Source organism: Aestuariivita sp. (assembly GCF_021404545.1).
Lineage (GTDB): Bacteria > Pseudomonadota > Alphaproteobacteria > Rhodobacterales > Rhodobacteraceae > Aestuariivita.
On record NZ_JAAWWD010000033.1, the window covers coordinates 1 to 112019 of the forward strand.

At 61.7% G+C, this 112019-nt stretch carries 114 protein-coding genes and 1 pseudogene (1 of these 115 running past the window's edge); 56 read left to right on the forward strand and 59 right to left on the reverse strand.

Annotation, left to right across the window (positions count from 1 at the left end):
• Positions 1–178 (forward strand): annotated as a pseudogene (locus HEP69_RS09260) (IS630 family transposase); the annotation flags it as partial.
• On the opposite strand, the gene HEP69_RS09265 reads toward HEP69_RS09260, so the two are convergent.
• A complete protein-coding gene (locus HEP69_RS09265) occupies positions 175–339 on the reverse strand; it encodes an integrase core domain-containing protein (RefSeq protein WP_290558231.1) in 165 nt (54 codons plus the stop codon). The pseudogene HEP69_RS09260 and the gene HEP69_RS09265 overlap by 4 nt on opposite strands.
• Before the next feature lie 229 nt (positions 340–568).
• On the opposite strand from HEP69_RS09265, the gene HEP69_RS09270 reads away from it, so the two are divergent.
• Positions 569–1801: an amino acid permease gene (locus HEP69_RS09270; RefSeq protein ID WP_290558232.1), complete on the forward strand. Its 1233-nt coding sequence runs from the start codon at positions 569–571 to the stop codon at positions 1799–1801.
• Positions 1802–1937: 136 nt separating this feature from the next.
• On the opposite strand, the gene HEP69_RS09275 is transcribed toward HEP69_RS09270, so the two are convergent.
• Positions 1938–2651 (reverse strand): GntR family transcriptional regulator, encoded by a 714-nt coding sequence (locus HEP69_RS09275; protein WP_290558233.1) that lies wholly within the window; start codon positions 2649–2651, stop codon positions 1938–1940.
• Between the two features lie 232 nt (positions 2652–2883).
• Here HEP69_RS09275 and HEP69_RS09280 point away from each other — a divergent pair, with 232 nt between their 5' ends.
• The 4 genes from HEP69_RS09280 to HEP69_RS09295 all read left to right on the forward strand — a co-directional run bounded on the left by HEP69_RS09280 (position 2884) and on the right by HEP69_RS09295 (position 6971).
• Positions 2884–4152 (forward strand): aminotransferase class V-fold PLP-dependent enzyme, encoded by a 1269-nt coding sequence (locus tag HEP69_RS09280; protein WP_290558234.1) that lies wholly within the window; start codon positions 2884–2886, stop codon positions 4150–4152.
• Positions 4153–4199: 47 nt separating this feature from the next.
• Complete coding sequence (locus HEP69_RS09285) at positions 4200–5246, forward strand: ABC transporter substrate-binding protein (protein ID WP_290558235.1); 1047 nt, start codon at positions 4200–4202, stop codon at positions 5244–5246.
• A 61-nt stretch (positions 5247–5307) separates the two neighbouring features.
• Complete coding sequence (locus HEP69_RS09290) at positions 5308–6132, forward strand: ABC transporter ATP-binding protein (RefSeq protein WP_290558236.1); 825 nt, start codon at positions 5308–5310, stop codon at positions 6130–6132.
• A complete protein-coding gene (locus HEP69_RS09295; protein WP_290558237.1) occupies positions 6129–6971 on the forward strand; it encodes an ABC transporter permease in 843 nt (280 codons plus the stop codon). The genes HEP69_RS09290 and HEP69_RS09295 overlap by 4 nt, the downstream gene beginning before the upstream one ends.
• Positions 6972–6998: 27 nt before the next feature.
• On the opposite strand, the gene HEP69_RS09300 is transcribed toward HEP69_RS09295, so the two are convergent.
• Positions 6999–8099: an acyltransferase gene (locus tag HEP69_RS09300; protein ID WP_290558238.1), complete on the reverse strand. Its 1101-nt coding sequence runs from the start codon at positions 8097–8099 to the stop codon at positions 6999–7001.
• Positions 8100–8656: 557 nt separating this feature from the next.
• On the opposite strand from HEP69_RS09300, the gene HEP69_RS09305 reads away from it, so the two are divergent.
• From HEP69_RS09305 to HEP69_RS09320, 4 genes are all read left to right on the forward strand, one after another.
• Positions 8657–9106, forward strand: coding sequence for a hypothetical protein (locus tag HEP69_RS09305; RefSeq protein ID WP_290558239.1), 450 nt, complete (start codon positions 8657–8659; stop codon positions 9104–9106).
• A 114-nt stretch (positions 9107–9220) separates the two neighbouring features.
• A complete protein-coding gene (locus HEP69_RS09310; RefSeq protein WP_290558240.1) occupies positions 9221–9853 on the forward strand; it encodes a ribonuclease HII in 633 nt (210 codons plus the stop codon).
• 88 nt (positions 9854–9941) lie between these two features.
• Positions 9942–11042, forward strand: a complete 1101-nt coding sequence (locus HEP69_RS09315; protein WP_290558241.1) for a site-specific DNA-methyltransferase — start codon at positions 9942–9944, stop codon at positions 11040–11042.
• A gap of 302 nt (positions 11043–11344) precedes the next feature.
• Positions 11345–12739 (forward strand): adenylate/guanylate cyclase domain-containing protein, encoded by a 1395-nt coding sequence (locus HEP69_RS09320; protein WP_290558242.1) that lies wholly within the window; start codon positions 11345–11347, stop codon positions 12737–12739.
• 3 nt (positions 12740–12742) lie between these two features.
• Here HEP69_RS09320 and HEP69_RS09325 read toward each other — a convergent pair whose 3' ends face one another.
• Both HEP69_RS09325 and mutY read right to left on the reverse strand, forming a co-directional pair.
• On the reverse strand, positions 12743–13876 hold the full coding sequence (locus HEP69_RS09325; protein ID WP_290558243.1) for an alkane 1-monooxygenase: 1134 nt from the start codon (positions 13874–13876) through the stop codon (positions 12743–12745).
• A 72-nt stretch (positions 13877–13948) separates the two neighbouring features.
• Entirely contained in the window at positions 13949–14998 is a 1050-nt protein-coding gene (gene mutY, locus HEP69_RS09330) for an A/G-specific adenine glycosylase (protein ID WP_290558414.1), read from the reverse strand.
• A 96-nt stretch (positions 14999–15094) separates the two neighbouring features.
• Between mutY and HEP69_RS09335 the strand changes: the two genes are divergently transcribed.
• The 3 genes from HEP69_RS09335 to HEP69_RS09345 are packed head-to-tail and all read left to right on the forward strand — an operon-like array spanning position 15095 to position 17392.
• Positions 15095–15613 (forward strand): DciA family protein, encoded by a 519-nt coding sequence (locus HEP69_RS09335; RefSeq protein ID WP_290558244.1) that lies wholly within the window; start codon positions 15095–15097, stop codon positions 15611–15613.
• A 1-nt stretch (position 15614) separates the two neighbouring features.
• Positions 15615–16280, forward strand: a complete 666-nt coding sequence (locus HEP69_RS09340; protein ID WP_290558415.1) for a DsbA family protein — start codon at positions 15615–15617, stop codon at positions 16278–16280.
• Positions 16280–17392: a CaiB/BaiF CoA-transferase family protein gene (locus tag HEP69_RS09345; RefSeq protein WP_290558245.1), complete on the forward strand. Its 1113-nt coding sequence runs from the start codon at positions 16280–16282 to the stop codon at positions 17390–17392. Before HEP69_RS09340 ends, HEP69_RS09345 begins: the two co-directional genes overlap by 1 nt.
• A 160-nt stretch (positions 17393–17552) precedes the next feature.
• Here the strand turns inward: HEP69_RS09345 and lpxK are convergent, their stop codons facing one another.
• The 6 genes from lpxK to HEP69_RS09375 all read right to left on the reverse strand — a co-directional run bounded on the left by lpxK (position 17553) and on the right by HEP69_RS09375 (position 23840).
• The gene (lpxK, locus tag HEP69_RS09350; protein ID WP_290558246.1) at positions 17553–18542 is read right to left on the reverse strand and encodes a tetraacyldisaccharide 4'-kinase; all 990 of its coding nucleotides are present in this window, start codon (positions 18540–18542) and stop codon (positions 17553–17555) included.
• Positions 18542–19765, reverse strand: a complete 1224-nt coding sequence (locus tag HEP69_RS09355; protein WP_290558247.1) for a glycosyltransferase N-terminal domain-containing protein — start codon at positions 19763–19765, stop codon at positions 18542–18544. The genes lpxK and HEP69_RS09355 overlap by 1 nt, the downstream gene beginning before the upstream one ends.
• 3 nt (positions 19766–19768) lie before the next feature.
• The gene (locus tag HEP69_RS09360) at positions 19769–20011 is read right to left on the reverse strand and encodes a DUF4170 domain-containing protein (protein WP_290558248.1); all 243 of its coding nucleotides are present in this window, start codon (positions 20009–20011) and stop codon (positions 19769–19771) included.
• A 66-nt stretch (positions 20012–20077) separates the two neighbouring features.
• Positions 20078–20857 (reverse strand): 3'(2'),5'-bisphosphate nucleotidase CysQ, encoded by a 780-nt coding sequence (locus tag HEP69_RS09365; protein WP_290558249.1) that lies wholly within the window; start codon positions 20855–20857, stop codon positions 20078–20080.
• The gene (locus HEP69_RS09370) at positions 20844–22190 is read right to left on the reverse strand and encodes a TldD/PmbA family protein (RefSeq protein WP_290558250.1); all 1347 of its coding nucleotides are present in this window, start codon (positions 22188–22190) and stop codon (positions 20844–20846) included. The genes HEP69_RS09365 and HEP69_RS09370 overlap by 14 nt, the downstream gene beginning before the upstream one ends.
• 126 nt (positions 22191–22316) lie before the next feature.
• Positions 22317–23840, reverse strand: a complete 1524-nt coding sequence (locus HEP69_RS09375; protein ID WP_290558251.1) for a DUF2125 domain-containing protein — start codon at positions 23838–23840, stop codon at positions 22317–22319.
• A gap of 129 nt (positions 23841–23969) precedes the next feature.
• On the opposite strand from HEP69_RS09375, the gene HEP69_RS09380 reads away from it, so the two are divergent.
• Positions 23970–24719: an SDR family oxidoreductase gene (locus tag HEP69_RS09380; RefSeq protein ID WP_290558252.1), complete on the forward strand. Its 750-nt coding sequence runs from the start codon at positions 23970–23972 to the stop codon at positions 24717–24719.
• The gene (locus tag HEP69_RS09385; protein ID WP_290558253.1) at positions 24716–25324 is read left to right on the forward strand and encodes an enoyl-CoA hydratase/isomerase family protein; all 609 of its coding nucleotides are present in this window, start codon (positions 24716–24718) and stop codon (positions 25322–25324) included. Before HEP69_RS09380 ends, HEP69_RS09385 begins: the two co-directional genes overlap by 4 nt.
• A 59-nt stretch (positions 25325–25383) precedes the next feature.
• Here the strand turns inward: HEP69_RS09385 and HEP69_RS09390 are convergent, their stop codons facing one another.
• Positions 25384–25695 (reverse strand): HNH endonuclease, encoded by a 312-nt coding sequence (locus HEP69_RS09390; protein WP_290558254.1) that lies wholly within the window; start codon positions 25693–25695, stop codon positions 25384–25386.
• A 51-nt stretch (positions 25696–25746) separates the two neighbouring features.
• Between HEP69_RS09390 and HEP69_RS09395 the strand changes: the two genes are divergently transcribed.
• Complete coding sequence (locus HEP69_RS09395) at positions 25747–27081, forward strand: mechanosensitive ion channel domain-containing protein (RefSeq protein ID WP_290558255.1); 1335 nt, start codon at positions 25747–25749, stop codon at positions 27079–27081.
• Positions 27078–28250 (forward strand): TIGR03862 family flavoprotein, encoded by a 1173-nt coding sequence (locus HEP69_RS09400; RefSeq protein WP_290558256.1) that lies wholly within the window; start codon positions 27078–27080, stop codon positions 28248–28250. The genes HEP69_RS09395 and HEP69_RS09400 overlap by 4 nt, the downstream gene beginning before the upstream one ends.
• Here the strand turns inward: HEP69_RS09400 and HEP69_RS09405 are convergent.
• The 5 genes from HEP69_RS09405 to HEP69_RS09425 form a co-directional block, all read right to left on the reverse strand.
• Positions 28228–28812, reverse strand: a complete 585-nt coding sequence (locus HEP69_RS09405; protein WP_290558257.1) for a glutathione S-transferase family protein — start codon at positions 28810–28812, stop codon at positions 28228–28230. The two genes, HEP69_RS09400 and HEP69_RS09405, sit on opposite strands and share 23 nt — an antisense overlap.
• A gap of 21 nt (positions 28813–28833) precedes the next feature.
• A complete protein-coding gene (holA, locus tag HEP69_RS09410; protein WP_290558258.1) occupies positions 28834–29862 on the reverse strand; it encodes a DNA polymerase III subunit delta in 1029 nt (342 codons plus the stop codon).
• A complete protein-coding gene (gene lptE / locus HEP69_RS09415) occupies positions 29859–30344 on the reverse strand; it encodes an LPS assembly lipoprotein LptE (RefSeq protein ID WP_290558259.1) in 486 nt (161 codons plus the stop codon). Before lptE ends, holA begins: the two co-directional genes overlap by 4 nt.
• Positions 30331–32901 (reverse strand): leucine--tRNA ligase, encoded by a 2571-nt coding sequence (gene leuS / locus HEP69_RS09420; protein ID WP_290558260.1) that lies wholly within the window; start codon positions 32899–32901, stop codon positions 30331–30333. The genes lptE and leuS overlap by 14 nt, the downstream gene beginning before the upstream one ends.
• Before the next feature lie 76 nt (positions 32902–32977).
• Complete coding sequence (locus tag HEP69_RS09425; protein ID WP_290558261.1) at positions 32978–33487, reverse strand: DUF3576 domain-containing protein; 510 nt, start codon at positions 33485–33487, stop codon at positions 32978–32980.
• 323 nt (positions 33488–33810) lie between these two features.
• Between HEP69_RS09425 and HEP69_RS09430 the strand changes: the two genes are divergently transcribed.
• The 3 genes from HEP69_RS09430 (at position 33811) to HEP69_RS09440 (ending at position 36092) form a co-directional block, all read left to right on the forward strand.
• Entirely contained in the window at positions 33811–34884 is a 1074-nt protein-coding gene (locus HEP69_RS09430; RefSeq protein ID WP_290558262.1) for a porin, read from the forward strand.
• A 107-nt stretch (positions 34885–34991) separates the two neighbouring features.
• On the forward strand, positions 34992–35651 hold the full coding sequence (locus tag HEP69_RS09435) for a YggS family pyridoxal phosphate-dependent enzyme (protein ID WP_290558263.1): 660 nt from the start codon (positions 34992–34994) through the stop codon (positions 35649–35651).
• Positions 35652–35705: 54 nt separating this feature from the next.
• Positions 35706–36092: a hypothetical protein gene (locus HEP69_RS09440; RefSeq protein WP_290558264.1), complete on the forward strand. Its 387-nt coding sequence runs from the start codon at positions 35706–35708 to the stop codon at positions 36090–36092.
• 5 nt (positions 36093–36097) lie between these two features.
• On the opposite strand, the gene HEP69_RS09445 is transcribed toward HEP69_RS09440, so the two are convergent.
• From HEP69_RS09445 to ribA, 3 genes are read right to left on the reverse strand one after another with little or no spacing between them, the layout of a single operon-like run.
• On the reverse strand, positions 36098–36592 hold the full coding sequence (locus tag HEP69_RS09445; protein ID WP_290558265.1) for a L,D-transpeptidase family protein: 495 nt from the start codon (positions 36590–36592) through the stop codon (positions 36098–36100).
• Positions 36589–37095: a hypothetical protein gene (locus HEP69_RS09450; protein WP_290558266.1), complete on the reverse strand. Its 507-nt coding sequence runs from the start codon at positions 37093–37095 to the stop codon at positions 36589–36591. The genes HEP69_RS09445 and HEP69_RS09450 overlap by 4 nt, the downstream gene beginning before the upstream one ends.
• On the reverse strand, positions 37092–38183 hold the full coding sequence (ribA, locus tag HEP69_RS09455) for a GTP cyclohydrolase II (RefSeq protein ID WP_290558267.1): 1092 nt from the start codon (positions 38181–38183) through the stop codon (positions 37092–37094). Before ribA ends, HEP69_RS09450 begins: the two co-directional genes overlap by 4 nt.
• A 162-nt stretch (positions 38184–38345) precedes the next feature.
• On the opposite strand from ribA, the gene HEP69_RS09460 reads away from it, so the two are divergent.
• From HEP69_RS09460 to HEP69_RS09485, 6 genes are all read left to right on the forward strand, one after another.
• Positions 38346–39032 (forward strand): response regulator transcription factor, encoded by a 687-nt coding sequence (locus tag HEP69_RS09460; RefSeq protein ID WP_290558268.1) that lies wholly within the window; start codon positions 38346–38348, stop codon positions 39030–39032.
• Positions 39033–39387: 355 nt separating this feature from the next.
• Positions 39388–40362: a zinc-dependent alcohol dehydrogenase family protein gene (locus HEP69_RS09465; protein ID WP_290558269.1), complete on the forward strand. Its 975-nt coding sequence runs from the start codon at positions 39388–39390 to the stop codon at positions 40360–40362.
• A gap of 74 nt (positions 40363–40436) precedes the next feature.
• Positions 40437–41225, forward strand: coding sequence for an exodeoxyribonuclease III (locus HEP69_RS09470; protein WP_290558270.1), 789 nt, complete (start codon positions 40437–40439; stop codon positions 41223–41225).
• Positions 41226–41280: 55 nt separating this feature from the next.
• A complete protein-coding gene (gene trxA, locus HEP69_RS09475) occupies positions 41281–42198 on the forward strand; it encodes a thioredoxin (RefSeq protein ID WP_290558271.1) in 918 nt (305 codons plus the stop codon).
• Positions 42199–42225: 27 nt separating this feature from the next.
• Positions 42226–42867, forward strand: a complete 642-nt coding sequence (locus tag HEP69_RS09480; RefSeq protein WP_290558272.1) for an LON peptidase substrate-binding domain-containing protein — start codon at positions 42226–42228, stop codon at positions 42865–42867.
• A gap of 32 nt (positions 42868–42899) precedes the next feature.
• Entirely contained in the window at positions 42900–43052 is a 153-nt protein-coding gene (locus HEP69_RS09485; RefSeq protein ID WP_290558416.1) for a Trm112 family protein, read from the forward strand.
• Between the two features lie 648 nt (positions 43053–43700).
• Here HEP69_RS09485 and HEP69_RS09490 read toward each other — a convergent pair.
• Positions 43701–44927 (reverse strand): FAD-dependent monooxygenase, encoded by a 1227-nt coding sequence (locus HEP69_RS09490; protein ID WP_290558417.1) that lies wholly within the window; start codon positions 44925–44927, stop codon positions 43701–43703.
• Positions 44928–45013: 86 nt separating this feature from the next.
• On the opposite strand from HEP69_RS09490, the gene HEP69_RS09495 reads away from it, so the two are divergent.
• From HEP69_RS09495 to HEP69_RS09510, 4 genes are all read left to right on the forward strand, one after another.
• Positions 45014–46342 (forward strand): amidase family protein, encoded by a 1329-nt coding sequence (locus HEP69_RS09495; RefSeq protein ID WP_290558418.1) that lies wholly within the window; start codon positions 45014–45016, stop codon positions 46340–46342.
• Positions 46343–46452: 110 nt separating this feature from the next.
• The gene (locus HEP69_RS09500) at positions 46453–47634 is read left to right on the forward strand and encodes an aminotransferase class I/II-fold pyridoxal phosphate-dependent enzyme (RefSeq protein ID WP_290558273.1); all 1182 of its coding nucleotides are present in this window, start codon (positions 46453–46455) and stop codon (positions 47632–47634) included.
• Positions 47635–47650: 16 nt separating this feature from the next.
• On the forward strand, positions 47651–50545 hold the full coding sequence (locus HEP69_RS09505) for a DNA translocase FtsK (protein WP_290558274.1): 2895 nt from the start codon (positions 47651–47653) through the stop codon (positions 50543–50545).
• Positions 50546–50616: 71 nt separating this feature from the next.
• Positions 50617–51213: an outer membrane lipoprotein carrier protein LolA gene (locus HEP69_RS09510; RefSeq protein WP_290558275.1), complete on the forward strand. Its 597-nt coding sequence runs from the start codon at positions 50617–50619 to the stop codon at positions 51211–51213.
• 82 nt (positions 51214–51295) lie between these two features.
• On the opposite strand, the gene HEP69_RS09515 is transcribed toward HEP69_RS09510, so the two are convergent.
• Positions 51296–51889, reverse strand: coding sequence for a lytic transglycosylase (locus tag HEP69_RS09515; protein ID WP_290558276.1), 594 nt, complete (start codon positions 51887–51889; stop codon positions 51296–51298).
• A 77-nt stretch (positions 51890–51966) separates the two neighbouring features.
• A complete protein-coding gene (locus tag HEP69_RS09520; RefSeq protein WP_290558277.1) occupies positions 51967–52848 on the reverse strand; it encodes an AEC family transporter in 882 nt (293 codons plus the stop codon).
• Positions 52849–52933: 85 nt separating this feature from the next.
• On the opposite strand from HEP69_RS09520, the gene hspQ reads away from it, so the two are divergent.
• Positions 52934–53260 (forward strand): heat shock protein HspQ, encoded by a 327-nt coding sequence (gene hspQ / locus HEP69_RS09525; protein ID WP_290558278.1) that lies wholly within the window; start codon positions 52934–52936, stop codon positions 53258–53260.
• A 40-nt stretch (positions 53261–53300) separates the two neighbouring features.
• Here hspQ and HEP69_RS09530 read toward each other — a convergent pair whose 3' ends face one another.
• The 3 genes from HEP69_RS09530 to HEP69_RS09540 all read right to left on the reverse strand — a co-directional run bounded on the left by HEP69_RS09530 (position 53301) and on the right by HEP69_RS09540 (position 55956).
• Positions 53301–54878 (reverse strand): gamma-glutamyltransferase family protein, encoded by a 1578-nt coding sequence (locus HEP69_RS09530; RefSeq protein WP_290558279.1) that lies wholly within the window; start codon positions 54876–54878, stop codon positions 53301–53303.
• A gap of 259 nt (positions 54879–55137) precedes the next feature.
• Positions 55138–55602 (reverse strand): ATP-binding protein, encoded by a 465-nt coding sequence (locus HEP69_RS09535; RefSeq protein WP_290558280.1) that lies wholly within the window; start codon positions 55600–55602, stop codon positions 55138–55140.
• A 15-nt stretch (positions 55603–55617) separates the two neighbouring features.
• The gene (locus HEP69_RS09540) at positions 55618–55956 is read right to left on the reverse strand and encodes an STAS domain-containing protein (protein ID WP_290558281.1); all 339 of its coding nucleotides are present in this window, start codon (positions 55954–55956) and stop codon (positions 55618–55620) included.
• A gap of 90 nt (positions 55957–56046) precedes the next feature.
• Between HEP69_RS09540 and HEP69_RS09545 the strand changes: the two genes are divergently transcribed.
• The 6 genes from HEP69_RS09545 (at position 56047) to HEP69_RS09570 (ending at position 59981) form a co-directional block, all read left to right on the forward strand.
• Positions 56047–57219, forward strand: coding sequence for an acetyl-CoA C-acyltransferase (locus tag HEP69_RS09545; protein ID WP_290558282.1), 1173 nt, complete (start codon positions 56047–56049; stop codon positions 57217–57219).
• Positions 57220–57231: 12 nt separating this feature from the next.
• Positions 57232–57741 carry a hypothetical protein gene (locus HEP69_RS09550; RefSeq protein WP_290558283.1) on the forward strand — a complete coding sequence of 170 codons (510 nt, stop codon included), beginning with the start codon at positions 57232–57234 and terminating at the stop codon, positions 57739–57741.
• Positions 57725–58183 (forward strand): GAF domain-containing protein, encoded by a 459-nt coding sequence (locus HEP69_RS09555; protein WP_290558284.1) that lies wholly within the window; start codon positions 57725–57727, stop codon positions 58181–58183. The genes HEP69_RS09550 and HEP69_RS09555 overlap by 17 nt, the downstream gene beginning before the upstream one ends.
• A gap of 211 nt (positions 58184–58394) precedes the next feature.
• Positions 58395–58964 (forward strand): helix-turn-helix domain-containing protein, encoded by a 570-nt coding sequence (locus tag HEP69_RS09560; RefSeq protein WP_290558419.1) that lies wholly within the window; start codon positions 58395–58397, stop codon positions 58962–58964.
• Positions 58965–58977: 13 nt separating this feature from the next.
• Entirely contained in the window at positions 58978–59601 is a 624-nt protein-coding gene (locus HEP69_RS09565; protein ID WP_290558285.1) for a LysE family translocator, read from the forward strand.
• A 5-nt stretch (positions 59602–59606) separates the two neighbouring features.
• A complete protein-coding gene (locus tag HEP69_RS09570; protein WP_290558286.1) occupies positions 59607–59981 on the forward strand; it encodes a GFA family protein in 375 nt (124 codons plus the stop codon).
• Positions 59982–59992: 11 nt separating this feature from the next.
• Here the strand turns inward: HEP69_RS09570 and HEP69_RS09575 are convergent, their stop codons facing one another.
• Positions 59993–61315, reverse strand: coding sequence for a hypothetical protein (locus HEP69_RS09575; RefSeq protein ID WP_290558287.1), 1323 nt, complete (start codon positions 61313–61315; stop codon positions 59993–59995).
• Between the two features lie 91 nt (positions 61316–61406).
• Between HEP69_RS09575 and HEP69_RS09580 the strand changes: the two genes are divergently transcribed.
• From HEP69_RS09580 to HEP69_RS09610, 7 genes are all read left to right on the forward strand, one after another.
• Positions 61407–63851: an FAD-dependent oxidoreductase gene (locus HEP69_RS09580; RefSeq protein ID WP_290558288.1), complete on the forward strand. Its 2445-nt coding sequence runs from the start codon at positions 61407–61409 to the stop codon at positions 63849–63851.
• A complete protein-coding gene (locus tag HEP69_RS09585; RefSeq protein ID WP_290558289.1) occupies positions 63848–64483 on the forward strand; it encodes a LysE family translocator in 636 nt (211 codons plus the stop codon). Before HEP69_RS09580 ends, HEP69_RS09585 begins: the two co-directional genes overlap by 4 nt.
• Positions 64480–65391, forward strand: coding sequence for a homocysteine S-methyltransferase family protein (locus HEP69_RS09590; RefSeq protein WP_290558290.1), 912 nt, complete (start codon positions 64480–64482; stop codon positions 65389–65391). The genes HEP69_RS09585 and HEP69_RS09590 overlap by 4 nt, the downstream gene beginning before the upstream one ends.
• A 114-nt stretch (positions 65392–65505) precedes the next feature.
• A complete protein-coding gene (locus HEP69_RS09595) occupies positions 65506–67947 on the forward strand; it encodes an FAD-dependent oxidoreductase (protein WP_290558291.1) in 2442 nt (813 codons plus the stop codon).
• 98 nt (positions 67948–68045) lie between these two features.
• Complete coding sequence (locus tag HEP69_RS09600) at positions 68046–68981, forward strand: alpha/beta fold hydrolase (RefSeq protein ID WP_290558292.1); 936 nt, start codon at positions 68046–68048, stop codon at positions 68979–68981.
• Positions 68982–69070: 89 nt separating this feature from the next.
• On the forward strand, positions 69071–69979 hold the full coding sequence (gene rarD, locus HEP69_RS09605) for an EamA family transporter RarD (protein ID WP_290558293.1): 909 nt from the start codon (positions 69071–69073) through the stop codon (positions 69977–69979).
• Entirely contained in the window at positions 69963–70610 is a 648-nt protein-coding gene (locus HEP69_RS09610) for a pseudouridine synthase (protein WP_290558294.1), read from the forward strand. Before rarD ends, HEP69_RS09610 begins: the two co-directional genes overlap by 17 nt.
• On the opposite strand, the gene HEP69_RS09615 is transcribed toward HEP69_RS09610, so the two are convergent.
• Positions 70611–71456: an alpha-1,2-fucosyltransferase gene (locus tag HEP69_RS09615; protein ID WP_290558295.1), complete on the reverse strand. Its 846-nt coding sequence runs from the start codon at positions 71454–71456 to the stop codon at positions 70611–70613.
• A gap of 110 nt (positions 71457–71566) precedes the next feature.
• Positions 71567–73006, reverse strand: coding sequence for an aldehyde dehydrogenase family protein (locus HEP69_RS09620; RefSeq protein WP_290558296.1), 1440 nt, complete (start codon positions 73004–73006; stop codon positions 71567–71569).
• A 157-nt stretch (positions 73007–73163) separates the two neighbouring features.
• On the opposite strand from HEP69_RS09620, the gene HEP69_RS09625 reads away from it, so the two are divergent.
• Positions 73164–73817, forward strand: a complete 654-nt coding sequence (locus HEP69_RS09625; protein ID WP_290558297.1) for a peroxiredoxin — start codon at positions 73164–73166, stop codon at positions 73815–73817.
• Positions 73818–73825: 8 nt separating this feature from the next.
• Here HEP69_RS09625 and HEP69_RS09630 read toward each other — a convergent pair whose 3' ends face one another.
• The 4 genes from HEP69_RS09630 to HEP69_RS09645 form a co-directional block, all read right to left on the reverse strand.
• Positions 73826–74542 (reverse strand): glycosyltransferase family 25 protein, encoded by a 717-nt coding sequence (locus HEP69_RS09630; RefSeq protein ID WP_290558298.1) that lies wholly within the window; start codon positions 74540–74542, stop codon positions 73826–73828.
• 286 nt (positions 74543–74828) lie between these two features.
• Entirely contained in the window at positions 74829–76973 is a 2145-nt protein-coding gene (pnp, locus tag HEP69_RS09635; protein WP_290558299.1) for a polyribonucleotide nucleotidyltransferase, read from the reverse strand.
• A 118-nt stretch (positions 76974–77091) separates the two neighbouring features.
• The gene (locus tag HEP69_RS09640) at positions 77092–77907 is read right to left on the reverse strand and encodes a prolyl oligopeptidase family serine peptidase (protein WP_290558300.1); all 816 of its coding nucleotides are present in this window, start codon (positions 77905–77907) and stop codon (positions 77092–77094) included.
• A 349-nt stretch (positions 77908–78256) separates the two neighbouring features.
• A complete protein-coding gene (locus tag HEP69_RS09645; protein WP_290558301.1) occupies positions 78257–79135 on the reverse strand; it encodes a hypothetical protein in 879 nt (292 codons plus the stop codon).
• 75 nt (positions 79136–79210) lie between these two features.
• On the opposite strand from HEP69_RS09645, the gene HEP69_RS09650 reads away from it, so the two are divergent.
• Positions 79211–80278, forward strand: a complete 1068-nt coding sequence (locus tag HEP69_RS09650; protein WP_290558302.1) for a sodium-dependent bicarbonate transport family permease — start codon at positions 79211–79213, stop codon at positions 80276–80278.
• A gap of 66 nt (positions 80279–80344) precedes the next feature.
• Here HEP69_RS09650 and HEP69_RS09655 read toward each other — a convergent pair whose 3' ends face one another.
• The 7 genes from HEP69_RS09655 to rbfA form a co-directional block, all read right to left on the reverse strand.
• The gene (locus HEP69_RS09655; protein ID WP_290558303.1) at positions 80345–80671 is read right to left on the reverse strand and encodes a hypothetical protein; all 327 of its coding nucleotides are present in this window, start codon (positions 80669–80671) and stop codon (positions 80345–80347) included.
• Between the two features lie 277 nt (positions 80672–80948).
• Complete coding sequence (gene rpsO / locus HEP69_RS09660; RefSeq protein WP_290558304.1) at positions 80949–81218, reverse strand: 30S ribosomal protein S15; 270 nt, start codon at positions 81216–81218, stop codon at positions 80949–80951.
• Positions 81219–81400: 182 nt separating this feature from the next.
• Complete coding sequence (locus tag HEP69_RS09665; RefSeq protein ID WP_290558305.1) at positions 81401–82399, reverse strand: calcium-binding protein; 999 nt, start codon at positions 82397–82399, stop codon at positions 81401–81403.
• A gap of 113 nt (positions 82400–82512) precedes the next feature.
• The gene (locus HEP69_RS09670) at positions 82513–83019 is read right to left on the reverse strand and encodes a DUF1643 domain-containing protein (protein WP_290558306.1); all 507 of its coding nucleotides are present in this window, start codon (positions 83017–83019) and stop codon (positions 82513–82515) included.
• Positions 83016–83915 (reverse strand): tRNA pseudouridine(55) synthase TruB, encoded by a 900-nt coding sequence (gene truB, locus HEP69_RS09675; RefSeq protein ID WP_290558307.1) that lies wholly within the window; start codon positions 83913–83915, stop codon positions 83016–83018. Before truB ends, HEP69_RS09670 begins: the two co-directional genes overlap by 4 nt.
• Positions 83916–83970: 55 nt before the next feature.
• A complete protein-coding gene (locus HEP69_RS09680) occupies positions 83971–84666 on the reverse strand; it encodes a phosphodiester glycosidase family protein (RefSeq protein WP_290558420.1) in 696 nt (231 codons plus the stop codon).
• Between the two features lie 50 nt (positions 84667–84716).
• A complete protein-coding gene (gene rbfA, locus HEP69_RS09685) occupies positions 84717–85112 on the reverse strand; it encodes a 30S ribosome-binding factor RbfA (RefSeq protein WP_290558308.1) in 396 nt (131 codons plus the stop codon).
• A gap of 91 nt (positions 85113–85203) precedes the next feature.
• On the opposite strand from rbfA, the gene dapB reads away from it, so the two are divergent.
• Both dapB and HEP69_RS09695 read left to right on the forward strand, forming a co-directional pair.
• On the forward strand, positions 85204–86013 hold the full coding sequence (gene dapB, locus HEP69_RS09690; RefSeq protein WP_290558309.1) for a 4-hydroxy-tetrahydrodipicolinate reductase: 810 nt from the start codon (positions 85204–85206) through the stop codon (positions 86011–86013).
• A gap of 127 nt (positions 86014–86140) precedes the next feature.
• Positions 86141–86491, forward strand: a complete 351-nt coding sequence (locus tag HEP69_RS09695) for a dihydrodipicolinate reductase (protein WP_290558310.1) — start codon at positions 86141–86143, stop codon at positions 86489–86491.
• Between the two features lie 153 nt (positions 86492–86644).
• Here the strand turns inward: HEP69_RS09695 and HEP69_RS09700 are convergent, their stop codons facing one another.
• Positions 86645–86827: a DUF1674 domain-containing protein gene (locus tag HEP69_RS09700; protein ID WP_290558311.1), complete on the reverse strand. Its 183-nt coding sequence runs from the start codon at positions 86825–86827 to the stop codon at positions 86645–86647.
• 72 nt (positions 86828–86899) lie between these two features.
• Between HEP69_RS09700 and HEP69_RS09705 the strand changes: the two genes are divergently transcribed.
• The 7 genes from HEP69_RS09705 to HEP69_RS09735 all read left to right on the forward strand — a co-directional run bounded on the left by HEP69_RS09705 (position 86900) and on the right by HEP69_RS09735 (position 95396).
• Positions 86900–88192, forward strand: a complete 1293-nt coding sequence (locus HEP69_RS09705) for an RsmB/NOP family class I SAM-dependent RNA methyltransferase (protein ID WP_290558312.1) — start codon at positions 86900–86902, stop codon at positions 88190–88192.
• Positions 88193–88253: 61 nt separating this feature from the next.
• Complete coding sequence (locus HEP69_RS09710; protein ID WP_290558313.1) at positions 88254–89996, forward strand: heparinase II/III family protein; 1743 nt, start codon at positions 88254–88256, stop codon at positions 89994–89996.
• A gap of 20 nt (positions 89997–90016) precedes the next feature.
• Complete coding sequence (gene purH / locus HEP69_RS09715) at positions 90017–91606, forward strand: bifunctional phosphoribosylaminoimidazolecarboxamide formyltransferase/IMP cyclohydrolase (RefSeq protein ID WP_290558314.1); 1590 nt, start codon at positions 90017–90019, stop codon at positions 91604–91606.
• A gap of 10 nt (positions 91607–91616) precedes the next feature.
• Positions 91617–92096 (forward strand): signal peptidase II, encoded by a 480-nt coding sequence (gene lspA, locus HEP69_RS09720; protein ID WP_290558315.1) that lies wholly within the window; start codon positions 91617–91619, stop codon positions 92094–92096.
• Between the two features lie 58 nt (positions 92097–92154).
• Positions 92155–92661, forward strand: a complete 507-nt coding sequence (locus tag HEP69_RS09725) for a DUF3035 domain-containing protein (RefSeq protein WP_290558316.1) — start codon at positions 92155–92157, stop codon at positions 92659–92661.
• A gap of 81 nt (positions 92662–92742) precedes the next feature.
• Positions 92743–94086: a pitrilysin family protein gene (locus tag HEP69_RS09730; protein ID WP_290558317.1), complete on the forward strand. Its 1344-nt coding sequence runs from the start codon at positions 92743–92745 to the stop codon at positions 94084–94086.
• Positions 94083–95396 (forward strand): pitrilysin family protein, encoded by a 1314-nt coding sequence (locus HEP69_RS09735; protein WP_290558318.1) that lies wholly within the window; start codon positions 94083–94085, stop codon positions 95394–95396. The genes HEP69_RS09730 and HEP69_RS09735 overlap by 4 nt, the downstream gene beginning before the upstream one ends.
• 388 nt (positions 95397–95784) lie before the next feature.
• On the opposite strand, the gene HEP69_RS09740 is transcribed toward HEP69_RS09735, so the two are convergent.
• The 16 genes from HEP69_RS09740 to trpS form a co-directional block, all read right to left on the reverse strand.
• The gene (locus HEP69_RS09740; protein ID WP_290558319.1) at positions 95785–96546 is read right to left on the reverse strand and encodes a TIGR02186 family protein; all 762 of its coding nucleotides are present in this window, start codon (positions 96544–96546) and stop codon (positions 95785–95787) included.
• Positions 96546–97472 (reverse strand): sulfite exporter TauE/SafE family protein, encoded by a 927-nt coding sequence (locus HEP69_RS09745; protein WP_290558320.1) that lies wholly within the window; start codon positions 97470–97472, stop codon positions 96546–96548. The genes HEP69_RS09740 and HEP69_RS09745 overlap by 1 nt, the downstream gene beginning before the upstream one ends.
• A gap of 96 nt (positions 97473–97568) precedes the next feature.
• Positions 97569–98537, reverse strand: a complete 969-nt coding sequence (locus HEP69_RS09750) for an ABC transporter permease (RefSeq protein ID WP_290558321.1) — start codon at positions 98535–98537, stop codon at positions 97569–97571.
• 67 nt (positions 98538–98604) lie between these two features.
• Positions 98605–99699: an ABC transporter permease gene (locus tag HEP69_RS09755; RefSeq protein WP_290558322.1), complete on the reverse strand. Its 1095-nt coding sequence runs from the start codon at positions 99697–99699 to the stop codon at positions 98605–98607.
• Positions 99700–99801: 102 nt separating this feature from the next.
• On the reverse strand, positions 99802–101361 hold the full coding sequence (locus HEP69_RS09760) for an ABC transporter ATP-binding protein (RefSeq protein ID WP_290558323.1): 1560 nt from the start codon (positions 101359–101361) through the stop codon (positions 99802–99804).
• A gap of 14 nt (positions 101362–101375) precedes the next feature.
• Positions 101376–102371, reverse strand: coding sequence for a BMP family ABC transporter substrate-binding protein (locus HEP69_RS09765; protein ID WP_290558324.1), 996 nt, complete (start codon positions 102369–102371; stop codon positions 101376–101378).
• A 150-nt stretch (positions 102372–102521) separates the two neighbouring features.
• On the reverse strand, positions 102522–102941 hold the full coding sequence (locus tag HEP69_RS09770) for a GNAT family N-acetyltransferase (RefSeq protein WP_290558325.1): 420 nt from the start codon (positions 102939–102941) through the stop codon (positions 102522–102524).
• Positions 102941–103600: a tRNA (adenosine(37)-N6)-threonylcarbamoyltransferase complex dimerization subunit type 1 TsaB gene (tsaB, locus tag HEP69_RS09775; protein ID WP_290558326.1), complete on the reverse strand. Its 660-nt coding sequence runs from the start codon at positions 103598–103600 to the stop codon at positions 102941–102943. The genes HEP69_RS09770 and tsaB overlap by 1 nt, the downstream gene beginning before the upstream one ends.
• Positions 103597–104049, reverse strand: coding sequence for a GFA family protein (locus HEP69_RS09780; protein WP_290558327.1), 453 nt, complete (start codon positions 104047–104049; stop codon positions 103597–103599). Before HEP69_RS09780 ends, tsaB begins: the two co-directional genes overlap by 4 nt.
• Entirely contained in the window at positions 104039–104602 is a 564-nt protein-coding gene (locus HEP69_RS09785) for a NifU family protein (protein ID WP_290558328.1), read from the reverse strand. The genes HEP69_RS09780 and HEP69_RS09785 overlap by 11 nt, the downstream gene beginning before the upstream one ends.
• Positions 104603–104951: 349 nt before the next feature.
• Entirely contained in the window at positions 104952–105407 is a 456-nt protein-coding gene (locus tag HEP69_RS09790; RefSeq protein ID WP_290558329.1) for a universal stress protein, read from the reverse strand.
• Positions 105408–105472: 65 nt separating this feature from the next.
• Complete coding sequence (locus HEP69_RS09795; RefSeq protein WP_290558330.1) at positions 105473–106069, reverse strand: 2-hydroxychromene-2-carboxylate isomerase; 597 nt, start codon at positions 106067–106069, stop codon at positions 105473–105475.
• Between the two features lie 3 nt (positions 106070–106072).
• Positions 106073–106936, reverse strand: coding sequence for a branched-chain amino acid aminotransferase (locus tag HEP69_RS09800; RefSeq protein ID WP_290558331.1), 864 nt, complete (start codon positions 106934–106936; stop codon positions 106073–106075).
• Between the two features lie 75 nt (positions 106937–107011).
• Positions 107012–107524, reverse strand: a complete 513-nt coding sequence (locus HEP69_RS09805) for a hypothetical protein (protein WP_290558332.1) — start codon at positions 107522–107524, stop codon at positions 107012–107014.
• Entirely contained in the window at positions 107521–108393 is an 873-nt protein-coding gene (locus tag HEP69_RS09810; RefSeq protein WP_290558333.1) for a helix-turn-helix domain-containing GNAT family N-acetyltransferase, read from the reverse strand. The genes HEP69_RS09805 and HEP69_RS09810 overlap by 4 nt, the downstream gene beginning before the upstream one ends.
• A 158-nt stretch (positions 108394–108551) precedes the next feature.
• On the reverse strand, positions 108552–109580 hold the full coding sequence (gene trpS / locus HEP69_RS09815; protein ID WP_290558334.1) for a tryptophan--tRNA ligase: 1029 nt from the start codon (positions 109578–109580) through the stop codon (positions 108552–108554).
• Positions 109581–109701: 121 nt separating this feature from the next.
• Here trpS and HEP69_RS09820 point away from each other — a divergent pair, with 121 nt between their 5' ends.
• Positions 109702–110388 (forward strand): rhomboid family intramembrane serine protease, encoded by a 687-nt coding sequence (locus HEP69_RS09820; protein ID WP_290558335.1) that lies wholly within the window; start codon positions 109702–109704, stop codon positions 110386–110388.
• A 6-nt stretch (positions 110389–110394) separates the two neighbouring features.
• On the opposite strand, the gene HEP69_RS09825 is transcribed toward HEP69_RS09820, so the two are convergent.
• On the reverse strand, positions 110395–110586 hold the full coding sequence (locus tag HEP69_RS09825) for a DUF2892 domain-containing protein (protein ID WP_290558336.1): 192 nt from the start codon (positions 110584–110586) through the stop codon (positions 110395–110397).
• 67 nt (positions 110587–110653) lie between these two features.
• Positions 110654–112019: the 3' portion of a murein biosynthesis integral membrane protein MurJ gene (gene murJ / locus HEP69_RS09830; protein WP_290558337.1), read on the reverse strand. Its footprint extends 224 nt past the window's final position; only the last 1366 of its 1590 coding nucleotides appear in the window; its start codon lies off the right edge, out of view; its stop codon occupies positions 110654–110656.

Genomic DNA, 112019 nt, shown 5'->3' on the forward strand with positions numbered 1-112019 from the left:
CACCAGCCCCGATCTGAACCCAATTGAGATGGCCTTCTCGAAGCTCAAAGCGCACCTGCGCCGGATCGGCGCTCGAACCTTCACCGACATGTTCCACGCCCTCTCAGAAGCCTGCGACCTCTTCACACCGGAAGAGTGCTGGAACTCCTTCAAGGCTGCAGGATATGTCTCAAGTTAAAGGTCGAGCGCTTTAATATGCAGTCTGCCATTGAGGCGCTCCACCAAACCGCTCTGCATCGGCGGTCCCGGTGCGATGGAATGCCACTCAATCCCGCACGCGGCGACGAAGGTTAAGATGGCGTTACTGGTCAGTTCGGTGCGATTGTTGGGGGCGACCATGCCGAGCCTACCTGCCTTGCCAACCCTTGGACGTGTCTCCGCCTGCCGCCCCAAACGTGCCAGCCCGATGGCGTGGTGCCAATCGGCGGGTTTGAATTAGGCAATTGGCACCGTATCATCGCGAAGGACCTTCTTGCCGGGGCTGGGCCGATTTTGGGCGCCACGCGCATTGGGGGCCGCGAACTTCAACCAGTGTGAGGCCAGATCCATCGAGACAAAACACTAAGACATGCCTGATCCCGCCCCCCTTGATCCTGCCACGCCCGCGAAGTTGCGTCGGGCGCTGACCACTCCTTTGCTAACGCTCTATGGGCTTGGCGTGACGGTCGGCGCCGGTATCTATGTTCTTGTCGGTGCGACGACGGCCGAGGCGGGCCCATATGCTCCGGTAGCGTTTCTTGTGGCGGCTCTTGTTGTCGCCTTCACGGCCTTTTCCTATGCCGAGCTGTCGACCCGCTATCCGGTCAGCGCAGGCGAGGCGGCTTATGTCGAGGCCGGGTTTCGGGCTGGATGGTTGGCCACGGTTGTCGGGCTTGCCGTTGCGCTCTCTGGGATGGTTTCCGCGGCCGCCGTGGCCATTGGGGCGGCGTCCTACCTCCAGAGCCTTTCTGGAGTGTCTCAAGGGCTTCTGACGGTTTTCGTCGTAGTCGTGATGGGATTGATCGCGCTTTGGGGCATCACGCAATCGGTCACCGTCGCGGCGGTCATCACTGTGATTGAGATATCGGGCCTGCTCTTCGTCATGGTCTGGGGTTTTGGCATTGCCGAGCCGCTGGGCGTGGCCATGAGCGAGGTTATCCCGCCGCTTGCCGGACCGCACTGGATCGGTATCGGGGCCGCGTCGCTTTTGGCGTTCTTTGCCTTTGTCGGGTTCGAAGACATCGCGAATGTTGCCGAAGAGGTCAAAGATCCCGTGCAGACCATGCCAAAGGCGATCCTCTGGACGCTTGTGCTGGCGACACTGCTCTATATCGGCACGTCGACCGCTGTGCTGGTGGCGGTTCCGCTGGACGATTTGGCCTCGTCGGCCGCGCCGCTGTCCTTGGTCTTCGTCGGCGCGCCCGACACGATCCAGCAGAGCTTTGCCGTGATCGCCATCGTCGCCACGGTGAACGGTGTGCTGATTCAGATGATCATGGCGTCGCGTGTCCTCTATGGCCTTGCGGATCGGGGCCATTTGCCAGGGCCTTTGGCGACGGTCTCGCGCAGAACGCAAACGCCGGTGATCGCAACGCTCTGCGTGGTGGCCATTATTCTTGTGTTGGCCTCGGCCCTGCCGATCGATGCATTGGCCGAGCGCACCTCGCAAATCGTGCTGTTTGTTTTTGTGTTGGTCAACCTCTCCCTCATTCGGCTGAAGCTGAGGGGCATGTCAGAGGCCGTGCATTTCCGGGTTCCGATGGCGGTGCCCGTGCTTGGCGTGGTGACGAGTGCGCTGCTGTTTGCGACTGCGTTTCTTTAGGGGGATCACGATTGGTCGGGGCAATCGGGGGAGATCACCGGAGGCCTGCATGCAACCCGTGCGCCTGCCCCATGGTGCCATTTCTGTGTTGCGTAATCCGCCCCCGCCAATCGCCTTGTTGTCGATAACAGCCCGATCAGGACTGGCCGCGCAGGGCGTTCTCCAATTTGCTGGCCCCAAGCTTGAGATCGCGGCGGATCAGTTTCGCGGCAAGGGCCGCGTCACGCTGAGCAAGGGCGCTCAGGATCTTTTGATGGAAGCTGTACCCGCTCAAACCCCGTCGATAGGTTTTTGACAGCATGTTCCGCGTCGGTCCGATGCGCAGCCAGAGGTTGTTGATCACCTGCCAGAGCACCGGCGATCCGCAGAACCGATAGAGCCCGAGATGAAACCGGGAATCGAGGATCAGCCCATCCTGATATCGGCCAGCTTCTACACAGTCACGCATGTCTTCATTGATCCGTTGGAGGTCGTGCACTGCCTGATCCGTGATCCGGGCGGTTGCCAGTTCGGTTGCCATGGGCTCCAAGGCCAGGCGCACACGGGTGACGTCCAGATAATCTTCGGCCGAAAGCTTGGGAATGGAATACATCCGCGTTTCGGACAGCAACAACCCTCCCTCGTTGGCAAGCCGGGTCATGGCATCGCGGGCTGGGGTCAGGCTGACGTCATATTGCTTGGCCACGTTTCGGGCCGTGATCTTCGCGCCTGGCATCCACTCTCCGATCAGGAGCCCTTCGCGCAGCGCCTCGTAAACCTCATCCGACAGGGTCAGCGGGTCGGCGGCGGAAAACGCCGCTTCGGTCGGCGGCGAGGTCTTTGCGGTTTGGGGGGGTGTCAACGGGGCCATCTGGTCCTTCAGGGCGCGTGTCGGGGCTGGGTGCCCACACCGGAAATCTGCGCTGGATCTCCGGGCTGCGAGGGGCGCTGTCGCAGTTGGTGTCGAACAGAGCGTGAGCATGCCATTTTCCCGTCGGTCCTTGCAAGGCCTTCAGCCCGCGTGGTGTCGCAGAAAAATGACATATCATTTTTAGTTGCGCGAGATCTAAAATGATATATCATTTTTACAAATGGAGGACAGGATGTCTGAGTCTGAATTGCGCCACGCCTTTCCCAAGGGAGGCGCGTCATGGCCTGATCTAAAGGCCGAGATGGCGGAATACTCCGCCGATGATGCCGACTGGCGGCACGGGCGCGTGCCCATGTTCGTGTTCAAGAATGACGCGGAAACGCAGGACATAGGGCGCAACGCGTTCTTTGAATACTTCACCGAAAACGGGCTGGGCGGGACGCGCGCCTTTCACGGTGTGGGCCGGATGGAACGGGAGGTTCTCGATTATGGTCTTGCCCTGTTCGAAGCGCCAGACACCGGCGTTGGCGTCTTCTCTCCGGGCGGCAGCGAGAGCATCTTTATCGCCGTAAAGGCGGCCCGCGATGCATATCGTGCCAGAGCCGGCGCGGCGCAGCTTGGGTTGAACATCGTTATGCCGGTATCCGCGCATGCCGCATTCGACAAAGCGGCTCAGACCATGGATCTTGAGATCCGCCGCGCGCCGCTGCGCCCGGACATGCGGGTCGATATCGCCGCCTTGGGCGCCCTGGTGGATGATTGCACCATGCTCATTGTCGGCTCTGCGCCATGTTATCCGCATGGTGTGGTGGATCCGTTGGAACAGCTGTCGGATATGGCGGTGGATCGCGATGTTTGGCTGCATGTCGATGCCTGTGTCGGTGGCTGGATCCTGCCGTTTTACCGCCGCAACGGGCGGGAGGTCGGGCCATTTGATTTCACCCTGCCCGGCGTGCGGTCTCTGTCCGCCGATCTGCATAAATTCGGGTTTTGCCCAAAGCCGGCCTCGACCGTTTTTTTCCGGGACCGCGCCGATCAGGAGCGGGCACAGTTTGTTGCCGATGCCTGGCCTTCGGGCGTGTTTCGCACCGCCACCCTTGCCGGAACGCGGCCCGCTGGCGCGGTTGCGGCCGCCTGGGCCGTTCTCAACCATCTGGGCAGTGTCGGCTACGCGCGCGCTGCCGACCGGCTGGCCACGATGACCGATGCCTATGTCGCGGATATCCAGGCCATTGACGGGATGCAGATGTGGGCAAAACCCGACATGTCGCTGATCAATTTCGGATCGCACATTCATGACATGACGAAAGTCGCCGCGCAGATGACGCAACGGGGCTGGCTGACCACACTGACGCGTCGGCCTGTCGGTATCCACATCATGATGTCGCTCCTGCATGAGGAGCCGCGCCAGCAATACGTGGCCGATCTTAGGGCCGCAGTGCATGCCAGCGCGTCTGACACACCGGTACCGAACATGGCCTCAACCGGCTACGCGAGTTGACGCTTATGCGCAGCCTTTGAAAGACCACGTCAACAGGGAGAGAACAAATGAAACGGAAACAAGGGCTTTCACGCCGCGACCTGATGAAGCTCAGCGGGAATATCGGTCTGGCCAGCCTTGCGGTGACGCCCTTTGGTCTTGCCACGCCCGCGTTCGCACAAGACCGGAGCCTTGTGCTCAGTCATTTCGCGTCGGTCAATCCGCAGAACTATGCGCGCGCGACCGGATCGCTGGATCAGGCGTTTGGCGATGCCGCTGCGGTCGAGTTTCGCGGGGTGAAATCCGGCCCCGATATCCTGACGGGCATGGCGGCGGGAGCGATTGATATGGGCAATATGGGGTCCAGCCCGATGATTGTCGGCATGGCGCAGGGGCTACCGATCTCGATGATTTACGTCCACAAGATCATCCGCGAAAGCGAGGCGCTGATCGTGCGCGAGGGCGCCGGTATAGACAGCCTCGAAGATCTGCGCGGCCGCAAGGTGGGCACGCCCTTCAACACCTCGGTTCATTTCGCGGTTCTGGCGGCGCTCGACAGCGTTGGCCTCAGCACGTCCGATGTCGAGTTGGTCAACCTGCGGCCTGACGCAATCGTGGCGGCCTGGTCTCAGGGCGCGATCGACGCGGCTTATATCTGGACCTCGGTCCTGGCCAAGCTGGAGCAGGATGGTGGCCAAACCATCTTCACCACCGGCGATCTGGCCAAGGACGGTGTTCTGCTGCTCGATGGCTTTGCCGTCCGCAATCGGTTCAAGGAAGAAAACCCGGATCTGGTGCTGACCTGTCTGCGGGAACTGGCCCGGATCGATGCCCGTTTTGGGGCGGCCCCCGATGAGGTGGCCCAGACGATGACCGATTTCCTTCAGATCGACCGCGCATTGGTGCAGCGCTTTATCGATACCACTCACACGCTGACGCCCGAGGAACAGGCCAGCAAAGAGTGGATGGGCCTGCCGGGCGACACCGATACCGGCATCCAGCAGGCGCTGCAAAAACAGGCGCAATTCATGCTCGACACAAACCAGATCATGCAGATGCCCGATCTGACCCAGTACATCGATTCAAGCTTTATCGCGCAGATGCTAGAAAGCTGACGATCCGTCGCCCGGCTTTGTCTGCCGGGCGACACACCGGTTTGCCGCAGGAGGTCCAGACATGCAGATCGAGCCTTATGAATGCGGCACGCGCTGTGCCCCGAGCGAGGCCAAGCTGGCCATAGAAGGGGTCAGCAAGATCTATGGCGCGGGGGCAGAGGCGGTTGTCGCATTGACCCCGATGGACCTGATGGTGCGAGACGGCGATTTCCTTTGCGTGGTTGGCCCATCGGGGTGTGGCAAGACGACCCTACTCAATCTGGTCGCGGGCTTTGATACGCCAACAGGCGGATCCATCCGGCTGGATGGCCAGGAAATCTCCGGGCCTGGCGCGGAACGCGGCGTGGTGTTCCAGCAGGGAGCGCTCTTTAACTGGATGAACGTGCTGGAAAACGTCGCGTTCGGTCCACGTGCCACGGGCCATTCCGTGGCGGTCGCACATGAGCGTGCTCTGCGCACGCTCCAGATGGTGGGGTTGGAGGATTTCGTGCAGAAGTATCCCTATCAGCTTTCTGGCGGTATGCAGCAGCGTGTCGGCATCGCCCGCGCTCTCACCAACGACCCGGAGGTTCTGTTGATGGACGAACCCTTTGCCGCGCTGGACCAACAGACGCGCGAAGGCCTTTTGGGAGAAATCCGCGATCTGTGGAAGCGCACGGGCAAGACCATCCTCTGGATCACGCATTCGATCGAAGAGGCATTGTTTCTGGCCACCCATATCGTTGTGATGTCACCGCGGCCGGGGCGGGTCCGCGCCGCCTTTCGCAGCGAGTTCGGCACCAGCGAGGACCCCATGGTTGCCGTTTCGCCCGAGTTTGTGGCGGCCAAGCGTCAGATTATCGAACTGCTCAGCGCCGAGGCGCCCAAGGAGGTCCTCGCCCAATGACCGACACCTATTCCGGGTCTGAGACAGCCGCCCTTTCCCCGTCCGGGGCGCGGCCCAAAAAGCGCCTGCATGATCGATGGCTGACCTTCGGGACCTTTGCGGTTCTGCTGGGGTCCTGGGCAGCGGCAACCGGCACCGGTCCGTGGGAGCCGATCATCAGCCCGCTTTTCCTGCCCTCGCCCGCATTGGTGGTGCAGACCTTTCTCCAACTTTGGGAGAACGGGTTCCAGGGCAAGAGCCTGGGCGATCACATCGGCATCAGCCTCTATCGGTTTTCGACCGCGTTTTTCTTTTGCATCGTGCTGGGCGTGCCTCTGGGCCTTTTGATGGGCATGAACAAGCGGGTGCGCGCCATCGTCGAGCCGCCGATCCAGGCGATCCGCCCAATCCCCAAAATCGCGCTCCTGCCACTTTTTCTCATCTGGTTCGGAATCGGCAACCTGTCGAAGATCATCGTCATCTCGGCCCCTGTCTTTCCCATCATCGCCATCAGCGCGATGCAGGCCGTCCGCTCGGTCAGCGAGAAGAAGATACAGGCGGCGCAATCTCTGGGTGCCGGGCGATGGACGGTGTTTTCACGGATCGTGCTGCCCGCCAGCCTACCGGGGATCTTTACCGGGATCCGTGTCTCGATCTCTATCGCGGTGACGATGCTGGTCGCTGCCGAGCTGACCGCGACGTCCGAAGGCATTGCCTGGATGGCACTGACAGCAGCAGAGTTTCTGGCGACCAATATCGTGATCGTGGCCGTGTTGATCATGGCCCTGATCGGTTTTGGCCTGGATCGGTTGTTCTGGTTTCTGGAAACCCGCATCGTTCACTGGAGCGGCAAGGACTGACTGGCGATGCACATGGCTGAGCCCGGGTCAGCGCCCTTCGCCGATCGGTCGCGCGGCGGGCGCGGGCGGTGGTTTGGGTCTGAACCGCCTGAAATATGCTTCAAGCGTGCGGAAACTGACCTCGGCGATGGCAATGGCCAGCGCGCTATAGGCAAAAAGGATCAGCCAAGCCTCGGCCAAGCCAACCCTGTCGAGCACCCGTTGCGTGATATCCAGCGCGATCAGATGATAGAGGTAGATGCCATAGCTGACCGCGCCGACCCGTGCGATCCGAGGTTGCCGGAGGGTGGCCATGAAGTCCCCTCTTTCCCGCAGGACAAGGGCGGCAAGGATTGCGGTCATCACGCTGTGGATCACGAAATTGGGCAATCCCCGCACATCCGCCGGAGCCAGATGCATGGTCAGCCCGAGGACCAAAAAGCCTGCAAGCGCCGCGCCGCGCCAGCCTAGAAGCCTGTCGATCAGGTCAAAGCTGCGACCCAGATGCAGCGCGATGGCCAGAAGCGAGCCCATCAGGATCGGTGCATAGGTCGCATAGGGCAGCGCGATGCGCACGGGCGCCTCTGTTTGGGGGGCATATCCCAGATCCAGCGGGGCAAGCGCCACGTTTAGCGCGACAAGGACCAGTGCAAACGGGATTAGAAGGCGCAACGGTACCACCAGCAGCAAGAGCGGCCACAGCAGGTAATACTGCTCCTCAACCGCCAGCGACCATGTCATCTCAAGGGTCGGAATATGCTCGGTCAGAAAGTTCGACAGGAACAGCACATAATAAGGGATCAGCGCGGCAAGCTCTGTCTCTCCCTTGATCACGACATAGTAGAACGAGACCGCGCCCACGACGAGGAAATAGACAGGGACGATGCGGATCAGTCTGCGAATGTAGAAATGCTTGAGGTTGAAATGCCCGAACCTGTCTGCTTCCCGCAAGAGCAAGGTGGTGATCAGATATCCGCTGAGCACAAAGAAGAAATCGACGCCCAGAAACCCGCGACTAAGGGCAGGTGACAGATCGCCTGACACCGGTTGGGCATGATGCCACAGCACCATCGCGATGCAGATGAACCGCAGGCCATCGAGATTGGCAAAGCGGGTGCGGGCCCGGTAGGCCGCATAGTTGTCGCTCATTTTGGGTTGGCTCCCGGAACCCTCGGGCTTGTGGGGCCAACTGTCGTTACACCTGGCATCTGAGGCCATCCGTTGTCGTTTTGGCGCCACTATACTGGGGATGCGCGGTCTGTAACCAGATTTCCTGCGGGCAGGATCGCGGCTGATGCGCAATCCACTCAAGCTGAGGTCGTTTGGTCACAATTGACTGGATCGTGCCCGGGCTGGCCTGCATATTTGGGTGATCAGGGCGGTGAGTGCAGCGCCCACCAGGAGGCGTCTTCGCTGTGGCTTTGAAACCACCCTTGTTCTTGCCAGCCGGTGCGTTGCTGCGGGCCTTTCGCCATTCTGTTCGATGCTCCGCAGTCATGTCCGATTACATCGGCAGCGGGTCTTAAGCTGGAACCCCGTGTAGGGCAGAAACATAAATTTATCTAATGATATTAGAATGTTGAGCCTATGTTATCGCATAACCATATGTCGATATTGCCTGTCGCGGCCTTCCGCCTCCACCCTGAGATCAGTCTGGGGCGACCTTTGCAGCTGCCCCTCCAGTACATCCAGGAAGGAGCCCACCCATGCACCGGAAATTCATCGCCTTGATCATAACCGCCACCATCGCGATCACCGGCTTTTCTGCGGCCCCTGCACGGGCCGATGCCGACGATCTCGCCAAGGCGCTTGCCGGCATCGCAGCCCTGGCCATCATCGGAAAGGCGATCCATGACCGCAGAGACCGGGACGAGGTGAGCAAACGCCAGCACGTTCATCGCGACCACAAGCTTAAGCCCCGTCCATTGCCCAAGCGGGCAGCCCGCAACGCGCTGCCAGCGCAATGCCTGCGCCAGGCCGAAAGTGACCGGGGCCAGATCCGCGTCTTTGGCGCACGCTGCCTCGAGCGGAATTACCGGTTTGCCAATCAGTTGCCTCGGGGCTGCACGGAACGCGTCTGGACTCAGCGCGGCTGGCGCTGGGCCTATGGTGCCCGATGCCTGCGGCGTCAGGGCTTTGAGGTCGCCCGCTATTAAGGCGGGGAGCGCCGCGCGCACCCCGGCGCACGGCACCTGGCAGGGAAACGCCCGGCAACGGCGTTTCCCCTTTTCGCTTGCTCACGGGCGGGGCTTGGGGTTTGACACGGGGCTATGACTGACCCGGATTTTTCGTTGGAAGAAGAGCTGATCGCCCAAGGCTATCTGCGCGTGGCAGGAGTGGACGAGGTCGGGCGCGGCCCTCTGGCCGGTCCCGTTACCGCCGCGGCGGTGATCCTTGATCCGAAAGCCATTCCTACGGGTCTGAACGATTCCAAAAAGCTGACCTCGCGGGTACGTGAGAGGTTGGCGGATCACATCGCCGCCCGGGCCGAGGTCGCCATCGCCCATGCCAGCGTCGAGGAGATTGACCGGATCAACATCCTGCGCGCCAGCCACCTTGCGATGGCGCGCGCGGTGGCGGCCCTGACCCCCGCGCCCGATTACCTGCTGATAGATGGCAACATGCTCCCCACTGGTCTGACCATTCCGGCACAGGCCGTGATCAAGGGCGACGCCCGGTCGGTGTCGATTTCAGCAGCCTCAATCGTGGCCAAAATATGCCGGGATCGCATCATGGTGGATTTGGCGCAACAGCACCCCGGATATGGCTGGGAGACAAATGCGGGCTATCCGTCCAAAAGCCACAAAGAGGCGCTGCGAAATCTGGGCGTGACCCCACACCATAGGCGTTCGTTCAAACCCGTCCACAACATCTTGTATCAAGAGAAATCCGTAACCTCCTGATTCAAAAAAGAAATTGACGCCGAATCGGCTTTGACTCATCTTTGTCCACAACCAACGAGCGTGAAACACGCCGGTACAGAGGCAGAGAATGACCAAAACGCAAACAAAGGGCGCACCCGCGCTCCCGCTTAACACGATCATGGATGGCGACTGCATCGAGGCGATGAACAGTCTTCCCGAGGCGTCCATAGATCTGATCTTTGCCGACCCGCCCTATAACCTCCAACTCAAGGGGGAGCTGCACCGACCCGACAATTCCCAGGTCGATGCGGTGGACGATCATTGGGACCAGTTCTCGTCCTTTTCGGCCTATGATGCGTTCACGACCAAGTGGCTCAAGGCCGCGCGCCGCCTCTTGAAGCCTAACGGCGCGATCTGGGTGATCGGCAGCTATCACAATATCTTTCGCGTGGGCGCCAGCCTTCAAAATGAAGGGTACTGGATCCTCAATGATGTGGTCTGGCGCAAATCGAATCCGATGCCGAATTTCCGGGGCAAACGGTTTACCAACGCGCATGAGACGATGATCTGGGCCTCCAAGTCGGAAGGTGCGAAATACACCTTCAACTACGAAGCGCTCAAGGCGCTGAACGAAGGCATTCAGATGCGCAGTGATTGGGTGATCCCGATCTGCACCGGGCACGAACGTCTCAAGAATGAGAACGGCGACAAGGCCCATCCGACGCAAAAACCCGAGGCGTTGCTGCACCGGATTCTGGTGGGCTGCACCAATCCTGGTGATGTTGTGCTGGATCCTTTCTTTGGGACCGGGACAACCGGCGCCGTGGCCAAGATGCTGGGTCGCGATTACATCGGGATCGAACGCGAGGAGGCGTATCGAAAGGTCGCCACCAAGCGGCTGTCAAAAATCCGGAAATTTGATCGCGAGGCGCTGGAGGTCTCCACCTCCAAACGGGCCGAGCCGCGCGTCCCCTTTGGTCAGTTGGTCGAGCGTGGCATGCTGCGCCCGGGAGAAGAGCTTTACTCCCCGCGCGGCCAGATTGCCAAGGTGCGGGCCGATGGCACGCTGATCGGGCATGATGTCAAAGGCTCGATCCATCAGGTCGGGGCCCATCTGGAGGGCGCGCCCAGCTGCAATGGCTGGACCTATTGGTCGTTCAAACGTGAGGGCAAGCATGTGCCCATTGACCTTCTGCGCAAACAGATCCGCGCAGAGATGCAGAAATAAACCCAAACAAAAAGACGATACCTCATACCGCCGGTGCCTGTGGCCTGACACATGGCATCCACCTTGGGTCCCGCCTGTTTCGGCGGGGCCCTTTTTGTCCTCTCTCAGAAGGCCGAGTTGGTGGGGTCTGATCAACGGGCGGGACGACGTTGACCGCGCGCGCCACACCCGTGCCCCATATCGCTATGGTCTGTATCGGAGCAGTCGTCTATGCCACGTTGTGAGAACTCAGAAATTGCTATGTAAATCGAATAAACATTACTATCTTGCGTAGATGAGCCGCAGACCGGAAAGGGTCGAATATGGCAGATACATCGCATTCATTACCCAGGTTTTCCGCTGACGAACTACCGGACCGGATGAGTGAGGCCGATCTCGAGGCGCCCAGCCATTACACCGAAGAGGCGCTGGAGCGGCACAAACGCGAGGGCATGGAGCTGGGCGGGACTGCACGCTTTGTCGCGCTGGGTGTTGTCGCGGTCATGCTGCCGTTTCTGAACCCGGACTGGGACGTGCTGTGGTATCACTTTCTTTTGGCGCTCTTGATCGTGAACGGCTGGGCCATGGACCGAGTGGGCCGGGTTGGCCAATCCAAGAGCGAGCTTTTCTTGATCTTTGTCGATCTGGCGCTGATGACAGTTGCCTTGGCGGTGCCCAACCCGTTTGGCGATAACGATTGGCCCACGGCCATGGTCTATGCCTATGGCAACTTCATCTATCTCTTTATCATTCTGGCGGCCGCGACACTGGCGTTTAACTGGCGGACGATCATCTCGATCGGCCATTGGACGGCGATACTATGGTTGGGAACGGCCGGGCTGATCTGGTACTTCGGCACGACCTATCCGGAACTGACCGAGGCCGCTCAGGCGGCTTTCGGGGCCGATCCTGAAATGACGAAGATCTTCGACCCCAACCGCGTGCATTTCGACGTGCGCATTCAGGAAGCCGTTGTGTTCCTCATCTGTGCCTACACGCTGGCGATGTCAGTGCGGCGGTTCAACCGGCTTTTGTTGGGGCACGCGGTTCTGGAACGCGAACGCGCGAACCTGTCACGCTATTTCTCGCCCAACGTGGTGGATGAACTGTCCAAGAACGATGATCCGCTCAGACAGATCCGGACCCATAATGTGACAGTTCTGTTCGTCGATATCGTGGGCTTTACCGCGCTTGCGGCAAACCGCCACCCCGAAGAAATCATCGGTATGCTGCGCGGCTTTCATCAACGGATGGAAGTGGAGGTGTTTCGCTTCGACGGCACGCTCGACAAATACCTGGGGGATGGGCTGATGGCGACGTTTGGAACTCCCGTCGCGGGGAAGCGGGATGCGCTCAACGCGGTCAATTGCGCGCGCGCCATGATGCAGGCGGTTGATGCCTGGAATGCAGAGCGCGTGGCGGCTGGCGAGCCTGAGATCCGTGCCAGTTTCGGCGTGCATCACGGGCCGGTGGTTCTGGGCGACATCGGGGTGAACCGGCTGGAGTTTGCGGTCATCGGCAATACCGTGAACGTGGCCAGCCGGTTGGAAAAGCTGACCCGCGACATCGGCGTGCGTCTGGCCATCAGCGATGACACCCGGGTCCAGATCATCCGTGAAAGCTCCGACAGCGATCCGGCGCTTGTCGGGATGGTGAACAAGGGCCCCCAGGCGATCCGGGGCCTGCACGCGCCGGTGGATGTCTGGGGTTTGAGCTGAGGCTTAGCGAGGCATCGGCGTGGCGTGTTTGTTATAGGCGCGCCAATCGGTGATCTCGGGATAATACCGTTCGCGCCACCGTTTGACGCGGGGATTCATCACGCGTTTCCACAGTGGCGGGATCATCGCGGCAATCGTCATGATCGGATAGCCATAGGGAAGCTGCGGTGCGTCCTCTTCGGTATAGTTTTGCAGCAGCGGAAAGCGGCGATCGGGTTTGTAATGGTGGTCGGAATGCCTTTGGAGGTTGATCAACAGCCAGTTTGACGCCTTTTGGGCGGCGTTCCAGGAATGCTGGGGCAGGACATGTTCGTATTTGCCATCGCCCAGATGCTTGCGGGTCAGCCCGTAATGCTCGACATAGTTCACCAGTTCCAGCTGCCAGATCGCTGTGCCCGCCTGGATCAGGAACAGACCGATCCCAGCCCAGCCGCCGATGGCAAAGGCCAGCACCAGCATCAGCGCCTGCAACGCGCCGTATTTCCAGAACGGGTTTGAACGATCATGCCAGGGCAGGTCCTTGCGCGCGAGCATCGCCTTTTCCGCGTCAAAGGCAGAGCCGAGCCCCTCTTTCAGCACCCGGGGATAGAACCGGTGGAACCCTTCATTATAGCGTGCCGTGACCGTGTCCCGCGGCGTGCCGACATAGCGGTGATGCACCAACAGATGCTCGGACCGGAAATGCGAATAAAGCACCATGGCCAACAGGACATCGGACATCCAGCGTTCCAGCTTGTCTTTTTGATGCATCAGCTCGTGGCTGTAGTTGATGCCCACTGTGCCGCTGATCACGCCAATGCCGAAAAACAGCACGATCTTTTCCAGGCTCGACAGGTGGTCGGTCACTGTGGTGTACCACAAAATGCCGAAAAGCGTCGCGAATTGCAGCGGTGCCCAGATCAGGGTGACGGCTTTGTACCAAAAGAGGTCATCTTCGGTGGCGGTGAGATCCGCATTTTCCAGCTCCAGCCCGACAAACCCGTCAAGGGCGGCAAAAAAGTACCAGGTCACCAGTGGCAGCAGGATCACCGTCCAGCCGCCATAAACCGCGCCGATCCACGCCAACGGCAGCAATCCCAGTGAGATCCAGAACGGGGCGGCGCGGTGCCATTGGGCAAGTTTGTCTGGTGCGATCATGATCGGGGTCCATGGCTTCGGTTTGGCTGGCCCGATTATAGCCCGCTTGCGCCCCTGATCCAAAGCATGACCTTACGGGTTTCGCGCCAGATCGAACGCTTTGCGCATCACCGTGGGCAGGTCCGAGGGGCGAAAGGCGTGTTTGTCCAGGAAAAAGCCCCGGCCCGGGTCGCTGTCGGCGCCCAGCGCCGCGGTTTTCACCGTCAGGATCAGGTGAAAATGCGTGAAAGTGTGGCGCACTTCACCAGGCAGAACCTGCCATTTGGCGGGGCAGGGCGGTTGATCGGTCGGCGCGCCTTCGTGCCAGTCGGTGCTGGGCCAGCCCATCATGCCGCCCAAAAGGCCCTTTTCGGGGCGCGTTTCGACCAACCAGGCGCCATCGGATCGCCGGGCCAGATAGACAATGCCGAACCGTGTCGGCTTGGCCTTTTTCGGGGTCTTTTTCGGCAGTTCGGAGGCCGTGCCCGCGATGCGCGCGGCACAGGGCGTGCGCCAGGGGCAGATGCCGCAGGCCGGATTGCGCGGTGTGCAGATCGTCGCCCCCAGATCCATAACCGCCTGGGCATAATCTCCGGGCCGCTCGTGCGGGGTCAGCTCGAGGGCGCGGGCCTTGAGTTCAGGCTTGGAGCCGGGCAGCGGTGCGTGGATATCAAAAAGGCGTGCCATCACCCGTTCGACATTGCCGTCAAGGACGGTCTCCGCCTGATCAAAAGCGATAGAGGCGATGGCCGCCGCCGTATAGGGCCCGATGCCTGGCAGTGTCAGCAAGGTCTCATATGTATCGGGAAAGGCGCCTCCGTGATCGTTGACCACCGCGCGCGCGCATTTCAGAAGGTTGCGCGCACGGGCGTAATACCCCAGGCCGGCCCATTCACCCATCACGGCGGCATCCTCCGCCCCGGCCAGATCGCGGACGGTGGGCCAGCGCCGGACAAACCGTTCAAAATAGTCTTTGACAGCGGCCACGGTGGTCTGCTGGAGCATGATTTCCGACATCCAGACCCGATAGGGATCAGGCGCAATTCCAGCCTGCCTGTCCGCGGGAGAGACCCGCCAGGGCATCACCCGCGCATGCCGGTCGTACCAATCCAGCAGATCGCGGGGCAGAGCGGTCGCCCCCATGGCCGTGTCACGCAAGTTTTATCCCCCGAGCTTCGGTTTGACTGGCGCCGTGCGCCCCACCCTCTAGAATAGGCTGGAACGAGAGGAAACCAAGCGATGGTGCGGCGGCACTCAACCACCAAAGGGTTCAAACGGACGGCGACCCTTCTGGGGGATCGGATGCGCAAGGCTGGCGAAGCCCGGGGCTTTGCCGTCTCACGTGTGCTGACGCATTGGGCCGAGATCGCAGGCCAGGATCTGGCTGCAATCTGCCGCCCGGTCGAGGTCAGCTATGCCCGCAGCGGGTTCGGCGCTACGCTCAGCGTGCTGACCACCGGTGCCCAGGCGCCGATGCTGGAGATGCAGAAAGAAGCGCTGCGCGCGCGGGTCAATGCCGCCTATGGATATAACGCCATCTCCCGGGTGCGGATCACCCAGACGGCCTCGACCGGTTTTGCCGAAGGTCAGGCGACCTTCCTTGCCAAATCGCCGGAAACAATCCCGGCCAAACCCGACCCCGCCATCCAGCGCCAGGCGCAGGAGGCGGCCACCGACATCTCGGATGGGGATTTGCGACAAGCCCTTGAACGGCTTGGGCAGAATGTCCTATCTGAGACACGACATCGAAAGGGATGAAATGAACCGTCGTCATGTCTTGCTCGGCTCTGCGGCCACTTTGGCTACCGGAGGTTATCTTTTGACCCGCCCGCAAGGCGGCACACCGGCGGGTCATCTGATCAGCCCCGCATATGCGCAAGACGCGGATATCGACACCTCGATTATCCCCGAGATGCAATTGGGCGATCCGGATGCCCCGGTGACTGTGATCGAATATGCTTCGTTCACTTGCCCGCATTGCGCGCGCTTCCACGTTGGGCCCTTCAAACAGCTCAAGGCCGATTACATCGATACCGGCAAGATCAACTTTATCTATCGCGAGGTCTATTTCGACCGCTACGGCCTTTGGGCCTCGATGATCGCGCGCTGCGGCGGGGGCGAGCGATTCTTTGGTATCACCGACCTGATCTATGCGCGGCATGATCAGTGGACCCGCGCCGGTGGACCCACCGAGATCGCCGACGAGCTGCGCAAGATCGGGCGCCTTGCGGGCCTGGACGATGACACGCTTGAGGCATGCCTTCAGGATCAGACCATGGCGCGCACGCTGGTTGCCTGGTATCAGGAGAACGCCGAAGAGCATGGGATCGACTCTACGCCCAGCTTTATGATTAACGACCGCAAGTATCAGAATATGAGCTATGCTGATTTCTCTGCCCTGATTGACGAGGCGCTTGGCACCTGATGAACGCTCCGCTCGCGGGCCTTAAGGTCATTGAACTGGCACGTATTCTGGCCGGCCCCTGGGCCGGTCAAACTCTGTCTGATCTGGGCGCCGAGGTTATCAAGGTCGAAAGCCCCGCGGGCGACGATACCCGCGCCTGGGGCCCGCCCTTCGTGACCCGCGACGAGGATGTCTCGGCCTCATATTATCATTCCACCAATCGCGGCAAAGCTTCGGTCACGGTCGATTTCCGCACCAGTGAAGGGCAGGAAAAGGTGCGCGAGCTGGTCCGGGGCGCCGATATCCTGATCGAGAATTTCAAGCTGGGTGGGCTGGCGAAATACGGGCTGGATTACGATAGCCTCAAAAAGGTCAATCCGGCGCTGATCTATTGCTCGATCACCGGGTTTGGCCAGACCGGTCCTTATGCGCATCGCGCCGGGTATGATTTCATCATTCAGGGCATGTCCGGTCTGATGTCGATCACCGGAGAGGCCGATGGCCAGCCGCAGAAATCCGGCGTTGCAATCACGGATATCTTTACCGGCATCTATTCGGTCACGGCCATTCTGGCGGCGCTGCATCAGCGTGGGCAGACTGGCCAAGGCCAGCATATCGACATGTCCCTTCTGGATGTGGCGGTGTCTGTGACCGCCAATCAGGCAATGAACTATCTGACCACGGGCACGCCCCCGGGGCGGATGGGCAATGCGCATCCCAACCTCACACCTTATCAGGTATTCGATTGTGCCGATGGTCATATCATTATCGCAACCGGCAATGACGCGCAGTATCAACGCCTGTGTCGGCTTTTGGGGCTGGATGAGATGGCCGACGATCCCGATTACGCCCGCAACCGTGACCGGATCGCGAACCGGGCGGAGATGATCGATCGGCTGAATGCGGCAACCGCGCTGCGGACCCGCGACGATCTTCTGGCGGCGTGCGAGGCGCAATCGGTGCCCGCCGGGCCGATCAACCGCATGGATGACGTGATGGCCGACCCTCAGGTGGTGGCGCGCGGGATGCAGATCGAACTGGACGGCGTTCCCGGGATCCGCGCACCCTTCCGGTTTTCGGATGCCGAGCTGTCATTGCACCGCCCTGCGCCAAAGCTGGGTGAGGATAACTAAGGCGTCTCGGCTTTTCCTGGAAGCATCTTGAACCACTCGTCGTGTTCGACCGGTGAGAGAGGCAGCGAGGACGCGATCCAAGATACTGCCGAAACGATCAGGGGCCGGGGTTTGACACCCGCGCAGGCCGCAGCACGCACGTGGAGAGGTCAATCAAGGCTTAGAGAGAGGCAATCCTCTCCCGGATCAGACTAAGCACCGTGTCCTCATCCTCGATCTGAAGGCGCACGGGCAGGGTGATTACCTTTGGCCGGAAACCCAGCGGCAGCCGCACCGCGTCCTTTTCAGTCGTAACCAGTTGAGCGTTGCGCAACCGTGCCTCGGCCTCCAGCCGGTTCAGCAGGCCGGGGCCGAATTTCTGGTGATCGTCCAGCGCTTCGGCGCGGACAATCTCGGCGCCTTGGGCGCGCAGCGTGGCAAAGAACTTGCCCGGGTCGCCGATCCCGGCAAAGGCCAGAACCCGCGCGCCCGTCCAGTCCATACCGGTCTGGAGCGGGGCCAGGCGGCCGCGTGCCCGTGGCACGGTGCCCAGCGGCGTCGCGAAACCCGTCTGGGCCTGATCATCGCCGATGCTCAGCACCAGATCGGCACGGGCGAGGCCCCGGCCTATCGGCTCGCGCAGGGGGCCGGCAGGCAGGCAGCGCGCATTGCCGAACCCCCTGGCCGCATCGACCACGACAATCGACATGTCCTTGGCCAGCGCGGGATCCTGAAATCCATCATCCAGGATCAGAACGGTGGCACCGGCGGCAGCGGCGGCCCGGGCTGTGGCGGCCCTGTCTCTGCCGACCCAGACTTCCCCAAAAGCGGCAACCAACAACGGTTCATCCCCGGTGCGCGCCGCGCTGTGCCGCGATGGGTCGACCTGCAACGGAACATTCACGGTGCCTCCATATCCCTTGGAGATCACATGCGGTTGGTGTCCCGCATCGCGCAGCTTTTCCAAGAGCCAGATCACGGTAGGGGTCTTGCCCGTACCGCCGACATTGAGGTTGCCCACACAGATGACCGGAACATCAATGCGCGCGGGTGTGCCGCGCGACAGCCGCCGCCGGGTGAGTGCGCCATAAAGCGCCCCAAGAGGGGCCAGAATCCGTGCTTGCCAGCCAGGATGATCGGCCGGGTTCTGCCAGAACGCGGGCGGGCGCATCAGGCCCCTTGCCTGCGGTCGAGAGTGTCTTGCACCAGGTCCAACAGCTCATCCGTGATCTGCGCCCCGGCCGAGACGACTTCCCAAGCGGCAAGCGCCATCGAGGCGGCGTGATCGGGCGCGATCAGTTGGATCACACCTGCGCCCAAACCGTCGGCATCCTTGACGATCCGCGCCGCCCCCACGCTGGCCAGCCTACTATAAAGCGCCATGTGCTCGCGGATGTTGGGACCATAAAGAACCGCAGATCCCAAAGCCGCCGCGTCGAACGGGTTGCATCCGCCATGTCCAGGGGTCAGCGAACTCCCGATAAAGCTCACCGGGGCCAAACGGTACCACAGGCCCATGTCGGGCCCACCTTCGGCGATAATGACCTGGCAAAAATCGTTCGGTGCCTCGCCCGTTTCCCAATCGACAAAGCGCAGGCCGCGTGCGCCCAGCCGCTCACAAAGCTCGGCCGTGGTGACACCATGTCCCGGCGTCAGGACCAATAGAAGCCTGTGCGCCAATCGGGCGGCATTGATATGGGCCTCGAGGATCGTGTCGATCTCATCGAGTTGGACATTCGCCGCAAGCCAGATCAGGCGCCCGGCGAGGATCGCACCAACCTCATCAACCTCGTCCTCGTTCACGGCGGGTGCGTTGCCCGACACCTGCAAGGGCGCCGTCACCGTGATCCGGCTCATCGGGATGCCTTTGCGCAACAGCATTTGTGCAGTCTCTGGGTCGGAGGCAAAGATCCGCTCGAAACACGACAGGCTCTTACCGGCCAGGCTGGGGATCCATCGCCCCGCGCTGGACCGGATCCCGTCCGCATCCGCATCGACGAGCAGCATCGAGACGCCCTTCTCCTGCGCCGTCACCAACGTAAAGGGCAGAAAATGTCCACCGGTCCAGACGCACAGATCCGGTCGCCAATGGTTCAGGAACGCACGGACATAGGCGGGTGTATCGGCGCCAAGTGCGACGATCCAGTCGGCACCGCGCTTTGGCCCCGCCGGATCGCTCAGCGCAAAACCGTTATAGGTGATCAGCACGTTCAGCCCGGCGCGATGCGCCTTCATCCGCCGCGCCACGTCCTGCATCGCCGCCAGCCTGCCGGGCGAGGTGGCGTGCAACCACACCAGCTCTCCCTCGGGGCGGGGGGCGGGGGGCTCCATTGTGTCGGCTTGGCCCCGCGCGGCAAGCGCGCGATAAGCGGCAAGCGAGATGGAGCGCGCCAAGGGTTATCCCAGCTCTTCGGTGGGCGAGACTTCGATCTCCTCGTCCCGCAACCGGTGCAGATGCGCGATGTAATATCGCATATGGGCGTTATCGACGGTGCGCTGGGCTTCGGCTTTCCAGGCGTCATAGGCGCTGGCATAGTTGGGAAAGATACCCACAACATGCAGGTCATCCACGTTCTTGAAAGTGTTTTTGGTGGGGTCGACCAGCTCGCCTCCGAACACCAGATGCAGACGCTGAACCATGTGCGTTTCCTTTGTCCATAAAGCACGCCGAATGTCGATCGCACCCTACGCATATGGTATTGAGCGTCAACCCGGGCGCAATTCCGACAACAACGCGGCATGAATAGACGAACCCGCCGCAACCACGCTTGGCGCGCGGGGGTTGGCATTGTTGAACCTGAGCGGCGCACCGCTGGTGTCGGAGATGGCCGCGCCCGCTTCGCGCAGGATCAGGTCGCCCGCGGCGATATCCCATTCCCAGGCGGGAAAGACCGTCAGCATCGCGTCGAACCGTCCTTGGGCGACCAGCGCCATGCGATAGGCCAGAGATGGACGATAGACCCGCTCAAGCTCCGGCGGCGCGCCGCGCCAGTGCCGCGGCTCCAGCGATCCGCGATTGGCCAGCAGCGTGGCCCCGCTCAGTCCGGTCCGGTCCGATGGCGCCAGCGCCGCGCCGTTGAGCGTCGCCCCCTGCCCCACGCTGGCGGCAAAGAGGCGGTCAAGCTCGGGCAGGTAGATCACTGCGTCCTGCACCACGCCGTTCCGGGCAACGGCGATTGAATGCGCCCAGGTGCGTTTTCCGGCCGCAAAGCTGCGGGTGCCGTCTATGGGGTCGATGATGAACACGGTTTCGCGGCCCAGTCTCTCGTCGCTGTCCTCGCTTTCCTCCGACAGCCAGCCGTAGTCGGGCCGCGCGCCGCGCAATGTGTCTTCCAGCATGTCGTTGACGGCCAGATCGGCCTCGGTCACGGGGCCCGCACCGTCTGGTTTCTCCCACTGTTTGGCGTCAGGGCCGTGAAAGCTCTTGGCGATCTCGCCTGCGCTGCGTGCCGCGTCGATCAGGAGGGAGAGATCACGCGCCGGCAAGGGTCATCCCTTCGATCAGCAGCGAAGGTACGACGCGCGACAGATGCGGGCGCGCGTCGTTGGCCGGGACGATCCGGGCCAGCATGTCGCGTAGATTCCCCGCGATGGTGCATTCGTTCACCGGGTGCGTGATTTGGCCGTTCTCGATCCAGAACCCCGAAGCACCGCGAGAGTAATCCCCCGTGGTCGGGTTGATCGTCGATCCGATCATCGAGGTCACCAAAAGGCCCGTGCCCATGTCATGCAGCAGATCGGTGGGTGATGCCGCACCTTGTGTCAGCGCGATGTTCCAGGGACTGGGCGAGGGCGGTCCCGACGTGCCGCGCGCCGCGTTTGCGGTCGAGCGCAGCCCAAGCTTGCGCCCGGTGGCCAGATCCAGCGTCCAGCTCTTCAACACTCCACCCTCGACAATGGCGCGCCTTTGCGTGGGCAGGCCTTCGGCGTCAAAGGGGCGCGACCCGGTGACACGGGGGCGATGCGGATCCTCGATCACCGAAAGCGCTTCCGGCAGGATCTGCGTATCCATCGCGTCACGCAGCCAGGATGAACCGCGCGCGATCGCCGCCCCGTTGATCGCGGCCAGAAGATGCCCGATCAGACTGGAGGAAATGCGTTCTTCAAAAAGGACCGGATAGGTGCCGGTCCGGGGTTTGCGCGCTCCGGCACGGCTTGCGGCCCGTGTTCCGGCGGTCTGGCCGATGTCGGCGGGATCGCGCAGATCGGCCTGAAAGATGCGCATGTCGCCGTCGTAGTCCCGCTCCATCTCCGCGCCGTTGCCGGAAATCGCGACGCAGGAGATTGACCGGCTGGTCCGCCGGTAGCCCCCGGAAAACCCGTTGCTGGCCGCAAGATGCACCTCGGCCGCGCCATAGGCGGCGCTGGCGGCTTGCACCTGTGTGACGCCGACAACGCCCTCAGCCGCCGCTTCGGCGGCAAGCGCGTCGGCTTGCAGCATTGCGGGGTCGGGCTCGTCCGCAGGATCTGCCAGTTCCAGGGCTGCGAGGTCCCAGGACGTCGCCAGATCGGCGGGATCGGCCAGTCCCAGATTGGGGTCTTCGGGTGCCTCGCGCGCCATGGCAACAGCGCTTTCGGCCATCGTCCGCAGGGTTTCGGCGCTGATGTCGGAGGCCGAGACATTGGCCTGCCGCTGACCGATCAACACCCGCAATCCGATATCGACCCCTTCTGAGCGTTCGGCCTGTTCCAGCGCAGCTTCGCGCACGTCGATAGTCAGAGACGTGTCACGTACGGCCACCGCATCCGCAGCGTCGGCTCCGGCCTTGCGGGCGGTCTCCAGCAGAGATTGGGTGATGTCGGACAGGGTGTCTGCCATCGTGTGCGCTCCGATCTTCGATGTTCTGAGGGAGGTAGCCCCCGCACAGCGATTGCGCAAGGCGCGTGCCCCAAAGAAGGAGCCGCCCCTGTCGGACGGCTCCTTCTTTCTGTCGCGGATTGACGGTTACTGGATGCGCTGCCCGTTGGCCAGGATGTGGCCCTCATCATTGATCTCGAGGCGCGAGTTCAGCGTGTCCTCGCCATCGCCCGGCACTGCGAAAAGACCCATCATCATCCGTGCGCCCCCGGCCTGATCCTCGGGCAACAGCCCCATCGCGACCAGTTTGTCCAGCAGGCCATTGCCACCGACCAGCCGCAGATCCATCGCGCCGGTGGGGCGGGGCAGACCGTCGAAGGTCGTCACATCTGTGTTGTCAAAGGTGAAGTCGCCGCTGCCGGTCAGGCTGGCGCCTGCTGCGGTCACTTCCAGTTCGGTGACGGTCAGCGCGGTAAGCTCGGCCGGGGGAGGGCCGCTTTCCATCTGTGCTGCGACTTCGGGATCGAAGAGGTCGGCCAGAACCCGGGCCATACCGCTGAGATCGACCACGATGGTCGCGGGATCGCGCGGCAGCTGGCCCGTGGGATCGAAGATGCCCCAGATCAGATCGGACATCGTGAAATCGCCCAGCACCATGGTCAGGCCGAATTCCTGCGGATCCTCCCCTTCCATCACGGGGATCAGCATGTCAAAGACGATCTCGGCCATGTTCAGAGAGATTGGCAACGGAATCTCGGATCCGGCCATATTCACCGACAGATCGTTCTGTTCGATCACATACCCGATCCCCTCGGGGCTAAGCGTCGCGCTCATCAGCCCGCCCTCGGATGTGCTCTCGTAAGAGAAGGTTTCGGCGCCCTCCTCAAAGGTCAGAAGGCTGTTTCCGGGTCCGAACGAGACCGATCCGTCTCCGGCAAAGCCCGCATCAATCATGGCGGCCATGTTATCGGTGTCCATCATTTCCGGCAGGGTCGAGACCGACTCGAACCCGACCGTGTCGGAGCTGCCACGGAATACAAGCTCACCCTCGCCCTCGGGGTCATTGATCATCAGATCGTAGGACAGACCGTCTGTCTCGGCCCGCTGGGTATAGGTCCGCATGTCGCCGCCTTGCATCCGGGTCGTGCCGGTGATGTTGGCCATCGTCATCTCAAAGGCGGCCATATCCGGGGGGAAGACCTCATTGTTCACGGTCACCTGATCCAGGTTCAGACCGACAGAGGCAGCGGTATAGTTATAGGTCATATCCTCGGGGTCGCCCGAAGCCACCATCGAAAACCCGGTTTGGGTATAGTTGAGGATCGCCTCAAAGGGCTCATCGCTGTCGTTCGTGCCGCTCATCATGATCGGCATGACATTGGGCAGATTGACCGCAACGGTACCATCGCCGTTTTCGGTAAAGCTCAGATCGCCCAAGCGCATTTCAAAGCGCACCGCGTCCTCGGGCAGGTCGATGGCCAACATGGTGTCGCTTACGGTAAGCGTGTCGCCCGACATCTGTTCGGTGCCCGATATCTCATAGCCGGTGCCCAGCATATAGGCGCGCCAATCCGACCACACATCCTGGGCGGAGATATCGGCATGGGTGATGTTTGCAGAAAATGTACAAAGAAAAATTGCGGTGCTGCCGCGTGAAAAAGCGGAAATCATTGTTGGAGCCTTTCCGTTGGAATCCCGCGCCATGGTCTTGCCTTGCGCGGAGGAGGTCAAGGGCCAAGGGCTGGACCTTGGACAGGAATGCGGATTACCACTGACGCGCAGGCTCAAGGAGAGACATCGATGACAGTTGCAGGAAAGACCGTCCTGATCACCGGCGCCAGCCGCGGGATCGGGGCCGAGGCCGCGCGGGTTTTTGCCGCTGCCGGGGCCAATGTGGGGCTGATGGCGCGCAGGACACACAGCCTGTCCGAGCTGAGCGCCGAGATCGGAGAGACCGCGCTGGCCATTGGCGGTGATGTCAGCCGCTATGGCGATGTCGCGGGTGCGGTACAGGCTTGCGTGGACCGGTTCGGCGGCCTCGATATCCTGATCAACAATGCCGGGGTGGTCGAGCCGATTTCCCATCTGGCACAGGCCGATCCCGAGGCATGGGGCGCGGTGATCGACATCAATCTCAAAGGCGTCTTTTATGGCATGCGGGCCGCAGTGCCGGTGATGACCGCAGGCGGCGGCGGGACAATCCTGACGGTCAGTTCCGGTGCCGCCCATGGCCCTGTCGAGGCGTGGAGCCATTACTGCGCGTCCAAAGCCGGAGCGGCAATGCTGACGCGCTGCCTGGACAAGGAAGAGCGCGCCAATGGCATCCGGGCGATGGGCCTGTCGCCGGGGACCGTGGCGACACAGATGCAGCGGGAGATCAAGGCCTCGGGCATCAACCCGGTCAGTCAGTTGGATTGGTCCGATCATATCCCCGCCGATTGGCCCGCGCGGGCGCTGATGTGGATGTGCGGCGCGGATGCGGATGCTCATATTGGCGAAGAAATCTCGCTGCGGGACGAGGGTATTCGCCGCAAGGTGGGCCTGACGTGATCGAACTGACCAAGGAAGGCGATCTGTGGATCGCGCGCATAAACCGTCCCGGCAAGGCCAATTCCCTGACCCACACCATGCTGAGCGAGCTCGCCGATATTGCCGAGGCCGCCCAGGAGGCGCGGGTGTTGGTACTGACCGGAGAGGGGCGTGTCTTCAGCGCCGGGGCCGATCTGGACGAAGCGCGCGCGGGACTTGCCACGTCGGATGTGTGGGAGCGGCTGTCCGGCGCGATCGCCCGGTTGCCCGGCCTGACTATTGCCGCGCTCAACGGCACGCTTGCGGGCGGCGCTGTGGGTATGGCACTGGCCTGCGATCTGCGGATCGCCGTGCCTGGCTCTAAGTTCTTTTATCCAGTGATGAAGCTGGGCTTTCTGCCGCAACCCTCCGATCCGGGCCGGCTGCGCGATCTGGTGGGGACCGCCCGCGCCAAGCTGATCCTGATGGGCGGCCAGAAGCTGACCACCGAAGAGGCGCTGCAATTCGGCCTGATCGATCGGATTGTCGAACCTGACGCGCTGATCGACACCGCCCGAGATCTGGCTGCCGATACGCGAGCGGCCCGGCCTGAGATTGCGCATGGCATCAAACGAATGTGCCAGTAGGGCGGGACTTGTCCCGCCCTGGCGGCAGGGGGGCGGGACAAGTCCCGCCCTACGTCCTCTCACCGTTTGCGGCGCCTTCCGGGTACTTTGGAGTGGAACTCCGGTGGTCGCTTGCCGACCCAGGCGATGAATTTCGCGAGGCGAGGGTGGGAACGAAGCGCTTCGATTGTGGCGTAACTGCGCGCAAGCTCCGCCTCGCTGAGCGTGGCGTGAATCTCGCGATGACAGATGTGGTGCAACAGTACCGTTGATCCTCCTTTGCCGCCCTTCAGTTTGGGGATCAGGTGGTGCAGGCTTTGCCGCACCTCCGCCGGAACGGGTCGACCGCAAAGCGGGCAGATCGGATCGCTGTCTTGTGTGTTCGGGGCCATCGGTGCAAGAAAGTGCAGTCCTGGGTCGATGTTTCAAGAGGAGCGGGCGTCATGGAGATTGATCTGGCCGAACAGCCTGAGATCGTCCGGCAGGCCGCGGCCTATATGCTTGAGGCCTGGCAGTTGGCGCAGAGCTGGCTCTTGAGCCCTGCTGCGTGGTCTCAATTCGCGCTCTTGATCGTGGCCTGGCTGCTGGCGGTTCTGGTCACGCGCCGCCTGCGGTCGGCGCTCACACGGCTCTTGACCCCGGAAGACGGCAGCCTCTCTGTGTTGTCGCGGGCACGGATCTTTTGCCGTCGATTTCTACCGCTCCTGTTGCCGCTTCTGGCATTTGTGTTCATCGCGATCGGCGAGAGCGTCGTGCGGTCGCTGTTTGAGTCCGGGGCGGTGATCGCCTTTGGCAAACGGGTCTTCCTTTTCATCGCTGTACGGATCTTTGTCCGCCATATCGTGACCGACCCGTTCCTCAAGCTTTTGGGCCGGTTCGTGTTTGTGCCCGTTGCGGCGCTTTATGCCGTTGGCCTGTTGGGACCGGTCATCGCCCGGCTGGAGAACAGTGTTCTGCCGTTGGGCAACCTGTCGTTCGACCTTCTTGATATCGTGCGGTTCGTCGTGGTGGGCGGGCTGATCTTCTGGCTTGGCCGGTGGTCCAATGACCAATCGGCCAGCCTGATCAAGAAACAGGAAGACATGCGCCCCGCAACACGGCAACTGGCCGAAAAGGCCGCCGAGATCGCGATTTTCGGCGCCGCTTTCCTGATCTTTCTCAACATCATGGGAATCCCGCTGACCTCGCTGGCGGTACTGACCGGGGCGATTGGCGTGGGTCTGGGATTTGGTCTGCAAAAGATTGCATCAAATTTCATCTCGGGCATCATCCTGCTGGTCGAGGGGCAGGCGACCGTTGGCGACTATGTCGAACTGGATGGCGGCGAGGCAGGAACCATCGTGAAACTGACCGCCCGCTCGATCGTCTTGGAGAGCTTTGATGGCCGATGGATCATCGTGCCTAACGAAGATTTCATCATTACACGGGTGATCAACTATTCCGATCAAGGGTCGGCCAACCGGTATGAGGCGCCATTTTCGGTCAGCTATGACACCGACATCAACCTGGTCCCCGCGATTGTGGAGGCGGCGGTGGCCACCCATTCGCGCGTTCTGGATGCGCCCTTTCCGCCCGATTGCGAGCTGCGCGCCTTTGGCGATAGCGGGATCGAGTTCGCGGTGGAATTCTGGGTCAACGGGCTCGATGACGGGCCGAACAAGTTCACGTCCGATGTGCTCTTTCTGATCTGGAACGCGCTCAAAGAGCACGACATCGAGATCCCTTATCCGCAGCGTGTGGTTGAGATCAAAGGCGGTCTGCCATTGGCCGACGTATGACCCATGTGGTGATCGGGGGCGGCCCCGCGGGGCTGATGGCGGCCGAAGAAATGGCGCGCGCGGGCCTGTCGGTCATGGTGGCTGACGCCAAACCATCTCTGGGGCGCAAGTTCCTGATGGCTGGGAAATCCGGCCTGAACCTGACCAAGGACGAGGCGTTCGCCGCGTTTCTTGCGGCCTATGGTGACCGCGCCGATCCCCTGCGCCCGATGTTGCAGGCGTTTGGTCCGGGCGATGTCAAACACTGGGCCCAGGGTCTGGGCCAGACCTTGTTCACTGGTAGCACGGGCCGCGTCTTTCCCGATGTGATGAAAGCCTCACCCCTGTTGCGTGTATGGCTGGCGCGGCTGAGCGAAATGAGCGTTATGCTGCGTCCGCGCTGGCGCTGGACAGGGTGGGACGGCGCGGCGCTTGTCTTTGACACGCCCCAAGGCGTTGAGCGGATCCAACCGCAGAGTACGGTTCTGGCGCTGGGTGGGGCCAGTTGGGCGCGGCTGGGATCGGATGGCGCCTGGGCAGGGCTGCTGAAGGAAAGGGGCTTCGATCTCGCGCCTTTTCAGCCCGCCAATGTCGGGCTGCGCGTGGCATGGTCGCATCATATGGCGCCGTTGATCGGTCAACCGGTCAAGGCCGTTGCGTTTCAGGCAGGCGCTTGCCGCAGCCGGGGAGAGGCGGTGATATCCGCGACGGGATTGGAGGGTGGCGGCATCTATTCGGTCAGCAAACCCGTCCGGGAGGGTGTCGCGCTGAGTATCGACCTGATGCCCGATTTCGCCCTTGAGCAGATCACCCGGCGTCTCACTGGGCCGCGCGGCAAAGCGAGCCTTTCAACCCATTTGCGCAAAAGATTGAAGCTGGGATCGGTCAGGACCGCGCTTTTGAACGAGTTCGCGCGGCCTTTGCCCGTCGACCCCGCAGCGCTTGCTATGGTGATCAAGGCCCTGCCCGTTGCGCATCAGGGGCCGGGGGACATGGATGGGGCAATCTCCACCGCGGGCGGCGTGCCCTTTGCCGCACTGGACGACGCGCTGATGCTGCGTGATCTGCCTGGCGTTTATTGCGTTGGTGAAATGCTCGATTGGGAGGCGCCCACAGGCGGCTATCTGCTGACCGCATGCTTTGCCACCGGGCGCTGGGCCGGGCGCGCTATTGCTGACCGGCTTGCCTGAACCCAGCCCGTGCGCGCGCGCGTTTGCCATAGTCTTTGACATCCGCGTTTTCGACGGGGATCCCCAATCCGAACGCCCAGCCCAGACAATGCACGGCCAGAACATCCGCAATGGTAAAATCTTTGCCCATGAGCCACGGACCCTGAACACGATCGGACAAGGCGTTGAACGTACGTTCAACCTCCCATTTCGCGGTCGCGACGGCGCCCTCGACCCGACGCTCCTCGGGCAGGATCATCGTGTGTTTGGCAATCTGCCAGAGCGGCGCATCGAGATCCTCGTTCAGGTAATGCAGCATGGCATCGAGCCGCGCGCGTTGTATCGTGCCAGCAGGCGCGCCCAGCGTGCCATGCACATCCGAGAGATAGGACATGATCGCCACCGAATCGGTTAGTGCTTCGTCGCCGACCATCATCACCGGGATCTTGCCGGTAGGGTGATACTTGCGGGCCTCATCGCTCTGCGGGCCCGCGTCGATATGGGTGTAGGGTACACCCATTTCTTCAAGCGCCCACATCACCCGAAACGCGCGGCTGCGCACCCGTCCAACAACTGTGTACATGTCTGGTCTCTCCACTATGTGTCACCGCCGCCGCGCCAGCATGGCAAGGCGGATCAGCATCCGTTCAGCCAGCGCCATTGCAGGTGCGGTCTGCCCGGCCGAGCGCAGCCGCAAATCGGTATCGGTGATCAGCACCAGCGCCTCTTCAAGCTTGAACGTGCCCCAGCCCTGGGCCTGTTTCAGCACCCGGTCACGGCGCGGGCCAAAGATCGGCGGGCGCACCCGGCCAATGCCCGCACCAGGCCCGCCGGGATCGCTGGCCACGGTGTGCAACGTTCGGAAATGTCGCAACGCGCCGATACACAGCGCCACCGCATTGGTGCCCTGGGCCTGTAGTTTGCGCAGCAGCGGGCCGATCTCGCCCACGCGCGCTTCGGCCACAACGTTAAGCACATCGTCCAGCGCGGCTTCGGTCGAGGCGGGCGCGCTCAACTCGATCTCATCGACGGTGAGCGGCAAGTCGTCACCGCGCTTGTACAGCGCGACTTTCTCAAGCATCTGTCGGAAATCGCCCGGCCCAAGCGCACGGGAGTAATCGGTCAGCGCCATCATCGCATCGCGCGAGATATCGCGCAGACCGGCATCGGCCAGCATCCGCTCGATCTCATCCCGGCTGGGTGGATCGTCATAGATCCCCACGGCATAGGCATTGGCGTGCCCCTCATAAAGCTTGCGCAGTTTCGAGGTGGCCTTGAGCGCACCGGCGGTCACGACGATCTGCGCGTCACCGGGCTGCCAGTCCTGCAAGGCGGCCTCGACCGCCTGCACCGCCTGATCATTGGCATCCTCGACAAAGGCCACGCGCGGGCCGGGGAAAAAGCCGATGGCCTTGATCGCGTCGACCAGAGGCGCGGCATCGCGGCGCAGATCGGCGGCGGGCATGCGGGTCAGCCGCATCTCTTCCTCTCCCTGCGGCCCGATCAGTGCCTTGATCACCTCGGCCCGGCGCAGCGCGATGCGCATCGGATCACCGCCATAGATCAAGAGACCGGCCTTACCCGGATCGGGTTTGCGAAAATAGCTGGCAGCGTCGCGGGCCGAAAGCTTCATGAGGCGGGCAGGTCGGCCTGCGCATAAAGCTGCGTGGTGATCTGATCGGCCAGCATCCGCATCAGCCGGGTGCGCGCGTCGCGTTCTGCCGCCAATGTCTCGACGGTCGATCCGGTGTCGGAATAGCCTGTGAAATTGTTCACACTGCCTTGCGTGACAACCTGATCGGTCACCAGATCGGTCAACACGTAGTCGACTTTGCCCACCAGATTGAAGCGGGTCACATCGCCGGTCCGGGTGACGGCAAGCCCCTCGGCCCCGACATTCAGATCAAAGGCCAGACCAAAGCGCGCGCCACCTCGACCAAAGCGCGTCTCAAGTTCCCGGACCAGAAGAAAGTCGTCGGGGTTGCCGGGCGCCTCGACAGCCACCTGGCCGCGCAACGCTGCTGCGGTGCCGCCCGGCGCATAGACGGGCGTGAACCCGCAGGCGGCCAACACCAGCGGCAGGATCAGCAGAGTGCGGCGGTCAAACAACAACATTCACGATGCGGCCCGGAACGACGATGACTTTCTTGGGCGTGGCTCCATCCAGCGCCCTTTGCACAGCGTCCACGTTCAGGGCGGCTTTTTCAACCTCCTCCTTGGGCAAATCCTTGGCCACCTCGATCTCGCTCCGGCGTTTGCCGTTGACCTGTACCGGCAGCGTGACGGTGTCTTGGACCAGAAACGCCTCATCGGCCTGCGGCCAAGGGGCATTCACGATCAGGCCTTCGCCGCCCTGATGGGCCCAGATATCCTCGGCCAGATGCGGTGTCATCGGGGCCATAAGCCGGGCCAGCGTCATCACCGCCTCGCGTTTGACGGCATGCCCGGCGGTGGATTTGGCCAGCGTGTTGGTGAAGGCATAGAGTTTCGCAATCGCTGCGTTAAACCCAAAGGATTCCACGCCTTGAGTGACGTCAAAGATCGTCTTGTGCATTGCGCGCAACAGGTCCTCATCACCCTGACCTGGGGTGTCGGGCACCATCTCGGCGATCTTGTCGGACAGCGACCAGACCCGGCTGAGATGCTTGTAGGCGGCCTCGGCCCCGGCGGCGGTCCATTCCACATCCCGTTCCGGGGGGCTATCGGACAGGACGAACCACCGTGCGGTATCGGCGCCGTACTGGTCGATAATGTTGACCGGGTCGACCACGTTGCGTTTTGATTTTGACATCTTAGCCGAGGGGATGATCTCGATCGCCTCTCCGGTGGCCTTGACGGTCTTTGTGTCCAGATCGACCTCTTCGGGCAGATGATAGATCGGGCGGCCCTTGCCATCGCGGGTCTGATAGATCGCGTGTGTCACCATGCCTTGGGTGAAAAGCGCATCGAACGGTTCGGCACAGTCGGCGGGCAAATGCCCGGTGATGTGCATCGCACGGGCAAAGAACCGCGAATAGAGCAGGTGCAGAATCGCATGCTCGATGCCGCCGATATACTGATCGACATTCATCCAGTAGGCGGCATCCTCCATGTTGGTGGGCGTGGCCGCGTCCGGCGCGGTGAAGCGCGCGAAATACCATGAACTGTCGACGAAAGTGTCCATCGTGTCGGTTTCGCGCAGCGCGGGCTTGCCGCAAGACGGGCAGGTGACATTGCGCCATGTCGGATGCCGGTCCAGCGGGTTGCCGGGTTGATCAAAGCTGACGTCGTCGGGCAGGCGGATGGGCAGGTTCTCCTTGGCCTCGGGCACCACGCCGCAATCGTCGCAATGCACCACCGGGATCGGGCAGCCCCAATAGCGTTGGCGGCTCAGCCCCCAGTCGCGCAGGCGGAACTTGGTCACGCCCTGGCCCACACTGTTGGCCTCGCAGAACGCGATGGCGGCATCCACCCCCTGATCGCCGGTCTGCATCTCGTCGCCCGCGAACCCTTTGACATAGTGGATTTTTTCGGTCTTGGGCGGCACATAGGCCTCGCCGCCATCCTCGGGACGGATAAAGCCCTCCTCGCCCGCTGCGGGCACATAGGTGGAGGTGACGGGCAGCCCATATTTATTCGCGAAATCGAGATCGCGTTGGTCATGGGCCGGGCATCCGAACACAGCCCCTGTGCCATAATCCATCAGGATAAAGTTGGCCACATAAACGGGAAGCTCCCACGCGGTATCGAACGGGTGGCGCACCCTGAGCCCGGTGTCAAAGCCAAGCTTGTCGGCCTTTTCCAGCGCTTCTTCGGTGGTGCCGCCCCTGCGGCACTCGGCGGTGAAGGCGGCAAGCTCGGCATTGTCCTTTTCAAGCTGTTTGGCCAGCGGGTGGTCGGGGGAGATCCCGATAAAGGACGCGCCCAGAAGGGTGTCGGGACGGGTGGTATAGACCTCGATCCGGTCATGGCCACCGGGCCCGTCGATCACCGAAAAGGCAAATTGCAGACCGCGCGATTTGCCGATCCAGTTGGCCTGCATCAGCTTGACTTTGGCGGGCCAGTTGTCGAGCCCGTCGATGGCGTCCAGCAGCTCTTCGGCCATGTCGGAGATCTTGAAGAACCATTGCGTGAGCTCGCGACGCTCAACCTCCGCATCTGACCGCCAGCCCTTGCCATCGATGACCTGTTCGTTGGCCAGCACGGTCATATCGACCGGGTCCCAGTTCACGACGGCGTTTTTGCGATAGACGAGGCCCGCCTCAAGCATATCGAGAAACAGTGCCTGTTGCTGGCCGTAATACTCGGGATCGCAGGTCGCGAACATCCGGCTCCAGTCGATACCAAAGCCCAGTGGCTTCATCTGCGCGACCATGTCGTCGATGTTCTGATAGGTCCAATCCTTGGGGTGGCCGCCGATCGCCATGGCGGCATTTTCGGCTGGCATGCCAAAGGCGTCGAACCCCATCGGGTGCAGCACGTTATGCCCGGTTGCCATCTTATAGCGCGCGATCACGTCGCCCATGGTGTAGTTCCGGACATGGCCGATATGGATGCGGCCCGACGGATAGGGGAACATCTCCAGCACATAATATTTGGGCTTGTCGGCGCTGCGCACGGCCTTGAAGACGTCGGATTTCTCCCACGCGGCTTGCCATTTCGCTTCGATTTCGGCGGGGGTGTAGCGTGCCATGATCTGTTAAGGTCCCTGAACTGAAAACGCCGGGTGAGGCACCCGGCGCTGTCTTAGAGTGAATTTCGCGGGGTTTCTAGAAGCGATTGTCCGCGATGCGCATCTGACGGGCGCGCGCTAGGATCGCGTCCTCGACCGCGCGCGCGGTGCCTGCGGAGACAGGACCGTTGCGCGATTGGAGCGAGACGCGCAGCGCACGGGCCTCAAGCGCCGGATCGGTCACATGCACGGTGGCACGATAGGCGCGACCGCCGCCAGGGGGGGTGCCATAGCCGGTCACGATAACGCCGGTAAACGGATCAACCGATTGGATTGGCAGGAAATCCAGCACGTCCAGTGACGCATTCCACAGATAGCGATTGACCGAGACGGTCTGATCCGTGCGGTCCGCGCCAAAAAGGTCCCAGAAAGACGATCCGGTGGTCGAGCCCCCCATCGAGGCGCGCGTGCCGTCAAACGGGTCTCTCTGATCGGTGGGCTCATCCCCAGCCGTGACCCGTCCCAGAAACGAGTTGCCGCCACAGGCCGCCAAACCCATGCACAGCGCAATCATCACTGCGTGCTTGCCCATCTGCGACAGTGCCATCTCTCCGACCCCGACCTTATCTATTGACCCGTGTCCTACCCAAGGCTGTGGGTCTGGGCAAGTGCATACTGTCTTTGACGATCAGGAAGGAGCGGCGAAAAGCCCGCCTTTCAAAGGGCTTTTGTGAATTCGCGGCGAATTGCCCGGAGAGCAGGTTATCGGGTGTCGACCGGGAACTGTGGCAAAGCTGCACCATCCTTGGCGACTTTGTATCCACGCCGGGGTCAGAGCCTTGCGAAAGAAAAGCGAAAGAGCGAAACCCTTTTCCATCCCCAGCCGGATTCCCCGGTTCGGGCGTATGAATAGAAACCGAGGGAAAAACTATGAAAAAGGTTCTCTTCGCAACGACTGCGCTGATCGCGACCGCAAGCGTCGCAGCGGCAGACGTTCGGATCAGCGGTTACGGCCGTTTCGGTCTGGATTACAACGAAGCCAACGACAACCGCCGCATCGACACAGATGGCGATGGCGTTGTTGACACCGTTCTGGACAGCACAAGCATCACCAGCCGTCTGCGTCTGCAGTTCGACATGTCGGCTGAAACAGACGGTGGCGTCACCTTCGGTGCACGTTTCCGCGCCCAGGCAGAAAGCCGTGACAACCAAGTCGGTAAAGCGTTCGCAACGCCCGGCGCAGCCGGTGTCCGCACCGAAGGCGCAACCTTCAACGGCGCACGCTTCTTTGCATCGTTCGGCGGCCTGACCGTCGGCGTCGGCAACATCTTGGGTGCTGTCGAAGCCATGCAGGGTCTGTACCTCGAAACTCGCGCCGCAGGTGCTGGTATCGACGGCATGGGCTTCACCTCGCTCGTCGCCAACATGGCCGGCAACAGCTTTGACTGGGACGCATACTCGTCCGCAGGTACTGGCGTGAACGGTCTGGAAGTCATCTACAACGCAGGCGCATTCGGTGTGCACGTGTCGTACTCCAAGCAGAACGACACGACCACTGGTCCGGCTCCGGCGGCGATTTCTGACGGCGAAGAAAACACAGCAATCAGCGCCTACTACACATTCGGCGACTGGACAATTGCTGCGGGCTTCAATGACGAAGAAGGTGTCGGCGTTGGCAACGACAACGACCTGGCCATCGTGACCGTCCAAGGTGACCTGGGCTTCGCTGGCGTTCGTTTCGCATATGCGCAAATGGACAACACCGGTGCAACCGGCGGCGACTCCGAGAAACTGGGCCTCTACGGCACATTTGACATCGGCGCAGCAACTTCGCTGGTCGCGTTCGTGACCGACGAAGACAGCCCCGGCCTGGCATCCGACGGCACAGGCTATGGTCTGCACCTGTCGCACGACCTGGGTGGTGGCGTTTCGATCGAAGCCGCATGGGTGGAATCGTCGAACGACAACACACAAGTCCAAGCTGGTATGTACTTCAGCTTCTAAGCTGACCGTCATCTAGCGATGAATTTGGGCGGGTCTTCGGGCCCGCCCTTTTCTTTTGCCTGTCATTGATGGCATGAGGGGAGCGCACCTGAACCGGAGGGCTCCACATGTCGCTGACCGAGATCCGTTCCCGTATCCACGCCGCAGAAGAGGCAGCAGGTCGGCCCCCGGGCGACACCCGATTGATCGCCGTGTCCAAGATGCAGCCCGATGAGCGGGTCGCGGATGTGCTGGTCCAGGGCCACCGGATATTCGGCGAGAACCGCGTGCAGGAGGCCGCTGGCAAATGGCCAGGGTTCCGCGAACGGTTCGACGGGATCGAACTGCACCTGATCGGGCCGCTTCAGACCAACAAGGCGCGCCAGGCGATGGAGCTGGCCCAGGCGATCCACACGCTGGACCGTCCGAAACTAGCCAAAGCCATCGCACGGCTGGCGCAGGAAATGGGGCGCTGTCCCGACCTCTTTGTGCAGGTCAATACCGGCGAAGAGCCACAGAAAGCAGGCGTCATGCCCGTCGATGCGGATGCGTTCGTGACGGAGTGTCAGGGGCTCGATCTGCCGGTGCGGGGTGTGATGTGTATCCCACCAGTTGACGAGGAACCGGCGCTGCATTTCGCCCTTCTGGCCAAGATTGCGGCCCGCAACGGGCTGAGCGGTCTGTCCATGGGGATGAGCGGCGATTTCGAGACGGCCATCGCGCTGGGCGCGACCCATATTCGCGTAGGCTCGGCCATTTTCGGGGCACGGCCCGGTGAGCCGGGTTGACCGATATGCGGTTCAGCCGTCTGATGCGACCATTTTTTAGGACGGAGAAATTTGATGCGCATCCTTTTAGCTGCTGTTTTGGGTCTCATGCTGGCTGGGCCTGCCTTGGCCGAGTTTCGGATATCGTTTGACTGGGGTGATATCCCCGACTGCCGGACAGGCAATCCCAACCGTGTGGGAAGCCCTGCTTTTGTGCTTGCGGACGTGCCGGAGGGCACGACGGTGATCGAGTTCCGGCTCAAGGATCTCAATGTGCCCGGTTACAATCATGGCGGCGGTAAGGTGGAGGTAGGCCAGGATGGCCGCCTACCCTTTGGTGTGTTCAAGTACAAAAGCCCGTGTCCGCCGGGTGGCGTACATACATATGAATGGACGGCGACCGCCAAGGCGGGGCGAAAGGCACTTGCCACGGCCAAGGCGTCACGCGTTTATCCTCAATAGCGCGCTCAGATCACAATCAGTCGCGTCTGGAAGGTGATGCGCGGTGCCACCCATGCAAGGTGATCGCGGTGCAGCGCGACGCAGCCTTCGGTTGGAAAACCCGGCCTGCGCCACTGATGGATGAAGATGGCCGAGCCGCGCCCCGGCACTGCTTTTGGCCAGTTCCAATCGGTCAAAAGCACCAGATCATAAAGTGGATCGGGACGGCGCAGTCGTTCATGTCCATATGGGTAAGGCGCGCGGACCATCAGATTGTAATCCTCATGCACCGGATCGTCTGACCACAGATCGCCGGGGCGGATCGGCACTGCCCAGTCGGTGGGCCGTGCCAACCGGTCGGGACGGTAGAGCATGCCGACGATCCGGTGTGCGCCTCTGGGTGTGGCACCATCCCCTTCCCGTTTGTGTCCCGAAAGACCGCCGCGCCCAATCGTGCAGGGCAGATATCGGCCCCGAAACCGCAACCCGCGCTTGGTCAGGACCAGATCCCAGGGTGTCATGCCTCGCCGTCCAGATCGTCAAAATCGAACCAGAGACTGACTGAGCGGAGCCTGTCAAACGCCGTGTCGCAGTCCTGGGTCAGCTGATCCAGCTCTGCCAGCCCGTCATGGGGTGCGCTGTGCAGGTGGCTCTGGAACCCTTGTGTCGTCTGTTTGCCGGATACGATTGCAAAGCTGCCATCGAACGGGTTCTGGTCCATGAACCCATGTGCGAAATGATTGCGGCGCGCAGCAAGCGCCTTGAGGGTGTCCAGCCCGCATGTTGCCAGAGGGGCGGGATGCGTGTTGCGCAGCGACAAAAGCGTATCGAGCCGGCGGCCAAAGGGCTCGGCGCGAAGCCTGTCACGAACAGGTGCAAGCTCGGGCTGTGGGATCAACCGCATGATCAGGCCGCTCACCTCGTTCTCGACCGCATTGAAGGCGACGAGCATACGCCCAAGGGCTTGCGCATAGGCCTCCTTCACCCCGGGGTCGGCCCAGGGGGGATCGTCAATATCGCTCACAGCATATGCCCGGATTTGGCAGCCTTGGTCGCCAGATAGGCGCGGTTATGGGTGCCGTGCCCGACCTTCAATGGCACGCGTTCGGTTACAGTGACGCCGTTGCGCTCCATGATGTCGATCTTGGCGGGGTTGTTGGTCAACAGCCGTACGGCGGAAAACCCCATGGATTTCAGGATGTCCGAGCCCAGCCGGAAATCCCTTTCGTCATCCTCGAACCCCAGCCGGTGGTTCGCCTCGACCGTGTCAAAGCCCTGATCTTGAAGGGAATAGGCGCGCATCTTGTTGGCCAGACCGATCCCGCGCCCCTCCTGATTGAGATAGAGCAGAACGCCCGCCCCTTCGGCCCCCATCTGCGCCAGCGCCGCGCGCAGCTGCGGTCCGCAATCGCATTTCAGGCTGCCCAGCAGATCGCCGGTGAAACAGGCCGAATGAAGGCGCGACAGGACCGGTTGCGTGCGGTCGGGGCGACCGATCTCGATGGCATAGTGCTCCTCTCCGCCATCTTCGGGGCGGAACACGTGCAGGCGACCAGCCTCCGACACTTCCATCGGCAGACGGGCGCTGACGATCTGGGTGAGGGTCGCGCGGTTGCGCAGCACCTCTGCCGCCTCATCCGCGTGGATCAGGGTCAGCCCATGCGCCGTCGCGAATCTGGCACCATCGGTCAGATCGGCGACCAGCGCCGCAGGCAGAAGCCGCGCGGATTTCGCCAGAGAAATCGCAAGCCGGTGCAGGCTTGCATCGCCGTCGCGCCGGGTCTGCATAGGACCCTTCATCGGGGCGTTGAGATCATCGGCGGGATCGGCGACCGATGTGATCCATCGCAGCCCTTCGCCCGCGGGCGGGACCACTCGGGCAAGATCACCGTCATAAGCGCGTGCCTTGAGCGTTTCGGCCCGGCGCGCAGTGATGGCCAGTACCACATCGCCCCCCAGTGCCCGGATTTCGGCCAAGCGATCCGCGCTCAGGGTTTCGGCCGATACGGCCAGGACCGCACCCGATGGTCCAATCAGCACAATGGGCAACCCCATACGCAGATCGCCGCGTGCGCGGGCCAAGATTTCGGTCATGTCGGGTGTCAGGCTCATGCCGCAAAGTCCTTTGTTCTGGGCCGTCCCATAAGCGTTTTTGCGGAAACATGAAACATTTGCCATGTCGCAAACACGTCAGCGTGAAACATATGCAGCAAATCTTGCCGTGGCCTGTGATCGACCGCATGTCCTGTAAGACGCAGACGGAGGACCCGCAAGATGGCCCAACTGAAGAAAATACTTCTGGTCGATGACGACGAGGATTTGCGCGAGGCGCTCAGCGAACAGCTGATCATGACCGAGGATTTCGACGTGTTCGAGGCCGCAAACGGCGCCGATGCGATGGCGCGCGCCAAAGAGGCGATCTATGACCTGGTCATTCTCGATGTGGGTTTGCCCGACACCGACGGGCGCGAGCTGTGCCGGTTGATGCGCAAACAGGGCGTGAAATCGCCGATCCTGATGCTGACCGGGCATGACAGCGACGCCGACACCATTCTGGGACTGGACGCGGGTGCGAATGACTATGTCACCAAGCCGTTCAAATTTCCGGTTCTCCTGGCCCGGATCCGCGCACAGCTGCGCCAGCACGAGCAATCCGAGGACGCGGTGTTTACCCTTGGACCCTATACGTTCAAACCGGCGATGAAGATGCTGATCACCGAGGATGATAAGAAGATCCGCCTGACAGAGAAGGAAACCAATATCCTCAAGTTCCTCTATCGCTCGAACGATGGCGTGGTGGCGCGCGATGTGCTGCTGCATGAGGTTTGGGGATACAACGCCGGGGTCACGACCCACACGCTGGAGACGCATATCTACCGTCTGCGTCAGAAAATTGAACCAGATCCGTCAAATGCCCGCCTTCTTGTCACCGAATCTGGTGGTTATCGTCTGGTTGCATGAGATCCCGCCGCGCGCCCGGGTTATGGCGCGCAACCTCCCTGTTGGACTGACCCGGGCCTTTGTGCTCGGGTCCTTTTTTTTGAAGGAGCGTCTTTCCCAGCCGTTCCGCCCGAACGGTGAGGGGTGCGACATCGATTATTGACCCAGATCAAAGCGACAATCTGGAGATATGTTTAAACATGAATCAACCCGTGCATGTCCGGGCATTGATATGCAAACCTCCCTGTTGGACTGGGCCGGACTTTATTGTCCGGCCTCTTTTTTTGGCGGATATCGGCTGACGTTACGGCGCGGGTTTCCTCCGACCGCCCTCCGCGCCATGGTGCAGGTTGCATCAGCATCGGAGGGCAGCGCAATGAAACGCGCCATTTATCGTGAGTTTGGACATCCCGCAGAGGTTCTGGAACTGGTCGAAGAGGACAGCCCCGCGCTGAACCCCGGTCAGGCGCGGATCGAGGTGTTGCGGTCGCCGATCAACCCGTCAGATTACATTCAGGTCGCGGGCGAATATGGGGTCCGGCCACCCTTGCCTGCCACCGCGGGCAACGAAGGGATCGGCCGCGTGACCGAAGTGAATGGCGAGGGTATCTCTGTAGGCCAGCTTGTTCTGCTGCCCATTGGCGAAGGCGCCTGGCGGACCGAGGTTGTCGGCGAAATTCGCCATCTGGTGCCGATGCCCGAGGGCGATCTGGATCAGCTTTCGATGCTGATGGTCAACCCGGCCACGGCACAACTGCTGCTGACGCAATTCGTGGACTTGAAGGAGGGTGACTGGATCATCCAATCGGCGGCCAACTCGGCCGTGGGCACCTATGTCGTGCAACTGGCCAAGGCCAAGGGCATCAATGTCTGTTGCGTCGTGCGTCGCCAAAGCGCGGTCCCCGCCTTGGAAGAGGCAGGCGCGGCCGCAGTGATCGTGGACAGCCCGACTTTGGCCAAAGATGTGCGGCAGGCCACTGATGCCAAGATGAAGCTGGCGCTTGATGCCGTTGCGGGCGAGACCTTTGGCCGTCTGGCCGAGACGCTGGAAGAGGGCGGCACGCTGGTCAATTATGGCGCGATGTCGCGGGAAAGCGCTCAGATCACGGCAGGTACGCTGATTTTTGGAGACATCACGGTCAAGGGGTTCTGGCTGGTTCACTGGTTCTCCAAGGCCAGCACGGAAGAGCGGATGCAGACCTATGGCGCGCTGACCCAGGCGGTTGCCGCAGGGACGCTGCATGCGCCCATCGACAAGGTTTTCCCGCTGGATGAGATCACCGAGGCGGTCCGCTATACCATGGCGGGCGAACGTACCGGCAAGGTGCTGGTGGCACCGAACGGCATTTGACCGGAGTCCGATCGGTCATGGCATCCCGCGGCGCACACCGGTAGAGTGCGCCGCAAACACCCAAGGATTGCCCGATGCCCTTTACCCTTGCCACCTGGAACATCAATTCGGTTCGTCTGCGCGAAAGCCTCGTCTGCAAACTTCTGAGCGAGGAAGCGCCGGATGTCCTGTGCCTTCAGGAATGCAAATCGCCGGTCGACAAGATACCGGTAGAGGCATTTCAGGCGCTTGGATACTCCCACATGATCGCGCGCGGCCAAAAGGGCTATAATGGGGTCGCGATTCTCTCAAAACAGCCGATCACGGATGTGGGCGATCGCGATTTTGCCAATCTGGGACATGCGCGTCATATCGCGGGGGAGTTGGAGAATGGGCTGACAATCCACAATTTCTATGTGCCGGCCGGTGGCGATGTGCCCGATCGCGAGAAAAACGAGAAGTTCGGCCAAAAGCTCGATTACCTGACTGAGATGCGGGATTGGTTCCATGCCGATGCGCCACAAAAGGCGATCCTGGTGGGCGATCTCAACATCGCGCCGCGCGAGGATGACGTCTGGAGCCACAAGCAGCTTCTTAAGGTCGTGAGCCACACGCCCATCGAGGTAGAGCATCTGGCCCAGACCCAGGATGCAGGCGGCTGGGTCGATATCACGCGCAAGGATATCCCCGAGGGGCAGCTTTACACTTGGTGGTCCTATCGGGCTCGCGATTGGGATGCCGCCGACAAGGGGCGTCGCCTCGATCATATCTGGGCCACGCCCGATATCTCGAACGCCGGACATTCCAGCCGGGTGCTGCGCCCCGCGCGCGGATGGGAAAAGCCCAGCGATCACGCGCCGGTTTTTGCGACGTTTGATCTTTGATTCCCCGCGCCGCAGGCGCATATAAAGCACAACGCATAAAGCCAAGGACAGACAGATGATGGATCTGGGACTTTCATCCGCCCCCGACGCGGGCGACCTGATCAAGGACAGCTCCGAGGCGGAGTTCATGGCCGACGTGGTCGAAGCCTCGCAGACCGTGCCGGTGATCGTCGATTTCTGGGCGCCCTGGTGCGGCCCGTGCAAGACGCTGGGTCCGCTGCTGGAGGAGGCTGTCAAGGCCGCCAAGGGCGCGGTGAAGATGGTCAAGGTCAATGTCGACGAAGCGCAGATGCTGGCCGGGCAGTTGCAGATCCAGTCGATTCCGACGGTCTATGCGTTCCATAAGGGCCAGCCGGTGGACGGGTTTCAGGGCGCGCTGCCCGGATCCGAGATCACAGCCTTTGTCGAGCGTGTCATCAAGGCCGCCGGTGGCGAGGCGCCCGGTGAGGCATTGGATGATGCGGTGACCGCCGCCGAGGAAATGCTGGCCGAAGGCGCGGCGGTGGATGCCGCACAGACCTTTGCCGCCATTCTGGGTGAACAGCCCAACCACCCGGCCGCTTACGGCGGTCTGGTGCGCGCGCATATCGCCATGGACGATCTGGATCAGGCCGAAGCGATCCTGAACGGAGCCCCGGCCGAGATTGCCTCAACGCCTGAGCTGGAAGCCGCGCATGCGCAGCTGGAGCTTGCGCGTCAGGCGCAAAACATCGGCCCCGTGGCCGAGTTGCAGGCCCAGGTCGATGCCGATCCCGCCAATCATCAGGCGCGCTATGATCTGGCGCAGGCACTTTATTCTGAGGGGGATGGGCAGGCGGCGGTTGACCATCTGCTGGAAATTTTCCGTCAGGATCGGGAGTGGAATGACGGGGCGGCCAAGGCGCAGCTCTTTACTATTTTCGAGGCGCTCAAGCCCAATGATCCGGTTGCGCTGAACGGTCGGCGCAAATTGAGTTCGATGATATTTGCCTGATCGTGTGCGCAAGCTAGGTCAGCCGTTATGATCAAAGCCGCCGATTTGCCCGAGACAATTGCCATCTTCCCGTTACCGGGGGCGCTGTTGCTGCCCCGGTCGCGGTTGCCGCTGCATATTTTCGAACCCCGCTATCTGCAAATGTTCGAGGACGCGTTGAAAACAGACACCCGACTGATCGGAATGGTACAGCCCAATCCAATGCGCGGCAAAAAGGACGGCCTTCACCACATTGGCTGCGCAGGAAAGATCACCCAGTTTTCCGAGACCGAGGATGGCAGATATCTGGTCACGCTCAGCGGCATCTCTCGCTTTCGGGTGGTTGAAGAGGTGTCCGGGTTCTCCCCATATCGCAAATGCACCGTCAAATGGGAGGGGTTCGATCGCGATCGCGGACCGGAAGAGCACGACAGAGGCTTTGACCGGCACTCCCTCATGCGTCTTTTGGAGAAGTATTTCACGGCGCGCGGCCTATCGACCGATTGGGAGACGCTGAAGGATGCCGATGATGAGCTCCTGATCAATTCGCTGTCGATGCTTCTGGATTTCGAGCCCGAGGATAAGCAGGCTTTGCTTGAGGCACCATCGCTCCCTACGCGCCGCGAGACCTTGGTGACACTGATCGAGTTTGCTCTGCGTGGCGGGTCGAGCGAGGAGATGTTGCAGTGAGAGAAAACCACCCAGCCGGGTTTGACCGCCACATGCTCGAAGCGCTGATTTGCCCGGTGACCCACAGCACATTGCACTATGATGCAGAGCGGCAGGAGCTTGTGTCCAAAGCGGCCAACCTGGCCTTTCCGATCCGCGACGGGATCCCCGTCATGCTGGTGGACGAGGCGCGCGCGCTAGAGTGATCTTTCCCCAGAACGTGCGGCATCGCCTGCGTTGACGCAAAACGCGTGATACGGCCTGCTCTCAGGCGGATGGGCCCATATGGGATAAGATATTGTTTCCGAAGATGTTTATTGGTGTCGAGGGGGTAATGGACGGTGTTGCGGCTTGCAGCCCGGTGGCATTGTTACCAAGACAGGTCCTGCCAAAAGAAGAGCAGGTGAGCCTGACGTCCAACCTGGCTGCACATCGCGCGCAGTTTGCCTGTTCGCAATAAGATCCGGTAAGCGACACCTGCCTGGCTCAGATGCGTTTTTCGATATCCGGTGATACGGTCGAAACCCGCGAAATCGGCGCGGTGAGGATCTCTCAAGGCTTGGTGCCGCACGAGATCATCAGCCGAAGCAAAATCGAAACCGCGGGTGTTTGCACCGACGCAAGCGGTCTCTCCGAAGGGCATGGAAACGCAGTATCGGCGCGGCTTCGGCGTGACTTTGATCTAATGGTCGGTGTTGTCGAGGATTTCGGTGGTGTCTGCGCGACGTATTTCCGCGCGGAGGAAGGGTATGTTGTGCAAGCGCGCAGGCGGGACGGTCGCGTGTTTCCTCCCGGCGACACATCGCTTCGGTTCTTTGACGAACCCAAGCCACTCAGAATGCAGTGGTCCAGACTTAGATCGGTTTTCCCTGCATGAGTTTTGGCAGATCCCCGGTGAGACCTGCGGCTTCGCGGATGAAGGCGCGGCGCAAGGTGGGCAGGGCGTTGACCACGCCCATGCCAATATCCCGGGCCGCACGGAGCAGGGGGTTGTCGTTTGAAAAGAGCCGGTTGAACGCGTCCGTGGCCAGCGCCAGCGTGGCGGTGTCAAAACGGCGCCAGCGCTGATAGCGGTCCAGAACCAGAACCGAGCCGATATCCTCGCCACGCCGCGCCGCCAGTGTGAGCGTCTCAGCAAGGGCCGCGACATCGCGCAGCCCGGCATTGAGGCCCTGGCCCGCGATCGGGTGGACGCCATGTGCGGCATCACCGATCAGCGCCAGCCGGTCGGCGACAAAGCTGTTGGCCAACGTCAGGTTCAGCGGATAGGTGAACCGCGCGCCAGCGAGCGAAATCTCGCCCAGAAAGCTGCCGAACCGGGGCCGCAATGCGTCGAGGTAATCGTCATCGCTCAGCGCGTTGATCCGTGCGGCTTCGGCGTCTGTTTCGGACCACACGATCGAGCTGCGATTGCCGGTCAAGGGTAGAATCGCAAGCGGGCCGGGAGGCATGAAGAACTGGTGGGCCACCCCGCCATGGGGTTTTTCGTGCGTCACGGCACAGACCAGGGCCGTCTGACCATAGCGCCAGCCGGTGCGTTTGATTCCAGCGCGTTCTGCGGTGCCGCTTTGCCGTCCGTCGGAGCCGACCAGGACCCGGCCTGTGATCCTGCTGCCGTCCTCCAGCCTGACCGCGACGCCGGTTGTGGTGATCTGCTGGGCGGTGACGGATCTTCCGCTTAGATGGGTGATGCGGTCTTCGTGCGCCATGGCCTCAAGAAAGGCGCGGCGCAGATGCCGATCTTCGACCATAAATCCCATCGGGCCTTCCTCGATCTCGGCATGGTCGAAATGCATCCAAAAAGGCGAGGGTCCTTCTCCGGCCCGACCATCCGTGACCTTGATCTCCAGCATCGGCTGCGCGTGGTCCGCAACCGCGCCCCAAATGCCGATCGCCTCCAAGAGACGCTTTGATCCCAGTGCCAGCGCATAGGCGCGCCCGTCAAACCCCGCATCGCCGCGTACGGCTTCGGGCAGCGCGTCGATCACGGTCACGCGGTGACCGTTCTGTGCCATGGCCAGTGCCAGAGCAGGGCCGTTCAGACCGCCGCCGACGATCAGGATATCGCAGTCATCTTCCATGGCCCGCACTATGGGCACGGGACCGGGATTGTCCATGTGCGGTCCTGTCGCTACCGTGGTGCGGACCGGCAAGGAAAGGGGCGATGATGCAGAACTGGCTGAGCATGAGTGCGGGCGCGCTGGGGCGTGGCATCGCCGCGGGCGAGATCGAGCCGCTGGCGCTGACAGTGACATATCTGGACGCTATCGACGCCCATCCCGAAACCCCGCGCATTTATGCGCGCCTCACCCGGGAGCGGGCCCTCGCGGAGGCTGACGCGGCACAGGCCCGGGCCAAGGCCGGACGGCGCCTGTCCCCGCTCGACGGCGTGCCGATCAGTTGGAAAGACCTCTTTGATACCGCAGGCGTGGCCACCGAATCCGGGTCGGCCCTTCTCAAAGGACGCATGCCAGAGGCGGATGCGGTTGTTCTGCGCAACGCCACCGAAATGGGGCTGGTCTGTCTTGGCAAGACCCATATGAGCGAGCTTGCGTTTTCGGGTCTGGGCCTCAATCCGGTGACCGCAACTTCGCCCAATGTGAACGATTCCGGTGCGGCGCCAGGCGGATCGTCATCGGGTGCGGCGGCGTCGGTCGCGTTTGACCTTGCGGCTGCCGCCATCGGATCTGATACAGGGGGGTCGGTGCGGATCCCGTCGGCCTGGAACGATCTGGTGGGGCTAAAGACCACATCCGGCAGGCTGACCCTGGAGGGGGTCGTGCCGCTGTGCCTGAAATTCGACACCGTGGGCCCGCTGACCCGCACTGTTGAGGATGCCGCGCTGTTGCTGGGTGCGATGGAAGGGCATAAGGGTCCCGATCTGCGGGGTGCTACGTTGGCGGGGCGGCGATTTGCGGCACTTCAGACCAGTGTGCTGGACGATATCCGGCCCGAGCCGCTTGCAGCCTATGAGAACGCGGTGGAGCGGTTGCGGGCCGCCGGTGCAACGGTTGAAAAGCTGGCGGTGCCCGAATTGGAGGATGCCATGGCGCAATCGCCGGTTCTTTTCGCCGCCGAGGCTTATGGCCTGTGGCGCGACGTGATCGAGGCCGCCCCCGAAAAGATGTTCCCCCAGATCCTGGAACGGTTCCGCTCAGGACAAGACGTCACCGGGCCCGATTACGTCGCTGCCTGGACCAAGGTCGACGCCGCCCGCGCGGCCTGGGACGCGGCCACAGCCGGGTTTGATGCGGTGCTGGCGCCCACCGCGCCGAACCTGCCCCCCAACCTAGACCGGCTGGGAAAAGACGCCGATTACTATGTCACCGAAAACCTGCTGACCTTGCGGAACACCCGGGTCGGCAATCTGATGGGGCTGTGTGCATTGACGCTCCCCACCGGGGTCCCGTCCTGCGGCATCATGCTGTTGGGTGCTCCCGACATGGAAGAGGCGCTTTTGCGTGTTGGTGTCGCGGCGGAGGCCGCTCTGGCTTAAATGCCACAAATGACTGCCAGCGCGTTCCTTTTTCTGGACGCGCCGCCTGCACACATGTAATTTCATCCCAAACGGGGCGTAAACGATCCCGGTGCAGAGGCAGTTTTTTGATGAAGTTCCCCGAGCGGTTTTCGAACCTACCGGCCTATGCGTTTCCGCGTCTGCGGGCACTGCTTGACGTGCATGCGCCGGGCGGGGACGTGGTGCATATGACTATCGGTGAGCCCAAACACGCCTTTCCCGCGTGGGTTACAGATGAAATTGTCGCGCAGGCCCAGGGGTTTAACAGCTATCCACCGAATGAAGGCTCGCCCGCGCTGCGCTGCGCGATCGCGGATTGGGTCGGGCGGCGCTATGGCGTGACGGTGGATGCCGACACCCAGGTGATGGCGCTCAACGGCACGCGCGAAGGGCTTTATAATGCCGCGATGGCGCTGTGCCCGGAAATCAAGGGTGGCAAGCAGCCGGTCATCCTGTCACCGAACCCCTTCTATCAGGTCTATATGATCGCTGCGATCTCGGTGGGTGCCGAGCCGCGATTTGTGCCTGCGACCGGTCAGTCGGGGCATTTGCCGGACTATGCCTCTCTGCCTGCCGATGTCCTCAATCGGACCGCGATTGCCTATATTTGTTCGCCCGCCAACCCGCAGGGGGCAGTGGCGACGAAATCCTATTGGCAGGATCTGATCGCGCTGGCCGAGCGCTATGATTTCAAGATCTTCGCCGATGAATGCTATTCCGAGATTTACCGCGACACGCCGCCAATCGGGGCGCTGGAAGTGGCGCGCGAAATGGGTGCGGACCCTGATCGGGTCCTGATCTTTCATTCGCTGTCGAAACGGTCGAATCTGCCGGGTCTGCGCTCGGGCTTTATTGCGGGCGGGACCGAGACGATCAAACGCACGAAGCTTCTGCGGTCCTATGCCGGTGCGCCGTTGCCGACGCCGCTTCAGGCCGCTGCGGCGCGGGTCTGGGCGGATGAAGACCACGTAACCGAGAACCGCCGCCTTTACGCTGAAAAATACGCCATAGCCGACGACATTCTGGGCAAGGTACCGGGGTATGTGAGCCCGGAAGCGGGGTTCTTCCTCTGGTTACCGGTCGCGGATGGCGAGGCAGCAACGCTGAAACTCTGGCAAGAGACAGGCGTCCGGGTTTTGCCCGGCGCGTATCTGAGCCAGGACGCAGACGGGGAAAACCCCGGTCGAGGATACATCCGGGTCGCCATGGTGGCTCCAAAAGACGAGATGGCCCGCGGGTTGACCACCCTGCGCGACTGTCTTTTCGCATAAGATCTGAGGGACGAGTATGGCATCATTGAACCAACGCAGCCGCGATCCGCTTCTGGACAGCTCCATGCAGGCCGCCATCGAACGGCGGGGCAAGGAGCTGATTGGCCTGATCCTGATCGTGTTGGGGCTGATGGCCGCGTTGATGATCGGATCCTATACGCCGGACGATCCCAACTGGATGGTCTCCACCGACGCGCCGGTTCAGAACTTGATGGGTCGGTTCGGGGCGGCGATTGCCGCACCGCTGTTCATGATCGTGGGCTGGGGCAGTTGGGCGATCGCGCTGATCCTGTTGGTCTGGGGCGCGCGACTGGCATTTCACAGAGGCACCGAGCGTGCGGTGGGTCGCCTGATCTTTGCGCCCATCGCCGTGGCGTTGCTGTCGGTCTATGCCGCAACGCTGGTGCCGGGGGCCGACTGGATCAGCGTCCACAGCTTTGGGCTGGGCGGTCTATTTGGCGATACGGTGATGGGTGTGCTTCTGACGTTGTTGCCGCTCAGCTCGGCTGTCGGGGTCAAGCTCGTGTCGCTGGTCCTGGCGGTCGGGATGTTGGCGATGGGCGCGTTTGTTCTGGGCTTTACCCGTCCCGAAGTGATGCGCCTAATGCGGTTCCTGATGATCGGGATCGTGATGCTCTATGCGGGGTTGATGACCGTTCTGGGCCGCGCCGCAGGCCAGACGGTGACCACGGCACAGGCCTTGCAGGCGCGCCATGCCGAACGCCGTGCTGTGGCGCGGGCGCAAGCCGACTATGCCGAGACCCAACAGGAATCCTATGCTGAACCGACCCCTGTGCCGCTGAATACCTACGCCCCAGCGGAGCCGCCCTTGACACGCGGGGCCGCCCAGCCTTGGGTAGAGGCATCCGCTGTGGAGCCACAGCCTCAGACCCGGCCGGGACTGCTTGCCGCGCTGATCCGCAGGCCTGAGCCGCTGCCGGATCCCGAACTGGTCGAGACAGCGCCGACGCAGGGCTTTGATGCGGTAGATATGCCCGGTGAGGACCGCATCCGAGCCAAGATCGCTGACGTGATCAAATCGCGCGTTGCGCAGCCGCCCGTACGAGATCCCAGTATCGATGCACCCTTGACCCAAGGGCGGGGCCGTGGACCCGATCCGCTGATCTACAAGCCGCACGAGGGCGCGCCGCCCGAACCGCCGCTGACCGCGCCGCCCCCCCAGATGCGGACCGAGCCGCCGTTGACCGCGCCACCGCGCGCAGCGCAGGACCGTCCGGCCCAGGTGCTGCCTTTGCAAGACCCCGCGCCCGCCGCACCCCCGATCCCGGTGGCCGAGCCGCGCAAGGTTGTCCAGAATGTCCCCCGCAAAGCCCCCGCGCCATCCCGCCGCGCGCAAGCCGAAGCGCAGCCGACGCTTGCCTTTGAAGACGAGCAGGCCAGCGCGTTTGAGTTGCCGCCGCTGAGCCTTCTGGAAAACCCAGAAAGCATCCAGCGCCATCATCTGAGCGATGAGGCATTGGAAGAAAACGCACGTATGCTGGAAAACGTACTGGACGATTACGGAGTGAAAGGCGAGATCGTCAGCGTGCGCCCCGGGCCGGTCGTCACCATGTACGAGCTGGAGCCTGCGCCGGGCTTGAAAGCTTCGCGCGTGATTGGTCTGGCCGACGATATCGCCCGGTCGATGGCGGCCCTCTCGGCGCGGGTCTCTACCGTTCCGGGCCGGTCCGTGATCGGCATCGAATTGCCCAATGAGCACCGCGAAAAGGTGGTGCTGCGCGAAATCCTCGCCTCCCGCGATTTCGGGGATTCGAACATGCGCCTGCCGCTGGCGCTGGGCAAGGATATCGGCGGCGGCGCGGTCGTGGCGAACCTTGCCAAGATGCCTCACCTCTTGATCGCGGGCACCACCGGGTCGGGTAAATCCGTGGCGATCAATACGATGATCCTGTCGCTCCTCTACAAGCTCACCCCCGAGGAATGCCGGTTGATCATGATCGACCCCAAGATGCTGGAACTCAGCGTCTATGACGGCATCCCGCATCTGCTCTCTCCTGTGGTGACTGACCCCAAGAAAGCGGTCGTTGCCCTGAAATGGGTCGTGGGCGAGATGGAGGAACGCTATCGCAAGATGTCCAAGATGGGCGTACGCAACATCGAAGGCCATAACGGCCGTGTGCGCGAGGCGCTTGCAAAAGGTGAGATGTTCTCGCGTACCGTGCAGACCGGGTTTGACGACGACACCGGTGAGCCGGTGTTCGAAACCGAAGAGACAACGCCCGAGGCCTTGCCCTATATCGTCGTGGTCGTGGACGAAATGGCCGATTTGATGATGGTTGCGGGCAAGGAGATCGAGGCCTGTATTCAGCGCCTGGCACAGATGGCGCGTGCAAGCGGGATTCACCTGATCATGGCCACGCAGCGCCCCTCGGTCGATGTGATCACCGGCACGATCAAGGCCAATTTCCCGACCCGGATCTCGTTCCAGGTGACCTCCAAGGTCGACAGCCGCACCATCCTTGGTGAAATGGGCGCCGAGCAGCTTCTGGGCATGGGCGACATGCTTTACATGGCGGGGGGGGCCAAGATCACCCGTTGTCACGGGCCCTTCGTATCGGATGAAGAGGTCGAGGAGATCGTCAACCACCTCAAGGCCTTTGGTCCGCCGTCTTATGTCGGTTCGGTTCTGGATGGTCCCGATGATGACAAGGAAAGCGATATCGACCTGGTACTGGGTCTTGGTGGCAATACCGATAGCGAAGACGCGCTTTATGACACGGCGGTGCAGATCGTGATCAAGGACCGCAAATGCTCTACGTCCTATATCCAGCGTAAGCTGGCCATCGGGTACAACAAGGCCGCGCGTCTGGTGGAACAGATGGAGGAGGAGGGCCTTGTGTCCGCCGCCAACCATGTGGGCAAACGCGAGATCCTGGTGCCGGAACAGTAAGAGTTCGCCTATCGCGACGATGTGAGGCCGGGGTGGGTGCAATGGGTTACAGGCATGGTTAGATATCCGGCATGAAACGATTTTTTATTGCAACCAGCTTTGTTCTGGCCAGTGCGGCCCCGTCCTGGGCCGAGCAATTGCCGCTTGCGGCGATTTCCACCTATCTTAACGATCTGACCACGGTCGAGGCGCCGTTTGCCCAGATCAATGACGACGGCACGCTGTCGACTGGCACGCTTTATATCAAGCGGCCTGGGCGGATGCGGTTTGAGTATGACCCACCCGAGCAGGCCGTCGTCGTGGCGGGCGGGGGCGCAGTGGTGATCCTTGACCCCAAATCCAATACCGCGCCCGAAAGCTATCCGCTCAGCCGGACGCCGCTGTCGATCATCCTGGCGCGCACCGTGGATCTGGACCGCGCAAACATGGTAACGGGCCACAGCTTTGACGGAACCGCCACTGTGGTGACCGCGCAGGACCCCGAAAACCCCGATTACGGCAACATTCAGCTCAGCTTCACGGCCGATCCGGTCGAGCTGCGCAAATGGGTGATCAACGACAGCGGTGGAGGTCAGACGACCGTTATTCTGCAATCGCTCGAAAAAGGCGGCACACTAGGTGACGCTCTCTTCAACACGCAGATCATTGGCGAAGGCAACGACCGTTAGCCTGTAGGGCGGGACCTGTCCCGCCACCCCCGCACAACCCAAGCCTCAAACAGGCTCGCGCATGTGGTGATCTCCGCCGCGTTTACGTGCGCCGCGCCCTCCGGCACGAGGCCAACTGCCCTTGATACATCTCTGCACGTGCCTGAAGCTGCCCTGAGACTCGCATCAGCCAGCTCTTGCGCTTGTAACTTCCGCGTGCATAGCCGGTGCGCCCCTCGTGATAGGCCAGATACTGATTGCGCGCATCGGTCATTGCGATGCCCAGCCGCTCGCGGGATCCGGCCATGTACCAGCCCATGAAATCGCTTGCATCGCGAATCCGATCGCGCCGGGCACCGCGTTTTCCAGTCTCGCGGCGATATTCGTCCCAGGTCCCGTCCAGCGCCTGAGAATAGCCGAACGCGGTCGATTGTCGGCCCATCGGAATTATGCCCAGAACATATCGATACGGCGGGCGCGCATCGCCGATAAACCGGCTCTCGTGATAGATTGTCGCCATCTGCACATGGACCGGAACCCCCCATCGGCGTTCGGTCGCGCGGAATGCGCGCAGGTATTCGGGGCGCTCGCTGACGATGCTGCAGGCATTGTCCAGGTTACGCGGGGCGGAGTTGTATCCACCCCCGCAGGACGCCAAAATCAGCACCAATAGCATTGCGCGAAGGGATCTGCTCATCCTGCCTCTCGCGATTTGTCTTTCTTGTTTTGCGGGTAGTTTACAGGATTGGGGCGTCTTGGGAAATCACTTTTCCCTCAGATCAGTACCGCCAGCAACACCGGCAGGGCCAGAACCGCCATCAGCGTCGAGGCGACGACCAGCCCCGCAACCGCATCGGCATCAGCTCCGTACTTCTCGGCCAAGAGGTACGATGTGACCGCCACAGGTGTGGCCACCTGCAAGACAAGCACCGCAAAAGCAACGTCATCCAAGGCAAACTGCATTCCCACGCCCCAGGCCACCGCAACACAGATTGCCAGTTTCGCCAGCGACAAAAGGACCGCGCGGACCATCCCCCCGGGGGTGAGCCGCGCCACCGCAACACCCAACGTGATCAGCATCAGCGGAATCGCGATTTGCCCGATCAGTTCCAGCGTGTTGGTCAAAAAGCGCGGTGTCTGCCAGTCTTGCCACAAAAACAGCGCCCCCAACAGCGTCGCCGCAACCATCGGTTCCTTGAGCACCTTGAACGGAGAACCGCCCCCTGCCACCAGCCAGATCCCAAAGGTGAACGACAAGATCGCCATAACCGCAAACACAACCACCGCATACCCAAGGCCGACCTCGCCAAAGGCAAACAGCGCCAGCGGCAAACCCAGATTACCGGTATTGCCAAAGATGATCGGCGCGGTATATGTCCGCCCCTCAAGCCGCATGAGACGGATCAGGACCATCACGGCCACCGTGACCCCGCCATAGGCGGCAATGGCGGCCAGCGACAGGCTGGTGAGGGCGGCGGGATCAATCTCAGTCTGCATCAGGGCGGTAAAGATCAAGCAGGGCACGCCCAGCGTCATCGACAGCTGAGTGACAAATCGGATGCGGTATTCGACGCCCAGTTTGACCCAGACAAACCCGATCGCGGCCAAAAGGAAAACCGGGGCGACGATTTCAAGCACTGTTACGGCAAGGTTCACAGACTGTTTCCGGGAAAAAAGATGGCAATTGTTGGACAAAACGGGTGCAAACCGGCTAAACCCGAAATTCAGGGGCTGCAAGACTATGTATACGACACGTGCAAAGTATCATCTCGGGCAGGTTGTCCGGCACCGAAAACACCCGTTTCGAGGGGTTGTTTTTGACGTGGATCCGGAGTTTTCCAATACCGAAGAATGGTATCAGGCGATCCCCGAAGAGAACCGCCCGGTCAAGAACCAGCCCTTCTATCACCTTCTGGCAGAAAACGATCAGTCCTATTACGTGGCCTATGTGTCCGAGCAGAACCTGATCGCGGATTACTCCGGTGAGCCGGTCGAACACCCCGATATCGACGAGATGTTCGGCCCGTTCGAGGATGGCGCTTATCCTCTGCATTTCCAGCTTAACTGAGATGTGACGCCGTAGGGCGGGACTTGTCCCGCCGCCCCGGTCAATATCCCAGAGCACACCCATCCTTGCGCGGATCGCTGGCGCCTTCCAGAATGCCGGTGTCATGGATCAGGATGGCCTGTGCGCCGCCAATGGGGGTGTCAGGCACGCTGACTGCATGACCCATATCGGCCAGTTCCTGGCGCACGGCATCGGAATATCCGCGCTCGACCTTCATGGTGCCATTGTCCGAGAAGGCGCGTGGCGCGTCCAGGGCGGATTGCGGATCCATTCCGAAATCAATCATATTGCTCACAACTCGGGCGTGGCCATTGGGCTGATACTGTCCACCCATCACGCCAAAGGGCATGGTCACGCGGCCATTCTCACGCAGGATACCGGGGATGATCGTATGCGCGGGCCGCTTGCCCGGGGCCATTTCATTCGGATGGCCGTCGTCCAGCGTAAAGCCGGCGCCGCGATTCTGGAACAGGATGCCGAATTTATTGCTGGCAATGCCGGACCCAAAGCCGTGAAAGATCGAATAGATCAGTGAGACCGCCATGCGATCCTTGTCCACCACGGTGATATAGACGGTGTCCTTATGCACGGCCTCCGACAGCGCCGCAGGGCCCTTCATCGCCCGATGCGGGTCGATCAGGGCGGCCAGTTCGGCAGCGGTGTCTTCGGATAACATATGGTCCAGCCGCGCGGTGTGATCCGGATCGCCCAGAAACCGGTTGCGGGTGTCATAGGCAAGCTTGGCCGCCTCGGCCTCGATATGCGCGCGTTGGCTGCCAAGGGGGGGCATCGCCGCGATGTCGAAATGCTTGAGGATGTTGAGCATCAGGATCGCGATGGCACCCTGGCTGTTGGGCGGATGCTCCACCAGTTCGGTGCCCTTATAGAGACCGCTGACAGGCGTTGCTTCATCACAACGGACATTCGCGAAGTCCTCTATGGTATGGGCTCCACCCATGGCGCGCAGGCTTTGCACCATATCCTCGGCCACTTCGCCGGTGTAAAAGGCGTCCCGGCCGCCCTTGGCAATGCGGCGCAAGACCTCGGCCTGGCCGGGCACCCGAAAGATATCGCCCGGCATCGGTACACGACCGTTGACCAGATAGATTTCGCGCGCGTGGCCTTGCAATGTTTCGGCGTCGTTGGCCCAGTCAAACGCAACGCGCGCGGCGACGGGCACGCCGTCTTCCGCATATCGGATCGCGGGGGCCAGCAGGGTGTCCAGCCCCAGCTTTCCCTCGGTGTCCGACAGGTGACAAAAGGCGTCGATCGCGCTGGGGATTGTGACGGCGTACGGGCTGTAGGGCGGCAGAACAGAGTGACCCACCGCGCGCAAATCGGCGGCAGAGCTGGCATCCGTAGCACGCCCCGATCCATTCAATGCCCGGATCTCATCGCTGCCTGCGCGGGAATACAAGACAAAACAGTCACCCCCGATGCCGGTCATTTGCGGCTCGCAAATCCCAAGCAGAACCGCGCCCGCGATTGCAGCGTCCATCGCGTTTCCACCGCGGTTGAGAATGTCGATGGCGGTTTGTGCGGCCAGCGGGTGCGATGTTGCGCACATTCCGTTCTGGGCCAGAACGGCCGATCGGCCCGGCTGATGAAAATCGCGCATATTGGCCCCTTCCCTCAGGTCTTTGGTTTTTTTCATACCGTTAATAGTTAACGGACCAATCAAAGACCATAGGCATTCACGTAAGAGGCATGGAGAAGATCCTCGGCGCCGCGCACTGGGTGGGGGCTGTTAACACACGGCGCCGAGGGAAGCTATATGCAGCTACACCAAGAGTTTTGCCTTCGGACTTGGTCCGTAATTGGGTCGTATCACGGCAAATCCAAGGCAATTGCACCGGTGGCAGGTCAGGCGGCCCCGATCAAAGCTCGGGGTGTTCCATGACAAACCACATCTTCAGGAGGTTGGTGCCATTGATCCGGCTATAGTCGAGCCGGTCGGCGAGGTTGCGGATCATGTTCCAGCCGAACCCCCCTTCGGGCAACGCGCCACGTGCCACCGACAGATCGGCCGCCCGCCCTTCGGGCAGGATCCAGTCCGGCAGTGCCTCCCCGGAATCCAGCATCTGTACAAAGACATGGGCTGCGTTCACCCGCATTTCCACGCGGATCAGCCCATCGACGACCCCGGCACAGGCATGTTCGACAATGTTGTTCAGCCCCTCTGCCACAGCAATTTCGACAGAACTGCTCAGATCGCTTTCCAGCCGTGCGGCCGACAAAGCGCTGCGGAGCTCGATCAACAGATCGCGTACCGCCAGCTCCGAAGCCGGGCAGGAAAACTGATAGGTCAAGGGGAGGCCGTCAAAGGGCATGTCGGTGTCCATCCCCAATGTCCGGTTTCAGCTTGCATCTGTCCCGACGGCCGCGTCGAGGGTGTCGTAAAGCCGAAACACCGTATCCATCCGTGTCAGGCGAAAGACCTTGCTGACGTTGCCTGACAGGCCTGCCAGGTCCAGCCGTACCCCTGCGTCAAGTTGTTTCATGGAGGCGACGATCGCACCCAACCCGCTGGAATCGATGAAATCGACCTGGCTGAGATCCAGCACGACACGGTCCGGGCTGCCTTGTGTCTTTTGGCGCATGTCCTCCTTGAACTGGATTGCCATGGCTGCATCAATGCGAGGCACCTGCACGGTGATGATCCGCGCGTGGTCTGTATCTGTGCTTGTAAGGCTCATCGAAGGGTCCTAGGTCTCTGCATCGTATCTGAGAGGTTAAACCCGAAGTCTTACCATTCGGTGATCAGCTTTGCGGTGAGGAGGAATGCAATGAAAGAGGTAATCATAGCCGGAGCAGCGCGCACTCCGATGGGCGGTTTTCAGGGGGTCTTCGACGGCCTGCCTGCCGCGGATCTGGGTGGAAGCGCGATCAGGGCGGCCATGAACGGCGCCGGTCTTTCGACCGTCGACGAGGTGTTGATGGGATGCGTTCTGCCCGCGGGTCAAGGCCAGGCCCCTGCGCGCCAGGCCGGTTTTGCGGCGGGTCTGGGAGAGGAGGTGCCTGCCACCACGCTCAACAAAATGTGCGGATCGGGTATGAAAGCCGCGATGATGGCCTTTGATCAGATTGCATTGGGCCATGCCGATAGCATGATCGCCGGTGGCATGGAGAGTATGACCAACGCGCCCTACCTCTTGCCGAAAATGCGCGGTGGCGCGCGGATCGGCCATGGGCAGGTGATCGATCACATGTTCCTCGATGGCTTGGAGGATGCCTATGATAAGGGTCGGCTTATGGGCACCTTTGCCGAGGACTGTGCCGAGGCCTATCAATTCACCCGCGAGGCGCAGGACGCGTATGCGTTGACATCACTTTCCAACGCGCTTGAGGCGCAGCAAAGCGGTGCCTTTGACGGTGAAATCACTGCGGTGACATTGACCTCGCACAAGGGCGATGTGGTAGTGGCGACCGATGAACAACCGGGCACCGCACGACCCGACAAAATCCCACACCTCAGACCGGCCTTCCGCAAGGATGGCACGGTGACGGCGGCGAATGCCTCGTCCATCTCGGACGGCGCGGCAGCGCTGGTTCTGGCCAGTGCGGAGGCTGCGGAGGCTCAGGGTCTTGCAATCCGCGCCCGCATCCTGGGGCATGCAAGCCATGCCCAGGCGCCCGCGCTTTTCACCACCGCCCCCGTCCCCGCCGCGCAGAAGCTGCTGGAGCGGATCGGCTGGAGCAAGGACGATGTCGATCTGTGGGAAGTCAACGAGGCCTTTGCCGTGGTGCCCATGGCGTTCATGCATGAAATGGGAGTGTCGCGCGACAAGGTGAACGTGAATGGCGGCGCCTGCGCGCTGGGCCATCCCATCGGCGCGTCCGGTGCGCGCATCATGGTCACGCTGCTGAACGCGCTGGAGACGCGCGGCCTGAAACGCGGGGTTGCCGCGATCTGCATCGGCGGCGGCGAAGGCACGGCGATTGCGATTGAGCGGGTCTGAGACGGGCACCTTATGCAATCGGATCTGGATACCCTGAAGCGTTTCGAGGAGGATCTCCGGTCAGAACGGGGCGTGACGGTGTCGCGTTTGCTCACATGGCTGGAGGCTTTCCTTGAAGGCGAAAAGGATCCTTTGGATCTCGATGATTATCGGCTGAGCACGCGGCCCTGGACGAACCTGAAAGAAGAGATCGCACCGGTTCCCAAGCTCGTCCGGGTGCGCGCATTGATGCGCCACGTTCTCTTGCCGGATGACTCGATGGCTGCGCACTGTGCCGATATCTTTCGCAGAGGTGAGCAAAGGAACGATCCGAAACATGCGGGTCTTTGGTTGCTGATTTCCATGCACCACGCCGCAATGCCCCGACGTCTGATTGAAGATCTGTTGTCCCGGCTGCGATCAACCGCACCGGTCACGCCCGGTGCCCAGGACTTCTGTGTGACTGTCGAAGGTACAGCCCCCCGCGCGCACCGTATGTCTGAACCCACGCCGAAGGAGACGTCACATGAAAGCCGATTATGATAGGTTGGAAAAGACCATCGTCGCCCTGACGGAGGGTGAAAAGGATGCGGTTGCCCTGATGGCCACCATCGCCTGTGAAGTGCATCAGGCGGATGATCGGTTCGACTGGACCGGGTTCTACCGGGTCGTCGCACCTGACCTGATGAAGATTGGCCCCTATCAGGGCGGTCACGGCTGTCTGATGATCCCGTTTGACAAAGGTGTCTGCGGCGCCGCGGCCCGCACGGGAGAGGTACAGCTGGTCCCGGATGTCGATGTGTTCCCGGGCCATATCGCGTGTGCCTCGTCCACCCGGTCTGAACTGGTGTTGCCGGTGCGCAATAAGCGCGGCTCTCTCTTGGGAGTATTCGATATCGACAGCGATCAGCCCGATGCGTTTACGCAGGAGGACGCGGATCGCCTGGCTGCGATTCTGGATCAGGCATTTGCCTTTGCGCGCTAGGAAGGCGCGGGTCGGGAGTGTCATCGGGGGTGGCGGGACAAGTCCCGCCCTACGGGGGATCTCTGGACAGGCCGACCTGTCGCGGTTTGGCAGATCGAGGGCGCGTCCTGTTCTGTAGATCCATGAAGTGAAAAAACCTCTTGATTTTTCACCAGACTCAGGCACCGTGAAATCCTGAGGGAGATTTTCACGAAAGGGCCGAGTCGCCGTGATCGACCAACAGCCAGTCCTGTCCGGGTCTCTGGGGGCCGATCTGCGCGCGTTGCGCAAAGCGCGCGGGCTGACGCTGGCCGATCTTTCGGATCGCTTGGGCCGTTCCGTGGGCTGGTTGAGCCAGGTGGAGCGTGATCTGTCGGAGCCGTCGATCACCGATCTGCGGATGATCGCAAAGGTTCTGGACGTCTCGGTCTCGATGCTCTTTTCTCACGCACCGTCCCCGGCGGCCGAGGCGGGTTACATCGTGCGCGCGGGCGCGCGGCGCCCGATCGGCTCATCCGAGGCGGGCCTGATCGAAGAGCTCTTGTCGCCTGACCTGACAGACGATTTCGAGATGGTGCATTCGACCTTTCAGCCCAAGGCGCGGATCACCGAGTTCGTCACGCGCCTGACGCAAGAGGTCGGTTATGTAGTCTCCGGCGCGCTGTCGTTGGATATCGGCGGCAGGTCCTTTGCCGTTCAACCGGGCGACAGCTTTCGCATTCGGGGCGAGCCGTTCCGATGGTCGAATCCGCATGACATCCCTGCCGTGGTGATCTGGGTGATCGCCCCGCCGGTCTATTGACGGGGGTGTGGCGATGACATTGGACACATGGCTGATCTTTGCGGTGTTCTGGCTGGTCTTCGCGCTGACCCCGGGACCGAATGCGGTCAATTGCCTCTCGACCGGGATGACATTGGGTTTTCGCCGTGCGCTGCCCGCCGTCTGGGCAGTGCTGACGCAGGCCACGCTCTTTCTTCTGATGTCCGCTGCGGGTGTGACAGCGCTTTTGATCGCGGCACCGGAGGTCTTCGGCATTGTCAAACTGATCGGCGCGGGATTTCTGATCTATCTCGGTCTGCGTGGCTGGATCACGGCGCGGCGCCCGTTGCGCATCACCGAGGTCGCGCCGCGCAAGGTTTATCTGAACGCGCTCGTCATCGCGCTGGCCAATCCCAAGAGTGTGGCAGGTTACCTTGCCGCCTTTTCTCAGTTTATCGAACCGGGTGTGCCGGTCTGGGATCAGATGGGGGCGATCCTGCCCACGGCCCTTACCCTGACAGGGCTGATCTATGCCGGATATGCGGCACTGGGCGCGGGGTTGGGTCGCGCCGCGTTTGCCAGGACGGTCAACACGTTGCTGCGCCGTGCGCTGGCGGCGTGTTTCATTGTGTACGGTGTGGCGCTCGGCCTTGCGCCCACGCCCCAGGCGAAAGGATAACGGATATGCGGACCGGGTCATGCCTTTGCGGTGCGGTCGCGTTTCACTTCGATGCGGATGCGCCCGCGCCTTCGGTCTGCCATTGCGGCCAGTGCCGCCGTCAATCGGGCCATGTCTGGGCCTCGACCTTCATCGCCGAAACCGCGTTGGTCTTTGACCGTGACGACAGCCTCAGATGGTTCCGCTCCAGCGATGCCGCGCGCCGTGGGTTCTGCAGCACTTGTGGCTCATTCCTGTTCTGGAAACATGATGCGGAAGATACGATTTCAATTGCGATGGGTGCGCTCGACGCGCCCACGGGTCTGACCCTCGGCCGCCATATCTTTGTGGCCGATAAGGGCGATTACTATACCATCACCGACGATCTGCCGCAGACCTGATGGGCATGATGTCAGAACACAAGCTCATCCGGCGGATCGCCCCCGTAAAGGAGGTCATCCCCCGCCCCGCCAATGATCGTGTCATTCCCGCCACCGCCATAGATGGTGTCATTGCCCGCACCGCCAAAGATCAGGTCGTCGCCGGGTCCACCATAGATCAGGTCATCTCCGTCTCCGCCACGGATCGCGCCGCCCAGCGCGGCGCCATAAATGATGTCATCGCCAGCACCGGCCTCGATACTCGTGGTCCCGGGTCCACCAAAGATCGCTTCAGCCAACGCAGTGCCCGTCAGCGTCTCATCCTCTGCTGTACCAAAGATAGGCGCATTCAGAACGTGGTTGTAGGCCGCGCCGCGCGCCAAAAACATAGACACGTTCTGGTCAATGAGTTCGTCAACGATAGCCATCATCGGCGCCCAGTCCTTGGGTGTTTCGATGGCGGTGAGATCTGTTGTGTTCGTTCCGATCTGAAAACCGTCCGGGTTGGCCCCATTGAACCATTTATTTGCAACGTCCCAAAACGGAACGGGGTCAGAGGTGGCGTTCTCTGTGACCAGCCCGTCCACAGCTTCCGCAAACTCCGAAACAAGCTCAAGATCAAAGCTGTCCGGACGATCCGCTGCAAAGAAGTAATTGTTGATGATATAGGGGTCGGAGTTGATGGTGATCGTCAACTCGTTCGCGGTCAGTCCTGTTGCCTCGGTCACACCCTCTTGAATGCGCAAGACAAACCGCATCATCTCTGCGGCAGCGTCAGATATGCCAAGGCTGGTTTCATCATAGCGCCCGACGTCATCAAGGAATATGCCGGTATAGCCGTGTTCGACATAGGCGATTGCCTGGGTGATCACCAACTCCTGCCAGTCGGTATCGCGGTAATCAACGAGAAACCCAAAGATACCATCGCCAGGTTCCCCATTTGGTCCAAACTCGGGTCCTGTCGCAATCCCAAGGTTCATTTCCAGCCAGCCCGGCGCGCCGTCGCGTACGGTGCCATAGTCCAGGTCGGTCGGATCTTCCTCGGCGGCGGTGATCCAGTCCCTTTCCCAGTAATACCTGTTAAAATCAGGCACCATCACGTTGACATATGCCAGTACGCCACGGGTCGCACCTTCAACTGTTTGGTTGGTCAGTTCGTAAAGGTGCTGCTGCGTGAAACGAGGGGCAGTCAGGACGTAATCGTCGGTCTGTCCGTCTTCGTCCACATCGCCCAGGTCCTGCGTGATATTGCCCGCCTCGAGGATCAAAGACTGCAACCTGCTCTCCGAGAGCTGAGCGAAGATGTCGCTCTGGGCGGCGCTGGTGTCGCCGATCAGGTAAACCGAAGATTTCATAGGGACACAATCCACTCAAATCACTGTTCCCGGAAAGGGTCAGCCCGGCACCGATTCCGGTCAACAACAATCCGTCGAAAGGGAGCGCTTCATGTCTGAATTTCCAACCACGGCCCGCGTCGTCATCATTGGCGGCGGAGTTGTCGGCACTTCGGGCCTTTATCATCTGGCCAAGGCGGGCTGGACCGACTCTGTGCTGCTGGAAAAGAACGAGTTGACCGCGGGGTCGACCTGGCACGCGGCGGGCAATTGCCCGTCGTTCAGCACCTCCTGGGCGGTTATGAACATGCAACGCTATTCGCTGGGCCTTTATGCCGGTCTCGCGGATGAGGTCGATTACCCGATGAACTATCACGTCACGGGCTCGATCCGGCTGGCTCATTCCAATGAAAGGATGATGGAATTCGAGCGCGCCCGCGCCATGGGCCGCTATCAGGGTCTGAATATCGACATGATGTCGATCCAGGACATGAAAGACGCCTATCCCTTTCTGGAAACCCATGACCTTGAGGGAGGTCTCTGGGACCCGGACGATGGCGATATCGACCCCGCCCAGTTGACCCAGGCGCTGGCCAAGGGCGCCCGTGACATGGGCGCCCGGATCGAGCGGTTTTGCCCGGCCACGGGCATCAGCCGCGATGGCGATGAATGGATCGTACATACCCAAAAGGGCGATATCCGCTGTGAGAAAGTCGTAAACGCGGCCGGGTACTATGCCCAGCGTGTCGGCGAGTGGTTCAAGCCGTTTGGCGGACGCACTGTCCCGATGACCGTGATGAGCCACCAGTATTTCCTGACCGAAGAGATCCCTGAGCTTGCGGCCTGGACCAACGAGAATGGGCGCAAGGTTCCGCTCTTGCGCGACGTGGACACCTCCTATTATCTGCGGCAGGACAAGAACGGTCTCAACCTCGGCCCCTATGAACGCAACTGCAGGGCGCATTGGGTAACACCCGAGGATCCGATGCCCGAGGATTTCAGCTTCCAGCTTTATCCAGACGATTTGGAACGCCTCGAATGGTATATCGAGGATGCGATGGCGCGGGTGCCCCTGCTGGGCACTGCCGGTGTAGGCCGGGTGATCAACGGACCGATCCCTTACGCGCCGGACGGCCTGCCGCTGATCGGGCCGATGCCGGGTGTGCCCAATGCCTATGAGGCTTGTGTCTTTACCTTCGGCATCACCCAGGGCGGCGGCGCGGGCAAGGTGCTGGCCGAATGGATCACCGAAGGGCAGACCGAATGGGATATGTGGGCTGTCGATCCGCGCCGTTACACCGACTACACCGATCAGGATTATTGCGATCAAAAAGCGATTGAGGTCTATGGCCACGAATACGCCATCCACTTCCCCTGGCATGAATGGCCCGCAGGCCGTGACAAGAAACTGTCGCCTGTCGATGCAAGAGTTCGCGAGCAGGGCGGCCAAATGGGGGCCTATAACGGGTGGGAGCGCGCCAATTGGTTCGCGCAGCCCGGAGACGACATCTCCCTTGAGGCAGCGCATACCTGGAACCGGCGCGGCCCGTGGGAGGCGCGCATCCGCGAGGAATGCGAGGCGGTTCGCGACGGTGTCGGCGTGCTCGACCTGCCGGGGTTTTCACGGTTCAAGTTCACGGGCGATGGGGCTGCCGAATGGTTGCGTGGCCGGATCACGGGCGGTTTGCCGAAACCGGGGCGCATGAACCTGGCATACTTCGCAGATGATCGCGGGCGCATCCTGACCGAGATGTCGGTGATCCGCCATGGCGAGGATGACTTTACCCTGATTACCGCCGCCACGGCACAGTGGCACGACTTTGACGTGCTGCGCCCGGCGGTGGATGCGGGTCTGTCGCTGAGCGATCATACCACCGACTATTCGACACTGATCGTTTGCGGCCCCAACTCCCGCGCGCTCTTTGAAAAGATCGCCGAGGCGGATCTTTCGCTTGGCTGGCTGAGCCATCAGTCCGCGACCGTTGCAGGTAAACCCGCAATGCAGGTGCGCGTGTCCTTCGCCGGGGAATTGGGATGGGAGATCCACGCGGCCAATGCCGAGATGCCCGCGATCTATGACGCGGTGCTGGCAGAAGGGGCCAAGCCCTTTGGCATGTGGGCGCTCAACTCCCTGCGGATCGAAAAGGGCTACCGCGCGTGGAAGGGGGACCTTTCGACCGATTACACCCTGCTCGAAGGCGGGCTCGACCGCTTTGTCAAGCTCGACAAGCCGCAGGACTTCCCGGGCAAAACCGCGCTGATGAACGAAAAACAGCAGGGCGTCAAAAAGCGTTTCGTCACCCTCACGGTCGAGGCGGGCGAAGCCGACGCGCCCTATATGTCGACGCTTTGGCACAATGGCGATGTGGTGGGCGAGACGACGTCGGGTGCCTGGGGCTACCGCGTGAACAAATCCGTGGCGCTGGGCATGCTGCGCCCGGATCTGGCCGTGCCTGGAACCCGGATCGAGGTTGAGATCTTCGGCGAACGCCGCCCCGCCAAGGTCGAGCCGGATCAGCCGCTCTGGGATCCCGAAAACCAAAGGCTCCGCGCATGAGTATCGAGACCTATCTGATCTATCTGGGTGTGCTTTTTGCGTTCTTCGCAACGCCTCCCGATACCAGCCAGCTGTTGATGATGTCCAACGCCATGCGTCACGGGCTTGGGCGCAGCATGGCGACGGCGGCAGGGGATCTGACCGCAAACGCATTGCAAATGACCGCTGCGGCCTTTGGCCTGACGGCGATTATCGCGGCCTCGGCCGATGCGCTGTGGATCGTCAAATGGGCAGGTGTGGCATATCTGGGATGGATCGGTCTGCGCCTTGTGCTGTCGCCGAACCGGTCGGGCGGAGTAAAGGCCGCCGCCCGCGCCAGCCGAGGCGCACTCTTCCGGCAAGGGTTTCTCACGTCTTCCGCAAATCCTTACGCGGTTATCTTCTTTGGCGCGCTGTTCCCGCAGTTCATTGATCCGGCCGTGCCGGTGCTGCCGCAACTCTTGATCCTCGGTGGAACCTATCTGGTGGTTGATGGGATCACCCTGATCCTGTGGGGGTGGTTCGCGCAGCGAACGCTGGGGCGCATGCGTGTGCTCCGTGGGGTCTGGCTCACCCGGATTTCCGGGGGGCTTATGCTGGGCGCTGCGGGTCTTCTGGCCTCACGCGATTTTTCGACCGAGGTGCGTCAATGACCGAAATCACTCTCCTCGACGGCTCGGTCGGCCAGGAACTGGTCAAACGCTCCGGCGACAGGGCGACGCCGCTGTGGTCCACGCAGGTGATGATGGATCATCCGGGCATTGTGCAGCAGGTCCACGCCGACTACTTTGCCGCCGGTGCGACCGTTGCCACGACCAATACCTATGCCGCTCTGGCCGATCGGCTGGAGCGTGTGGGGTTGGTCGGCGACATCCCACGACTGCTGGATGTGGCCATCGACGCCGCAACATCCGCACGGGATGCCAATGGTCGTGGCCGGATCGCCGGAGCGCTTGGCCCCATCGGCGCGTCCTACCGGCCTGACATTGTCGTAACAGACGAACAGGCGACGGCGATGTATGGTCCCTTGCTCACAAGGTTGGAACAGCATGTCGACCTGTGGATCATCGAAACCATGTCCTCCCTCAATCACGCGCAAACCGCGCTTGCCGCAGCCAAAGCGGTCAGCGCAAAACCGGTCTGGCTGGCCGTTTCCGTGGATGACGATGACGGCACGAAACTGCGTTCGGGTGAGCCGGTTCAGATCATCCTCGATCTGATCGCGACCTTGCCGATCCGGCGCCGACCTGCCGCGATCCTGATCAACTGCTCGCGCCCCGAGGTGGTGGTCGCGGGTCTTGAGGTGCTGAAATCCGCGGCTTTGCCCTTCGGTGCCTATGCCAACGGCTTCACCCGCATCTCCGAAGGATTCCTGCAGGAGGCCCCGACCGTCGACGCTCTCGAACAACGCCGTGACCTCACGCCCGAGGTCTATGCCGACATCGCCATGGGTTGGGTCGCCCAGGGGGCAACCATCGTCGGGGGATGCTGCGAAGTTGGCCCGGACCATATCCGCGAATTGGCTCGAAGGCTCGATGCTGAGGGGCACATCCGTGTCTGACGGCGCTTTTCTTCTCTTTCCAAATACCGGCGGGGGGTCTGGGGGGTGGAACCCCCCAGCCGGTCGGATGCGTCAGCATCCGAGACCTCTCGCTGAATACACAAAGGTGTTGCAATGACTACCCTTCCCCAATCTGCCCGCGTCGTCATCATCGGCGGCGGTGTCATCGGCTGCTCCGTGGCCTATCACCTGACCAAGCTGGGCTGGACCAATGTGGTCCTGCTCGAACGAAAACAGCTCACCTCCGGCACCACATGGCACGCGGCGGGCCTCATCGCCCAACTGCGTGCCACCGCCAACATGACCAAGCTCGCCAAATACAGCCAGGAGCTCTATGGCTGCCTGGAGACCGAAACCGGCACCGCCACCGGGTTCAAACGCGTGGGCTCGATCACCGCAGCCCTCACCGATGAGCGCCTCGAAGAGCTGCATCGCTCCGCCGGGATGGCCCGTGCCTTTGGCGTCGAGATCGAAGAGATTGGCCCCAACGAGATCAAATCCCGCTATGAACATCTCAACATCGACGGGGTGACGGGGGGCGTCTATCTGCCCAAGGACGGGCAGGGCGATCCCGCCAATATCGCGCTGGCACTGGCCAAGGGCGCGCGCCAGCGTGGCGCCATCGTCCAGGAACGCGTCAAGGCCACCGGTGTGACCCGCGACGGGCGTCGCATCACCGGCATCGACTGGGCAGCCGAAGAGGGCACCAGCGGCTACATAGCCTGTGACCACGTGGTCAATTGCGCGGGCATGTGGGGGCGTGAGGTGGGCCGGATGCTGGGCACCAACGTGCCGCTTCAGGCCTGTGAGCACTTCTATATCGTCACCGAAGCCATCGCCGGTCTCACGCAGATGCCGGTCCTGCGGGTGCCTGACGAATGCGCCTATTACAAAGAGGACGCAGGCAAGATGCTGCTCGGCGCGTTCGAGCCCGTTTCCAAACCCTGGGGGCCGATCCCCGACAGTTTCGAGTTCGATCAACTGCCCGAGGATTTCGACCATTTCGAACCGATCCTCGAAAACGCGGTCAACCGGATGCCGATGCTGGCCGATGCGGGGATCCATACCTTCTTTAACGGTCCCGAAAGCTTCACGCCCGACGATGCCTATCACCTGGGTCAGGCGCCCGAGATGGACAATGTCTGGGTTGCCGCCGGGTTCAACTCCGTCGGGATCCAATCTGCGGGCGGCGCGGGCATGGCACTGGCGCAATGGATACAGGACGGTGACAAACCTTTCGATCTGGGCGATGTGGATATCGCGCGGATGCATCCGTTTCAGGGCAACCGGCACTATCTGATGGAACGCTCCACCGAAACGCTGGGTCTGCTTTACGCCGATCACTTTCCCTTCCGGCAAAAGGCCACCGCACGCGGGGTGCGCCGCTCGCCCTTCCATCAGCATCTGCTGGATAGGGGCGCAGTGATGGGCGAGCTTGGCGGATGGGAACGCGCCAATTGGGTCGCGCGTGCGGGCCAGAGGCCCGAATACCAATACACCTGGAAACGCCAGATCTTTTTCGACAACGTCGCCGATGAGGTCAGAGCCGTGCGCGAGAATGTGGGCATGTATGACATGTCCTCCTTTGGCAAGCTGCGGGTCGAGGGGCCGGACGCCGAGAGCTTCCTCAACCGGGTCTGCGGTGCCAACATGTCCGTGCCCGTGGGCAAGATCGTCTATACGCAGTTCCTCAACCAGGCGGGTGGGATCGAGGCGGATGTGACCGTCACCCGCCTGACCGAGACGGCCTATCTGGTCGTCACCCCCGCCGTCACCCGGCTGGCGGACGAGACCTGGATGCGCCGCCATGTAGGTGAGGCAAGCGTGGTCATCACCGACGTGACTGCGGGCGAGGGCGTTCTGGCCGTGATGGGGCCCAATGCGCGCAAGCTGATGCAACGGGTCTCACCTGCCGACTTCACCAATGCCACCAACCCGTTTGGCACCGCACAGGAGATCGAACTGGGTATGGGGCTGGCCCGGATCCACCGCGTGTCGTATGTCGGAGAGCTGGGGTGGGAGATCTATGTCGGCGCCGATATGGCCGCCCATGTGTTTGAAACCATCTGGCAGGCCGGCCAGGAGATCGGGCTGAAACTCTGCGGCATGCATATGATGGACAGCGCGCGCATCGAAAAGGCATTCCGCCATTTCGGCCATGACATCACCTGCGAGGATCACGTGCTGGAGGCGGGGCTGGGCTTTGCGGTGTCGAAAGACAAGACCGATTTTATTGGCCGCGACGCGGTGCAGCGCAAACGCGATGAGGGGCTGCAGAATCGTCTGATCCAGTTCCGCCTGACCGACCCCGAGCCGCTTTTGTATCATAACGAACCCATCGTGCGGGATGGTCAGATTGTGGGCTATCTCAGCTCGGGCGCTTACGGGCATCACTTGGGCGCGGCGATTGGCATGGGCTATGTGCCCTGCGCGGGCGAGACACTCGATCAGGTTCTGGCCTCCACCTACGAGATCGACGTAGCGGGCACCCGGGTCCGCGCGGAGGCGTCGTCGCGCCCGATGTATGACCCGAAATCGGAACGGGTGCGCATCTGACGCCCTTTGTTTCCGCCCACCGGGAAAGAGACCCTTGTCATTCCGTCGATTGCCGGAAAGAAATCGGTTCATCGACACGACAGCATGACGGGGCCTTGATGCGCGTTGCACCCCTCTTTTTTCTTTTCGCTCCGATGATGGCCTTGGCGGAGACGGTCGAGATCGACGGACCAGCAGGCCCTCTTGCGGCCGAGGGGATCGCGGTTGAGGAGGCCTCGCATGCGGTGGTGATCATCCCCGGCTCCGGCCCCACGGATCGCGACGGCAACGCGCCCCAGGGCGGCATGCAATCGGACAGCTACAAGATGCTGGCCGAAGGGTTGGCGCGCGCCGGTATCGCCAGCCTGCGCATCGACAAGCGCGGCTTTTTCGCCAGCCAAACCGCTATCGCCGATCCCAACGACGTCACGATTGGCGACTATGCGCAGGATGCGCGCGACTGGATTGCGCGGGCGGCGGATCTGGCGCCCTGCGTCTGGCTCGCGGGCCATTCCGAGGGCGGCCTCGTGGCGCTGGTTGCCGCCCAGAGCCCGCCCGAAGCCCTCTGCGGTCTGATCCTCATGGCAACCCCTGGCCGCCCCATCGGTCAGCTGATGCTGGAGCAGATGCGCGCGATGCCTGGAAACGCCCCGCTGATGCCCGAGCTTGAGGCCACCGTGGCCGAGCTGGAGGCCGGGCGCACCCGCGATCCCGTGATGCTGCCTGGCGTCCTGCAACCGATGTTCTCGCTGGGTGTGCAACGCTATATGATCGACCTTTTCTCGTATGATCCCGCGGTGATCGCTGAGGGCTGGACTGGGCCGACGCTGATCGTTCAGGGCGATGCCGATATCCAGATCAAACCGCTGGATGCCGATCTGCTGACACATGCTCTGCCGCAGGCCGAGCGTGTCGATCTGCCCGGCGCCACGCATATGCTGAAAACCGATGTGCCGGGCCAGCCCTTTGTCACCTACACCGATCCGACGCTGCCGCTGCATGGCGATCTGATCCCGGCGATCAGCGGATTTGTGGACCGTCACGGGCGCCAGTGAGCCAAAGCACCGGGGCCTTTGCCCTGCGGGGCGTGGGCTTTCCAATTGCGGGTCCGCGCGATACGGAGGGATCTGAAAGGCCCGTCCCCATGCAACCATCCCCGCCTGAAGATCACGACACGACCCGCGGCTTTGCCTTTGCGATCTCGGCCTATCTGCTTTGGGGTTTTTTGCCGCTTTATCTCAAGCTGATGGACCATATCCCGCCGACCGAGGTGGTGGCGCATCGTATCCTTTGGTCCGTCCCGCTGGCCGGGCTGTTGCTGATTGTGTTGCGGCGCACGCGCGATCTGCGCGCCGCGCTGACCTCTCCCCGGGTGCTGGGCATGGCCTGTGTGACGGCGGGTCTCGTATCGGTCAACTGGGGCGTCTATGTCTGGGCGATCAGCAGCGGCAACGCGGTCGAGGCGGCTTTGGGGTATTATATCAATCCGCTCTTCAGCGTCTTTCTGGGTGCGGTTCTGCTGCGCGAGCGCCTGACCCGCGCCCAGGTCTTTGCCATCGCGCTTGCCGCAGGTGCCGTGATCGTGCTGACCATCGAGGCGGGTACCTTGCCTTGGGTTGCGCTGGCGCTGACCTTCAGTTGGGGCTTTTATGCGTTCTTCAAGAAATGGCTGCCCATCGGCCCCAACCAGGGGTTCCTGCTTGAGGTGCTGATCCTGTCGCCCATCGCCCTTGGCTATCTGATCTATCTCGGTCAGTTGGGCGTTGGCCATTTCCCCGGAACGACAACCGATATGTGGCTGCTCATCGGCAGTGGTGCTGCCACTGCGGTCCCACTGATCATTTATGCCAATGGCGCCAAGGGGCTGCGTCTTTCGACCATCGGGATCCTGCAATACATCACGCCGACGATGATCTTTCTGGTTGCCATCTTCCTGTTTGGCGAGGAGTTCAGCGGTGCACGGCTGATCGCCTTTCCGATGATCTGGCTGGCGCTTGCGATCTATACTACCTCCCTGATCCGGACCATGCGGAGGCGTGCCAATGTCGTATGATCCGCCGCAAACCTCGCTGGATGTGCTTTATGAAGATGCCCATGTCATCGCGGTGAACAAACCTGCCGGGCTGTTATCGGTGCCTGGCAAAGGCCCCGACTTGCACGATTGTCTGCTTACGCGCCTTCAGGCGGCTTTTCCCGACACATTGCTGGTGCATCGGCTGGACCGCGATACGTCCGGCGTGATGATCTTTGCACTGACGCCTCATGCACAGCGGGTGCTCTCAAAGACCTTTGAGCTGCGCAAGGCCCGCAAAACCTATGTGGCCCGCGTCTGGGGGCGGCTACAGCCCAGGACGGGGCGGGTAGATCTGCCGCTGGCTGTCGACTGGCCGAACCGGCCCAGACAGATGGTCGACACCGAGAATGGCAGACCCGCCGCCACAGATTGGCGCGTGGTCAAGGATGCCGAAGCTGAGACCCGCGTCCGCCTGTTTCCGCATACCGGCCGCAGTCACCAGCTCAGGGTGCATATGCTGTCGCTTGGACATCCGATCCTGGGAGATCCGCTCTATGCGACCGGCCCTGCGGCAGAATTTCCGCGCATGATGCTGCATTCCGAAGAGCTGCGCCTCAGCCATCCGGAAAATGGCAAGGGGCTGAAATTCCGCGCGGCCCCTGAATTCTGATCAGACGGCGATCTTCATCCAAGCGTCGGGCAGGATATCGGGGTTGCTGAGCTTGGGGTCGCCGAACCACCGCGCGGGCCCCGCCACACGCTTGTGGGGACAGGTGTTCAGCCAGGCGGCCCACCAGGAAAAGGACGAATTGCCAATAATGTTGTGCTGGCACAGCGACATCAGGCGCATATCCTCGAAATCCGTCTCAGGCCCGTTGAAATCCACCACGACCCTGTCGCAGGGCAGGGGCAGGTTGTCACGCGCCCAGGCGGGATCGTCGGAAAAGACAAACACTGTCGGCCGCCCTTCCAACCCGTCCAGGACCCGCGTCAAGGCGGCCTCGTAATAGGATCTGTCGCAGAGCACATGCGCCTTGAGCGCCACGTAGTCGCCGCGCCTTACATGCAGCGAAATCGCCATGCTTTCACCAATACGCGCGGCCATCTCCGCGTTTTGGGCATTGGAGAAAGCCGGAAAGGTGAAATCGGCGCGTATGCGGTCCTCGATCGTGTCGAAGTACCGCACGCATTGCCAATACCCATGTAGATAGACATCGTCGGGCAAGCTCTTGAAGGCTGGATTGAAGCCCAATCCACGCTCTCTCACAAACCGGGGTCGCCCTCCAAAACACCGCCAAAGGCCATAGCGCAGCATGCCCTCATGCTTGGCCGGTGGCCGTCGCTCAGGCTCGGACAGATCCAGATCGAACACCCGTGTCAGCACGCCTTCTGCGCGACGTATAGCGCCCCGCGCATCCAAAGCGACCTCAACGCCATGCCGCTCTGCCAAGGCGCGCGCGGCGGCATATTGAAACATCTGATTGCCAAGGCGGCCATGTAAACGCGCATAGATCATTGCACGGTCCATACGCGAGACGCGCTCAGGCTGCCACCCGCTCGTTTCTGGCCTGACCACGCAAAAGAGCCGCCCCTCGGGACGGCTCGCCTGTCTGTTCATCAGATGATTTATTCAGGCGTCCAGCCCGAAACGGATTTGATTTCCAGAAAATCCTCGATCCCATAGACGCCGCCTTCGCGCCCGTTGCCGGACTGTTTCATGCCTCCGAAAGGTGCACCTGCCGCGCGGCCTTGTCCGTTCATCTCGACCATACCAGAGCGCAGCCTGCGGGCCAGACGGTTGGCGCGCGAAGTGTCACCGGTCTGAACATAGTTGGTCAGGCCATAGACGGTGTCATTCGCCATCTCGACGGCCTCCTCTTCGTCGTCGAACTTCATGATCGACAGAACGGGGCCAAAGATCTCCTCGCGCGCTATGGTCATGTCACTGGTCACATCGGCAAAGATCGTGGGGCGCACGTAGTAGCCTTTGTTGAACCCTTCGGGCCGCCCTGGACCACCGGCCACCAGCCGCGCGCCTTCGTCAATGCCTTTCTGGATCAGGCCCTGGATCTTGGTCCATTGCAGCTCATTCACGACGGGGCCGATATGGCGCCCCTCGTCATGGGCCGACCCGACGCTGATCTTGGCCACGGCTTCGGTCGCGGCCTCAACGGCCTGATCGTAAACGCTTTCTTCGACAATCATCCGGCTGGGTGCGTTACAGCTCTGGCCGGTATTGTTCATCATATGCATCACGCCACGCTTGACCGCCTTGTCATCGGCATCCGCAAAGATCAGGTTTGCGCCCTTGCCGCCCAGCTCCAGATGCACTTTCTTCAGCGTATCGGCGGCATTCTTGGAAATTGCCGTGCCCGCCCTGGTCGAGCCGGTAAAGCTGACCATGTCGATATCCGGATGGGCCGAGAGCTGTGAGCCCACGCCCACACCGTCACCGTTCACAAGGTTGAAGACGCCGCGCGGAAAGCCCGCCTCATGCATGCATTCGGCGAAGATCATCGCGTTGAGCGGGCTCTGTTCTGAAGGCTTGAGAACCATCGTACAGCCCGCCACCGCAGCGGCCCCTACCTTGAGCGTGATCTGGTTCTGCGGCCAGTTCCATGGCGTGATCAGGGCAGCGACGCCCACCGCTTCATAGATGATCCGGTCATTGGGCGCGTGATCACCCAGCGGCTTGTCGAACTCAAACGCTTTGGCCGCGCGGATGAAGTTCTTCAGGTGAAAGGCGCCAGAAGGCACCTGTTGCTGACGTGCCATGTCGATGGGCGCGCCCATCTCCATCGAGGTTGCCCGGGCGATATCCTCGGAGCGGGTCTTGAATACGTCCAGCAGTTTTTCCACCAGCGCGATCCGCTCTGCGGGTGGGGTTGCCATCCAGCCGGGCAAGGCGGCCTTGGCGGCGGCCACGGCGGCGTCGGTGTCGGCCTGACTGCCCAGAGAGATTACGGCGCAAGGCTCCTCGGTCGAGGGGTCGATGACGTGGAAATCATTGGCTTCCGCTGGGTCGACCCAAGCTCCGTTGATGTAGAACTGACGTTTCTCGATCATGCTGGACGCTCCCATATCCATTTACATGTCCGACCGGGCGGTCGGCGATTCGGCGCCACTCTGTCACCCCGCTCTGTCGGGGGCAAGAGAGGGGATGTAACCCCCAAGCTCAGCGTCTAGGGTGTGCCCAATCTTGAGTCGCTAGAAGGAGGACAACATGGCACTTCGTATCAATGACACCATCCCCAACCTGACGGTCGAAACCGATCACGGCAGCATTACCCTGCATGACTGGATCGGCGACAGCTGGGCGATCCTGTTTTCGCACCCCAAGGATTTTACGCCCATCTGCACCACCGAATTCGGCGCTGTCGCACAGCTGGCCGCCGAATGGGACAAACGTGGCACCAAAGTGATCGGCGTGTCGGTGGACGGGGTCGAGGACCACAAGAAATGGAAAGGCGATATCGAGGTTGCCGGTGGCGCCAAGCCGGGATTCCCGATTATCGCCGATACCGGGCTGGAAGTCTCCAAAGCCTTCGACATGTTGCCGTCCGAGGCGTATCTGCCGGATGGGCGCACGCCGAATGACACGGCAACCGTGCGCTCGGTCTTTATCATCGGGCCAGACAAGCAACTGAAACTGTCGATGACCTATCCGATGAATGTGGGTCGCAACTTTGCCGAAGTTCTTCGCGCGCTCGACGGTTTGCAAACGGCCGCCAAGAATGGTGTGGCGACCCCCGCCAACTGGGAAGTGGGCCAGGATGTGGTTATTCCCGCAACCGTCTCGGACGAAGACGCAAAGGCCAAATTCGGTGAGTTCAAGACCGTGCTGCCGTATCTGCGGATGACCAAGCTGCCGGGATAAAGGCAGGTCTACGCCTTTTGCGGTCTTGCTGCGATCTTCGCGCGATAGGCTGCACGTTTGATTTCCCGCGCCAGTTTCCCGCTGGCGCGGGTTCTTGTTTGAATCGTCGAACCACCGATTGCGTCGGCAATTTCACGGTTGCCATTGGGCAAGAGCGTATGCACCGGCTGACCGGTCACCCAGTGCATTTGCAGCCAGGTGTCGATGGGCCGGTCTATTTCCCGGCTGGCCCGCAACAGCCGCGCCGCCGCGCGCGCGCCCACGGCCATGCAGATACATTGCAGGCCGATGACCTTGGGCAAGATCAACTGCATCTCGCCATCTTGTGTCAGAACATGTGTAGGCGTTTCACGATCTTTGACCGGCATCCGCACCACCATGTCGGGCGTCATATGAGCGTCAAGTATCCTGAGCGCGCGCGCCAGCATGTCCGGGTCCACGGCAAGATCGTCTTCCACGATCAACCCCCGGTCCCATCCGCGATCCAGAACGGTCTGCCAGCAGGCCCGGTGGCTCTCGAAGACGCCGATTTCGGCGGGACGTAAAGCGAAGGGATAGGCTGGGTGATGCAGGTTCCCGGCCCGTATCGTTAGGGATCCGATCCGCGTCAGATCACGGCCATCCACTGCCTCGACCAGTTCCGCATTGGGCAGGTCTTGTATCAGCCGCTCCGCATTTGGACGGCGCGCATGGCTTTTGGTCATATGAATGATCAGGCTGTGCATGTGCCCTCATTACCCTGCGGGTCACCGTCTCGCCAGATATCATCAGTCCCGCCAGAAAGGAGCGGCTGCGCCGCAGACGATTCAATTTGTGCGGGGCCGCACGGGCCTTGGGACGCTGTCCCAAACCCTGGGAATATTTAAGGCCAGAAGAAGCAGAGGTGCTCCCTCACAGTTCTTCTCTTTCAAAATACCGGCGGGGGAGGCCGTAGGCCGGGGGCAGAGCCCCCAGAAAAGACTGAGGCCTCCCAAGACGGAAGGCCTCAGTTCAGGTCTCTAAAGAAGCAGCTTACTCAGCCTCTTCTTTCTTCTTCTCTTCGCGAGGGGCGTCTTGCCCCGTCTCCTGATCGACGACTTTCATCGACAGGCGCACCTTGCCGCGATCGTCAAAGCCCAACAGTTTGACCCAGACTTCTTGTCCTTCCTTCAGCACATCCGAAGGATGATTCAGGCGACGGTTTTCGATCTGGCTGACATGTACCAACCCGTCGCGCTTGCCAAAGAAGTTCACAAAGGCGCCAAAGTCCACAATCTTGACAACTGTGCCCTTGTAGATGTGCCCTTCCTCGGGTTCGGCCACGATCGAATGGATCATGTCATAGGCTTTCTGGATTGAATCGCCATTCGGTGACGCAATCTTGATGATGCCCTCGTCGTTGATATCGACCTTGGCACCGGACACTTCAACGATCTCGCGGATCACCTTGCCGCCCGATCCGATGACTTCGCGGATCTTGTCGGTAGGGATCTGCATCGTCTCGATGCGCGGTGCATGAACGCTGAAATCGCCCGCTTCGGTCAGGGCATTGGCCATCTCGCCCAGAATGTGCATCCGACCGTCCTTGGCCTGTGCCAGCGCTTTTTCCATGATCTCGGGCGTGATGCCCGCGACCTTGATGTCCATTTGCAGCGAGGTGATGCCGTTTTCGGTGCCAGCCACCTTGAAGTCCATGTCGCCCAGATGATCCTCGTCACCCAGAATGTCAGTCAGGATCGCATAGGATCCATCCTCTTCCAGGATCAGGCCCATGGCCACGCCTGCTACTGGCGCTTTGAGCGGCACGCCGGCATCCATCATCGACAAAGAGCCGCCGCAGACCGACGCCATTGAAGACGAGCCGTTCGATTCCGTGATCTCGGACACGACACGCACTGTATATGGAAAATCGGTGGGCGCGGGCAGCACGGCTTGCAATGCGCGCCAGGCCAGTTTGCCGTGACCGATCTCGCGACGGCCCGGAGGGCCCACGCGGCCCGCTTCGCCCACCGAATAGGGGGGGAAGTTGTAGTGCAGCAGGAAGTTCGATTTGAAATTCCCATGCAGCGCGTCGATGAACTGTTCATCGTCACCGGTGCCCAGCGTGGTCACCACGAGGCCTTGGGTCTCGCCACGCGTGAAGAGCGCCGAGCCGTGTGTCCTGGGCAAAAGGCCGGTTTCGCAAACGATCGGGCGTACCGTGTCGGTATCGCGCCCGTCGATCCGCTTGCCGGTCTTGACCACATCGCCGCGCAGGATCGCCGCTTCAAGCTTCTTGATGGCTTGCACGACGTTGATGTCGTCACGCTGTTCTTCGGTCAGGCTTTCCAGGATGTGATCGCGCGCGGCGTTTTGCGCCGTGGTCCGCTCCTGCTTGTCCTGGATCTTGTAGGCCTCCCGCAGTTTGTCTTCACCGGCGGCTTTGACAGCGGCATAGATCTCCGAGATGTCGGCGGGCTGATAATCGAACGGCTCTTTCGCGGCATCCTCGGCCAGGGCAATGATCAGGTCGATCACTGGCTGAATTTGCTCATGCGCGAAGTTCACCGCGCCCAGCATTTCCGCCTCGGTCAGCTCATAAGCTTCGGATTCGACCATCATCACGGCGTTCTTGGTGCCTGCAACAACCAGATCCAGACGCTGATCGGGGTTCATGCGCAGCTCGTGCATGTCATCGACCGTGGGGTTCAGGACGTATTCGCCATCCTCGTATCCAACCCGGCAGCCTGCAATCGGACCCCGGAACGGTGCCCCGGAAATGGTCAGTGCGGCAGACGCGGCGATCATTGCCACGATGTCCGGGTCGTTGACCAGGTCGTGGCTGAGCACGGTGCACATCACCAGCACTTCGTTCTTGAAGCCTGGAACAAACAGCGGACGGATCGGACGGTCGATCAGACGCGCGGTCAGTGTCTCTTTTTCGGTTGGGCGGGCTTCGCGCTTGAAGAAGCCACCGGGCACTTTACCGGCGGCATAGTATTTTTCCTGATAATGCACGGTCAGAGGAAAGAAATCCTGACCCGGCTTGGGCTGCTTGGCAAAGGTCACGTTTGCCATGACAGAGGTCTCACCCAATGTGGCAATAACCGAGCCATCTGCCTGACGGGCAACTTTACCCGTTTCCAGTGTGAGCGTTTCTTCGCCCCACTGTATCGACTTCGTAGAAATGTTAAACATCGTTCGTCCTATCTTGGGAGCACTCGCAGGCGTATCCCGCGTCTCCCGTTTGAATGGCGGCCCCATTGCCGCCGACCCCAATCCTTTTCGCGAACGCCGGGGTCCAAAGCGTACCGTCTCAGATAGCCAGCGCCATACATGGTTTTGGGCTGCATGAAAAGGCCACTGATTTTCCTGGCAATCCGCGTTCAGTCCAGCAGATCCGCAGCCAGTTGGGCCGGGTCCCAGCCGCCATCGCGCCCGTCCAGATGCCGGGCCAGAAACGTCTCGATCGCGCGGGTGCGGCGCACGTGGTTTTGCCAGCGCGAGACGCTGTGCCCTCATCCTCGAATATCAGCGCCTCGACCAGCTTGTCCGCGGCGCGCGCATCGCGCAGATGGGTTTCGGTCTGTTCGAACCCAACCACACCGTCGCGCTTTCCGGCGAGAAAGAGGATCGGTACCGCCTGATCCCGGACCCGGGCGATGGGCGAAAAGCGGCGCATATCCTCGATCTCCTCGGACCGGTCGATCCGCCCGAAATAGCGCTCCAGATAGACCGTGTTAAGCCCCCAGGCGGCGGGGTTGTTGCGCATCTGGTGTTCCACATCCAGAACCGCGTTTTTCACGATGGCGACGGTGAACGGGCTGTCGGGATCGGTGGCGGCCATCGCCGCGCCGTACCCTCCATAGCTGCTGCCCATGATCGTCGGCGCCTGCGCATCGCCATAGCCGTGGGCCACCCCCCAGGCCGCAGCGCCGTAAAGATCGGTCTGCATCTCGCGCCCATATGCGCCAGACCCCATGGCCTGAAACGCCTTGCCATACCCGGTCGAGCCACGGAAATTCACCGCCAGCACCCCATAGCCGGGATTGACCAGAAACTGGCGGAAATGGTCATAAGCCGAGCTTAGGTGATACGCGGGTCCGCCATGCACCTCGACGATCAGCGGCACCGGGCCCCTCCGCGCCTGGCGGCAGCATCAACAGCGACGGAAGCGGGACACCATCGCGCGCGGGGATCGTGACCTCGCGCGTGTCGGCAAGCTTTCCGGCATGCGATTGCCGGAAATGGAACCTGCCAAGCGGTGTGATGCGCCCCTCTTCGAGATCGAGCAGCAAGTAGTCATAGCTTTTGGCATCCGGTGACACCGTGACGGTGACGAACCGCCCCGTCCCGGCCCAATGCGCACTCTCCAGCTCGACCCGGTCGTCAAGACTTTGGATCAGCCGCGCAAACCGCGCGCCTCATTCGGATGTCGGCAGCATCTGGGCATCTGCGGCGGCCCTGAGCAGGGCGTCAATCTACCCGTCATGCGGGTCGAAATCTATCGAATGGGTAAAATCGACCGTCTCATGCGCGGCCAGGACTGTCTCCTGCCTCTTGGCTAGATCGAACTGAACGAGGGCCACCGTGTCGCGCGCCCGTGACGACAGCGCCAGCTCGAACCCGTCTGCGGGCACAACCTCGCGCACCCAGATCGTGTCGAGCGGATCGACCGTGAAGGCCGATTGCCATTCATCCTCCACCCTCTTCAGGACATCGACGCGGTCATCGTCCATCCGGTCAAAGCGCAGCACCGGTGTCAGTGCTGCATCCAGCGACCAGCCCAGGGTCTGCCCCTCGTTCTCAAGCTGCAGGGTCTTGCCGCTGCCATCCTGCCGCGTTGTGAAAAGGTCGGAAAAGGCGGGGTTGCGATCCCGAGAGCTGACAAGCCACAGCTCGTCGGGCCCCGTTACGCGGTTTTCGACGAAATAACCCCGAAATCCGCGCGGCGTGATGTCCTGCCAGGCCTCGGGCGCGGGCTCGGCAGGATCGATCCGCCACATGCGGGTATCGATGAACGCATAAAGCGCAGGCGCGATATCCGACCAAAAAATGTGATCGACATCTTCGATATGGGCAGTGTCGGTCCGTGTCGCGGTGTCCTGGACGGTCACGACCTGGCTCAGACCCCACACAGCGCGAAACGCCACATACTCACCCGCGACGGAGGGTTTGTATTCCCAGGCAGAGTTGCGTTCGATCCAGAAATCCCACACCGGGATGAGGCCCGGCAGATCGGCCTCGGCCAGCGTCTGGTGGGTGGCGGGTATGTTCCGGGTGGCCCAGAGATAGCTGCTGCTATCCGCGACCAGCGCCAGGACGACCAGAATACCAAACCCTCTTGCAATCCACTTCATGCTGCCGTGATCCTTTGCTCAACCCTTGGCCAGGCTTGGCTCTTGTGACCCTCGGCGTGCAACGGTCAAAGGGGGATGACACGCTTCCCTTTGCTCTTTGAGCGGAATTGCACCATCTATGGGCAAAACCATATCGGGGGCATCATGGACATATTGGCGGATTTCCTGCTGCGGCTGGTGGCGCAGTTTCAGTCGCCGTCGCTGGCCTTTTTGATCGGCGGGTTTCTGGTGGCGGCCTTTGGGTCCAAGCTGCAAATCCCGGATTCGATCTATCAATTCTGTGTGTTCATGCTGTTGATGCGGATCGGGCTGAATGGCGGGATGGAGATCCGCGACGCCAACCTGACCGAGATGATCCTGCCTGCCCTGGCCGCGATGGGGATCGGCGCGGGGATCGTCCTTTTGGGGATTGTCACCCTTGGTCTCTTGCCGGGGATCAAACGTGCGGATGCGATTGCGACAGCGGGTCTGTTTGGGGCGGTGTCGGCCTCAACACTCGGGGCGGCGATGGTTGTGCTGGAGTTCGAGAATATGGAGTATGAGGCCTGGGTGCCCGCGCTCTATCCATTCATGGACATTCCTGCACTGGTGCTGGCGATTGTACTGGCGGGTGTGCACAAGGCCAAAACAGCCCCGGACAGACCCGCTGTATCTGCTTGGTCGATCACCAAGGAAAGCCTGCAGGGATCTGCCCTTTCGGCGTTGATTTTGGGGCTGGCCCTGGGCTTGCTGACGCGGCCCGAACAGGTATTCGAGACGTTTTACGATCCGCTTTTCCGGGGGCTCTTGTCGGTTTTGATGCTGATCATGGGGATGGAGGCCTGGTCCCGCCTGGCCGAGCTGCGGCGCGTTGCGCAGTGGTACGCGGTCTACGCCTTTGTGGCCCCAATCGCGCATGGGCTGATCGCTTTTGGCATCGGTTACCTGATCCATCTGGCCACCGGCTTCAGCCCTGGCGGTATCGTTCTTCTGGCGGTTCTGGCGGCCTCCTCCTCGGACATCTCGGGGCCGCCGACCTTGCGCGCGGGCATACCGGAGGCGAACCCTTCGGCCTATATCGGCGCGTCCACTTCCGTGGGCACGCCGGTGGCGATTGGGCTGTGCATCCCGTTGTTCATCGCGCTGGCGCAGGTGGTGTTCTGATCCGATTGCACATTCCGCCGAAAGGGATGGCAGCGAAGACACGGTCCAATGCAAAGCCGAAACGCTCTAATCGTCGATCCTGAGGAATTTGTGCGGGCGCAGGATCTGCACCTCTTCGACATAGGTGATGCCGGAATAGTTGTCGAAAAAGGCCCCGGCCACCGCATCGGCAATGGCCTCGGCCATTTCGAGCGAGCCGACGATCACCTCGATCTTCACATTCGCCGAGATTCCTGACACGCCCGGCCGGTTGCTTGAGCGTTTTCCACGGCTGCCCTTACCCCCGGCGGATACATGCGTGTACCCGGTCGCGCCCTGCGCTTCGATGATCTCTGCCACGCGATCCAGGATGACCCGTTCCGTGATGATCACAACCTTTTGCGCGGTATACATGGGCCTGCACCCCTCTTTCAGAACCTCAGCGCGATTAGGGCGCTAAACGAGCAAGGAGCGCAAGCTCCGTTCTTGGCTTGTGCACAATGTATCCAAAGCGAATGTTGGGGTGGCGCACCGGATGAGGGACGGTCGGCAATCCTCCACTCACCGGGTCTTACGGATGCAATACCCCGCGCGAGCAGGTATAAACGGCATGGCGGATTGCTATATCGAAACAAAAAACGCCTGCCCGGATGTTGGGCAGGCGTTTGGAATTTCGGTGCTCTGAGCCGGGTTAGCGGCGCAGACCCAGACGCTTGATCAGGTCCTGATAGCGGCCCTCATCCTTGGCCTTGAGGTAGTCCAGCAATTTGCGGCGTTGGGCGACCATCTTGAGCAGACCACGGCGCCCGTGGTTGTCTTTCTTGTGGGTCTTGAAATGCTCGGTCAGGGTCGAGATGCGCGAGCTGAGGATGGCAACCTGCACTTCGGGCGAACCGGTATCGCCGTCCTTAGTTGCAAAATCCTTCATCACCTGCGCTTTGGCTTCTGCGGTAATCGACATCGGGGTCTCCTTGGATAAAGTTGATGTGAATGGCACAGGCCGGGATGTCGTCCAGCGCAGGCCCTTGGAGATATTCGCCCGGCCCCCCGTGACGGGGCGATTCCGGGTTGGAATGGGGGCGTATAGGCGGATTGGCCACCAATAGCAAAGAGATTGTTGAGGTGTTTGACGATCACCTGCGGTCAGGGCGCGGCGAACCCAAGCGCAGTGGCCTCAACACTGGTAAGAAGCGCGATGGTGTCGGAAGATATGTCCGCGCCGCCACGGACCAAGGCCACAACCTCCCCATCCATGCGCAGATGCACATCGTTGGGGTTTTCCGCATCCGGCACCAGATCGATTTCGGGCTGGTCGCCCATGTCCCCGTCCCAGATCATCACAAGACGATCCTCGGCTGCGTCGAAATCCATTACATCGACGGCGCTGCCATGCACGACCCAGTCCCCCAGAAACAGCGTATCCGCCCCGTCGCCGGTGGTAACGATGTCGCCTTCGCCTGCTGTAATCGCGTCTGAACCGCCGCCACCGTTCAGGAAATCGACCTGATCTTCCGCATTGGCGTCGGCATCTTCCACACCGTCGAGCATGTCGTCGCCCCAGCCACCAAAGAGCGTATCGGCGCCGTCACCGCCCGTCAGAGTGTCGTCTCCCAGGCCACCATGGAGCGCATCATCGCCCGACCCGCCCAGAACGACATCGTCCCCGGCGGACCCATGCATCTGATCGTCGCCCTCCTGACCGTCGAGGATATCATCGTCATTGCCACCATAGCCGGTATCGTCGCCCGACCCGCCCATCAGGACATCCTGGCTGTCTTCGCCATGGAGATGATCGTCGCCCGCGCCCCCGGTGAGGGTATCCTGACCGTCCGCGCCATGCAGATGGTCATGACCTTCGGCACCGTCGATCAGGTCATCCCCGGCATACCCGTTGATCTCATCGTTGCCCTCGGCGCCGGTGATGAGATCCCCCATATCCCCGCCCGAAAGGGTATCGGCGCCCTCACCGCCGATTAAGTCAAGCAGATCGATGGTGCCTTCCTCAACCGGGTCCGGATTGGCGCGCGCATCTTGTGCGTCTGCCTCGTCGCGGGCGGTGTCGTCGTCATCCGGGTCCATAATGCCGGACAGACCGGCCGCGCCCACGGCAACGATTCCCATCAATCCAGCCAGCCAAAACATGATGCGCTCCGCAAACACCGACAATAGGTTCCAAGGATGGTAAGATCGCATGGCCCGCTATGCCGGGTCAAATTCAACCGGGTCAGATGGTTAATGCGCCGTGAAAAGCGGTGTCAGAGCCAGGACTCGGGCCTCTGGGTATAGGCGATATAGAGCGGATGCTTGGGGTGGCCCGCCTTGCTCAGACCAAGATGATAGAGCGGGTGGCCCGCGCCGCGTAACAGCGCCTCGACCGCCGGTCCCCTATTCAGATGAGCGCCATGGGTGCCCCAGGCCGCGACGATCTGATCGGCCCAGCCCGCCCCGGCAAGGATTGCCGCATCATTGGCGGGGCCAACGGGATCGGCTGCGGCGCGCATCTTTCTGGGATCGGTATCGCGCCAGGCAAAGATGTTGGTGACCTGAAATGCGCCGAACCCCAACGCACGGGCGCGCCGTTCGCACCGCTCGACAGTGGGGTCGTTTTGCACTTCGGTCGCGGTGGAGGGGTTGAGCATCACAAAAAGCGCCTTGCGCCCGGTCTCGTCCCAGACCCGGGTGAGGCTGTAGCGATAGTGCTCACAATCGGAATAGATCGCGGTGGAGGGCGCGTCCCCTTTGGTATGGGTCCGGGTGATCACTGGTTAAAGACGCGGCTGGGGTGCAATTCCCCGGATTTGTAGATGCCCACTGCCACGGCCTTGCCGTCCAACGAGGCCCAGCATTCATCGCCATATTCCGCAACCGCCGCGATCACCATGCCGGGGTTGCCATTGCGCAGGCGCGTGGCCCCTTCCGGTGTGCAGCGCAGCTCTGGCAGATCGTAGAGACCGGCCTCGACAGGATGTAGATGGGAATCCAGATCCGGCGTCCGGGCCAGCGCCTCGATGCGATCGATGCTCAACCCATCCTTGGCATCGAAAGGGCCGGACCACACACGGCGCAACGTGGTGACATGCCCATAGCAGCCCAGTGCCGCGCCCAGATCGCGTGCGATCGCGCGCACATAGCCGCCTTTGCCGCAGGTCATCTCAAGCGTGACGTAATCGGCATCGAGCCGGTCGGTCAGGATCAACTCTTCGACCCAGAGGGGGCGGGCCGACAGCTCCACATCCTCACCCGCGCGCGCCATCTTGTAGGCACGCTGCCCGTCGATCTTGACGGCCGAGAATTTCGGCGGGACCTGCATGATGTCACCGACAAACGGGCTGAGGGCCTGTTTGATCTCATCATCTGTCGGGCGCAGATCGCTGGCGGCGATGACTTCGCCTTCGGCATCGTCGGTGTTGGTTGCCTGGCCCAGCCGCACGGTAAAGCTGTAGGCCTTGAGCGCATCGGTAATGTACGGCACGGTTTTGGTTGCCTCGCCCAGGGCGACGGCCAAAACACCGGTCGCCTCGGGGTCCAACGTGCCGGCATGGCCGGCCTTCTTGGCGCCGAAGGCCCAGCGTACCTTGTTCACGACGGCCGTTGAGGTCATGCCCGCGGGCTTGTCCACCACCAGCCATCCAGAAATATCGCGTCCCTTGCGTGCCACGGCGCCGTACCCCTGTTTTCAGACGAGTCGCCTTATACGCATCGGCCTTGCAGGGTCAATCGTCGGCCGGTGCAACCACGCCGATGATCGGCCCCATGCGAAAGCCCTTGTCATGCCGGTCGAGCGCCGGGGCGTAGATGCGAGAAATGTTCCCGTCGAGAAACAGTGCGTTGGGCAGGCCCAGGTCATCGCGGAAAAAGCGCGCAAATTCGTGGAACGTGACCGGAATCCGCGAGATCGCAAAAACCACACGTGTTCCATCCGCGCTGCTGCCGACCCCGTTGCGGATAAAGCGCGACGTGCTATCGGGCAGAAACCGTGGATGCAGTTTGCCACCGATCACGAGCATCGGCCCCGATTGCGTGGCAAAACGGCAGGCGGGCGGGTTGGCGGCAAAGGCCTCGGTCTCGATCACGTCGGCGCGGTCCTCGCGGATGCAAAACACACCGTTGGGGACCAACCCGAAATTGCCGGTGGACGCGCCGCGAATCAGGCGCATCTTTTCCACATTGTCTTCGATGAAAAGACCGACGGGCGCGCGGTCTTCGTGATACATGCCGCCATTCATCCCGAACGAGAGTGTCATATCGTCCTGTGCCAGCATGTCCTTGACCGCATCGAACTGGGCCAAGGGTGTCTCGGCGGCATCGTTCAAAAACAGACGGATGTCTGCGTGGCGGGCGTCGACCTCACACAGCGCATAGATATTGTTGCCCTGGCTGCGTTCTTCACAGACCGGCGGCTCTGCCAGAACGGCGGCGGCGCTGGCCGACAAGGCCAGTGCTGCGGCCACAAGGGCGTTCACTCGTCCACGTCCCGCCGCACGACCTCCTGGGCCATCATGCGGCGGGTGTCATCCATGCGGTCAAAGGTCTCGTCCAGCTGGAACCGCAGATCGGGCGAGAATTTCAGCGCAAGCTTCTTGCCGATCATCCGGCGCAGCTCGCCCTTGTTGCGGGCCAGCAGCTTGAGCACCTCATCCGAACCCTTGCCACCCAGAGGCAGGACATAGGCAGTTGCGATCCTGAGATCGGGAGAGGTGCGGACCTCTCCCACCGTGATCGACATGCGGTTGAGGTCAGGATCATGCACATCGCCGCGCGCCAGCACGTCGGCGAGTGAACGCCGGATCAGCTCTCCAACACGCAATTGCCGCTGAGAGGGCCCAGGCCCGTCATGAAACTTGTTCTTGCTCATGAGGCTCCACTTAAGCGGTACGCGGGACTTTGCCAAGCGGTTCGGGCTTGGATAAGAGGGCAGCAGAGCATTCAGCAGGAGCGACAGCGACATGACACAGCTTCCCGGAATTGTGGTGACCGGTGCCTCGGGGCGAATGGGCCAGATGTTGGCGCGGATGATAGGCGAGAGTGACAAGGCCCGGCTGGTCGGCGCGGTCGAACGGACCGGGCACCCCTGGGTCGGCCAGGATCTGGGCGTGGCGATGGGCGGTGCGCGGCTGGACGTGCCGGTCACCGACGATCCGCTGGAGGCCTTTGCCCAGGCGCAGGCGGTGGTGGATTTCACCGCACCTGCCGCGACGCTGGAGTTTGTCAAGCTGGCCGCCCAGGCGCGGCTGGTACATGTCATCGGCACGACCGGCTTTACCGAGGAGGAGCTGGCGGCATTGAAGCCGGCCGCCCGCCATGCGGTGATTGTGCGGGCAGGAAACATGAGCCTTGGTGTGAACCTGCTGGTCCAGTTGACCAAACGCGTGGCTGCTGCGTTGGATGAGGATTTCGACATCGAGGTGATCGAGGCGCATCACAACCGCAAGGTCGATGCCCCCTCTGGCACGGCACTGATGCTAGGCGAGGCCGCAGCCGAAGGCCGCGGCGTATCGCTTGATCAGATGGCAGATCGCGGGCGCGATGGTATCACCGGCGCCCGCACCAAAGGTCAGATCGGATTTTCGGCGATCCGTGGCGGAGACATCGTAGGCGAACATGACGTTCTGTTTGCCGGTCCCGGTGAGCGGATCACCCTGCGTCACGTGGCCAGCGACAGGGGTCTTTTTGCTCGCGGCGCCTTGCGCGCCGCCCTTTGGGGACAAGACAAAGCGCCCGGCGAATACGATATGATTGATGTTCTAGGCCTTTGATCGCGGCGCTCGATCTGAGCGAGTTTCCGCGAATCCGCCAGATTTTTTTCTCGGAAATCTGATCCGACCGGACTAAATACGCGTATCAGTCACATCTTTAACGATACCTTCTGCGAGGATTTTTCAGATGCGCGTCTGGATTGTATCAATGGTCGTTTCGGTGCTGGCGGGACCGGCTCTGGCTGATTTCGCCAAGATCTCGGACGAATACCAGTTTGTCGAGGTTGTGGATGGCAAGACATTGACCCGACCGTTGATCAAGCTGGAGGTTGATCCTTCGGGTGGGATCTCCGGCATGGGCGCGCGGTGGGAAGTCACCGGCAACTGGAGCTGGCGCGACGGGTACTTCTGCCGGGATCTGAACTGGGGCGGCAGCGACCTGGGGTATAACTGCCAGGAGGTTCAGGTGCGCAATGACCGGATCCGCTTTACCTCGGACCGCGGCAATGGCGATTCCGCCACCTTCCGTCTGCGCTGATTTGCGAATGGAAGGTGATCCGATTGCGCGCCTGCGGCGCACGCGATTTTGCGATTGGCGCGATGGAAAGTAGTTCGTCCTCCTGAAGGTCGTCAGAGGCCTTGGTCGCGGTTGCGGTGTCGTATTTCTGGCAAGAAGATGGACGCTTTTCGGTCAGAAGTCGATGGCGATGCCCTTCTTCTCCCAGTCGCCGTAACGGACTGGTTCGGGGCCGTCGCGTCCGCCCAGCTCCTTGGGCAGTGGGTTTTCCAGTTCAGCCTTCTTGCGCCGTTCTTCGGCCTCGGCCAAAGCGCGTCTGGCGGCCGGTGGCAGGTCGTCGCGGGCAGTTTCGCTCATCCCGGGTTCCTTTGTTGTCCTGCCCTTGATATACGCGCCCGTCCGCCGGGGACAAGGCAGGTGCGAGGGATCATGGCAGAGACGGGAGTGGCGGCGCGGCGCAGCGCGATTTATCTGCTGGACCAGATCCTGGGTGAAGGGCGCCTGATGTCCGAGCTCTTGGCGTCGGGCGCGTTGGAGCGACTGGCGCCTGACGATCGCGCGCGCGCGCAGCGGCTGGCCCAGGATGTCTTGCGTGGGCTGGAGCGAGCGGATCGGTTGCTCTCCAAACACCTGCGCAAATCCCCACCTTTGACAGTGCGCAATGCCTTGCGGCTGGGTACTGTCGAACTGTGCCAGGGCGGGGCCGCGCATGGGGTGGTGCATTCGCTGGTGACTATCGTGGCCGCGCATCGGCGGCATGGGCAGCTCAAAGGGTTGGTGAACGCGGTGCTGCGCAAGATGGCCGATCAGGGATCGGAGGCCTGGGGCACCCTGCGCGTCCCACGTTTGCCCAAATGGCTGCGTGTGCCGTTGGTCGAAGCGTGGGGGACAGAGGGCGTGGCCGCGATGGAGCGCGCCCAGTTCGCCGGGGCGCCGGTTGACCTGACCGTCAAATCAGCGCCGGAAACATGGGCCGAGGCGCTGGGCGCGGAGGTCTTGCCAACAGGTTCCTTGCGGTTGCGCCGCGACGCCGGGCAGATCTCGGCCCTGCCTGGGTTTGAGCAGGGCGCCTGGTGGGTGCAGGACGCCGCTGCTGCAATCCCGGTGAGGTGTTTGGATCCGCGGCCCGGGGAGCGGGTGATTGACCTCTGCGCGGCGCCTGGGGGCAAGACCCTGCAGATCGCGGCGAGCGGTGCCGTGACCGTTGCGGTCGATCTGTCGGATGCGCGAATGGCGCGGGTGCGGGACAATCTGGCGCGTACCAGGCTGGAGGCCGATCTGCGCGTGGGTGATGCGCAGTCGCAACAAGGTCAGTACGATGCGGTTCTGCTGGATGCGCCATGCTCGGCCACGGGCACAATTCGCCGTCATCCCGATCTGCCATATGCCAAGGACGGGTCTGATTTCATGGCGCTTTTCGAGACGCAGCGTCAGCTGATCGATCATGCTTGGACACTGCTGCGCCCTGGAGGGCGGCTGGTCTATTGTACCTGTTCATTGTTGCCCGATGAGGGCGAGGTGCAGCTGGAGGAGGCCTTGGCGCGGCTCCCCGGAGCCGCGACGGACCGGCAGGCGCTTGAGCGGCCCGGACTGGATCCAGCCTGGATTACCCCGGAAGGCGGGCTGAGGCTGAGGCCCGATTTCTGGGCGGATCGCGGTGGGATGGACGGGTTCTATATCGCGGTGTTGCGCAAACCGGCGTCAGGTGAAGATGTGCGGTGACTTGGAGATGTCATGCGGGTATGCTTGGGTCAAACGCCAAAGAGCGTAAGAGGCAGAGCATATGTCATCAGCATCCCGGCTGTCGGTTCAGCAGGCGCGCTTTCTCAATCGGCTTTATGCCCGGCTCAGCCGCCGTCAGACGGCTGCGCGGGGGTTTGTGTCCTCGCCCGAGCCGCGCACCATCGGCAGCTTCGCGCGGGGGCGGCAATTGGTGGCCGGAAACCTGCTGTTTGCGGGTTATCTGGTTCAGGCCAAGCAGGCGGATCTTTGGGAGATCGAACCGCCCGATGCGGCCTATGCGGCGGATATTCACGGCTTTGCCTGGCTGGACGATCTGGCGGCAGTGGGTGACGCGGCATCCCGCAAGCTGGCGCAGAAATGGGTGTGGGAGTGGATCGCCCGGCATGGAGACGGGTCGGGCCCCGGATGGACACCCGATCTGACCGGCAGACGTGTTATCCGTTGGATCAACCATGCCTTATTCCTGCTGCGGGGCCTGGAGAAGGAAGAGAGCGACGCATTCTACCTGTCGCTGGCGCGCCAGACCTGGTTCTTGTCCAAACGCTGGTCCGGGGCGGTGCCCGGCTTGCCCCGGTTCGAGGCGCTGACCGGGCTGATCTATGCAGGGCTGGCTCTGGAGGGAAAGGAAGAGCTGGCGCGACCGGCGATCCGGGCACTGGCCCGGGAATGCGTGGTGCAGATTGATGCGGAGGGCGGCCTGCCCACCCGCAGTCCAGAAGAGCTGCTGGATGTGTTCATGCTGCTGACCTGGGCCACGGCGGCGCTGATCGAGGCCGGCCAAGAAGCCCCTGCTGAGCAGACGGCAGCGATCGCCCGGATCGCTCCGACCCTGCGCACGTTGCGCCATTCGGATGGCGGGCTGGCACGGTTTCACGGAGGCGGGCGCGGCCTGGAAGGGCGGCTTGATCACGCGCTGGCCGCCAGTCAGGTCAAAGAACGTCACGCAAATGGGTTGTCCATGGGATATGCGCGGCTCTCGGGCGGGCGCACCAGCATCCTGATCGACGCCAGCGCGCCGCCCCGGGACGATGCATCACTGAACGCCCATGCATCGACGCTTTCGTTCGAGCTGACCTCGGGGCGCAGGCCCCTGATCGTGAATTGCGGCTCAGGGGAAAGCTTTGGAGCTGAATGGCGGCGGGCCGGGCGGGCCACGCCATCGCATTCGGTGCTGTGCCTGGACGGGTTTTCCAGCGCGCGTCTGGGTGATGCTCCGCGCGGGAGCCGAACCGAGCCGTTGATCTCAGCGCCCCGTGACGTGCCGATCGAGCTTTCGGAGGTTGCCGACGGGCTGCGGTTTGAGGGTGGTCACGACGGGTACCTTACCTCGCACGGGCTGACCCATGCCCGGATCCTGGAGATGACGTTTGATGGGCGCGGCCTGGCGGGGGAGGATATGCTGCTGGCGATCAATGACCCGGACAAGCAGCGGTTCGACAAGCTTCTGGATGCCAGCACGCTGAAAGGTATCGGATTCGATGTGCGGTTTCATTTGCACCCGGATGTGGATGCGACGGTCGATCTGGGCGGGGCCGCGATTTCCATGGCGCTCAAGAGCGGCGAAATCTGGGTGTTTCGTCACGATGGAGGCGCGCAAATGTCGCTGGAGCCCAGCGTTTATCTGGAAAAAGGCCGGTTAAAGCCGCGCGCGACAAAACAGATCGTTCTCTCTGGCAGAGCAATCGAGTATGCGACCCGCATCCGGTGGTCGCTGGCCAAGGCGCAGGAAACGGCGATTGGCGTGCGCGATCTGACCCGGGACGAGCTTGAATTCAACGACTGACCCAAAGGGCTGCTTTGCCAATGACCGATTTGATTCCCGTGCGCCGCGCGCTGCTTTCTGTTTCCGACAAGACCGGGCTGGTCGATCTGGGGCGCGCGCTGAGTGCGCAGGAGATCGAATTGCTGAGCACCGGCGGGTCGGCCAAGACGCTGCGCGAGGCCGGGCTGGAGGTGCGAGACGTGGCCGATGTGACGGGGTTTCCCGAGATGATGGATGGCCGGGTCAAGACCTTGCATCCGGCAGTACATGGCGGGCTTTTGGCGTTGCGCGATAACGCGGACCATGTGTCGGCGATGCAGGCGCATGGGATCGGCGGGATCGACCTCTTGGTGGTCAACCTCTATCCCTTTGAAGACACGGTGGCCAAGGGATCGGATTACGACACGTGCATCGAGAACATTGACATCGGGGGCCCGGCGATGATCCGCGCCGCGGCCAAGAACCATGCTTTTGTCAATGTGGTCGTCGATGTTGAGGATTACGATGTGCTCCTCGCTGAGCTGGCCGCTCATGATGGAAACACGACCCTTGCCTTCCGTCAGCGGCTGGCGCAGATCGCTTACGCGCGGACAGGGGCCTATGACGCGGCTGTATCGACCTGGATGGCCGGGGCGCTGGGCGAGACGGTTCCGCGTCGCCGGGTATTTGCCGGTGGCCTGGCGCAGACGCTGCGCTATGGCGAGAACCCGCATCAGCAGGCGGCGTTCTATACCGATGGTTCTGCACGTCCGGGCGTGGCGACAGCAAAGCAGCATCAGGGCAAGGAGTTGAGTTACAACAATATCAACGACACGGATGCGGCGTTTGAACTGGTCAGTGAGTTTGCGCCGGAGGGTGGGCCCGCTTGTGTGATCATCAAACACGCCAACCCCTGCGGCGCGGCGCGGGGGGCCACGTTGAAAGACGCCTATCAAAAGGCGTTCGATTGCGACCGGACCAGCGCCTTTGGCGGGATTGTCGCGCTGAACCAGTTTCTGGACGCAGAAACTGCGCGGGAGATCACCGGCATCTTTACCGAAGTTGTGATCGCGCCCGGGGCAGATGCCGCGGCAGTCCGTATTTTTGAAGAGAAGAAGAACCTGCGGCTTCTCACCACCGGCGCACTGGCCGACCCGCGTGCTGCGGGCTTGGCGTTCAAGCAGGTCTCAGGCGGAATGCTGGTCCAGGACAAGGACACCGGATACGTGGCGCCTGCGGATATGAGGGTCGTCACCAAGCGCGTGCCGTCGGATGCGGAGATGGCGGATCTGCTCTTTGCCTGGACCATCGCGAAACATGTCAAGTCCAATGCCATCGTTTACGTGAAGGAGGGTGCTACTGTGGGTGTGGGCGCGGGCCAGATGAGCCGTCTGGACAGTGCCTTGATCGCCGCCAAAAAGGCTGAGCGCATGGCCGAGGCGCTGGGCCTGTCCGCGCCGCTTACCCGTGGTTCGGCCGTGGCGTCAGATGCGTTCTTTCCCTTTGCGGACGGGTTGATGGAGGCTGCCGCCGCCGGGGCGACGGCCGTGATCCAGCCGGGCGGGTCGATGCGCGATGACGAGGTGATCGCCGCCGCCGATAAGGCGGGCCTTGCGATGGTGATGACCGGCATGCGCCATTTCCGGCATTAGGGAAGCGACGATGCGTATCGTGTTAGGGGTCGCAGTCGTCGCCTTCGTGATCGACCAGGCGAGCAAATATGTGATGTTGCATGTGCTTAATCTGAGCCAGGTGCGCAACATCGACGTCTTTACGCCCTTCCTTCAGTTTCGGTATGGCGAGAACAGGGGCATCAATTTCGGATTGTTCGGAGACGCGCCGGATTTCATTCGCTGGGTGCTGATTGTGTTTTCGATACTCGTGGTTCTGGGCGTGATCTATTGGGTGCGCCGGTTTTCGGGGGATCTGTGGATGACGCTGAGCGCCGGGCTGCTGATTGGCGGTGCGCTGGGCAATGTCATCGACCGCCTGGCTTATGGGTTCGTGGTGGATTTCCTGAATATGTCCTGTTGTGGGATCAACAATCCATTTGTCTTTAATCTGGCGGATGTGTTCATCTTTGCCGGCGCGATCGGTCTGATCGTGTTCGAAGGGCGGGCGCGGCGCAAAAACCCCTCGTGACCTTGCCGGTGAGTTGGGGTAGTAAGAGCGCAAACAGGTTGAACGGGTGACAAGACCGATGTCGCGCATTGCATTACTGGTGGCAATCATGGCGATTGCGGGCTGTTCCAACGCAGGTCTGCGCGACCTGCGCAGCAATACCGCTGGGCCGGACGAATTCCTCATTTTGCCGACCAAGCCGCTGAGCGCACCGGCCAGTTATTCCGAACTGCCCGAGCCAACACCCGGCGGCGCCAACCTGACCGATCCGCAACCCAATGCCGATGCCGTCGCGGCCCTGGGCGGACGCCCGGCCGCGCTTGTCGATCAGGGTGTCTCCTCGGCGGATGCAGCCCTGGTCAACTATACCGGTCGGGGCGGGGTACCGCAGGGCATTCGCACCACTCTCGCCGAAGAGGATGAGCGGTTCCGCCAGCGCCGAGGCCGACTGACACAGATCCAGCTCTTTCGCACCAACCGTTACGATCAGGTCTATAACCGTCAGAAGTTGAATCCCTTCTCGGAGGAACGCCGGTTTCGCCGGGCTGGCATCGCAACGCCCACGTCACCGCCTGAACGGCCCTAATCCCTCACAAATCCGCCAGAAGCGCTTGAATGACCCGAGACACAGCGTAGGTTCTACCCAATCTGACAGGAGGAGCCGCGGATGTTGCGTGCCATTGCGCTTTCACTGAGTTTTGCCTTCGCGGGCTGGTCCGCTCAAGCGCAGGACATCAACGATGCCGTTACCAGCTTTGAGCTCGATAACGGGATGCAGGTGGTGGTGATCGAGGATCATCGCGTGCCGGTGGTCCAACATATGCTGTGGTACCGCGCGGGGTCTGCCGATGAGCCGATCGGATCGTCCGGTGTCGCACATTTTCTTGAACATCTGCTGTTCAAGGCGACCGATTCGCTGGCGGCAGGCGAGCTGTCGGCGACCGTCGCCGCCAACGGGGGGCGCGATAATGCATTCACCAGTTGGGACTATACGGCCTATTTTCAACGGGTGGCCGCTGACCGTCTGGACCTGATGATGAGGATGGAAGCGGATCGCATGGTCAATATCCGTCTGACCGATCGCGATATCGTCACCGAGCGTCAGGTCATTATCGAAGAGCGCAACCAGCGGATCGAGAACAATCCGCGCGGGCTGTTTGGCGAACAGATGAACGCGGCGCAATTCCTAAACCACCGCTACGGGGTGCCGATCATCGGCTGGATGCATGAGATGGAAACGCTTGATATGGAGGACGTGATGGCGTTCTACGATGTCCATTATTCTCCGAATAATACCGTTCTGATCGTTTCCGGCGATGTCGAACCGGAGGAGGTGCGGACCCTCGCCGAAAAATACTATGGCCCGATCCCGGCCAATCCCGCCTTACCCGAACGCGTCCGGTCGGAGGAGCCGCCGCAACGTGCCGAGCGCCGGGTGATTTACCGCGATGCACGTGTGGCGCAGCCATATCTCCAACGGTCTTATCTCGCGCCCGAACGGGATGCAGGCGTGCAGGAGAAAGCGGCGGCCTTGACGTTTCTTGCCGAGATCCTCGGAGGGGGAACGACCTCATATCTGGCTGAAAAACTGCAATTCGACAATCAAGTCGCGGTCTATGTCGGCGCGTTTTATCGCGGGGTGTCGCTGGACGATACCAGTTTTGACGTGCTTGTCGTGCCCGCCCCTGACATATCGCTTGAAGAGGCGGAAGCAGCCCTGGACGCGGCGCTGGCCCAGTTTGTCCAGGACGGCGTCGATGCGGATCAGCTGGAGCGGATTAAGATGCAGCTGCGCGCCTCGGAAATCTATGCCCGCGACAATGCCGAAGGGATCGCCGGTCGCTATGGCCGGGCGCTGACGTCCGGGCTGACTGTCGAGGATGTGCAAGCCTGGCCGCAGATTCTTCAGACGGTGACCGAAGAGGACATTATCGAGGCCGCCCGTGCGGTTCTGAGACGCGAAGCGTCGGTCACAGGGTGGCTGATGCAGGCAGAGGAGGCCATTCAATGACCCGCATTTTTGCAGCCCTTGTCAGCCTGTGTCTGGCGGCTCCGGCTTGGGCGGATGTCACGATCAAGGAAGTAACCTCTCCCGGTGGTGTAGACGCCTGGTTGGTGGAGGACCATTCGATTCCTTTCATGGCGTTGGAGCTGCGGTTTCGGGGCGGTACATCGCTGGATGCCGATGACGCGCGTGGCGCAACCAATCTCATGGTCGGCCTGCTGGAGGAGGGGGCGGGCGAGCTGGACGCGCGCGCCTTTGCGCGCGAGCTGGAAGGGCTGGCCGCCTCCATCAGCTTTGACAGCAGCGACGATGACGTATCGGTCTCGGCCCGGTTTCTCAGCGAGAATCGCGAAGACGCGGTGCGACTTCTCAAGCTTGCTCTGACCCAGCCTCGATTTGACGAGGATGCGGTGGAACGGGTGCGCCAGCAGGTGTTGTCGGGTCTGCGCTCGGATGCGCGCGATCCCAATAAGCTGGCCGGTGAGGCCTTTGCCGCGATGGCTTATGGCACGCATCCCTATGCGCGCCCGGAACAAGGAACCATCACCAGTGTCTCGGCGCTGACCCGAGAGGATCTGATTGATGCGCATCTGCGCACCATCGCGCGGGATCGCCTGTTTATAGGCGCCGTCGGAGATATAACCGAAGAGGAGCTTGGCACCCTGCTCGACGATCTGCTGAGTGCGATACCGGAAACCGGTGCGTCCTTCCCCGATCCTGCGGAGGTGACAATTGATGGCGGCGTTACCGTGGTGCCGTTTGACACGCCGCAATCGGTGGCCCTTTTCGGTCATCGGGGCATTGACCGGGATGATCCGGATTTCTTTCCCGCCTTTGTGATGAACCATATTCTGGGGGGCGGCGGGTTTGAAAGCCGTCTGATGACCGAAGTGCGCGAAAAACGCGGCCTCACCTATGGCGTCTACTCCTATCTGTTGCCCAAGGATCTGGCCGCCGTTTATCTGGGCAGCGTCGCGTCTGCCAATGATCGCATGGCCGAAGCGATCGACGTGATTCGCGCCGAATGGGCGCGCATGGCCGAGGCCGGTGTCACGGCCGAGGAGTTGGACGCCGCCAAGACCTATCTGACCGGCGCCTACCCGCTGCGCTTTGACGGGCATGGGCGGATCGCCAGCATCATGACGGGCATGCAGCTTCAAGGGCTGGGTGTGGACTATATCACGACCCGCAACGCCAAGGTCGAGGCTGTGACGGTCGAGGATATCGCCCGGGTCGCCGCGCGCGTCATGCAACCGGACAATCTGCATTTCGTCGTCGTGGGTCAGCCCGAAGGGCTGGACGTGGCGACCGAGTAGAAACCTGGTCGGGCAGGCGCTGATCCGGCGCCGCCCCGATTGTCGTGTTTCCAGAAAACCATGGCCTGTTGATTTCGCGAGGGAGAGACGGTGGCTTTCCCTAGAATCGACCTGTCAGCGTCTTCTGGCTAGAGCGGGTCAGGGATTGCCGCAATCGGATTGCGCCTTCGAAACGATGTCGAATTTGGATTGGAATCCGGACCGGTGAGCGCGGCCAGCATGGAGCGGGAGACTATTCCAGCCCCGCCGCAGATTGGGCTGAAGTGTCCGACCGATGCCGCGAAACCCTTTGGCACAAAGTCCACAATGCCTCGAGGCGTTCTCCGTTAAGAAATCTGCCAGCCACCTGGCGAAACCGGGATACGCGTCGGTGGGAAAACGAAACGCTCTAACCGTTGCGCAACAGCCGGAACGCCGCCGAAGCGCCCCAGCCTGCCGCAATTGCGATCGCCAGCGACATCAGGCCGTAAACCAGCGGTTGTTGCCGCGACAGGGTGAAAAGCCACCGCTCCAACCCGACCTTGCGCACATCAATGGTGGTTTCGAACTGCGACAGAACCGCACCGCCTCGCGCCAAAAAGATACGCGCGGCATAGTCGCCCTCGGTCAGGTTCGCGGGCATACTGATCGAGGTCCGAAAGAGGGTCTGCTGATCGACGACCACCTGATCGTCCAGCCTCTGATACAGGCCGTTTTCGGAGCGGATGCGGATCAATGCCTCGGTAAAGCTGGACGTGTCGCTGATGGTCTCGGGGGCGCCGACAGAGCGGATGGCGCGATTGATGCTGATCTTGTGGCGCAGATCCTCGACAGCGGTGAGGACCTGATCCAGAGGCCCAGAGGAGGCAACCGCATAGAAGCTTGGGGCGGCGTCTACCTCGACCGCGTCGGTATTGATCCAGATCCCGAACCTGTTGGCCTTGCGCCGCACCATAACCGGCTCGGACGGGCCCACCAGCGTGATGATCACATCCAGTTCGGGGCCGTCGGGGATCGGCTCTTCGCGTTTGACGGCACCAAAGATGATGATCTCGGATCCTTCAAACCGGGTGGTGATCGACACCTGCTCCTGCGACAGGCCCAGCACGACTTCCTCTGCCTGCGCGCCAGGCGGTATAAGCAGCAGCAAGAGGGCGAGCCATATCCGCATCAATGCCCTCCTCCGGGACGGCCCAGCGAATAAAGCTCGGTCGGCATCAGCAGAAGATCCGCGGCCAGTTTGCCACAGACCGCCAGCACCATGATGGCCAGAAGGATACGCAGCTGCTCGGCCTTCATCTTGACCCCGATCCGGGTGCCGATCTGCGCCCCGATCACGCCCCCGACCAGCAACAGAACCGCCAGCACGATGTCGACGGTATAGTTTGTCGTGGCATGGAGAAGCGTGGTGAATCCGGTGACAAAGATGATCTGGAAGAGCGACGTGCCCACCACCACCTTGGTCGGCATACCCAGAAGATAGATCATCGCGGGCACCATGATGAACCCGCCGCCGACCCCCATAATCGCGGCGAGGATGCCTACCACAATGCCCACCAGAACCGGCGGTATGACCGAGATGTAAAGGCCGGAGGTCCGAAACCGCATCTTGAACGGCAGCGCGTGTATCCATCCGCGATGCTTGCGCCGTGGCGTTGGTTTGCCCCCTGCCGCGCGGGCTCTGCGGATGGCGTTAAGGCTTTCAACGAACATCAGCGCGCCTATGACGCCCAGAAAGACGACATAGCAAAGCCGCACCAGCAGATCGACCTGTCCTAGCGCCTTGAGATAGTTGAAGACCAGCACACCCAAGGCCGCGCCGATCAACCCTCCGATCAGCAGCACTGTACCCATTTTCAGATCAACGGTCTTGCGCCTGAGATGGGCCAGAACCCCCGAGAAAGACGACGCGACGATCTGGTTGGCTTCGGTCGCCACAGCGACGGCAGGGGGAATGCCAATAAAGAACAGCAGCGGTGTCATCAAAAACCCGCCACCCACGCCGAACATGCCTGACAACACACCTACCAACCCGCCCAGGCCAAGCAGCACAAAGGCATTGACCGAGACCTCGGCGATGGGGAGGTAAATCAACATGAACTTTCATAGACCCTGCATCACATCGAAATCAACAGGGTGTGCTGCCGCGCAGCAAAAAGGACCGAAGTCTTTGGTGAAACTGGACCTAAACCGCTACCGTTCCTTCACATAGGGCTCGCCACCCGCGCGCGGCGGGATGGCTTTGCCCACGAAGCCGGCCAGGATCACCACGGTCAGGATATAGGGCAGCGCATCCATGAACTGCACCGGGACGACAAAGGCGCCCAGATCGATATTCTGATAGCGTAGCGCGATGGCCTGAAGAAACCCGAATAGCAGGCAGGCCCAGAGCGCGTGCCAAGGTCGCCATTTCGCAAAGATCAGCGCGGCCAGCGCGATGAACCCGCGCCCGGCAGTCATGTCCTTGACGAACCCGGCCTGCAACGCGGTCGCGAGATACGCGCCTGCAATCCCACAAAGCACGCCACAGATCAGCACCGCGGCATAGCGCAAGCCCACGACCGACACGCCCGCCGTGTCCACCGCTGCGGGGTTTTCACCGACTGCGCGCAACCGCAGGCCAAACCGCGTCCGATAAAGCAGCCACCAGGTGCCTGGTACTGCCAGCAAAGCCACATAGACCAGGATTGAATGGCCCGACAGCAGCTCGGCATAGATCGGCCCAACGAAGGGCACGGTGGCAATCGTTTCGGCGAATGGCAGCTCGATCGGCGCGAAACGCCCTTCGCCAAAACTGACCGGCGGGGTGCGCCCGCCCTGTTGAAAGAGGTCTTGGGCGATCAGTACGGTCAGCCCTGCCGCCAGGAAATTGATCGCCACGCCCGAGATCAGCTGATTGCCACGGAAGGTGATCGAGGCCAGACCGTGCAACCCACTCAGCGCCACCGAAGAGGCGATGCCCGCCAAAAGGCCCATCCACACCGACCCGGTCAACGCGGCAACTGCGGCAGAGGCGAAGGCGGCCATCAGCATCTTGCCCTCAAGCCCGATGTCGAAAATCCCTGCCCGCTCTGAATAAAGGCCTGCAAGACAGGCCAAAAGCAGGGGTGTTGCCAGCCGTACCGTGCTGTCGAGGATCTGGATGATCGTCTGGAAATCCATCTGTGTTACATCCTCGGCAAGGGTTGCCTGGTCTGGGCCAGCGGCAGGTTCGGCAGATGCGCCATGCTCAGCTCCGCCCTCGGTTCAGCCGCAGAAAGAGCTTTTCCAGCGGCATCCGAACCATGTTGTCGAGCGCGCCGGTGAAAAGGATCACCAACGCCTGAATAACCACGATCAACTCGCGCGGGATCGACGTCCAAAGCGCCAGCTCGGCGCCGCCCTGATAGAGAAATCCGAAAAGAAGGGCTGCCAAAAACACGCCAAACGGGTGCGAGCGGCCCATCAATGCCACGGCGATCCCAATGAACCCCGCGCCTTCTGTGGCGTTCAGCACCAGCCGCTCGGCCTCGCCCATCACGTTGTTGATGGCCATCATACCGGCCAGCGCGCCCGAGATCAGCATGGCGATCATCGTGATCTTCACCGGTGAGATCCCGGCATAGAGCGCGCCCGTTTCGGAATGCCCATAAGCGCGAATCTCGTACCCCAGCCGTGTGCGCCAGATCAGCACCCAGACCAAGACACAGGCTGCGATTGCGACCAGCAGGCTGATATTGACCGGGGCTGTGCGTGAAAAGGCGATGCCCAAAGGCGCCAGCATCTCGTGCAATGTGGGCAGATGTACCGTTTCGGGAAACCGCGCTGTCGCGGGGTCCATCGACCCTTGAGGCCGCAGCAGATTGACCAGTACATAGTTAAGCACAGCCGCCGCGATGAAGTTGAACATGATCGTTGTGATCACGATGTGGCTGCCGCGTTTGGCCTGAAGATAGGCCGGGATCGCAGCCCAGAGCGCACCGAATGCCATAGATCCCAGGATCGCCGCGATCAGCGCCATGGACCAGTGCGGCCAGGGGATCATCAGGCAGACAAGTGCTACGCCCAGCCCTCCCAGCATCGCTTGGCCCTCGCCTCCGATATTGAACAGCCGCGCGTGAAACGCCACCGCCACGGCAAGCCCGGTGAACATGAAATTCGTAGCGTAATAAAGCGTGTAACCCCAGCCATAGGTCGATCCGAGCGCGCCCTGCACCATTAACTGGACGGCAGCAATCGGGTCTTCGCCAATCGCCAGGATCACCAGGGCCGACAAGACCGCCGCGAGGATCAGCGAAATCAACGGGATCAGGACGACATCGGCCCAATGTGGCATCTTTTCCATCTCAGGCGGCCTCCGGGCGTGGATGGTGTTGCACCGAACCGCCGGATTGGGTGCGGTCCGCACCCACCTGTGTCGGCGTGAGCCTGCGTCTATGAGCCTGCCTCATGCGGCCTCCCCGCTGACACCAGCCATCAAGAGGCCCAGCTCTGTCTCGTCGGTCTGATCGGGCAGGCGTTCGCCCATGATATGGCCGTCAAACATCACCGCAATGCGGTCGGCCAGGCCAAAGATCTCCTCCAGCTCGACCGAGACCAGCAGGATCGCCTTGCCCTGATCGCGTAAGCTGACAATCTGTTGGTGAATGAACTCGATAGCGCCGATATCCACGCCGCGCGTGGGTTGACCGACCAGCAACAGATCGGGGTTCCGCTCGATCTCGCGGGCGACCACGATCTTTTGCTGGTTTCCACCCGAGAAATTCTTGGCCTTGAGCCAGGGATCGGGTGGCCGCACGTCGAAGCGTTGCATCTTTTCTTCGGCGTCGCGGCGCAGGGCGGCGTTGTTCATCAGGAACTGTCCGCGCTGATAGGCCGGGTCATGGTGATAGCCAAAGGCCACGTTTTCCCAGGCGTGATACTCCATGATCAGCCCCTCGCGCTGGCGATCCTCGGGCACGTGGGCAATGCCCGCGGCGCGGCGCGACTGTCCGTCCGCCGCTTTGCCAGTCAGATCCAGCGTCTGGCCGTTGAGCCGGATCGTCCCGGTCCCTGGGCGCATGCCGCCCAGCACCTCGAGCAATTCGGACTGACCATTGCCCGCCACGCCCGCGATACCCAGGATCTCACCCGCGCGCACGGTCAGGTCGATACCTTTGACGCGCTCGACCCCGGCCTCGTCCACGACGCGCAGGCCCTCGACCTCCAGCACGGCCGCGCCGGGTTTGGCGGGCGCCTTGTCCACGCGCAAGAGCACCTTGCGTCCCACCATCAGTTCCGCGAGGTGTTCGGGGCTGGTCTCGGCCGTTGTCACGGTCGCCGTCATTTCACCCCGACGCATCACGCTGACCGTGTCTGTGATATCCATGATTTCACGCAGCTTGTGGGTGATCAGAATGATGGTTTTGCCTTCCTCGCGCAGACGGTGGAGGATGCGGAAAAGCTGATCCGCCTCGGCTGGCGTCAACACGCCGGTGGGCTCATCCAGGATCAGGATATCGGCCTGACGGTAGAGCGCCTTGAGGATTTCGACGCGCTGCTGCATGCCGACGCCCAACTCTTCGATCAGGGCATCGGGGTCGACCTGGAGGCCGTATTCCCTTTCAAGCTCAACCAGCTCTTTGCGCGCCTTTGACAGGGACGGGGCCAACAGACCGCCGTCTTCGGCGCCCAGAATGATGTTTTCCAGAACGGTGAAGGTTTCGACCAGTTTGAAATGCTGGAATACCATGCCGATGCCCGCCGCAATGGCGGCCTGGCTATCGGGGATCTCTGTCTTGTCACCGGAGATGAAGATCTCACCCTTATCGGCTTTGTAAAAGCCGTAAAGGATGCTCATCAGGGTGGACTTGCCCGCCCCGTTTTCGCCGATGATACCGTGGATCGTGCCGGGGGCCACGCGAATGGAAATGTCCTTGTTGGCCTGAACCGGACCAAAGGCTTTGCAGATGCCTTTGAGTTCAATGGCAGGAGCGGCAGTCGCCTGCCGCTCCGTCTGGTTTTGCATAGTCATACCTTGACTTAGAAGGATAAGGCCGGGCAGCTATCGTCAGACATATAGTCATGCACCGACAGCTCGCCATTGGCGATCTTGGTCGATGCCGCGTCCACGGCGGCCTGCATCTCGTCGCTGACCAGGGTCGCGTTGTGCTCATCCAGCGCATAGCCCACGCCGCCATTTGCCAGACCCATCACGTTAAAGCCGGTCTCCAGACCGGGACCGTCCGCAAACGCCTGGTAGACCGCGTTGTCCACCCGCTTCATCATCGAAGTGAGAACCTTGCCGGGGTGCAGATAGTTCTGGTTGCTGTCCACGCCGATGGACAGGATGCCCTCATCGGCCGCGGTTTGCAGCACGCCGACACCGGTGCCGCCGGCAGCTGCGTAAACCACATCAGCGCCTTGGGAAATCTGCGCCTTGGTCAGCTCGGACCCTTTCACCGGATCGTTCCAGGCCGCCGGAGTGGTGCCGGTCATGTTGGCGATCACGGTGGCATCGGGGTTCACGGCGAGCACGCCTTGGGCATAGCCGCAGGCAAATTTGCGGATCAGCGGGATGTCCATGCCACCGATAAAGCCGACGGTGTCGGATTGCGACGCCTTGGCCGCCATCATGCCAACAAGGTAGGATCCTTCATGCTCGTTAAAAACGACCGAGCGGACATTGGGCGCGTCCACGACCATATCGATGATCACAAACGACGTGTCAGGATAATCGCCCGCCACCTGACCCAGCGCGTCGGCAAAGGCAAATCCCGCCATCACGATGGGGTTGGCGCCCGCTTCGGCAAAGCGGCGCAGGGCCTGTTCGCGCTGTGCTTCTGATTGCAGTTCGATCTCGCGGAACGTGTTGCCGGTCTCATCCGCCCAACGCTGGGCACCATTGAATGCGGCCTCGTTAAAGGATTTGTCGAACTTGCCGCCCAGATCAAAGATCAGCGCCGGCTCGGCCAAGGCGGCACCGGCGCTCAGCGCAAGGGCGGCACCGGCGCCCATGATTTTCTTCATGATGGTCATGTGAAGTCTCCCAGTTGTTTTTCATTGGGGCTGCCGCCGATAAGGGGCCTCCCGACAGAGTCAGTCAGATCGCACAAGATCGCAGCAAGTAAGGCCGCAGGCAGACGCAGGGGTCAACCGATTCTTGACCCCGTCTCTTTGCACCGGACCCTAACCGCAGGTCAAATCGTGCGTCATGATCAATGCATCGGCAGCGGTGCTGTCATTGCGCGGGTAATAGTCCTTGCGCAGGCTGGTCTGACGATACCCCATAGCCGCATAAAGCGCGCACGCGGCAGTGTTGTCGGCGGCCACCTCGAGAAACACGTGCCGCGCGCCGCGCGCCTGGGCCAGGGTGTGGCAGCAATCAAGAATGGCCCGCGCGTGTCCCTTGCGCTGATGATCCGGGTGGGTGGCGATGGTCAAGAGCTCTGCCTCGTCTGCCACGACACGGATCAATCCAAAGGCGCGGTCGTCGCCCGCCAACAGGATCCTGGGCTGGGCGAGAAGGGCTTCAAACTCCAGGGCCGTCCAGGCCCGCGACAGGGTGAAGGCGGCCCGATGGGTCGCCGCGAGCGCCTCGGGTCTCATCAATCCAGAAGGGTCGGCGCGGTATCGCGCGCGGGTGCCGCGTCGGCCGCACGCAGGTAAAGCGGCGCGGGGGGCTGTGGCTCACTCCCCAATCGCGTTTCGGCAATCCGCAAGACGGCTTCCGCCAGCGAGACATGTGGCCCGGCAACCGGCCAACCTGTGAGCGCCGCCACCTGATCGGCAAGTGGCCCGATCACCAACGGCTCAACGCCGTGGACTGCACAGTGCAGGGCGTCTTCAGTGAGGGGAATGAGATGGGGATCGCCCGCAGCGCGGTTCCCGAAGAGCTGCACATAGGCTCGCGCCTGTCGCGCGTCTGCAACCGTCAGAACAGGTCTGGGCGCCCCATGGGCCAGCGCTTCAAGGGTTGACACACCAATGGCCGGTTTGCCCAACCCCAAAGCCAGCCCCCGCGCCGCTGACACCGAGATGCGGATACCGGTGAAATTGCCCGGCCCCACGCCAACGCCGATCGCGTCCAAGTCGCGAAAGGTGCAGCCGACGTCCATCATCATTTCCTCCAGCATTGGCATCAGATGCTCGGCCTGTCCCTTGGCCAGCGCGTCAATGCGGGTGTAGAGCCTGCCGTCCACCTGCAAAGCCGCCGCACAATGGGGGCCAGAGGTGTCAAACGCCAGAAGAGTGTGGGATGGGCTCATGTCCGGTGCGCGGCTTTCAACTGATCGCGGGAACTGCCCTCGATCCGGGGCATATCATCGTGGATATGCAACCAGGTCAGCCGGGCGTCCGCATGGGCGTGTAGCCGGGGAGGTAGGTCTGCGGCCTGATCCAACAGCCCAAGCGGCACATAGATCTGGCCGGGCAGATACGCATATGTCGCGGCCAGAGGCGAGCCGCAGGTCCGGCAGAACCAGCGCGTGATACCCGGAGTGGTCGAAAACCCTTCGTCCAGTGCGGGTGTGAACGCGATCCGGTCCGTGGCAAAAGCGGCGAAGGCAGCGACGGGCGCACCGCAGAGGCGCCGACAATCCATGCAATGGCAATAGGCGACGGCCTCCGGCCCCTGATCGGCCTGCAAAACTCGGGCGCCGCAATAGCAGCGCCCGGTGATCTTTCCTGGTTGCTCCTGTGACGTGTCAGACGCCAACCGGCCGAACCTCGGTCACCTCGGGAATGTAATGACGCAGCAGGTTCTCGATGCCCATCTTGAGCGTCAGCGTGGAAGAAGGGCACCCCGCGCAGGCGCCTTGCATATGCAGGTAAACCACACCGCGATCGAACCCGTGGAACGTGATATCGCCGCCGTCTTGGGCTACGGCCGGACGCACGCGGCTATCGAGAAGCTCTTTGATCTGGCCAACGATCTCCGAGTTTTCTCCGGTATGTTCGGCATGGCCGCTGACGGGGGTATGGTCGCCCGCCATCACCGGATCACCGGATTGGAAATGCTCCATGATCGCGCCCAGAATAGCAGGCTTGATGTGGTCCCACTCAATCGGGTCATCCTTGGTCACGGTGACGAAATCATTTCCGAAAAACACGCCACACACACCCTCCACGGCAAAGATCCGCGTGGCGAGCGGGGACTTGTCGGCTGTTTCGGCAGACGGAAAATCAGCGGTACCCGCCTCCAGCACGGCCTGTCCGGGCAGGAATTTCAAGGTCGCTGGGTTCGGCGTCGATTCGGTCTGGATGAACATGGATGTCTCCTTGAGGCTGTCATTCATATGCGGATACGGGGGCGCCAAGTCAAGGTTTGGAACGATTCTAAGAAAAGGGCAGCGCAGAGATGCCATTGTATCCCTTCAAATGCCCCGGCTTCACACTGCCGGAGCGGCTGCGCCGCATTCTATTCTATCTGTGCGCGGCCGCACGGGCCTTGGGACGCTGTCCCAAACCCTGGGAGTATTTATAGCCAGAAGAAGCAGGAGATCCGCTTACGGCTTCTTCTGGCTCTAAATATTCCCGGGGGAGGCCGAAGGCCGGGGGCAGAGCCCCCGAAAAAGACGCTCCCTTGCCACTCGACCCGCGCTGTCGTCTGGGGCGTAGTCAGGTAATCGCTTCGAGCTGTTCCTTGGTGAGATGGCCCGGCACGATGGTGATCGGGATTGGCAGATCGCCGGAATTGCGGCTGAGTTGTGTCACCAGCGGACCCGGACCTTTCTTGTCAATTCCGGCGCCCAGGACCAAGACGCCGATCTCGGGGTCTTCTTTGACCTGGGCCATAATCTCGGGCACTGGCTCGCCCTCCCGGATCACCAGTTCAGGATCGACGCCCTGGCGGTCCCGCATCCACTTGGCAAAAACCTCGAAATGGGCGTGGATGCGTTCGCGCGCCTCTTCGCGCATCACCTCACCCACGCCGATCCAGTGATTGAACTCATCGGGAGGGATCACTGACAGGATTTCGACCCCGCCACCGGTTCGGGCGGCGCGCATCGCTGCAAAACGCATCGCGTTCAGGCATTCGCGGCTGTCATCCAATACAACGAGGAACTTGCGCATGGGTTTTCCCCTTCTCTGGGTGAGGGTCAGGATGACGCAAGGCCCCGCGCGGCGCAATGGAAAGCTCAGGCCAGCGCCGCCCAGCGCACGGCCTGATCCAACCGGTCGTGGCCCCAGAAGAGTTCATCTCCGATGGTGAAGCTCGGGGCGCCAAAGAGACCCTTGGTCTGGGCCTGCTCTGTCAATTGGCGCAGATGTGCCTTGGTATCCGGGTTTTGCGCGGCCTCAAGCACTGGCTCGGGATCGAGCGCCAGGCCTGTCAGGATGTCGATCAACACCGCGGGTTGTCCGATATCGTGATCTTCGGCGAAGTTTGCCAGATAAACCGCCCGCACGAAATCGCCGATCCAAGGTGCGTCCGCATGATGGGCTGCAATGCGCGCGGCCAGGAGCGATCCACGCGGAAAATCGCCGGGTTTACGGAAGGCCAACCCGGCATCCGCGCAAAGCCGCTCCATATCGCGCCACATATTGGCGCCTTTCGCGGGATAGAGTGTAAACGGAGAGCCGCTGATGCCCTGCGCTGCAAAAATCGGGCCCAGCAGGATCGGGCGCCAGATCAGCGGGACCGCAGCCTGCGCGCATGCATCCTGGATCCGCATGGCGGCGGGATAGCTGTAGGTCGAGGCGAACTCGAACCAGAACTCCAAAGCACGCGCCATGGCTCAGCCTGTCGATGCGGCCCAGTCCCAATACATCTCGCGCACCCGGCGCGTGACGGGACCGACCTGGTAATGGATGTCGTCAAACGCTGTGACCGGGGTGACCTTGGACATGTTGCCGGACATGAAGACCTCATCGGCGCCCGCGAAATCCTCGAAGGTCAGGACGGTTTCATGCACCGTCACACCATCCGAGGCGAGGTTCGAGATGTGGCGCGCGCGGGTGATCCCGGCCAGAAACGTGCCGTTCGCGATCGGGGTAAAGACCTCACCATCCTTGACCATGAAGATGTTGGCGGTGGCGGTTTCGGCCACATTGCCCATGGCATCGGCCACCAGCGCGTTGCCGAAGCCTTTGGCGCGCGCCTCTTTCAGCATGCGGGCGTTGTTCGGGTAAAGGCAGCCCGCTTTGGCATCGACCACCGCATCCTCCAGAACAGGTCGACGAAACCGGGTGCGCGTCAGGGTTACCGTCGCACTGGCGGGCGCCATCGGGATCTCTTCGAGGCAGATTGCAAACCCGGTCTCGTCCGGGCTGGGCATGATCGCCGACGGATCGCCATCAATCCCCCAATACATCGGGCGGATATAGACGGGTGCGTCCTTTGGGAAAAGTTTGAGCCCGTCTTTTACGATCTCGACCATCTCGGCGCTGCTGACCGTAGGGGTCAGCATCAGCGCCGTGGCGGAGCGGTTCACGCGGGCGCAATGCGGCTCCAGATCCGGGGCCATCCCGTCGAAATGGCGGGCACCGTCAAAGACGGATGTGCCCAGCCAGGCGCCATGATCGGCAGCCCGCATGACAGGCACGTCGCCATCATTCCAGGTGCCGTTGAAATAGGTTTTGATATTCGTGCCAACCGCCATCGATAGGTCCTCCTTATCCGCGACCGTAGGGCAGAGATATGTCAGACGTCCAGACCTTTTTCGGTCGTCGCCGGGTCAGGTTTTACGCGGCCATGGGCGTTTGGGTGATTCTGCAAAACACAGCGGCAGGCCGCCAAAGAGGCCGGGCGCCGCGTATTTGGCCATCCAGGGCAAAGGCTCGGCCAGGGATCCGCCTGCCTGCCACTCGAAATAGCCCAGCGCGCCCCTGGCCGGGATCGGCTTGTCCAGAGCGATGGGGTCCTCCAGCCGCAAACCGGCCGTGCCGCCGAACCAAGGGCTGTCGCTCTGATCCACGATCTCGACCACATCGACGGTGCCGATGATGGCGCCTCGGGGCAGATCTGCGGGGGCGGGGCAGTCCACGTCGATCTGCTGCATTTTCCAGGCGATATAGCGGTATTCATCCTCCCGCAGGCCGGTCGCGGCGTGGATGCAGATCCGGCCCAAGCCCATGCGGCCCGCGCGAATAGAGCCCTTCGTCCGGTTCTCGATATCCTTGCTGCCAAAAACGATTGCCCAGGCCGAGGGTTGACGTACCGACAGCGCAAGGCGCGGCAGGTCGGTCACGCAGGGGCCGACCTGACAAAGCGCTGTTCGATCACTTCTGTGCCCCACCTGCTGCCGGGGGCCGACTCGACCAGTTCAAATCCGACGCTCTCGTAAAGGTGCCGCGCGGCGTCCAGCCCTTGGAAGGTCCAAAGATGCGTTTCAGCAAATCCATGGCTATCGACATGTTGCATCGCGCCATTCAGCAATCGTCGGCCCACGCCTCGCCCCTGCGCGGCCTCATCAAGGATGAACCACCGCAGATGGGCGCAGGTCGGACCGAAATCCTCCCCGTCAATGGTGACCGACCCAATGATCCTGCCGCCCAACGAAGCGCTGATCACGGTGTTGGCCGGGTTGGTCAGGCGCCCGAGAAACCCGCTCATTTCAGAGGCGACCTTGCGCTCGAACACTGCCCCGAAGCCGAAGTTCCGCGCATAGTAGCGCGCGTGCATTTCGGTCACCCGGCCCAATAACGTCGGCTGGTAACCGGTGTGGAGGGCCAAGGGCGGCTCATATGGCGCGTCATCCGCAGATCTGAGTGCCTCGGCATAGCGGCGCAGGCCGGTCTGGATCTCTACCTGATCCTCTGGTGGCACCGAATTGAGCGCTGAACCGACCTGCTTGCGGCCGTGATCTTCGATCTGGCGAAAGGCGGCGCGCCCTTTGGTCGTCAGTCTAAGGGTCTTGGAGCGGCGGTCGTTTGGATCGGGCGCGGCGTCGATCAGACCGCAGGCTATCAGCTTGTCTAGCATACGACTGACGGACGATTTTTCAAGCCCCAGCAGATCTGACAAGGCCCGAGCTGTATCGACCGAACCCAAACCGAGCTCGATGATCGCATGCACAGACGACGGCGGTATGCCGGTGCCGGCCAGGTCCGATTGCATAAATCCCAGTCGGCGGACAATGTCACGCGAGGCCGCGCGAATCGTATCAATAGATATTGCTGTGTCTTGCATGGATTAAGTTGTATCATACAACTAATGTCCTGCAAGACAGTTTCGGCGACAAACCCGACTAAAGGCTTGCCGGGCCGGACCCCTTTCTAAATCTCCACCGGCGCAACCATTCCGACGATATCATAGGTTTGGCGCAGAATAGGCCGCGTGATTTCGCGGGCGCGCTGGGCGCCGCGAGACAGGATTAGGTCGATCTCTGCCGGATCTGCCATCAGCCGAGCCATTTCGCTGGAGATCGGAGAGAGCTTGGCCACGGCCAGATCGGCCAGGAGGGGTTTGAACTCTCCAAACTGTTTGCCGCCCATCTCGGACAGGACCTGATCCACGCTTTGATCGCTCAGCGCGGCATAGATATTGACCAGATTGCAGGCTTCGGGGCGGTCATCCAGCCCTTCGGGTTCCGATGGCAGCGCCTCGGGGTCGGTCTTGGCCTTGCGGATCTTTTTGGCGATGGTGTCGGCGTCATCGGTCATGTTGATCCGGGACATATCCGAGGGATCGGATTTCGACATTTTCTTGGACCCGTCGCGCAGGCTCATCACCCGGGTGGCGGCCCCCTCGATCACCGGTTCGGTCATCGGAAAGAACGCGACACCATAATCGTGATTGAATTTGGCGGCGATATCGCGCGTCAGTTCCAGATGTTGCTTTTGATCCTCGCCCACCGGCACATGGGTGGCGTGATAGATCAGGATGTCGGCCGCCATCAATGCGGGATATCCAAACAGACCGAGCGAGGCGTTCTCGGCGTTCTTGCCTGCTTTGTCCTTGAACTGGGTCATCCGCTTCATCCAGCCCATGCGCGCCACACAGTTGAAGATCCAGGCCAGCTGCGCATGTTCGGGCACCTGGGACTGATTGATCAGAATGGATTTTTCGGGGTCGAGACCAGATGCGATATATCCCGCGCAGAGCTCGCGCGTGGCCTGGCGCAGCTCGGCGGGATCCTGCCAGACGGTGATCGCGTGCAGATCGACCATGCAATAGACCGTCTCATAGTCCGATCCCTGCATGCCGACCCAGTTCCTGAGCGCCCCTAGATAGTTGCCAAGATGCAGGTTGCCCGAAGGCTGCGCCCCGGAAAAGACACGCGGCGTGAAGGGGTCTTGTGACATTTGAAGGCACTCTCGTCTGGAAAAACCGGCTTGCCTCGCTTACCCATGGCATAATGCGCCGTCAAGAAGTCCAAAAGCCAAGCGGGCGCCCGGCATTTAACCTCCAGAGGTCCGACCGCAGATGAGCAGTGATCCCAATGCCAGCCCCGTGAACCCGTTACCGCCTGCGGTAACGCTGCTGTTTTTATTGATCGTGGGGATCGAGGCGGCGTTCTCCCTCGGCGCGCAGGGGATGATCGGCGGACCGGGCGCTGTCGGCTGGCGCCTGAGCGCGATCCAGAGCTATGGGTTCTACGACGGCATTCTCGAACAGATGTGGCAGCTGAACTATTGGCCGACCGAGCATCTGGTACGGCTGGTCAGCTATGCCTTTGTGCATGGCTCGCTGACGCATGCGGCCTTTGCAGGCGTGATCCTTTTGGCCATGGGCAAGATGGTGTCGGAAGCCTTTGGCCAATGGCGCATGCTGGCGATTTTTCTTGCCTCCAGCATCGGCGGAGCAGTGGTCTATGCGATTGTGCTGGATGATCCGGTGCCGCTGATCGGGTCGTTTCCGGGTGTCTACGGGCTGATCGGCGGATTCACCTATGTGTTGTGGCGCAACCTGGACCAGATGGGCCAGAACCAGTACCGGGCCTTTACCCTGATCGGGTTTTTGATGGGCATCCAACTGGTTTTCGGTCTGCTTTTCGGCGGGCAGAACGATTGGGTGGCCGATGTGTCGGGCTTTGGTATGGGCTTTGCGCTGTCGTTCGTACTCAGCCCTGGAGGCTGGGGCCGGATGCGTACCCGCATCCGGCATGACTGACCCCTGTCAGGACTTGACGGCGCAGGTCCGGATGCCCAGCACGGAATAAAGCGGGCAATAGCCGACAAGCCCAGTGGCGAGCGGTACGATACCGATCAGACCCCATAGGGTTTGCGGCCCGACAAATACCAGCGATAACAGGACAAGCCCGAGAATGACGCGCATCGCGCGGTCGAAAGTGCCTTCGTTTCGTGTCATGGGAGGTGCTCCTGAGTGGTGTTCCGATCAGCGTGACATGGACCAGCCGTCTGGTCCTTGATGCGGATCAACCCGAACGTTTCAACGCCTTGCGGAACTCGGACAGCCGGACCGCGCCCAGCATCTGGCCTATGGCGAAGTAGCTGACGATGCCACTTGCCACCAACGCCAAGAGCGCCAGCCAACGCAGGCCGCTCATCGCCAGGATCGGCGCCAGAGCCCAAGCCAGAACATAAAGGATCACTCCCATGAGAAGGGCGGACAGCACGATCCGCGGCAGCCGCGTGCGGAACCTCTCATCGAACCGCGCCACGGCGCCCATACCCGCCCTCCCGCGTCCCAAGAGCCAGACCATGGCCCAGGCCGCGACCGTGGTGCCAATGGCCGCCCCCACAAACCCGATGGCCCAGGCCATGCCAACGGCGACGACCGCATTGATGAGCATCGCGATCACCGCGAACCGGAATGGCGTGCGGGTGTCTTCACGCGCGAAGTAAAGCGGTTGCAGTACCTTTTGCAGCACAAAGGCTGGCAGCCCCGCGCCGTAGACTGCCACCGCCAGGGCGGTCGCTGCAACATCCTCGGCGCCAAAGGCGCCGCGCCCGAACAGAACGGCAATCAACGGGCCCGGGATGACCATCAGCGCCACCGCCGAAGGCAGGGTGAGGGCCATCGCCATTTCGCCCGCGCGCGACAGGGCGTCCCGCCCGCCCCTGTCATCACCGACACTCAGACGGCGCGAGAGATCGGGCAGCAGCACCACGCCGATGGCGATACCCACCACCCCCAACGGCAGTTGATAGAGCCTGTCGGCATAGCTCAGCCACGCAATGGCCCCGTCAAAGAACGACGCCACCTGCCGCCCGACCAGCAGGTTGATCTGTACCACGCCGCCCGCCAGCATCGCCGGGGCGGCGATGATCGCCAGCCGTTTCAGATCCGGCGTCAGGCGCGGCAGGCGCGGTCGCATGGCAAAACCTGCCTGTGCCGCGGCCCACCAGACCAGCGCGACCTGGGCAATCCCGGCAACCAGAACGGCCCAGGCCATCCAAGTTCCGATCCGCAGGCCGGTGCCATCGACACCGGGCAGGACCTCGGCCGCGGGACCATCATAGGTCGCGGCCGAGGTCCAGATGGCCAGTACCAGAACAAGGTTCAGCAGAACCGGTGCCGCGGCGGCGGTGGCAAACCGACCGGTCGCGTTCAGGATCCCCGAACACAGCGCCGCCAGCGAGATAAAGAGAATATAGCCAAAGGCGATCCGCCCGAAATCCACCGCCAGATCGAACCGCACATCACCCGCGAACCCGCTGGCCATCGCCAGCACCAGCCAGGGCATGATGAGCTGCGCGAGCAGCGTGAAGATGATCAGAAAACTCGCCAGTGCCGAGAAGGCGTCGCGGCCGAACTCCTCCGCGTCCTCCCCTGCTTCG

Excerpts from the sequence above, each read along its gene's own strand:
- HEP69_RS09505 (WP_290558274.1), top strand. The coding sequence starts at position 47,651 with ATGGCATCATTGAACCAACGCAGCCGCGATCCGCTTCTGGACAGCTCC.
- HEP69_RS09620 (WP_290558296.1), bottom strand. The coding sequence starts at position 73,006 with ATGATCGAGAAACGTCAGTTCTACATCAACGGAGCTTGGGTCGACCCA.
- HEP69_RS09265 (WP_290558231.1), bottom strand. The coding sequence starts at position 339 with ATGGTCGCCCCCAACAATCGCACCGAACTGACCAGTAACGCCATCTTA.
- HEP69_RS09765 (WP_290558324.1), bottom strand. The coding sequence starts at position 102,371 with ATGACCATCATGAAGAAAATCATGGGCGCCGGTGCCGCCCTTGCGCTG.
- HEP69_RS09400 (WP_290558256.1), top strand. The coding sequence starts at position 27,078 with ATGACCCATGTGGTGATCGGGGGCGGCCCCGCGGGGCTGATGGCGGCC.
- HEP69_RS09820 (WP_290558335.1), top strand. The coding sequence starts at position 109,702 with ATGAGCAGTGATCCCAATGCCAGCCCCGTGAACCCGTTACCGCCTGCG.
- HEP69_RS09555 (WP_290558284.1), top strand. The coding sequence starts at position 57,725 with ATGAAAGCCGATTATGATAGGTTGGAAAAGACCATCGTCGCCCTGACG.
- HEP69_RS09490 (WP_290558417.1), bottom strand. The coding sequence starts at position 44,927 with ATGGAAGATGACTGCGATATCCTGATCGTCGGCGGCGGTCTGAACGGC.
- HEP69_RS09440 (WP_290558264.1), top strand. The coding sequence starts at position 35,706 with ATGCGCATCCTTTTAGCTGCTGTTTTGGGTCTCATGCTGGCTGGGCCT.
- HEP69_RS09795 (WP_290558330.1), bottom strand. The coding sequence starts at position 106,069 with ATGGCGCGTGCTTTGGAGTTCTGGTTCGAGTTCGCCTCGACCTACAGC.
- HEP69_RS09535 (WP_290558280.1), bottom strand. The coding sequence starts at position 55,602 with ATGGACACCGACATGCCCTTTGACGGCCTCCCCTTGACCTATCAGTTT.
- HEP69_RS09810 (WP_290558333.1), bottom strand. The coding sequence starts at position 108,393 with ATGCAATCGGACCTGGCCGGCACCGGCATACCGCCGTCGTCTGTGCAT.
- HEP69_RS09590 (WP_290558290.1), top strand. The coding sequence starts at position 64,480 with ATGACCGAAATCACTCTCCTCGACGGCTCGGTCGGCCAGGAACTGGTC.
- pnp (WP_290558299.1), bottom strand. The coding sequence starts at position 76,973 with ATGTTTAACATTTCTACGAAGTCGATACAGTGGGGCGAAGAAACGCTC.
- HEP69_RS09655 (WP_290558303.1), bottom strand. The coding sequence starts at position 80,671 with ATGTATACCGCGCAAAAGGTTGTGATCATCACGGAACGGGTCATCCTG.
- purH (WP_290558314.1), top strand. The coding sequence starts at position 90,017 with ATGACCGATTTGATTCCCGTGCGCCGCGCGCTGCTTTCTGTTTCCGAC.
- HEP69_RS09300 (WP_290558238.1), bottom strand. The coding sequence starts at position 8,099 with ATGAGCGACAACTATGCGGCCTACCGGGCCCGCACCCGCTTTGCCAAT.
- HEP69_RS09370 (WP_290558250.1), bottom strand. The coding sequence starts at position 22,190 with ATGGCAGACACCCTGTCCGACATCACCCAATCTCTGCTGGAGACCGCC.
- HEP69_RS09500 (WP_290558273.1), top strand. The coding sequence starts at position 46,453 with ATGAAGTTCCCCGAGCGGTTTTCGAACCTACCGGCCTATGCGTTTCCG.
- HEP69_RS09305 (WP_290558239.1), top strand. The coding sequence starts at position 8,657 with ATGCACCGGAAATTCATCGCCTTGATCATAACCGCCACCATCGCGATC.
- rpsO (WP_290558304.1), bottom strand. The coding sequence starts at position 81,218 with ATGTCGATTACCGCAGAAGCCAAAGCGCAGGTGATGAAGGATTTTGCA.
- HEP69_RS09515 (WP_290558276.1), bottom strand. The coding sequence starts at position 51,889 with ATGAGCAGATCCCTTCGCGCAATGCTATTGGTGCTGATTTTGGCGTCC.
- HEP69_RS09615 (WP_290558295.1), bottom strand. The coding sequence starts at position 71,456 with ATGATCTATGCGCGTTTACATGGCCGCCTTGGCAATCAGATGTTTCAA.
- HEP69_RS09755 (WP_290558322.1), bottom strand. The coding sequence starts at position 99,699 with ATGGAAAAGATGCCACATTGGGCCGATGTCGTCCTGATCCCGTTGATT.
- HEP69_RS09295 (WP_290558237.1), top strand. The coding sequence starts at position 6,129 with ATGACCGACACCTATTCCGGGTCTGAGACAGCCGCCCTTTCCCCGTCC.
- HEP69_RS09320 (WP_290558242.1), top strand. The coding sequence starts at position 11,345 with ATGGCAGATACATCGCATTCATTACCCAGGTTTTCCGCTGACGAACTA.
- HEP69_RS09785 (WP_290558328.1), bottom strand. The coding sequence starts at position 104,602 with ATGTTCATCCAGACCGAATCGACGCCGAACCCAGCGACCTTGAAATTC.
- HEP69_RS09360 (WP_290558248.1), bottom strand. The coding sequence starts at position 20,011 with ATGGTTCAGCGTCTGCATCTGGTGTTCGGAGGCGAGCTGGTCGACCCC.
- HEP69_RS09580 (WP_290558288.1), top strand. The coding sequence starts at position 61,407 with ATGTCTGAATTTCCAACCACGGCCCGCGTCGTCATCATTGGCGGCGGA.
- HEP69_RS09740 (WP_290558319.1), bottom strand. The coding sequence starts at position 96,546 with ATGCGGATATGGCTCGCCCTCTTGCTGCTGCTTATACCGCCTGGCGCG.
- dapB (WP_290558309.1), top strand. The coding sequence starts at position 85,204 with ATGACACAGCTTCCCGGAATTGTGGTGACCGGTGCCTCGGGGCGAATG.
- HEP69_RS09275 (WP_290558233.1), bottom strand. The coding sequence starts at position 2,651 with ATGGCCCCGTTGACACCCCCCCAAACCGCAAAGACCTCGCCGCCGACC.
- HEP69_RS09710 (WP_290558313.1), top strand. The coding sequence starts at position 88,254 with ATGTCATCAGCATCCCGGCTGTCGGTTCAGCAGGCGCGCTTTCTCAAT.
- HEP69_RS09390 (WP_290558254.1), bottom strand. The coding sequence starts at position 25,695 with ATGGCCCCGAACACACAAGACAGCGATCCGATCTGCCCGCTTTGCGGT.
- HEP69_RS09470 (WP_290558270.1), top strand. The coding sequence starts at position 40,437 with ATGCCCTTTACCCTTGCCACCTGGAACATCAATTCGGTTCGTCTGCGC.
- HEP69_RS09395 (WP_290558255.1), top strand. The coding sequence starts at position 25,747 with ATGGAGATTGATCTGGCCGAACAGCCTGAGATCGTCCGGCAGGCCGCG.
- HEP69_RS09630 (WP_290558298.1), bottom strand. The coding sequence starts at position 74,542 with ATGCACAGCCTGATCATTCATATGACCAAAAGCCATGCGCGCCGTCCA.
- HEP69_RS09315 (WP_290558241.1), top strand. The coding sequence starts at position 9,942 with ATGACCAAAACGCAAACAAAGGGCGCACCCGCGCTCCCGCTTAACACG.
- HEP69_RS09800 (WP_290558331.1), bottom strand. The coding sequence starts at position 106,936 with ATGGCGGTTGGCACGAATATCAAAACCTATTTCAACGGCACCTGGAAT.
- HEP69_RS09700 (WP_290558311.1), bottom strand. The coding sequence starts at position 86,827 with ATGAGCGAAACTGCCCGCGACGACCTGCCACCGGCCGCCAGACGCGCT.
- HEP69_RS09310 (WP_290558240.1), top strand. The coding sequence starts at position 9,221 with ATGACTGACCCGGATTTTTCGTTGGAAGAAGAGCTGATCGCCCAAGGC.
- HEP69_RS09600 (WP_290558292.1), top strand. The coding sequence starts at position 68,046 with ATGCGCGTTGCACCCCTCTTTTTTCTTTTCGCTCCGATGATGGCCTTG.
- HEP69_RS09340 (WP_290558415.1), top strand. The coding sequence starts at position 15,615 with ATGAACCGTCGTCATGTCTTGCTCGGCTCTGCGGCCACTTTGGCTACC.
- HEP69_RS09325 (WP_290558243.1), bottom strand. The coding sequence starts at position 13,876 with ATGATCGCACCAGACAAACTTGCCCAATGGCACCGCGCCGCCCCGTTC.
- HEP69_RS09825 (WP_290558336.1), bottom strand. The coding sequence starts at position 110,586 with ATGACACGAAACGAAGGCACTTTCGACCGCGCGATGCGCGTCATTCTC.
- HEP69_RS09285 (WP_290558235.1), top strand. The coding sequence starts at position 4,200 with ATGAAACGGAAACAAGGGCTTTCACGCCGCGACCTGATGAAGCTCAGC.
- HEP69_RS09495 (WP_290558418.1), top strand. The coding sequence starts at position 45,014 with ATGCAGAACTGGCTGAGCATGAGTGCGGGCGCGCTGGGGCGTGGCATC.
- ribA (WP_290558267.1), bottom strand. The coding sequence starts at position 38,183 with ATGAGCCTGACACCCGACATGACCGAAATCTTGGCCCGCGCACGCGGC.
- HEP69_RS09595 (WP_290558291.1), top strand. The coding sequence starts at position 65,506 with ATGACTACCCTTCCCCAATCTGCCCGCGTCGTCATCATCGGCGGCGGT.
- hspQ (WP_290558278.1), top strand. The coding sequence starts at position 52,934 with ATGTATACGACACGTGCAAAGTATCATCTCGGGCAGGTTGTCCGGCAC.
- mutY (WP_290558414.1), bottom strand. The coding sequence starts at position 14,998 with ATGGGGGCGACCGCTCTGCCCCGCGATCTGCTGGATTGGTACGACCGG.
- HEP69_RS09335 (WP_290558244.1), top strand. The coding sequence starts at position 15,095 with ATGGTGCGGCGGCACTCAACCACCAAAGGGTTCAAACGGACGGCGACC.
- HEP69_RS09585 (WP_290558289.1), top strand. The coding sequence starts at position 63,848 with ATGAGTATCGAGACCTATCTGATCTATCTGGGTGTGCTTTTTGCGTTC.
- HEP69_RS09745 (WP_290558320.1), bottom strand. The coding sequence starts at position 97,472 with ATGTTGATTTACCTCCCCATCGCCGAGGTCTCGGTCAATGCCTTTGTG.
- lptE (WP_290558259.1), bottom strand. The coding sequence starts at position 30,344 with ATGTTGTTGTTTGACCGCCGCACTCTGCTGATCCTGCCGCTGGTGTTG.
- HEP69_RS09575 (WP_290558287.1), bottom strand. The coding sequence starts at position 61,315 with ATGAAATCTTCGGTTTACCTGATCGGCGACACCAGCGCCGCCCAGAGC.
- HEP69_RS09625 (WP_290558297.1), top strand. The coding sequence starts at position 73,164 with ATGGCACTTCGTATCAATGACACCATCCCCAACCTGACGGTCGAAACC.
- HEP69_RS09375 (WP_290558251.1), bottom strand. The coding sequence starts at position 23,840 with ATGATTTCCGCTTTTTCACGCGGCAGCACCGCAATTTTTCTTTGTACA.
- HEP69_RS09445 (WP_290558265.1), bottom strand. The coding sequence starts at position 36,592 with ATGACACCCTGGGATCTGGTCCTGACCAAGCGCGGGTTGCGGTTTCGG.
- HEP69_RS09510 (WP_290558275.1), top strand. The coding sequence starts at position 50,617 with ATGAAACGATTTTTTATTGCAACCAGCTTTGTTCTGGCCAGTGCGGCC.
- HEP69_RS09380 (WP_290558252.1), top strand. The coding sequence starts at position 23,970 with ATGACAGTTGCAGGAAAGACCGTCCTGATCACCGGCGCCAGCCGCGGG.
- HEP69_RS09760 (WP_290558323.1), bottom strand. The coding sequence starts at position 101,361 with ATGCAAAACCAGACGGAGCGGCAGGCGACTGCCGCTCCTGCCATTGAA.
- HEP69_RS09565 (WP_290558285.1), top strand. The coding sequence starts at position 58,978 with ATGACATTGGACACATGGCTGATCTTTGCGGTGTTCTGGCTGGTCTTC.
- rbfA (WP_290558308.1), bottom strand. The coding sequence starts at position 85,112 with ATGAGCAAGAACAAGTTTCATGACGGGCCTGGGCCCTCTCAGCGGCAA.
- HEP69_RS09570 (WP_290558286.1), top strand. The coding sequence starts at position 59,607 with ATGCGGACCGGGTCATGCCTTTGCGGTGCGGTCGCGTTTCACTTCGAT.
- HEP69_RS09460 (WP_290558268.1), top strand. The coding sequence starts at position 38,346 with ATGGCCCAACTGAAGAAAATACTTCTGGTCGATGACGACGAGGATTTG.
- HEP69_RS09480 (WP_290558272.1), top strand. The coding sequence starts at position 42,226 with ATGATCAAAGCCGCCGATTTGCCCGAGACAATTGCCATCTTCCCGTTA.
- HEP69_RS09770 (WP_290558325.1), bottom strand. The coding sequence starts at position 102,941 with ATGAGACCCGAGGCGCTCGCGGCGACCCATCGGGCCGCCTTCACCCTG.
- HEP69_RS09695 (WP_290558310.1), top strand. The coding sequence starts at position 86,141 with ATGCGCGTCTGGATTGTATCAATGGTCGTTTCGGTGCTGGCGGGACCG.
- tsaB (WP_290558326.1), bottom strand. The coding sequence starts at position 103,600 with ATGAGCCCATCCCACACTCTTCTGGCGTTTGACACCTCTGGCCCCCAT.
- HEP69_RS09735 (WP_290558318.1), top strand. The coding sequence starts at position 94,083 with ATGACCCGCATTTTTGCAGCCCTTGTCAGCCTGTGTCTGGCGGCTCCG.
- trxA (WP_290558271.1), top strand. The coding sequence starts at position 41,281 with ATGATGGATCTGGGACTTTCATCCGCCCCCGACGCGGGCGACCTGATC.
- HEP69_RS09540 (WP_290558281.1), bottom strand. The coding sequence starts at position 55,956 with ATGAGCCTTACAAGCACAGATACAGACCACGCGCGGATCATCACCGTG.
- HEP69_RS09665 (WP_290558305.1), bottom strand. The coding sequence starts at position 82,399 with ATGTTTTGGCTGGCTGGATTGATGGGAATCGTTGCCGTGGGCGCGGCC.
- HEP69_RS09435 (WP_290558263.1), top strand. The coding sequence starts at position 34,992 with ATGTCGCTGACCGAGATCCGTTCCCGTATCCACGCCGCAGAAGAGGCA.
- HEP69_RS09725 (WP_290558316.1), top strand. The coding sequence starts at position 92,155 with ATGTCGCGCATTGCATTACTGGTGGCAATCATGGCGATTGCGGGCTGT.
- HEP69_RS09405 (WP_290558257.1), bottom strand. The coding sequence starts at position 28,812 with ATGTACACAGTTGTTGGACGGGTGCGCAGCCGCGCGTTTCGGGTGATG.
- HEP69_RS09270 (WP_290558232.1), top strand. The coding sequence starts at position 569 with ATGCCTGATCCCGCCCCCCTTGATCCTGCCACGCCCGCGAAGTTGCGT.
- HEP69_RS09280 (WP_290558234.1), top strand. The coding sequence starts at position 2,884 with ATGTCTGAGTCTGAATTGCGCCACGCCTTTCCCAAGGGAGGCGCGTCA.
- HEP69_RS09730 (WP_290558317.1), top strand. The coding sequence starts at position 92,743 with ATGTTGCGTGCCATTGCGCTTTCACTGAGTTTTGCCTTCGCGGGCTGG.
- HEP69_RS09750 (WP_290558321.1), bottom strand. The coding sequence starts at position 98,537 with ATGGATTTCCAGACGATCATCCAGATCCTCGACAGCACGGTACGGCTG.
- trpS (WP_290558334.1), bottom strand. The coding sequence starts at position 109,580 with ATGTCACAAGACCCCTTCACGCCGCGTGTCTTTTCCGGGGCGCAGCCT.
- lspA (WP_290558315.1), top strand. The coding sequence starts at position 91,617 with ATGCGTATCGTGTTAGGGGTCGCAGTCGTCGCCTTCGTGATCGACCAG.
- HEP69_RS09530 (WP_290558279.1), bottom strand. The coding sequence starts at position 54,878 with ATGCGCGATTTTCATCAGCCGGGCCGATCGGCCGTTCTGGCCCAGAAC.
- HEP69_RS09345 (WP_290558245.1), top strand. The coding sequence starts at position 16,280 with ATGAACGCTCCGCTCGCGGGCCTTAAGGTCATTGAACTGGCACGTATT.
- HEP69_RS09550 (WP_290558283.1), top strand. The coding sequence starts at position 57,232 with ATGCAATCGGATCTGGATACCCTGAAGCGTTTCGAGGAGGATCTCCGG.
- leuS (WP_290558260.1), bottom strand. The coding sequence starts at position 32,901 with ATGGCACGCTACACCCCCGCCGAAATCGAAGCGAAATGGCAAGCCGCG.
- HEP69_RS09485 (WP_290558416.1), top strand. The coding sequence starts at position 42,900 with ATGCTCGAAGCGCTGATTTGCCCGGTGACCCACAGCACATTGCACTAT.
- HEP69_RS09650 (WP_290558302.1), top strand. The coding sequence starts at position 79,211 with ATGACACGCTTCCCTTTGCTCTTTGAGCGGAATTGCACCATCTATGGG.
- HEP69_RS09545 (WP_290558282.1), top strand. The coding sequence starts at position 56,047 with ATGAAAGAGGTAATCATAGCCGGAGCAGCGCGCACTCCGATGGGCGGT.
- rarD (WP_290558293.1), top strand. The coding sequence starts at position 69,071 with ATGCAACCATCCCCGCCTGAAGATCACGACACGACCCGCGGCTTTGCC.
- HEP69_RS09790 (WP_290558329.1), bottom strand. The coding sequence starts at position 105,407 with ATGCGCAAGTTCCTCGTTGTATTGGATGACAGCCGCGAATGCCTGAAC.
- lpxK (WP_290558246.1), bottom strand. The coding sequence starts at position 18,542 with ATGCGCCCGCCCGCGTTCTGGCAGAACCCGGCCGATCATCCTGGCTGG.
- HEP69_RS09430 (WP_290558262.1), top strand. The coding sequence starts at position 33,811 with ATGAAAAAGGTTCTCTTCGCAACGACTGCGCTGATCGCGACCGCAAGC.
- holA (WP_290558258.1), bottom strand. The coding sequence starts at position 29,862 with ATGAAGCTTTCGGCCCGCGACGCTGCCAGCTATTTTCGCAAACCCGAT.
- HEP69_RS09645 (WP_290558301.1), bottom strand. The coding sequence starts at position 79,135 with ATGAAGTGGATTGCAAGAGGGTTTGGTATTCTGGTCGTCCTGGCGCTG.
- HEP69_RS09705 (WP_290558312.1), top strand. The coding sequence starts at position 86,900 with ATGGCAGAGACGGGAGTGGCGGCGCGGCGCAGCGCGATTTATCTGCTG.
- HEP69_RS09290 (WP_290558236.1), top strand. The coding sequence starts at position 5,308 with ATGCAGATCGAGCCTTATGAATGCGGCACGCGCTGTGCCCCGAGCGAG.
- HEP69_RS09425 (WP_290558261.1), bottom strand. The coding sequence starts at position 33,487 with ATGGCACTGTCGCAGATGGGCAAGCACGCAGTGATGATTGCGCTGTGC.
- HEP69_RS09465 (WP_290558269.1), top strand. The coding sequence starts at position 39,388 with ATGAAACGCGCCATTTATCGTGAGTTTGGACATCCCGCAGAGGTTCTG.